The organism is Sphingobium cupriresistens, from assembly GCF_004152865.1.
In the GTDB taxonomy this organism is placed as follows: domain Bacteria; phylum Pseudomonadota; class Alphaproteobacteria; order Sphingomonadales; family Sphingomonadaceae; genus Sphingobium; species Sphingobium cupriresistens.
The window spans coordinates 1-113229 of record NZ_SEOO01000001.1; the positions used below are offsets into that span (position 1 = coordinate 1).

Sequence of the window (113229 nt, forward strand, 5' to 3'; positions counted from 1 at the left end):
AGGGCCATTCTGTCATCGGTCATCGTCTTCTTCTCCAGGTTCGAGTTCGCATCCGAACCCTACCAGAAGATCGACGGTGGCCACCCTCTCAGGGAAACCTTCCTACACCACCCCGTGGGACACGACCCATATCCGCAAGTGATATTGATAATGCTGCTGCGACGATCGGCGCAGCCATCAAGCAAAGCGTCGTCACTTCAGATAAGGATATTGGCTGCCAATATGGACCAGAGAGACGCGATAGCGATCTTTGCGCACAGTGGAAGGCGGCGGACGCGGCTCATGATGCGGCTCAATATGCCCTGTGGGGCATCGGCATCGGCATAGTCGGCACTGGATTTTTGTATGTAACTTTCAGAGAAACCAGGCGGGTAAGTCGCGCGCAACTCCGCGCCTATGTATCTATAAAACCCCTGGGGCTGAGGATAAAAGAAAACGGAATAGGAAAACAAATTACGGCGGGACTTAAGGTTCGAAATGGAGGGCAGACTCCAGCTTACAATGTTGTATGGCATGGCAATATCGTCGCTCTCACCAGTGAAATTGCCATCGGTTTTTTTGATGACAGCAATAACGAGCCTCTGCCTATGAGAAATCCGCGTCCAACTTTGATTAACAGCAACGATGAGATCGATGGCGATCTGGAGTCGGTCGATGACCTGTCGCCTATTGACTGGTCAATGGTCCAGACTGGTGCCAAGCACCTTTATCTTTATGGGACCGGCGAATACCGCGACGTTTTCAATCGGCCGCACGAAAACCGATTCTGCTATATTGCGGAACATCAGCCCAAGCTGGCCGGCATCGTTGATACTAAAAAACTCCCGCTTGTCTGGCAGCAGGCTCCGTTCTTCAACAGTTCCACCTAACGCCAACAGCGCCGCGAAAAAATAGGCACGCTTTGACCCCTTATACGGCGGCATATGCATCGAAAACGATGACAGGCGTAACTATCGGGGTGCGTTTGCTATTCAATGCCGAACCCGTTGCACCTGGATTGTCGCGGTTCTTTGCTGGTTGTCAGTCATCCTGTTCCTCGGCGGGGCCATGGGGACGGGCTACGCCATGCTGCATCAGCCTCCAGCCATTGTTGAACAGCCGGCGATACAACTTGGCCAAAAAATTTCGCCTTTTCGGGTGATTTTCGACGCGCAGCGGTTTTGAGACCTTGAAATGCGGACTTCTCGCGTGCGTGCCTGTTCCAAGTTAGCTGTGCAGTAGCCTGATGACCTTTGGTGAAACCTGAGCGAAAAGGGCGCAGGACAACTACCCCTGACGGATCAGAGGCAGTCCGGCCCCGTTCAGCGCGTCATGACCTTCGGAGCCAACCGTCGCTTTAGGGCGTGTCTGGGCGAGGGATCGCCAGTCACTTGGCAGTTGCTTCCGAGGCTGTTCCCTGCCCCGCCAACCCCGCTCTGCCTTTCGGACTCGGGTGCGCTTTGCTGGACCCCTTCTGGTAGCGCCTCTGCCTGTTCCGCCAGAGTTTCGAGCCAACCCGGAGCAGCGCCCGCGCGGTGGCGGGTTCTCATTATGTATTCCAATTGTTCACGGCATACAAGTGGAGCCGAAAAGTAGAACGCTCCTTTCATCTTCGATTGAAAAGTGGTATTTAGATACCCGCAACTTGGAGGCTGTTATGCGCGAGAATGTTCACGACACTGCGGTTCGGTTCCGGGCCAACAACTCCCTGATCGCCGCCGCTTCCCTCAAGGCCCAGCGGGAGGGCATGAGCCTGTCCGAACTGATGCGCCATGCCCTGCGCAAAGAAGTGCGGGGTGTCGCATGATGGCCGCCGATGACGCGAACGGCGCTCTTGGCGACCTGGCTTTCATCATTAGGGACGCAGCCGGTGGTGATCTCGAAGCTCAGCGGGCGGGCCGCGCCATGGCTTTGCAGGACATGAGCACGGCGGCGGCGCGTGGCGACTATGCCATGGGGCAGGGGCACGCGATGGAAGCCATGTTCTGGGCGCGCTTCGCCGCAAGCCAAGGCCATGACGATGATGCCGTGATGCTCGCCGCCGTCCTTGTCTCGCTGGCAGAATATTGGGGCTATGACCGCCGCAGCGCGGATGCGGCCTGGGGCAACGATCTTCTCGCGGAAGCCGTGGCTATCCTCGATCGCCTCGCATCGCGGGGGAATGAAGCCGCCGCCACCGCCATCAACGAAATGGCGGACAGGTTCGCCCCTCACATTTTCCAGCAAGCTAAGGAGATCGCATAATGGCGATGGGTTTCCAAAACGGTAGTCGCCTGCGGCAGCTATTTGAGCTTCCGCCGCCTTACACCACACCCGGCATTGGTGACGGCCTGCCCGGCGCAATGCAGCCCAATGGCCTGCCGATCGCTCCCCCTATGGAGGTAGCAAACCGCTCGCCTGCTCGGATGGCCTTCCGCGGCGTGGGTGCAGGCAGCACCGGAGCGCAGCCGCAAGGCGCGCCTATTTCGACAATGCCGCTCGATACGCCAATGGCGCCGACTGGATTGCAGGCGCAGCCGGTGTCGCCAATGGACAGCCTCCAGCCAAAGAAAGCGGGCTTCTTCGATAAAGACGGCGCATGGCGTGACGTGCTGGGCGCTCTGGCTGATGGCATGGCTGGGGCGGCAGGCGGTCAGCCGATGTACGGCCCGATGAAGATGCGCCAACGCCAACAGCAGGCGGAGTGGGGGCGGCAAGACGCGCTGCGCCGCGAAGATCGCTCCTGGGCTGAGCAGGACCGCGACGCGAAACTGGCGCAGCCTCAATATTTCATGTCCGGCCGCGATCGGGTGATGTTCGATCCGATCACTGGGCAGGCGCAGACGATCTACGATGGTCCGACCGACTTCGAAGAATATGCGGGCCTTATGGGGCTGGAGCCGGGCAGCGACGATTACAACGAGGCGATGCAGGACTTCGTGCTTCGATCCAATGGCCCCACCGCGCAACAAGGGCGCCAGGAACTGGAAGATGTCCGCCAAGGTCACCGGGTCTCGCTTGAAGGGGTCAGGCAGGGGAACCGCGCCTCCCTGCGCCAGATGCCGACCTATGCGAACCTCCATCCCCGACCTTCGGCGGCTGGTGGCGCGGGCGGCGGCAACGGGGGCAATCGTCCGCCGCGCACGACCGGCAATGTCTATGCGCCGATCCTCTCCAAGGTGGCATCGGGCAAGCCGCTGACAGCCGGCGAACAGCAGGTGCTTTCGCTTTATGGTCGCGGAGGTCGCCCCGGTGGCACGGGCGGTGCCGGCAACATCCCGACCGTGAAGACGCCTGCCGATGCGGCGCGGCTGACAAAGGGGACGCGATACCGCACCCCGGATGGAAGGGTGATGGTGCGCTGATATGGAAGGAGAGCAATGGCCCGGCACGCCCGTCAACGACGCCCCGTCCGATCAATGGCCTGGCACCGCCGCGCCGTCCGCGCCTCGTCCTGGCATGGCGTTCCGGGGTAGCGGCACGGCGTCGTCTGCCTCCCCGCTGTCGGTCACAGGTGAGGCGCATGACGGCGATACCTTCCGCCTGAACAACGGGCAGAATGGGCGGCTTTATGGTGCCGATGCTTTCGAGCTTGATCAGCATGGGATGCAGGGTGGTCAGATGGTTCCGCTGGGGCAGCAGGCGCGGGGCGCAATCCTCCCTTACCTCCGCCCTGACACAACGGTCACGCCGACAGGATCGCAGACCTACGGGCGGCCAGTGGTGTCGCTGGAGCAGGGCGGGCGTGATGCTGGGCTGGGGTTGATTGATCAGGGCATGGGCTTGGCCGCGCCCAAATATCTGCAAGGCGATCCACGCTTGCAACCCTATATGGAGGCTGAGCGACTTGCCCGCCTCAACCGGCGCGGCGCACATGCCGGACAGTTCCAAGACCCGGCAGATTTCCGAAAGGGTACGCCTGATCCTTGGGCAAAACCGGAATGGCTGGACGCGCCCCAGAAGGGCAGCATTGCCGTCTTCAATGACGAGGCCACGCCCTTTCAAGGTCTGCGACCTGAGATCGCCGCGGGTTATCAAAAGATATGGATGGACCCTGCTTCGACGGCAGACGACCTGTTGGGATATGCAAAGACGAACGGCTTCATCATCGACCCCGACGCGACGCGCAAATCCTATGGGGAGCGCGCCAAGCGCGGCGCTGATCCGACTTTGCGATATACCGACCTGCCGAAGCTACTGACCGATACGGAGGGCGGCGCGATCGGCTCCGCTGTGCGCGGCCTTGCCGACCCCTTCAACATGCTGGACGAAATGGGTGGGGTAGTGGATTCGCTCGGCGGCACGCCCGGCCGTGAAAACGTGTGGGGCAGCGATCGGCGCTTTGCCGACATCCTCTACAACAACATCGACCAGAACCGGAGCATCCTCGGCTATGACGACGCAGAACATCCCTATGCGCGCTTCGGCGGGCAGCTCGCGAGTGGCATCGCGCTTCCTGGCGCATCCGTGGAGGGTGTCGGACTGGCTGCTGCTCGGCAGGCCATGCGCGCCGGTGGATCACGGCTTGCTGCTAAGCAGGCGGCGCAAGCGTCTGTCCGTCGCCGCCTCGCTGCTATCGGGTCGCTAGAGGGCGGGCTTGCCGGCTTTGGTGCTGGTGAGGGTGGCGTGACCGATCGCTTGCCTGGCGCGGGCCTTGGTGCGGTCACGGGCGCAGCGCTGGGTTACGGCACCGGCGCACTTGCCCAAACGGTAGGCCCGATTAGCGCCAGCACGCTCGCCCGGCTTCGGAATCGCCGCCCCTCTGTTCTGGGTGACGAAGGGGCGTCGCCCGCCGCGCCGCACGGCGATGTTGCCAGTCATCCATTCACCACTTCTATGGCGAACGAAGACGCAAACCCGCTGCCCTCGATCACGTCGCCCCGGATGGTGGATCGCATCGACGTGACGGCCGGGCCTCGTCCTCTGACGGACCCAGCTACCGAGATGCAGCGCCGGGCCATGGCGGAGCGTGTTAACCCGTCCGACATCCTGCCGCTACCGTCCAACGTGGTTGCCAGCCAGGACGAGGCCGCCCGCATTGGGGCTGGGCTTTATCCGACCGTAAAGGCACCCAATGAGGCAGGTATGCTGGAAAGCCGCGTCCTGCCGCGTGGTGACGATCCCTCGCGTGAGGTCGCAAAGCGTGGGCCTGCCGATCTAGTCACCTACCTGCGCAGTCGTGGCGGCGTGGTCGACCAAGGCGGCGAACTACGCGCCATGGGGATCACGGCCAATGCTGGGCGCGATCTGGACTTCGCGCGGGGCGAGCAGCGCTTTGGCAAGTTGGTCGACAATGATAACGGGATGCGCCTCGATGAAGCCGCTGACGCGGCTTGGCGCGCGGGATATTTCCCGGATCATGCAGAACGTCCGACCATCGCGGAATTTCTCGACGCCATGGACAACACCAACCGCGGCATCAACCGCTCGTTTCGTACCGACGATCTGACGGAGGTCGATGGGTTCAACGCTGCTCGCGAGCAGCGCCTTGCCGTCGAGCGAGCGCGGGAACAAGGCGCGCCATTGGCAGAGGATCACGGCCAGCCTGCTACCTTGGACGATCTGGACGCGAACCAGCCGCCAGTGTCCGCTTATGAGGAATGGGGCGAACAGGCGCCCGACTTCGCCGGAAACATCCGCTTGTCGAAGCTGGACAGCCCACAGGCAATTCAGCGGGCGTTGACGCAGGCGGAGCGCATGACGGGCGGCTTCGATGCTGCCCGCCGCGGTCGCATCAGCCAGGCGGAGACGCAGAGCCTTGCAGACGAATTGGGCATGACGCCTGAAAAGCTGCTGTCGCGCCGGAAGGGGCAGGCGTTCAACGCAGAGGAAGCCTTGGCGTCCCGGCAGATACTCGCCAAGTCGGGGAACGAGCTGGTCAACATGGCCCGCCGCATCCAGCGCATGGACGATCCCGGCGAAGAGGCGCTATCCGCGTTCCGGCAGGCGCTTGTCCGTCACGTCGCCATTCAGGAGCAGATATCCGGTGCGACGGCGGAGGCGGGTCGCACGCTGGCGCAGTTCCGCATGACGGCGGATAGCCGCAATGTCCGCGGCAACGTCCTCAACGGCCTGTCGGAGGGCGGCGGCGGCAAGGATCGGTTGAAGGAGGCGGCTGACCTCATACTGGAAGGTGAAACTGTCGATCCGGGTTCGCTCAATCGGGCGGCGCGCGACGCGCTAAAGCCGGGCTGGGGCGACAAGTTTAAGGAATTGTGGATCAACTCGCTCTTGTCGGGGCCGCAAACGCACGTAGTCAACACGGTGTCGAACACCATGACGGCGCTGGCGCAGATCCCGGAACATGGGATTGCCGCAGCGATGGGCGGCGTTCGTAATATGGCGGCGCGCGGCAAGGTGGCGGATCGGGTGCTGTTCACCGAATTAGGCGCGCGATCGGTGGGACTGTTGCAGGGCGTGAAGGACGGCCTTCGCCAAGCAGCGCGCACCCTGCGGACGGGTGAGGCCTCGGACTTCGCGAACAAGATCGACACGGTGCATCAGGACGCCATCAGTGGCTTGAAGGGCAAGATCATCCGTACACCCACGCGCCTGCTGTCGTCGGCGGACGAACTATTCAAGGGAATGGCGCGGCGCATGGAGTTGAACGGCCTGGCGGTGCGCAAGGCTGCTGCGGAAGGTCTGCGTGGAGAAGAGGGCAAGCGCCGTGTCGCTGATCTGGTTGCCAATCCGACCGACGAAATGCTGGATCAGGCCTTTGACTATGGGCGTTATCTCACGTTTCAGCGGCCGTTGGGCAAGGTCGGCACAGCAGCGACAATGCTGAGCAATTCGACCCCTGCAATGAAACTGGTGCTGCCGTTCGTCCGCACGCCGACCAACCTCCTGAAATTCTCTCTGGAAAGATCGCCTGCCGCGCCACTTTTGAAGGAATGGCGGAAGGATTTTCGTGCGGGCGGCGCCAAGCGTGATCTCGCATTGTCGCGCGCTCTTGTGGGTAGCGGCGTCGGTGCACTGGTGGCGGAATTGGCCTCCCAAGGCCTCGTCACAGGCAACGGGCCTGCCGATGAGAAGGCGCGCGCATTGCTCCGGGCGGATGGCTGGCAACCCTATTCGATCAAGGTTGGCGATCGCTACGTCAGCTATCAGCGGCTCGACCCCTTCGCCTCCACGCTGGGCGTCGCGGCCGGGATGGTCGAGTTGCAGGACCATATGACGGACAAGCAAAAGGATGATGTGGCACTGCTGGTCACGGCGTCCGTCATGCAGAGCCTTTCGTCCAAAACCTGGCTGTCCGGGCTCGGCGATCTGGTGGACGCGGTGAATGATCCGGGCCGCTATGCAAATGGGTGGCTCAAGCGCACTGCCGGTTCGCTTGCTGTTCCCGCAAGCGTGGCCCAGGTGGCGCGCACGATGGACCCGACCCTGCGAGAGGCAGATACCATCATGGATGCGGTGCGCCGCCGTGTGCCGGGCCTGTCGAAGTCGTTGCCCGAACAGCGGGACGTGTGGGGCCAGCCCATCACCAGCGAGGGCGGTATCGGGCCGGACATCGTGTCGCCTGTCTGGACATCGACCCGGCGCAATGATCCGGTGAACAATGGCCTGCTCGATCAAGGTTTGACGGTCCCTGAGTTTCAGCGCCGCGATATGTCGCCCGCTGACTATGGGCGGTTTCGGGAAGAGGCCGGGGCGATGTCGTACAATGGCGTAGCCAGTCTGCTTGCCCGCCCTGACTGGCCCGCACTCGATCGAGAGGACCGGCAAGCGGAAATCAGCCGATTGGTGACCAAGGCGCGGAGGGAGGCCAAGATCGGTATGTTCGGGAAGTTGAAGCCCAGCAGCGGCGCTGATGCGTGGCCGGGGACGCCGGTGCGGTAGAGCGCGCTTATAAAGCCGCCTCGCCTCAAAATCGACGCACGGGCAGGCAGGTGCCGCCATCCCACAGGCTCATCGGCTAGAGGTGGGCGAAGCTCCGCAGGATGCAGTCCTTCGTGACGAAACTCCGCCCGCGACCGAAATAGCGGCCAGCCGGATGATTGCGAGCCCGATTCGGTCAAGCGCCATTACGACCAGCCAGACGGCGGCCTATGCCTGTCATGTTCTCAGCCTCTACCCTACTCGCCATCGAGGGCGTCTCTATAATTGGTAATCAGCTCCATTTCGGGAGCATGGTCCCAATGTGGTTGGGAAAGTTTGCTTTTTTGAAAGGCTGAAGGTGATCCCGGCTCCCGAATGGCTTTGGGAACACAGCGGATAAGCCGGGATCCACTACAGATCATCAGGCCTGCATGATTCGGTCAAGGGGCATGGTGCTGGCGACATTCCTTTGCAAGGCGGCGCCCGGTATCCCAGCGCTCAATATAAACTGCCAACTCGACCCGAAGTTGCTCGCACGCGACATTGCGCCCACCAGCATAGACCTGCGCCACTGTCCGCCCATAGCGGTCCCGCGTAACCGGAGCGATCGTTACCCCGGCGCGGATTAGCCTGGCGAGACTGGCCTTGCTGCTATGCGGATCGCCAGGAGCGCAGTCGCGGCCCTTGCGGCAGTGGCCTGGCATTTCCGGGGCGTCGATGCCTAGCAGGCGAACGCGGCCTATCTCTGGGCAGCGCAGGGTATCGCCGTCGATCGCCACGCACTGAATGGCCGGCGTCCAGATGGAGAGCAGAAGGATGGAGAGGATCATAGCGTCTTGGCAGCAGGTTGTGGGACCGGTCTAAGGGCCTCACGGTACCCCTCATCTGCGCCGCAGCGCAGGCAGGCTTCGCCCGGCCCCACAATGTTCAGATAGCTGGTAACGGTTAAGTGATCGTTGCGCATGGCTTGCATTTATCCGCTTCCGGCGCCCTCTCGCTCGATTGATGCTGACGATCGCCCATGCTCGGCCGCTGTTCCTGGCTGAGCGAATCGACTGACATGCCAGTGGAGGGCAGTGGGAGGGCGTGGCGCTCCGGCAGGCGGTTGCCCGGAGGCTGGATCAACTGATGGCACCGACTAACCGCTACCAACAAAATTCCGTCATCGTCCACGGTGAGCCACCCCTGTCTGGCGGGCGATGTGGTTTCAAATGTGGGAACGCCCCAGCGATTTGACGGAAATTGCGCCGTTTTTCAACCAATTAGCTGAAAAATTTGGAGGCCCGAGCCGGAATCGAACCGGCGTGCAAGGATTTGCAGTCCTCTGCGTAACCACTCCGCCATCGGGCCTCGACAAGTGGGTGGCCGCAAATGTGCGGCTTTGGATGCAAAGTCAAGCGGGGGATGGGGCGGGCGCCGCAAGATTCTTATCCACCGTCGCGCAAAGCCGCTTGGCGCGGGCCGCGCGCTGATTTAGAGGTCCGATGATCCCCTTAGTGTATTGCATTGCCAATACAGTTGTGCCAAGCCCACCGGACAAGCGAGGAACTATCGTGACCGAGCAGAACTATTCTTCGATGCGGGCCGCCATGGTCGAAAGCCAGTTGCGCACCAGCGACGTGGGCGACCAGCGTGTCATCGCCGCGATGGCGAAGGTGCCGCGCGAGGATTTCGTGCCTGCGCAGCGCCGCGCCATGACCTATATCGACCGTCCCATTCCGCTGGCGGGGGGGCGTTCGCTCAATCCGCCGCTGGTGACGGGGCGGCTGCTCGATGAAGCGCATGTGGTTCCAGGCGACAAGGTGCTGCTGATTGGCGCAGCGACCGGCTATGCCGCCGCGCTGTTGTCCGAACTGGGCGCGCAGGTGACGGCTGTCGAGGAAGAGGGCGGTGCGGAGATCGCGCTGTCCGGCGTGACGGTCGTTCGCGGCCCGCTTAACGCCGGCGCCGCTGATGGCGCGCCCTATGACCTGCTGTTCATCGACGGCGCGGTGGAGGAAGTGCCCGCGACGCTCGTTCAGCAGCTTGCCGAGGACGCCCGCGTGGTGACGGGGGTCGTCGATCGCGGCGTTACGCGCCTGTGCGGCGGCCGGGTGGTTGCGGGAGTGCTGGGCCTGAGCAGCCTTGCCGATATCGAAATGGTGGCGTTGCCCGGTTTCGGCGCGCCCAAGGGATTTGTGTTCTGAAAATGATGGGCGGGGACAGATGACGGCGAAGCGCACCTCTTATCGGCATCATGCCGCAGCCGCTTTGCTGTTGCTGTCCTCCGCCCTGACCAGCGGCGCGCAGGCCGAGACGTTGCAGAGTGCGCTGGCCAAGGCCTATGCATCTAACCCGACGCTGACAGGCGCGCGCGCGGGGCAGCGCGCGACCGACGAAAATGTGTCCATTCAGAAGGCTGCGGGCCGGCCCGGCGTGGACGTGACGGGCAGTTTTTCCGAAAGCATCCTCAAGCCCACCATCAGCTTCACGTCGCCGCAAAGGACGGTGAATGCGCAGGCGCAGCTGAACGTGCCCATCTATTCGGGCGGCGCGGTGCGCAACGGGGTGAAGGCGGCCAGGACGCGCGTGGAGGCCGGCCAGGCCAATCTGCGCGGCACCGAAGCCAGCATCTTTTCGCAGACCGTGGGCGCATATATGGATGTGATCCGCGACAGCGCGATCGTGTCGCTGAACCAGTCCAACGTGCGCGCGCTGGAGGTTAATCTCCAGGCGACCAACGACCGGTTCGAAGTCGGCGACCTGACCCGGACCGACGTAGCCCAGTCGCAGTCGCGCCTGGCGCTGGCGCGGTCGGACCTGCAGATAGCGCAAGCCAATCTGATCGCCAGCCGTGAAAATTATATCGCGCTGGTGGGTGACGCACCCGACGCGCTGGAGCCGCCGCCCGCGCTGCCGGGGCTTCCCGCCACACCGACCATCGCGGTGCAGGTCGCTCTGAACGACAATCCAGACATAGTGGCGGCCAAGAAGGATCGGATCGCCGCGGGCTATGATGTGAAGGCGGCGCGCGCCGCGCGTTTGCCGACGCTGTCGGGCTTCACGACGGCAGGCTATACCAATTATCTGCATACGCTGGGCGGTAGCGCGCAGGATGTCGATGGCAATTCGGTGGAGGGGCCGCAGATCAACAAGCAGGCCACCGCCGGCGTCCAGCTGACCATCCCGCTCTATCAGGGTGGTCGCCCCGCCGCGCAGGTCCGCCAGAATCAGGCGCGCGAATCGCAGGCGATCGAGCGCGAGATCGAGGTGGAGCGCAGCGTTATCTCCCAGACGCGCGCCGCCTATGCCAGCTGGAAGGCATCGCTGGAGAGCATCGAATCGAACCAGAAGGCGGTCGAGGCCGCCAATCTGTCGCTGGAAGGCGTGCAGGCGGAAAATTCGGTCGGCAGCCGGACCATTCTGGACATCCTCAACGCCGAACAGGAAGCGTTGAACGCCAAGGTCCAGTTGGTGACGGCGCAGCGCAACGCCTATGTCGCCGGTTTCAGCGTCATCGCCGCCATGGGCCATGCCGAAGCCGACGATCTGGGCCTGGAAAGCGGCACGCTGTACGACCCGATGGTCAATTATGAACGGGTGAAGGGCAAGTGGCTCGACTGGAGCTTCGATTCCAAGCCAACCCCCGTCGCTACGCGGACCGTTGACACGCCCGCGCAAAACGCCAATGTCGGACCCGCTGCGCAGCAGCCTTAACCGCTTGTTAACCCGGCCGGGTAATCTTGGCGTTTAAGGATGCGCAATGGATTTTGGACGGGGACTATCCATGGGTGACATGACCAAGGAACCCTCGATGGAAGAGATACTCTCGTCCATCAAGCGGATCATCGCCGAAGAAGGCGAGGAAGCGGTGCAGGCCGCCCCGCGCCGCACGCGCGCCGAGGCCAAGGCGGTCGCCGCGCCAGCGCCCGTCGCGGTAGAAGAAATATTGGAACTGACCGACGAGGTCGCGGAGGAGATTGCCATGCCTGCTCCCAAAGCCGCCGCCGCAAACGCACCCGCCGACGACTCGATTCTATCGGTCGAGAGTGAAGTCGCCGCGCGTCATTCGCTGTCCGCTTTGTCCTCCATGCTGGTCGCGCCCAAGGATGGGCAGGACAATACGCTCGACGGGTTGGTCCGTGCGATGCTCAAGCCGATGCTGAAGGACTGGCTGGACCAGCGCCTGCCGGCTTTGGTCGAAGAGATGGTCGCCAAGGAAATCGCGCGCATCACTGGCCGCTAATCCAGGTCCGCTCCCTTTTTTGCGTCAGCCCGTCCGATATTCCATGATGGACAGGCGCACCCCTATGCCCGGATAGAATGCCGGGTTTCAAAGGGGTGATGATCGATGTTCAGCAGGCGCGCGGTAATCCATGGCCTGTTGGGCGCCCCTTTGGCCGCCTGGATCAACGCCGCTCCGGCATGGGCAGCGTCTGACGACGTCGCTGGGGCCGACATGGCCCGCTTCATCGCGGCGATGCCCAAGGCGGAATATCATGTCCATCTGGAAGGCACGCTGGAAGCGGAGATGAAGTTCGCGCTCGCGCAGCGCAACGGGCTGGACCTGCCCTTCGCCGATGTCGCCGCGATGAAGGCCAGCTATCGCTATCATGACCTGCCCAGCTTCCTGGCCATCTATTATGACGGCATGAAGGTGTTGCGGACGCAGCAGGATTTCTACGACCTGGCCTATGCCTACCTGGCCAAGGCGGCTTCGCAGAACATTCTCTACGCCGAAATTTTCTTCGACCCGCAGGAACATCTGAAGCGCGGCGTGCCGATGGCCGCGGTGATCGGCGGCATCACCCGCGCGCGCGCGGCGGCCGCGGCGCAATTGGGGATAGTGTCGCAACTCATCCTCTGCTTCGTGCGCGACCTGTCGGCGGAGTCGGCGATGGCGGCTTTGGACGCGGCATTGCCGTTCCGCGATCAACTGGTCGCCGTCGGGCTGGATTCGGATGAGAAGGATCATCCGCCGGTCAAGTTCGCCGCCCATTTCGCCAAGGCGCGCGCCGCGGGGCTGAAGGTCACGGCGCACTGCGACCTTAATCAGAAGGATATTGTCGAGCATCTGCGCCAGGCGATTATCGACGTGCGCGTCGACCGGATCGACCATGGCGGCAATATATTGGAATCGCCCGAACTGATCGCGGCGGCCAAGGCGCGGAACCTGTATTTCACCGTCTGTCCGACCTTTTCCGGCACCGTGCGGGGCGATACGCCGCCGGTCGATGTGGTGCGCGGCATGATCGACGCGGGCCTCAACCTCACCATCAATTCCGACGATCCGGCCTATATGGGCAGCGAATATCTCAATGAAGTGCTGGTCAAGGCGCAGGCGCATAGTGCGCTGACCAAGGCGGAACTGGTGCGGTTGCAGCGCAACGCCTTCAATGCGGGCTGGATGGACGAGGGGCTGCGCGCCGCCTGCCATGCCAAGCTGGACGCCTTTGCCAGGGCGGAGGGTGTCGCCGCTTGACCCTATCACCGCACGCACCATTTGGTCGGGATTGTCGTTGAAAGTGATGGATAGCCCGGTCTGAAAGCCTCGCCTCTCTTGCGTGTCGTGCGGCAGGCGTTAAAGCGCGATCATGACCGAATTGCCGAAAATCTTCGACCCCGCCGAGATCGAATCCCGCTGGTATGCGCATTGGGAGAGCAACGGCCTGTTCCGGCCGGAGCGGCCGGATGCGACGCCCTTCACCATCGTGAACCCGCCGCCGAACGTCACAGGCAGCCTGCATATCGGCCATGCGCTCGACAATACGTTGCAGGACATCGTGATCCGATACGAGCGGCTGCGCGGCAAGGACGCCTTGTGGGTGGTCGGCACCGACCATGCGGGCATCGCGACGCAGATGGTGGTCGAGCGCCAGCTCAACGCCAAGCAGCAGAAGCGCACTGATTTCACCCGCGACGAATTCGTTGCCAAGGTGTGGGAATGGAAGGCCGAGAGCGGCGGGACCATCACCAGCCAGTTGCGGCGTCTGGGCTGTTCGATGGACTGGGCGAACGAGCGCTTCACCATGGACGAGGGCTTTTCGAAGGCGGTCGTCAAGACCTTCGTGGAGTTGCACAAGCGCGGCCTGCTCTATCGCGACAAGCGGCTGGTGAATTGGGATCCGCATTTCCGTTCCGCCATTTCGGACCTTGAGGTCGAGACGGTCGAGACGAAGGGTGGTTTCTGGCGCTTCCGCTATCCGCTGGCCGATGGCGTCACTCTGGCGGACGGCAGCGACCATATCGTCGTGGCGACGACGCGGCCGGAGACGATGCTGGCCGACATGGCGATCGCCGTGCATCCCGATGACGAGCGCTACAAGAATGTCATCGGCAAGGAGATTCTCCAGCCGATCACCGGTCGCCGTTTCAAGATCGTGGCCGACGAACATGCCGACCCGGCGCTGGGCACTGGCGCGGTCAAGATCACGCCGGGCCATGATTTCAACGACTTCGACGTGGGCAAGCGCGCGGGCTTGAAGGCCGGTGAGATGCTCAACATGTTCGACGCCGACGCCAATGTCGTCCAGACCGCCGACGGCCTGATCCCCGATCGCTTTCTGGGGCTGCATCGCTTCAAGAAGGATGGCGTGGACGGCGCGCGCGAAGCCGTGGTCGCGGAGATGAAGGCGCTCGGCTTCCTGGTGCCCCATGTCACCAAGGACAAGGAAGGCGAGGAGGTTTCGACCGATTTCGAGCCGCGCACCATCCAGACGCCGTTCGGCGACCGCTCCAACGTGGTCATCGAGCCCTGGCTGACCGACCAATGGTATGTCGACGCTGAAAAGCTGGCGGTCGCCCCTATGCAGGCCGTGCGCGACGGCGCGATCGAGATTGTGCCCAAGACATGGGAAAAGACCTTCTTCAACTGGATGGAGAATATCCAGCCCTGGTGCGTGTCGCGCCAGCTCTGGTGGGGGCATCAAATCCCGGCATGGTTTGATGAGGATGGCAACAGCTATGTCGCTGAGAGCGAAGCCGAAGCGCAGGCGCTGGCGGGCAACAAGGTGCTGACCCGCGACCCCGACGTTCTCGACACATGGTTCTCGTCCGCCCTCTGGCCCTTTGGCACGCTGGGCTGGCCGGAGCAGAGCGACAAGCTGTCGCGCCATTATCCCAACGACCTGCTGATTTCCGGCTTCGACATCCTGTTCTTCTGGGATGCGCGCATGGCGATGCAGGGGATGGAGTTCATGGGCGAGGCCCCATGGAAGAAACTCTATCTCCACGGGCTGGTCCGCGCGGCCGATGGGCAGAAAATGTCGAAGTCCAAGGGCAATGTGGTCGATCCGCTGGGCCTGATCGACAAGTTCGGCGCGGACGCGCTGCGCTTCTTCATGGCGGCGATGGAAAGCCAGGGCCGCGACGTGAAGATGGATGAAAAGCGGGTCGAGGGCTATCGCAACTTCGCGACCAAGCTGTGGAATGCGGCGCGCTTCCTCCAGTCGAACGGCGTCACAGCCTCGACCAGTCATGAGGCGCCCGCCGCCGCGCTCCCGGTCAACCGCTGGATCATCGCAGAAACGGTCGCGACCGTGCAGGCGATCGACACGGCGATGACCGAACTGCGGTTCGATGCGGCGGCCAACGCCATCTATCATTTCGTCTGGGACCAGTTTTGCGACTGGTATATCGAACTCACCAAGGGCGCGATGGACGACGAGACGCGCGCCGTCGCGGGCTGGGCGTTCGACCAGATATTGGTGATGCTGCATCCCTTCATGCCGTTCATCACCGAAGAATTGTGGCATCTGACCGGTGCGCGTTCCAATGAACTGATCGTCGCGCAATGGCCGCAGGCGTTGGCCGCGGTCGATAGCGAGGCGCAGGCGGAAATCGACTGGCTGATCCGGCTGGTGAGCGCGATGCGGACGGCACGGACCGAACTCAACGTGCCGCCGGGCGCTAAACTTCCGGTGATCGTGCGCGATGCATCCGAAGAAACGCATCGTCGTCTCGATCGTCAGGGCGTGGCGCTGGCGCGGCTTGGCCGGGTCGAAAGCCTGACCTTCGGCGAACCGCCGGCTGGCGGCGCGGCGCAAATCGTGGTGGACGAAGCGACCTTCATCCTGCCGTTAGTAGGCGTGATCGACATCGGGGCGGAAAAGACCCGCCTGGCCAAGGCGCTGGCCGCGGCGGAGAAGGAGCGGGATAGCCTGGGGGGTCGCCTGTCCAACCCCAGCTTCGTCGAGAAGGCCAAGCCCGAAGCGGTCGCCAAGGCGCGTGAGGATCATGCCGAAAAGGCCGCCGAGGCGGAAAGGTTGAAGGCGGCGCTGGAACGATTGGGATAAGTCGATAGATGTGTTCCCGCCTTCGCGGAAACACGGATATATAGGGAGAGGCAGGCGCGTGGCAGCAAGCAGATCGGGCGCAAAAGACCTGACGCAGGGGCCGATCGCCGGCGTGCTGCTGATGTTCGCCATTCCGACGCTGGCGTCCAACATCCTCCAGTCGCTCAACGGGTCGATCAACGCGATCTGGGTCGGCCGCTTTCTGGGCGCGCAGGCGCTGGCGGCAACCGCCAACGCCAACATCATCATGTTCCTGATGTTTTCGGTCGTGTTCGGTTTTGGCATGGCGTCCACCGTGATGATCGCGCAGGCGACGGGCGCGCGCGACCTGGATGCGGCGCGGCGCGCCTTTGGATCGGCGGTCGGCTTTTGTTCGATATTGGGTCTGGCCGTCGCGCTGGCGGGCTGGATCGGCGCACCGGCGCTGCTGCGGTTGCTGGCGACGCCGGCGGAAGCGTTCGACATGGCGCTGATTTACCTGCGGGTCATTTTCTTCGCGATGCCCGCGACCTTGCTGGTCGTCATGATCATGATGGGGCTGCGCGGCGCCGGGGACGCGCGCACCCCGCTGATCTTCATGATCGTCAGTGTGGCCGTGGACCTGATCCTCAATCCGGTGCTGATCCTGGGGCTGGGGCCGATCCCGGCTTATGGCATCGCCGGATCGGCGGCGGCGACCGCGGCGGCGGGCTTTGTCAGCCTGATCGGCGTCGTCGCCTTCATCTATGCCAGGGATTTGCCGCTGCGGCTGCGGGGGCGCGAATTGCGCTATCTGTGGCCCGCCGCCGACCAGATGCGCGTGCTGCTGGCCAAGGGCTTTCCCATGGGTTTGCAGATGATCGTCATGTCCGCTTCCGGGCTGGTGATGATCGGGCTGGTCAATCGCGAAGGCTTGCTGGTGACGGCCGCCTATGGCGCGGCGCAGCAGATATGGACCTATCTCCAGATGCCGGCGATGGCGATGGGCGCGGCGGTCAGCGCCATGGCGGCGCAGAATATGGGCGCGGGCCGATGGGACCGAATTAGCCGCATCACCGGCTATGGCATAGGCTATCTGCTGGCGATCACAGGGGCGATGATCGTCGTCATCCTGTTGTTCCACGGATCGCTGCTGTCGCTGTTTCTGGGTGACAATGCGGTCGCGATCGCGGCGGCGTGGAATATGCAGTTGCTGGCGAGCTGGAGCTTCCTGCTGTTCGGCTGCACCATGATCCTGTTCGGCGTGATGCGCGCCAATGGCGTCGTGGTCGCGCCGTTGCTGATCCTGATTTTTACGCTGTTCGGCGTCCGGCTGGGCTTTTACCACATGGGCTACCCGCTGTGGGGCGCTGACGCGCTCTGGCTCAGCTTCCCGGCGGGGTCGTTCATGTCGCTGCTGCTGGCGTGGATCATCTATGCGCGCGGCGGCTGGCGCAACGCGCGATTGCTGGTCCCGGTGCATGAAGAACAATGCCGCGAAACGGCCAATAGCGACGCTGAACCGGCCGGCCGGATCGCGCCGGCGGGCTGAAGCCGTTTACCGCCCCTGGTTGCGCCAGCGGGTGATGGTGCGTTCCAATATATCGGCTTCGCTGCCGGACTGGCGCCAGAGTTCGGTGAAGCTGGGATCGCCCGATGCGGGGCGGCGATGCTCCTCCAGATTGTCGAGCGCGACGCGGATCGGCACGGCAACGCCTTCGCCGCAGATGATCGCCTCCCGATTGCGTAGGGCGGGGATCGAATCGAGGAAGCCGCGGGCGCCTTCGGGCATGGCGGCCTTCACGAACGCCTGATCGCGGTCGTTGTTGAGGCGCATCGAGATGATCGTGCCGCATTGCGACAGGACGCCTTCGGCAAGGTCAGACGGGCGCTGGGTAATGAGGCCCAGCGAAACGCCGTATTTACGGCCTTCCTTGGCGATCCGCTCCAATATCTTGCGCACGGCCTGACCGTTGCCGGTGGTCGTGTTGGGGATGTAGCGATGCGCCTCTTCGCAGACCAGCAGGATCGGCCGCTGCGGCTCGTCGCGCGCCCAGATGGCATAGTCGAACACCAAACGAGACAGCACCGACACCACGGTCGAGGTTATGTCGGAAGGCATGGCGGACACGTCGATGATAGAGATCGGCTTGCCGTCGGAGGGCAGGCGGAAAATCTTGGCCAAAAACGCCTGCATCGTATCGGCGACCAACATGCCGGAGAACATGAAGCTGTAGCGCGGATCGGCCTTGATCTCGTCGATCTTGGTCTTCAGGCGCATATAGGGCAGCGAATTGGTGCCCTTGTCGAGCTTGCCCATCTCATTTTGCAGGATCGTGGTGAGGTCGGACAAGAGATAGGGGATCGGCGAATCGACGGTCAGCCGCCCGATGCTTTCGGCCAGCCGGTTCTTCGTCCGCGCGGCGAGCAGGCATTTGGCGAGAATATCGCAATCGACCGTGCGTTCGGAACCGGAGGAGGTCACGAACACCTCGCAATGCTCCTCGAAATTCATCAGCCAATAGGGCAGGGCCAAGTTGTTGACGTCGAACACCGCGCCGTTGGTGGCGAAGGCTGCGCCATATTCGCCATGGGGATCGATCATGACGATATGGCCCTGCGGCGAAAGGTCGCAGATGCGGTGCAGGATCAGCGCGGCGCTGGTCGATTTGCCGGTGCCGGTGGAGCCGAGCAGCGCGAAATGCTTGCCCAGCATTGAATCGACATAGAGCGCCGCGCGCGTGTCCGTGGTGGGATAGACGGTGCCGATCTCCACATTCGCGCGGTCGTCCGCGGCGTAGATCTGGCCCATGTCATGCCCGGACACCGGGAAGATGTCGGTGCCTGGCGTGGGATAGCGGGTTACGCCGCGGCGGAAGCGATAGATCCGCCCGGTCAACTTCTCCTCATCGCCTTCGCCCAGGAAATCGATGTCGGCGACGATGCCCTTACTCGCCTGATCCAATGTCATCGCGCGGACGCTGGCGACCAGCCAACTATTGCCGACGCGCATCTTCACTTGGCTGCCGACCTGGCCGGCCATGGCGGTGCAGGGGTCTTCATCCTGCTCCAGCAGCGCCAGACGCTGGGCATCGATCAGCACTTTGGAACTGGACCCGGCGATCTGGAACACCATGCCCATCGACTGGACTGACGTCAGGTGCACAGGCGCTGATGCAGACGAAAAATGTTGTGCGCCCGGCATATGGGTCATGAGCCTTTTGTCGTCCCTTGGACCGGAACGGCTTCCGGTTAACAGGATGCTTCTAGGCAAAAGAGGTAAAGATTGGCTTAGCTTGCGCCGCCGCATCGCCCGCAAAGGCCCGCGTCAGGGTGGAGGGTGAAGGTTAAGAGACGTTGAGCCGGGGTCCGATCTGGACCAGTCGTTTGGCGGACAGGAACATGGATCAAGTTCGGGCATTGGGATTAGGCAACAAACAGGATGGCCGCGTGTCCGATATCTCGAAGATTCATGGCCATACAGATGGCGGGCGTCGGTCCGCCGCGATCGCCATCGCGCGCGTGATCTGCATATTGGGCGTCGTCTATGTTCACGCCTGGACCGGCTTGAATGGCGAAGCGCTCAAGGCGCTGCGCGGCAGCGGGCAGGATAATCTGCGCTGGCTGCTGATGGAATTGTTCGGCCGCAGCGCGGTGCCATTGCTGGGCCTCATATCCGGCTGGCTAGTGGCGCAGTCGCAGGCGAGCCGCGACTGGGGCCGCCATGTGCGGCGCAAGGCGCGGACCATTCTTCTGCCCATGCTGTTGTGGAACATCATCGCGATCATCCTGGTGTCGGGCGCCGCCTGGCGGCTGGGCCTGTCCGCGCCGATGCCGCAATCGGGATGGTGGGTGGTCGACGAGATACTGATCCTGACGCGCAACCCCGACATCAATGTGCAGATGCCGTTTCTGCGCGACCTGTTCCTGTGCATGGTCGCCGCGCCCTTGCTGGTGCGGATGCCGGGATGGTTGCTGGCGCTGATCGCGGCCGCGGCGGCGGGATGTCATATCGCCGGTTTCGGGCCTCCCGTGCTGATGCGGGCGTCGATCCTGGTCTTCTTCACGCTGGGGATATTGGCGCAGCGCGGCGGTTGGGCCGAGCGGGTGGCGGGCAAGCCGATGCTTCTGATGGCGATACCCTTCGCCTTGCTGATGGGGGTGCAACTCTATCATGCCGTCACGGTCGGCGACGACGCCTGGCCGGTGGCGCAGCGGGCCCTTGACCTGACGCTGCGGATCGCGGCGGCGGTTGCTTTCTGGCGGCTGGCCTGGGCGCTGGCGGACAGCCCGGCGCGGCCGATGCTGCTGCGGATAGAGTCTTATATGTTCTTCCTGTTCAGCGCTCACCTGATCCTGATCTGGCTGCTGGGGCCAGTGCTGGGCGGACTGTTCGGGAAAATGGGCACGCCCTTCTATCCCTTCTACCTGATCGCGCAGCCACTGATGGTGCTTGGCGCGGTGGCCGCGATCGGCGCGGCATTGCGCCGCGTCGCGCCAGGCGCGGCGGCGCTGCTCAGCGGCGGGCGGTTGAAGCGGCCGGAGCCTCAGGCGGCCTCGCAGGTCGTGACCGTCTGAGCCGCCGCCATGGCGATGGCGAAACTATGCTTGCGCGCGGCGGGATCAAAAATCTGGCCGGTCAGGATCAGTTCGTCGGCCTGGGTGCGGCGCAGGAACGCCGCAATGTCGCTCTCCACATCCGCCTGCGTGCCGATGCTGGAGACGCTCAGCACATCGGACAGCATCGCCTGCGCTTGCGCGGGCAGGGCGTCATAATAGCCCGGCACCGGCGGTTGCAGCTTACCCGGCTGGCCGGTGCGCAGCCGCACGAAGGACTGCTGCATCGAACTGGCGAGCAGATGGGCCTCCTCCGCCGTGTCGGCGGCGAAGACGTTGTAGCCGGCCATCACATAGGGATATTGCAGCTGGGCCGAGGGGCGAAATTCGCGGCGATAGATGGCGATCGCCTCATCCAGCGCGGCGGGCGCGAAGTGCGAGGCAAAGGCGTAAGGCAGGCCGAGCATGGCGGCGAGTTGCGCGCCATAGAGGCTGGAGCCGAGTATCCAGAGCGGCACATCCGCCCCCGCGCCCGGCGTCGCCTGGATGCTCAGCCGTTCGTCCTTGCTGAAATAGGCCTGCAACTCCATCACGTCGCGGGGGAACTGGTCCGCACCGCCGGACAGGGTGCGGCGGATCGCCTGCGCCACCCGCTGATCAGAACCGGGCGCGCGGCCCAGGCCCAGGTCGACGCGACCGGGGAAAAGGGCGTCGAGTGTGCCGAACTGCTCGGCTATCACCAAGGGGGCATGATTGGGCAGCATGATGCCGCCTGCGCCGATGCGGATGGTCGATGTCGCATGACCGATATGCGCCAGCACGACCGCCGTCGCGGCCGACGCGATGCCCGCCATGCCATGATGTTCGGCGACCCAGAAGCGGTGATAGCCCTGCGCTTCGGCATGGGCGGCAAGATCAGCCGCGTGGGCGAGCGCCGTGGCGACAGTGTCGCCTTCACGGACGGGGACGAGGTCGAGCAGGGAGAAACGGGTCATGCCTGCCATATGGGGGCATGGTCGGTTTTACTTCAAGACCTATTAGATGGTCGCGCAGCAGTTTGCGATCGACGACTGCAGATCAGACCGCCCGGCCAAATCCCTGTGCGGGGGCTTCGACGCGGCGGCCGAAGGTGGTGGGCCGGCGGGCGACCAGCGGGTTGGCGTCGCGATCGAGCAGCGCCATCGTCTCGGTGAAACAAGGGCGCAGCGCGACGACCACCTCGATCAATTCGTCGGGCCCTTCATGCGTTTCCACGCAACGGCGGGCGACCATCTCAATTTCTTCGGCCATGGCGCTCAGGCGATAGGCGCCGAACTGCGCCGATTCGCCCTTGAGCGTATGGGCGGGCGTGACCAGCGCGGCGGCGTTGCGCGCGCGAAACGCTTCTTCGACAGCGCCGATGGATTTGGCGCCATCTTCCCGGAAATAGCCCAGGATACGAAGAAAGGCGGTCCCCAGCTCGCTGCGGGTCCGCGTAAATTCGCTCCAACTGACCAGTTCGGTATCGTGATAGGACACCCACGCCGCTCCTTCATTCTAACGAAGCCAAAATAGACGCGGCGCGTAAACAGCAGGTTAAAGCGTGGCGGAAAGCCACCCATTGTGGAGGATAATCACTCGGTCCGGGATAGGCCGAAATGGCGATCGCCCAGCGCCGCGAAGGTCCAGCCCTGCGTCTGGGCGAGCGCCTCCAGCTCGGTGGCGGCGATCGGGTCGTCCGCTTCGATGACGATGGCGCCGGCGTCGCGCATCGCCCGCGCCGCACGCAACGCGGGCCAGGGGCATCTCATGCCTCTGGCGTTCACGAAAACGGGATCGGCCGCCATTGCTCTATTTGGTCGCGTAGGGGTTCTTCTGGCTGCGCAGCGTCAGGCGCACCGGCACCGCGCCGAACCCCAATTCGCGGCGGATGCCGTTCACCAGATAGCGGCGATAGCTTTCGGGCAAATCGTCCAGCCGCGTGCCGAACAGAACGAAGGTCGGCGGACGGGTCTTGTTCTGGGTGATGTAGCGCAGCTTGATCCGCTTGCCGCCGGGCGCCGGCGGCGGATTGGCCTCCAGCGCGGTTTCGAACCAGCGGTTGAGCACGCCGGTGGAGACGCGCTGCGACCAGGCGGTGCGGGTTTCGAAGGCGACATGGATCAGGTCGTCCAGACCCTTTCCGGTGGCCCCGGAAATGGTCATGATCGGCACGCCGCGCACCTGCGCCAGGCCCTCGTCCAGCGCCTTCTTTATGCCCTGGTAGAGCGCTGAACCATGTTCGACCGTATCCCATTTGTTGAGTGCGACGACGAGGGCGCGGCCCTCCTCCAGCACCCGGTCGGCGATGCGCAGATCCTGCGCCTCCAGCCCGCGGGTGGAATCGATCATCAGGACGACGACTTCGGCGAAGTTGACCGCGTTGATGCCGTCCGACACGGCCAGCTTTTCCAGCTTTTCCTGCACCTTGGCGCGCTTGCGCATCCCCGCCGTGTCGATCAGGCGGACGGGGCGTTCCAGCCCGTCGCGGCTGGTCCACATCCAGTCGACGGCGATGCTGTCGCGGGTGATGCCCGCTTCCGGCCCGGTCAGCAGGCGGTTTTCGCCCAGCAGCCGGTTGATGAGCGTGGACTTGCCCGCATTGGGACGGCCGACGATGGCGAGCTTGAGCGGGGCGCTCTCGTCATCCTCGTAAAATTCCTTTTCATGCGGCTCGTCGCCCTCGCGCTCCAGATGCGGGAGCAGCGCCTGGAACAGGTCGGCCATGCCCTGGCCATGTTCGGCGGAAAAAGGGACAGGTTCGCCAAGGCCCAGCGAAAAAGATTCCATGACGCCATCGTCGGCCGCTTTGCCCTCCGCCTTGTTGGCGACCAGTATCACCGGCGCGTCGTTGGCGCGCAGCCAGCGGGCGATTTCCTCGTCCAGCGGGGTGATGCCCGCACGCGCGTCGATCATGAACAGGGCGACGTCGCAATTTTCCACCGCCGCCTCGGTCTGCATCCGCATCCGGCCGGGTAGGCTATTGGCGTCCTCATCCTCATAACCGGCGGTGTCGACGATCGTGAAGTCGAGGCCCAGCAGATGCGCCTCGCCCTCGCGCCGGTCGCGCGTCACGCCGGGCTGGTCGTCGACCAGCGCCAGCTTCTTGCCGACCAGACGGTTGAAGAGGGTGGACTTGCCCACATTGGGACGCCCGACAATGGCTACGGTGGGCAGCATGGTGGCCCGTTTCCTTCTTAAGATTCAAAATCGATAAACGCCGTGCTCCCGCTCAGGCGGGGGCCAGTCCAGACGAAGGAACTGGACCCCCGCTTGAGCGGGAGCACACTTAGCATATTCGCGTCGCTTAACGGAACGCCGTCAACTTCCCGTCGTCGGCCAGGACGTAGAGCATGTTGTTGGCGACGATCGGCGAAAGCGACATGGACCGATCCATGTCCACCGTCGATTGGACCGATCCGGTGGCGGGATCGACATAGACCATCTCGCCGCGGGTCGATACGACGATCAGCCGGCCGCCAGCCAACACCGGGCCGGTCCAACGGATCGCCTTGTCCTTCTTCTTTTCCTTCTGCCAGCGGCGCAGCTGGCTGACCCAGCGAATCTTGCCGGTGGCGCGCGCGACGCAGAGCAGTCGGGCGTCGCTGGTCACCGCGAACACCCATTCGCCCACCACCCAGGGGGTCGAAATGCCCGCAATGTTGATTTCCCACAGGCGCTGGCCGCTGGTCAGTTCATAGGACGCCATGCGGCCGCCCTGGCCGATCGCAAAGACGCGGCCGCGATCGATCACCGGATCGGCGTCGATATCGGTCAGCGATGCGACGGCGGTCGAAATGCTGGTGCGCGACAGGGCGTCGCCCCACAAGGTACGGCCATTTTCATAGCGATAGGCGTTGATTTCGCCCGAACTATAGCCCGCGATCACGGTGCCCTGCGCGGCGGCCGGCGCGGCGACGCCGAAAATGCCGGTGACCTGCAAGGTGCCGCTGTCGGTCCACTGGGTTTCGCCGTCGGACTGGTTGAGCGCGAACACCTGATTATCCTGGCCCATCACATAGACATGGCCGTTTTCCAGCGTCGGTGCGCCGCGCAGCGGGCCGGACAGATGCTTTTTCCAGAGGATCGCGCCGTCGACGCCATTCAGCGCGAAGACGTCGCCAAAGCCGGTGCTGGCGAACACCCGGTCGCCCAGGACGCTGACGCCGCCGCCAAACAGCACGCGGCCATTGCCCTTGCCTTCGGACGGCAGGTTGGTCTGCCACAATTTTCCGCCGCTGGCGGCGTCGAAGGCGATGACATGCGCGCCCGCGTCGGTCACGAACAGCTTGCCGCCCGCGACGACCGGCGATGCGGCCAGCCGCGCCTGGGGCGAGCTGCCCTCGATCGAAGCGGTCCACACCTGCGAGGGCGATCCGCCCAGCGAGACATGGCCCATCGCCTTGGATGGGTCCCCGCCCGGCTGCGACCAACTGTCGTTGACATAGGGGGCGGGCAGCGTGACCGGCACATCGGCCAGGCTGGGTTCGACCTCGACACCCTGTTCGTTGTTCAGGATCGATGTGCGGTTGCCGACGACCGGCGTCTTGGGGCCACCCTTCTTGCCGCCGATCACGCCGCAGCCAGCGAGTAGGGCGACCATCGCGGCCATCGTTACGACACGGCCTATCGGCGCGAATTTCATGCTGGTCATTCCCATCCGCTCGGTCATCCTTCGCTCGGCTCGGCCGGAATCTCGACCGCGTCGATCCCCATTAATCCTGCCATCTGTCGCGCGCGTGAACGGATCGACTGCGGCACGTTGGCGTCCTTCGCGATTCCGGCGAACATAGGCCCGGCCAGGTCGGTCTTGCCCATCTTCATATAGGCGATCGCCACCAGTTCGCCGGCGCTGCCGAACCAGGGCGCGCCCTCGATCGCCAGCGGCTTGAGCCGATCGACCACCTGCTGGGGCTTGAGCGCCTCAAACTCCAGCGCGGTCTGGCGGATCAGCGCCAGGTCGCGATAGGGCTGGTCCAGCTTGGCGTCGGCGACCATGGCGGCATAGAGGGCGATCGCGCCCTTGGCGTCGCCCTTGCGCGACGCCGCGCCGGCCTGAGTCAGCAGGGCGGATGCGCGATAGCCCGGCTGGTCGGCCTTGGTCAGCGCGTCGAGCTGCTTGGCGTCGGGCGTGCCGCCACCAGCCGCCGTCGTCAGCACCGCGTCCATCTGCTCGGACACGATTTCCGACTGGGTCTTGCTGTAATGCTGCCAATAAAGCCAGCCGCCAAAAGCGACCAGGCCCAATACGACGGCGACCAGAATCCAGCGGCCATAACGCTGCCAGAAGCCCAGAAGCTGGTCCTGGCGGACGGCGTCGTCCACCTCGCGCATGAAGGCTTGGCTATTTTGCGGCGTCAGGGCCACGATATTCTCCGAGAAATGGATCAGAAACTAAGCGCAGAAGGCGCGATCAATAGCGGCGCTTATGCCACAGGCAAATCAAATTTTGGCCAATTAGATTTTAGGCCGATACACCTGATCGTCGGTGGGAAAGCTGCGGGCCCGCACTTCCGCGGCGTAGCGGGCGGCCGCGCCGTCGATGGTCTGGGCGATATTCTCATAGCGTTTGACGAAGCGCGGCACCCGATCGAACATGCCCAACATATCTTCGGTCACCAGCACCTGCCCGTCGCAATGGGCCGATGCGCCGATGCCGATCACCGGCACGTCGACGCTGTCGGTGATGGCGACCGCCAGTTCCTCCATCACCCCTTCCAGCACCATGGCGAAGGCGCCGGCCTGCGCCACGGCGCGCGCGTCGGCCATGATCTTGGCATGTTCCTGCTGGCTCTTGCCGCGCGCGCCATAGCCGCCCAGCGCGTTCACCGCCTGCGGCGTCAGGCCGATATGCGCCATCACCGGGATGCCGCGCTGGCTGAGGAAGGAAATCGTGTCCGCCATCGCCTCGCCACCCTCCAGCTTGACGGCGGCGCAGCCGGTTTCCGCCATTATCCGGCTGGCGCTGGCGAAGGCCTGTTGGGGCGAGGATTCATAGCTGCCGAACGGCATGTCGACCAGCACGACGCTGTGATAGCTGCCGCGCACCACCGCCGCGCCATGGGCGATCATCATGTCGAGCGTGACGGCGAGGGTGGAAGGCAGGCCGTAAATCACCTGACCCAGCGAATCACCGACCAGCAGCATGTCGCAATGCGGGTCGAGCAACTGCGCCTGGCGCGCGGTATAGGCGGTCAGCATGACCAGCGGTTCCTGCGTCTTCCCCTCGAACTTGCGCCGCTGGATGGCGGGCACGGTCAGGCGCTTCATCGGCGCGGGCGTGGGGTTGGCGCGGCTGGTCGCGGTGTCGATCGTGAAGGTCGTGGACATGGACGCGCTCTACCGCAGCGTGGCGCGGGGCGCAAATGCCAGACGGGCCGGAGCGGTATGACGCGCCGACCCGGCTCGCGCCGTCATGGTCAGAACGAAACTTTGATCGTGCCGCCCCAGGTCTGCGGATCGCCGACCTGGCCGGCGATCAGGCCGGTGTTGCCCGGCGCGACCTGCAGATTTTCGATATAGTCGACGTCGAAGGCGTTGCGGACCCAGCCGAAGATGTCGAACCCTTCGCCGCGGAACCCGGCGCGGAAGTTGGTGAGGGCATAGCCCTTCACGTCGGTATAGATGGACGGCGAGGCGTTGCTGTTCCAATGGGAACGGTAATTGCCGTCCACGCCCAGATAGGCCTGGCCTTCCTTCGCCAGCAGCGTGACCGGAATGTTATATTCTGCGCCGTAGGAGAAGGCCCATTTCGACACGCCGGGCAGGGTCTGGCCGGAAATGTCGCACTGGCGCGGGCTGAGCGCGCCGGGGACGCCCGGCTGCGAATAATCCGCCGGCTGTCCCGAAGGCTGCAACGTGCCGCCCGACAATTCGGGCGGGCAGGGGGCGTTGGTGAACTTCTTATATTGGGCGTCGGTATAGGCGGCATTGGCATAGGCGGTGAAACGGTTGCTGGCGACGATCTTGAAGTCCGCCTCGATCCCCTGCGAGCGCACCCTTTCCGCATTGGCGAGATAGCCGCGCACCGTCCCGAACTGACCGCCATTCACCGTCGCCTGGAAATTCTTGATGTCGGTGCGGAAGGCGGAGAGGTTGAAGGTCGCCCGGCGATCCCAGAACTGCGTCTTCAGGCCAATTTCATAATGGTTGACCGATTCCGGCTTCACTGTGCCGGCGTCGTAATTGACTGTATTGTCGGCGTTGAGCGGCAGGCCGTTCTGGTTGATGCCCAGCGTCTTGAAGCTCTTGGCGTAGGTCGCATAGGCGAGGACGTCGCGGGCGACCTTGTAATTGACGTTGAGATCATAGGTGAAGTTCCACGCGCTGTCTGACGGCGCGCTGACCTGCGGCTGATAGACGCCGCACTGGGCGGCCAGCACCGATCCGGCGGCAGGCGTGGGGGTGCAACTGATGATTGCACCGGCGCCATTGGTGACGATGCGTTCGTAGAAGCCCGACTTCTTGTCATAGTTGAGGCGCGCGCCCGGCTGGATCGTCAGCGCGTCGGTCGCCTTCCAGCTGACCTGCCCGAACAGCGCGACGCTGGTGCTTTTGAGCCATTGGGTGTTGCTGGCGGTCAGCCCTTCCAGGACGCTGGGATCGTTCGCCAGCGCGCCGGTCAGGCTCCATTGGCTGGCGGCGCTGCCCTGCTGTTCGGTGCCCTGGGTGTCGATCCGCTGCTTGAAGCCGAACAGGCCGACGACGAAATCGACCTTCTCGCTTTCGTAATTGTAGCGAAATTCCTGGCTATACTGGTCCTGCTGCGACGGGTTTTGCGATTTGGCGACGATCGACAGGCCGGTGAAGTCGCGGTCATTTTCCGGCTTCCAATCCCAGAAGCGCCAGGCGGTGACGGACGTCAACGTGCCGGGGCCGACATTCCAGACCGCCTTGGCCGACACGCCGCCGATCTTGTTGCCCGCATTCAGGTTGGAATCGAGGTCGCTCAGGCGATCATAGGGGTTGCGGCTGGGCACGACATAATTTTGCGCGACGGCCAGCGCATCATATTGGCGGGCGAGCGCGCGCTGGGTCTTGCCGACGCGCACGAAGGTCGTGCCGCAACATTCCGGGTCCTGCTTGCTATAGTCGCCCGACAGGGTGATGCTGAAATCGTCATTGGGCTTGAACAGCAATTGGCCGCGAATGCCCAAATTATCCTGTTCGTTGATCCAGCGCTGGCTGGTGACATTGTAGAGCGTGCCGCGGCGGGTGGTCGCGGCGATCGCGATGCGGGCGGCGATCGTGTCGGTCAGCGGACCGGACACGGCGGCCTTGGCCTGCTTGTAATTGAGGTTGCCCACGGTCAGTTCGGCGCGCCCTTCGAAATCGAAGGTCGGCTGGTTGGTCGTGATGTTGATCGCGCCGGCCGTCGTGTTCTTGCCATAGAGCGTGCCCTGCGGCCCGCGCAGCACTTCGACCTGGGCTACATCCAGAAAGTCGAAGGTCGCGGCGGCGACGCGGCTGTTATAGACATCGTCGACATAGATGCCGACGCCCTGTTCGAAGCCGTCGCTGGTCAGGCCGAACGGCACGCCCAGGCCGCGGATGTTGACCGACGTGTTGCGCGGGTTGGTGGTGTAGACCTGCAAGGTGGGGGCGAGCTGTTGCAGCTTCACGATGTTGAAATTGCCCGTCGCTTCGATGCTGTCGCCCTTCACGACGGAAATGGCAAGCGGCACTTCCTGCGCGGTTTCCTGTCGGCGACGGGCGGTGACGACGATCACTTCGCCGCGCACATTGGGTTGCTGGACGTCACCGGCGGCCGGCTGAACCGCATCCTGCGCGAAGGCGCCGGGCGTGATGATGGAAACGCCCGCGACGCTCGCGAGCAACAGAAAACGCGCAATCATGATATTCCCCTTTATCCGGCTGTCCGGTGGTTTCTGATCGCGGCGTTTCCGGTCGTCCGGTCAAAGCCGATAATAAGGGATGATATGGCAATGCGGCTCACCCCCTGCCGCCTGGACCGCTTGTCGCAGCCCGAAATTCCGTTTCGCCCCCGCCTGATCGCTCAGTTGGTCAGGCGGGTCTTTTCCGTCACGTCGATCTGGACCACCCGCGCGTCATGCACGGTCAGCGTGATCGATCCAAAACGCAGCGCCTCCAGCACGCTGCGCACCTTGTCGACGCTGGCGACGACGTCGGGACGCAGCTCCGGGCGAGCGCCGTCGATGCGGGCGTGGCGGAGTTCGATGGGTTTATGTTCGCTCATGGGCACCTCTGGTTCCGTCTAATATCTCAACTGTAAAGATAGACAAAAAAGCAAATATTAGGGGCGCGCAAGTTTGCCTTGTCGCGCCCCTGTGGGGTGAGCTTTAGGGATGCAGCGTCGGGCGCACAGCCTGCGCCATGGGCAGCGCCGGGCGCATCTGGCGCATGGCCGACGCCTGTTCCTGCGCATTGTCGATCAGCCGTTCGAGCAAGCATTGCCCGAACTGCCAGTCGCCCAAACCCGACTGGGCGTTGATGTGGCCGGCATGACCGGCATCGACAAATTGACTGCCCCAATATTTGCCAATGCTATGGGCGCGTTCGAAGAAGATATAGGGATCGTCGCGACTGCCCACCAGGATAGAGGGGAAGGGCAGTTGCGCGCGGGGTGTTGGGCCGAATCCGCCGATCGTCTCTGGCGTTTCCATCCGGTCGCAATCGGGCGGCGCGACCAGCAGCGCGCCGGTCACCGGCCAGCCATAGGCCTGGCTTTGTAAGGCGCCCCACCAGGCGACGGCCAGGCAGCCCAGGCTGTGCGCCGCCAATATGACCGGTCCGTTCGCTTCGCGGATGGCGGCGTCGAGCCGCGTCACCCAGGCATTGCGGTTGGGGCTGGCCCAGCTGCCCAGGTCCACCCGCTCGCAATCGCCGCGCGTGTCTTCCCAGATTGTCTGCCAGTGGCCCTTCCCGCTATTGTTGAGGCCGGGGATGGTCAGCACGACCGGTTGGCGCGTGTCACCCGAAAAACCGAATCGCTCCATGGTCTGATCCTCATCCTTGCTATCGAGGCTCCGACAATAATTCTATTCATCTGGTAGACAATGGGCAAGCGGCGAAATGTGGTGAAATCTAGGCAGCCGGAAAGACGCCATCACAGCGGGATCGTCAACAGCAATGCGGCCGGGCCGGCATGATGCCGGCCCGGCCGATCGGTCACGCCTCCGGACGCCTTACCAGGGGTAGATCAGGCCATAATATTGGTAGACGTTGCGACCATAGCCGTCGTCATAATCGGGACGCTGGTCCGCACCATAACGTGGGGCATTTTCGAGCAGTTGCTTGTCGAGATCGACGACATAGCCATGCTGGCCGGTGTCATAGGCCAGCATCGACCAGGGCAGGGGATAATGGTCGTGCCCCATGCCCAGAAAGCCGCCGAAGGACAGCACAGCGTAACGCACCTGGCCGCTGCGCTTGTCCACCATGAAGTTGGAGATCTTGCCCAGGCGTTCGCCCTGGCGGTTATAGACGGCGGTGCCTTCGACCCGGTCGGAGGCGATAAGGTCGCCATGATTTTCCATAGTCAGGTCAGTCATTGTCATGCTCCTGTGAGAAATGACGCTATGATGATGCAACCATGGGGGACCGCTGGGGTTCCTTTGGCTCATCACAAGGAGCATCGCCCATGAAAATCAATCGCAGCGGTTCGGCAGTCTGGACGGGCGGCCTGAAGGACGGGAAGGGCGCCATCTCTACCCAGAGCGGCGCGCTGGACGCCTATCCCTATGGTTTTGCGACGCGCTTCGAAGGACAGCCGGGCAGCAACCCGGAGGAATTGATCGCCGCCGCCCACGCCTCCTGCTTTACCATGGCGCTGTCGCTGATCCTGGGCGAAGCCGGTTTGACGGCCGAGAAGATGGAGACGACAGCGGTCGTGACGCTGGAGAAGCTGGACGACGGTTTCGCCGTGACCGCGAGCAAGCTGACGCTCAAGGCGACCATCCCCGGCACGGACGATGCGACCTTTCAGGAACTGGCGGGCAAGGCCAAGGCGAATTGCCCGATCTCCAAGTTGCTGAAGGCCGATATCAGCCTTGAGGCGGAACTGCTGAACTGACGACCGGACGCCTGGCGCGGATATGTTCGCGCCAGGCGATATAGAGGCCGCTGACCACGATCAGCGCCGCGCCGGCCCAAGTGGTCGCCATTGGCCAATTCTCGCCGATCGCCACGCCCAGCAGGCTGGTCCAGATGATCGTCGTATAATCCATCGGCAGCACCACCGACACCGGCGCCCAGCGCAGGGCGGCGGTCAGGCACAGTTGCGCGATGCCGCCGAACAGGCCGATCAACATCAGCAATCCCCATGTCAGCGCATCATGCGCCTGCGCGACGAAGGGCATGGCGATGCCCAGCGGGATCATGGACAGGATGGTGAACCAGAACACGACGACGCCCGCCGCTTCGGTCCGGCCCAATTCACGCAGCACCAGGCTGACGCTGGCGGTCACCAGCGCGGCGGCGATGGCGACCGCGACGCCCTGGATCGGGAAATGGCCTGCGTCGGGTCGAACGATCACCAGCACGCCGAGGAAGCCGACCAGCACCGCGGCCCAGCGATGGATGCCGGTCGCTTCCCGCAAGATCAGCGCCGACAATATCGTGCCGAAGATCGGCATGGTGAAGCCGATCGTTGCGGCTTCGGCGGGTGGCAGCAGGATGTAGGACAGGAAATTGAGCAGCATCCCCGTCAGGCCCAGCATCATGCGGCTGGCATGGACGCCGATCCGCCGGGTGCGCACGGTGCGCAGGCCGCCCGCCAGCGCGACCCACAGGAGGATCATAGGCAGCGCCAGCGCCTGCCGGTAAAAGAGCGATTCGACGACATGGACGCCATGTTCGCTCGCCACCCGCACGGTCACGAACATCACCGACAGGCACAGCACGGCGATCAGGCGCAGCCCGATGGCGAAAAGCGGGCGATGGGGACGGGCAGATGCGGTCACGCCGCCGCCTTAGCCCGGTTGCGCCGTGACGCAACCGGGCCTTTGCTTATTTAACCGGCTTGCGGAATTTCAGCGTCATCCGGTCGCTTTCGCCGATGGCCAGATATTTGTCCTTGTCGACATCCTTCTGGCTGAGCACCGGCGGCAAGGTCCATACGCCCTTGGGCCAGTCGGCCGTATCCTTGGGATTGGCGTTCACTTCGGACGCGCCGACATAGTCGAAGCCGGCGGCCTGCGCGATGCGGCGGATGGTGGAGACTTTCAGATAGCCGCTGCTCTTTTCCAGCGCGCTGTCGCGATCTTCGGGCAGGCGATGATCGACCACGCCCAGCGTACCGCCGGGCTTGAGCATGTCGAAAAACGCCTTGAAGGTCGCGGCCTCGCTCCCGGCCATGACCATGTTATGGACGTTGCGGAAGGTCAGCACGGTGTCGACGCTGCCGGCCGGAATGCTGGCGGCCTCTTCGGGATGGACGACCAGCTTCACCTTGTCATAGGCGACCGGATTGGCGGCGAGGAAGCTCTTGTAGCCGTCCAGATAGCGGCCGGTGGGCTGGAGCGCATAGAAAGTGCCATGGTCGCGCAGCAGCGGCGCCAGGACTTCGCTGTACCAGCCGCCGCTTGGGCTATATTCCACAACTGTCTGACTCGGTGTCACACCGAAGAAGGCGAGCGTTTCGGCCGGGTGGCGATATGGGTCGCGGGCGACATTTTTGGGCGTGCGGCTGGGCGCAGCGACGGCGGCGGCGATCGGATCCGCCTGGTGGGCGGCGTGATCGGCATGTTGCGCGGCGAGCGGCAGCAGCGGCATGGCAAGGCCGGTCAGCAACAGGGCAACGCGGGCGAGACGATTCATCGGGGGCATCCTCTCTTTTCAGGGAGAGGGTGATGTGCCGGTCCCTTGCGCCGGGCGCAAGAGGGCGGCGGGGACAAATCCCCGCCAGCCACATAATCTTACAGCCAGCCTGTCAGAGACAGGCTTCCAGGAACGGCTGGTCGAAGCCGAACATGCGCGCCTTGTCGAGCGTATAGGGACGCAGGCCCATCGAACGATATTCGCCGATGATCTTCCCGCTGTCGTCTTCATCATGATATTCGAATTTGAACAGTTCCTGGGTGACGATGACGTCGCCTTCCATGCCGATCACTTCGGTGACGTTGGTGATGCGGCGCGACCCGTCACGCAGGCGCTTCACCTGGATGATGAGGTCGACCGAATCGGCGATCTGTTTGGAAATGGCTTCCTTGGGGATCTTGATGTCGCCCATCAGGATCATGTTTTCCATACGGCCCAGACATTCGCGTGGGCTATTGGCGTGGAGCGTACACATGGACCCGTCATGGCCGGTGTTCATCGCGGCGAGCAGATCGAAACATTCCGCGCCACGAATTTCGCCCAGGATGATGCGGTCGGGCCGCATACGCAGGGCGTTCTTGACCAGATCGCCGATGGTGATCGCGCCATGGCCTTCCAGGTTGGGCGGGCGCGTTTCCAGCGGCAGCCAGTGCGGTTGTTGCAGACGCAGCTCCGCCGCGTCCTCGATCGTCAGCACGCGCTCGCCCGGATCGATCATCTTCGACAGGGCATTGAGCATCGTCGTCTTGCCAGACCCCGTACCGCCCGAAATGACCACGTTGAAGCGGCACGCGCCAGCGATCTTCAGCGCCGTCGCCATCTTCGGGCTCATCGCGCCCCATTGGGCGAGCATGTCGATGGTGATCGGCTTGGCGGAGAATTTACGAATCGATATCGCCGTGCCTTTCAGACTGAGCGGCGGCACGATGACGTTGACGCGCGAACCGTCGGGCAGGCGGGCGTCGGCCAGTGGCGTGGTCTGGTCGACGCGGCGGCCGACCTTGTTCACGATCCGCTGCGCGATCTGGAACAGATGCTCCTCGTCGCGGAACTTGATCGGGGCGATGACCAGCTTGCCCTTCTTTTCGATATAGGTCTGTTCCGGCCCGTTCACCATGATGTCGGTGATGTCCGGGTCGTTCAGCAATTCTTCGAGCGGGCCAAGGCCCAGCAATTCGTCGACCAGCACCTTTTCCAGCGCGAACTGTTCGCGGCGGTTGAGCGTCAGCTTAAGTTCCGCCAGCACTTCCATGATGATCGGGCGGAATTCCTCCGCCAGTTCATCCTTGGTCAGTGTCGCCGCAGCTTCCGGGTCGACGCGCTCCAGCAGGCGGGGCAGCACCTGCTCCTTGATCTTGTGGACGCTCGCTTCAAATCCCTGCGGCCCGGCGTCGGGCACATGTTCGGCATTGGCGCGGTCCGACAGGCGGGCCATCGCGTCGGAATTGCGCTGCATCTGGCTGGTTGGGGCCGCCAACGGGTCGAAGGGGACTTCGCCCGGCAGCGACGCGATGTCCAGGGGCGGGAACTGGTCGCCGCCGCGCGGGGCTTCATCTTTCGGGCTGCCGCCCTGCATCGGGCGGGCAACGCCAAAGCCGGGCTTGATGCCGGCGGGTCCATTTTTCCGTCCAAAGGCGCTCATATTTCTCCGCCACTATGTTCGCGACAGGCCCGGTCGAAAGGATGGGGACCGGTCCTTGGGATGATGAAGGTGAATAAGCTGGAAACTTTGATAAATGCCTAATGGCGCGGCGGAGCAGGCTGCGGCGCTGTCACGAAGCGCGGATCGGCCGCAAACCAACTGCCGATCCGCCGTGCGCTCGACAGCAGTCGGCGGCCCTGCGGCGTCAAGGCGATGCGGCCATCGTCATGCTGGACGATATTCCCCGACAGCGTCTGTTCGCTCATCCGCCGATCGATCTGATGCAGATCGCCCAGATATTCGCGCACGAACAGTTTCTCCAGCATGGGCGGCGTCAATTGGCCGTCCTGCCGCTCGATTCGGGCCAGCAGAAACATGGTGATCGATCGGTCGAATGTGACCGGGAAGACGATCAGGAAACTGATGTTAAACGCCAGCGAGAGCGCGACAGCGCCGACCCCGGTGGACAGGTCGAGCGCGGTTATGCGCCGCGCCGCGATCGCCAGCAACAGGCCCAGCAGCAACGCGCCGATGAAGGCGATCAGCACGCCGCGGTAGAAGAGCAGCGGGATCGCGCCTAGCAGCGGCGACGCGATCAGCGCCAGATAGAGGAGGAAACCGCCGATCAGCACCAGCAGATAGATGAGGGCCAAGCCGCCCAGACGACGCAGAGTTTCCGTCATGATCCGATATCCTTGACCGATACGAGACACGCGAGCGGCTCCCTGATCCGGCAGCGCAGGCCAACCGGCGGGCCGCCGTCCGCGCGCCAGATCGGATCGACCGACGCGAAGAGCAGATGGTCGATTCCCTCGGCCTGCGCCCGGCGCCGCATGTCTTGGGGACTGAGCGCCGTTTCGAAAATCGGCCGCAGCCGGGCGATGCGCCGCTGGACGGCATCCTGGGATGCGCCGAACAGATTGGCTTCCCGATCCGCGACGCCGGTGCGCTGCACGCCATAGAGGCCGAAATTAAAGATGCGCCGATGGAGCGCGGGATTATGCTGGATCACGGCGTTGGCTGGGAGCAGGCGGGCGGCCCGTTCATAGACCCGCCGCTGGTCGTCGTCATCGGCGCGCGGGCTGATCAACTCGCTGAACGAGGTACGGAACCAGGGCGGCCGGATCAGACGCAGGCCGACCACGTCCCAGACGACGGCTGCGATCCCTAGCGCCAGCAGCAGGCGGAAGGTCAACGGCTGGCCGCGCAATGTCGGGATCGGCCCCTGCAGCCAGGCGGCAGTCCACAGCATCGCGGCGCACTGGGCGAACCAGATCGAGCGCCAGGCCAGATCGTTGTTGATGATCGTGGATTTGAGGAAGCTGGCGATGAGCAGCGAGCAGGCTGCGCTCGCCAGCAGCAGCATCTGCACCGGCTCGCGCCGGTCGAAGCGGCGCGACCGCAACCAGCCGATCGTGCCCCAAATGAAGATGCCAAACTCCATTGCATAGTTGAGCGGCAACAGCGCGAGGTGAAGCCAGATCCAGCCGCCGCCTTCGGGCAGCAGCACGGTGAAGGGGCGGACGGCAAACGCGATCGGCAATCCGCTGTCGTGGCGATAGCTGAGGAGGTCGGACAATTGCACCGACGCGGCGACCAGTGCGACCAGCCCGGCCACCGGGAGCAGCGGTTCGCGGCGCCGCAGGGCAAGGACGCCCCAGCCGACGAGGATGGGTGCGGCGGTGATCATGATCCAGACCGAGGAGCCGAAGCAGGTGGCGATGCCCAGCCCCGCAGCGCCGGCCAGCACCCAGCGCGCTGACGTCGCGCAATGCTGCGCGCGGGCGAGAAGCAGAAAGGCGCCCCATGCCGCGATCATCGCAGTCATGTGATGGGGCACCCACAGGGTCGATCGCAGCGCGAAGACGATCTCCGTATTCCACCAGTCTGACTGCGCCTCTATCTTGCCGCTGGCTATCAGCCGCACGATCATCATCAGCAGGTCCGCGCCGGAGGTGACGCAGAAGAGCAGGAGGAGGTTGAGAAAGGCGCGTTCTCGTCCGATACGGATCAGCCGGGCATCGACCGCAATCCGCCACAGCAGCGCGACCAGGGCAAGGCCCGCCCAGAAATCCGCCGCAGCGAAGGCCATGCGCGCGTCAATGACGCCGCCGCCGGACCAGAGGAGCGCGGCCGGCCAGAGGTAGAAATAATAATAATAGCCGACAAAGCCGGGGCGGGCGAAGAAGGGATCGGCGAAAGGCAGCCCCTCCCGCGCGATCGCGCCAGTGACGGCGGCATGTTTCACCAGGTCGAGATCAAGCAGCGACTGGTTGAGTGTGCCGCCGACGCTGAAATCGACAAAGACGAAGGCGACGACGATCGCCCAGAGCATGATGAACGGCGCTGCGAGCATCCAACCGGATCGTCCGGCAGGCATGAACTGGCGCGGCTGCATCAGGGCGATGAGGGCGAGCGCGCCATGCAGGCACGCCATCAGCGCCATGCCGCCGACCCGGACCAGCAGAGCATCGATCGCAGGAAGCAGAGTCACCGCCAGCAGCAGCGCCCAACTCAGCCTGTCCCAACCCCGGCCGCAATCCACCCCGAAGCGATCGAACAGGCTGGCGATGCCGACGCCAGGCAGCAATAGCCAGCCGATGCCGAGCAGAAGGCCAAGGGCCAGCCCGATGATGTCCGCCGCGAACAGGCTATCCATGGCGGACGCCATGGTGGCGGGCCGGGCCGAATCGGATCGGGTAAGGGGCTATTATCAAAAGTCGCATCGACCCAATGCCTAGGCGATCGGGGTAAATGGCTGTTTAACCGTTGCGATCGGCGGAAACGAAAAAGGCGGCCCGTATAGACGGGCCGCCCTTTTTGCACATGCGTGGCCAGTTGGCCTGTCAGCCGGCCTTTTCTGCCAGGACCGTCAGGCCCTTTTCATTCACTTCGGCAAAGCCGCCTTCGACCGGGATGATTTCCGGCGCGGCGCCGGCCGACGCAAATATCTGGATGCTGCCGTCGCGGACCGTTGACATGAAGGGCGCATGACCCTCCAGCACGCCGAAGTCGCCATCGGTGCCGGGCACCACGACCTGCCAGACTTCCGCCGAGCGGACGAGCTTTTCCGGGGTTACGAGTTCGAAATGCAGTGCCATTGTCTAGTCCTCAGAACCCCTCTCCCAACGGGAGAGGGAGGGGCCCGCCGCAAAGCGGTGGGAGGGTGAGAGCTATCGCAATGCCTTGCGCGCCCTCATCCAACTTCGACTAGCCGGCAAGCCGGCAAGTCTGCTTGTCCTTCTCCCACAGGGAGAGGATGGTTTTACGCGGCTTCCGCAGCCAGCTTCTTGGCCTTTTCGACCGCTTCGTCGATGCCGCCGACCATATAGAAGGCGTTTTCCGGCAGATGGTCATATTCGCCATCGACCACGGCCTTGAACGACTTCACCGTGTCTTCGATCTGGACGAACTTGCCGCTGATGCCGGTGAAGACTTCGGCGACGTGGAAGGGTTGCGACAGGAACTTCTGGATCTTGCGCGCGCGGGCGACGGTCAGCTTGTCCTCTTCGGACAGCTCGTCCATGCCCAGAATGGCGATGATGTCCTGCAACGACTTGTACTTCTGCAGGATCGACTGGACGGCGCGGGCGGTGTCATAATGTTCCTGGCCCACGGTGCGCGGCTCCAGCACGCGGCTGGTGGAGTCGAGCGGATCGACCGCAGGATAGATGCCCAGCTCCGAAATGGCGCGGTTGAGAACGGTCGTCGCGTCCAAGTGCGCGAAGCTGGTCGCCGGCGCCGGATCGGTCAAATCGTCTGCGGGAACGTAAACGGCCTGCACCGAGGTGATCGACCCCTTGTTGGTGGAGGTGATGCGCTCCTGCAACTGGCCCATGTCGGTCGACAGGGTCGGCTGATAGCCCACGGCCGAAGGAATACGGCCAAGCAGAGCGGACACCTCTGCGCCTGCTTGGGTGAAGCGGAAAATATTGTCGACGAAGAACAGCACGTCCTGATTTTCGACGTCGCGGAAATATTCCGCGATCGTCAGGCCCGACAGGGCGACGCGCGCACGGGCACCCGGCGGCTCGTTCATCTGACCATAGACGAGAGCAACCTTGGAGCCTTCGGTGATGGCATTGCCATCGGCATCCTTGGCGATGACGCCCGCGTCGAGAAATTCATGGTAGAGATCGTTGCCCTCACGGGTCCGTTCACCCACGCCCGCGAACACCGACGTGCCGCCATGGCCCTTGGCGATGTTGTTGATCAGTTCCTGAATAAGAACCGTCTTGCCCACGCCCGCGCCGCCGAACAGGCCGATCTTGCCGCCCTTGGCGTAAGGGGCGAGCAGGTCGATGACCTTGATGCCGGTGACGAGGATCGCGCTTTCGGTCGACTGGTCGACAAATTCCGGCGCCTTGGCATGGATTGGCGAGCGCAGTTCGGTCTGCACCGGGCCACGTTCGTCAATGGGTTCGCCAACGACGTTGAGGATGCGGCCAAGCGTGGCCGGACCGACGGGCACGCTGATCTGCGCGCCGGTGTCGGTCACTTCCTGCCCGCGGGTCAGGCCTTCGGTCGAATCCATCGCGATGGTGCGAACGGTGTTTTCACCCAGATGCTGAGCGACTTCCAGCACCAGGCGCTGGCCGTTGTTGCTGGTTTCCAGAGCCGAGAGGATCGACGGGAGCGCATCGGGGAAGGTCACGTCGACGACGGCGCCGATGACCTGCGAAATGCGGCCTACATTGTTGGTGGTTGCCATGACTGCTTCCTTGCGTGCGTGTGCTTAGAGGGCTTCCGCGCCCGAAATGATTTCGACGAGTTCGGTGGTGATCGCGGCCTGGCGGCTGCGGTTATACTGGATCGTCAGCTTGCTGATCAGGTCGCCGGCGTTGCGCGTTGCGTTGTCCATCGCGGTCATCGACGCGCCCTGTTCTGATGCGTTATTTTCCAGCAGCGCCTTGAACAGCTGGATCGCGACGTTGCGCGGCAACAGGTCGTCCAGGATCGCTTCCTCGCTTGGCTCATATTCCACCGTGGCGGGAATGGCGTTGCGGTCGGCGTCGGCCGGGATCTTGACCGGGATGATCTGCTGCTCGGTCGGGATCTGCGCCAGCGCGGACTTGAAGCGCGAGTAGAAGAGATGCGCGACGTCGAACTTGCCGTCGAGGAACATCTTGCTGAGTTCCTGTCCGATCGCCTGCGCCTGATCATAGCCGGGCTGCTTGGCGCCGGTGGTGTCATATTGCGCGACGATCTTGCCCGGATAGGCGCGGTTGATGACCGGGCGCCCCTTGCGGCCGATCAGGTAGAATTGCACCTTCTTGCCGTCCAGCTCCAGCGCGCGTGCCTTGGCGAGCGCCGCCTTGACGATATTGGCGTTGAACGCGCCGGCCAGGCCCCGGTCGGAGTTGGCGACGACCAGCAGATGGACTTCGTCCTTGCCAGTGCCGGCGAGCAGCGGGGACGCGCCTTCGCCGGCGCCGCCCGCGATCTTCGACGCCAGGCTGGCGACGACCGCTTCCAGACGGCTGGAATAGGGGCGGGCGGCCTCGGCCGCGGCCTGCGCCTTGCGCAGTTTCGCGGCGGCGACCATCTGCTTCGCCTTGGTGATCTTCTGGGTCGATTTTACCGACCCAATGCGGATCTTCAATTCTTTGAGGCTAGCCATGACGAACCCTTCAGTTCGTCATCCCAGCCTGCGCCGGGATGACGAAAAATATCTTATGCAAACGTCTTGCCGAAGCTGTCGAGCGCGGCCTTGAGCTTGGCCTTGGCGTCGTCGCCCAGATCCTTGCTGTCGCGGATCGTGGTCAGCACGTCGGCATGGTCGTGGCGCAGATAGGCCAGCATCAGCTCTTCATAGCGCGTAACGTCTTTGACCGGGACGCTGTCCAGATAGCCGTTGGTGCCCGCGAAGATCGACGCGGTCTGCTCTTCGAACGGCAGCGGCGAGAACTGGCCCTGCTTGAGCAGCTCGGTCAAGCGCGCGCCGCGGTTCAGCAGCTTCTGGGTCGAGGCGTCGAGGTCCGAACCGAACTGGGCGAAGGCGGCCATTTCGCGATACTGGGCCAGTTCCAGCTTGATCGAGCCGGATACCTTCTTCATCGCCTTGGTCTGCGCGGCGGAACCGACGCGCGACACCGACAGGCCCACGTTGATGGCCGGACGGATGCCCTGGTAGAAGAGGTTGGTTTCCAGGAAGATCTGGCCGTCGGTGATCGAAATCACGTTGGTCGGGATATAGGCCGACACGTCGCCCGCCTGGGTCTCGATGATCGGCAGCGCGGTCAGCGAACCGGAGCCGTTTTCCTTGTTCATCTTGGCCGCGCGCTCCAGCAGGCGGCTGTGCAGATAGAAGACGTCGCCCGGATAGGCTTCGCGGCCCGGAGGACGACGCAGCAGCAGCGACATCTGGCGATAGGCCACGGCCTGCTTCGACAGATCGTCATAGACGATGACCGCGTGCATCCCGTTGTCGCGGAAATATTCGCCCATGGTCACGCCGGTATAGGGCGCGAGATACTGGAGGGGTGCGGGTTCCGAAGCGGTCGCGGCGACGACGATCGAATATTCCATCGCGCCATTTTCTTCGAGCTGCTTGACGATCTGTGCGACGGTCGAACGCTTCTGGCCGATCGCGACATAGATGCAGTAGAGCTTCTTGCTCTCGTCATCGCCCGCGTTGGCGGCCTTCTGGTTGATGAAGGTGTCGATGGCGACGGCGGTCTTGCCGGTCTGGCGATCGCCGATGATGAGTTCGCGCTGGCCGCGGCCGACGGGGACGAGCGTGTCGATCGCCTTGAGGCCGGTCTGCACCGGTTCATGGACCGAGGTGCGCGGGATGATGCCGGGCGCCTTGCGCTCGACGCGCATACGCTGGTCGGACACGATCGGGCCCTTGCCGTCGATCGGATTGCCCAGGCCGTCCACGACACGACCCAGCAGACCCTTGCCGACGGGCACGTCGACGATGGTGCCGGTGCGCTTGACGGTGTCGCCTTCCTTGATCTCGGCGTCGGAGCCGAAGATCACGACGCCGACATTGTCGGCTTCCAGGTTGAGCGCCATGCCCTGCACGCCGTTGGCGAACTCGACCATTTCGCCCGCCTGGACGTTGTCGAGGCCATGGACGCGGGCGATGCCGTCACCCACGGTCAGCACGGAACCGACTTCGCTGACCTGCGCTTCGGTGCCGAAATTGGCGATCTGGTCCTTGATGACCTTCGAAATTTCTGCGGCGTTGATATCCATGACTTAGCCTTTCATCGCCTGGGCGAGCGTATTCAAACGTGTGCGGATGGAGCTGTCGATCATCTGGCTGCCGATCTTGACGACCAGCCCGCCCAGGATCGCGGGGTCGACCTTCGCGTCGAGCATGACGTCGCGGCCGACGCGCGCCTTCAGGCTCTTGGTCAGAGCGCCCATCTGGGTCTTGGTCAGGGGGTGGGCGCTCGTTACTTCGGCGCGGACCTCGCCCTTGTGATTCGACAGCAGCGTTTCATAGGCGCGGATGACCGCGGGCAGTTGGCCCAACCGACGATTCTCAGCAAGGACGCCCAGAAATTTCGTCGTCAGCGGGTCGGTGCCCATGGAGGATGCGACGGCGGCGATCGTTTGGCCACTTACATCCCGGCTGAGTACGGGGCTGTTGATCAGGCCCTTGAAATCGGGGGATTGGGCGACGGCCGCCTTCAACCCGGCCAGGCTGCCTGCCACCGTGTCGAGTGCGTTCGCGTCGCGGGCCAGATCGAACAGCGCCACCGCGTAGCGGCCGCTGAGGCTAGCCTGAATGCCGCTGTTAATCTCCACGCGCTTGCCGTCCTCCGTAATTGCGGGTCATGCAAAAAGAGGGCGCGGTCTGATCCCGTCCCGTGCCCCTGTTGCCCGGCCGGTTAGCAGCGGGATTATGACTATGCAAGTCATGTGACGCGATTCCATCGATAGTGCGAAATCACGTCTATTTGACTGAGTATTTCAGCCGCGACGAATCGGTTATTCGGCAGGATCGGCCGGGGCAAGCCGTCCCTTTTGGCAATGATAGACAATCCGCTCGTTGGGCTGGGCGGACAACAACGCGCCAAGGTCGGTCTGGAGCGTGGCGATCCGGGCGAGCAGGGCGGAGTCGGCGCCGCAGCCCTTGATCGTCCCCTTACCCGTCTCGTCCTTCAAAAGCGCGCGCGCCTTGTCCATCGTATCCAGATCAGGCAGCCAGCGTTGCACCCGCAGCGTGCCGGTCGCCGGGTCGAACTGGCTGGTGGACACATAATTGGCCTCGTCGGGCACGCTGGCGCGCTGCCACAGGGTGCCGGACGCGACATATTGGGTGTCGCCGTTGACGCAGCCGCCTTCCGCCCAATTGAGGCCGATATCGTTGGGCTGTGATATCGTCAGCCTGCTGCGCGCCAGGTCGATCTTGCAGACATTCTCGCCGCTCCAGGCGAAGGCGCTGTTGCCCACGATAGACTTGTCCGCAGGCAGCTTCACTCGCTCGTCGATGCTGGCAAAGCTGGGCTTGAGGAAGAAGAGGCCCAGCGCCGCGAACAGCAGCACGCCGCCGCCCGCCAGGAACCAGGTCGACTGTTTTTCCTTGCCCTGTGTGTAGAACAGCCCGCCCGCGCCCAAGCCCAGAACCGCGAGCGCCAGCAGGACGGCGGCGCCCGCCATCGCATTTTCGCGCGCGGTGATGACGTCGCGTTCCGCGGCGTCGCGGGCGCGGGTTATCGCCTGTTCGCGCGCGTCGGCGCTGGCCCGGCTCTTCTGCTCGGTCGCCTGCGATTCGCGCTGGGTGATGCTGGCCTCCGCCGCGTCGGCCTCCGCCATGGAGCGGCAGGGCACGACGGTATGGAGCGAGGAAACGCCGGCCTGGCGCAGGAAGGAGGCGACCTCGCGCCAAGACACGGCGAATCCGAATTCCGCATCATTGCCGTCCGACACCGACCCGAAGCTGTTGACGCCCAGCACCCGGCCGCAATCGTCGGTCAGCGGCCCGCCGCTGTTGCCGGCCGCGAGCGGGGCGGTGTGCAGCAGCGTGTCGAAACTCTGGCTGGCGCGGCCGGACGAGATATTACCACTGGTCTTCACCGTCGCGAGCGGCTCGACCATCTGCTTGAGGCCGAGCCCCTGCGCCCGATCGACCGTGCCGGGATAGCCGATCGCGGTCACATGCTGCCCGTCGGTCACGGCCCCGGCGTAGAAGGTCGACACCGGCAGGCGGCCTTCCTCCAGCTTGATCAGGGCCAGGTCGTTGCCCGGCGAATAGGCGATGATTCGCCCGCCATAGGTCTTGCGCCCTTCCGACGGTATGACGCCGATGACGAGATTTTTCTCCTCGCGCGCCAGTTCGACGACATGGGCGTTGGTCAGCACCTTGTCCGGTGCGACGGCAAAGCCGCTGCCATGGCCGACGAAATAGGCGTCTGATCCATCTGTCGCGACCAGCGCGACGCGCACGACCCCGCGTGCGGCGGCGGCGATGTCCTGCTGTTCGGCATGGAGCGACGCAGGCGCAAGCAAGGCGATCAGGCAGCCTAGGGCAGGGGCGAAGCGGCGGAATAGGGCGATCATCGTGGCGCATTCATATGCGATGCCGGGCGCGGCGCAATCGGGAAATGCCGCGGCGCCTTTGACAGCAAGGCGCGGGAAGCATGGTCAAGCGCGCCGGGCTATCCCATATGCATGAACCAGATGACTCGCTTTAAACCCGCCCCAAACCGCGTTGACGCCGCGATGCCGGACGATAACGCCTGCTGGGACGCCTTCGTGGCGCGCGACCGGGCGATGGACGGTCGCTTCGTCGGCTGCGTCGCGACGACCGGCATCTATTGCAAGCCCAGTTGCGCCGCGCGGCACCCCAAGCGGGAGAATATGGCCTTCCTGCCCGATCCGGCGGCGGCGCGAGCGGCGGGCTATCGCGCCTGCCTGCGCTGCCGTCCCGATGCGGTCGGGCGCGACCGGCTGGCGGTGGCGGCGGCGATCGCCTTTATCGAGGCGGCGGAGGAAACGCCCCGGCTGGAGGCAATCGCCGTCCATGCCGGCTATGCGCCGCATCATTTCCACCGCCTGTTCAAGCGCGAAACGGGGCTGACCCCCGCCGCCTATGCCCGCGGCGTGCGGGCTGGGCGGCTCAAGGCGGCGCTGGCGCAGCCGGGCAGCGTGACCGCGGCCATCTATGACGCGGGCTATAGCGCGCCGAGCCGGGCCTATGCTGATGCGCGGCAGCATCTGGGCATGACGCCGAGCGCCTGGAAGGATGGCGGGCGTGGCGCGGCGATTCGTTGGCGCGTGGTGGACACTAGTCTGGGGGCGATGCTGGTGGCGGCGACGGACAAAGGGTTGTGCCGGATCAGCTTTGATGAAGGAGAGGCGGACTTGCGCGCGCGCTTCCCCCACGCCACGCTGCTGCCTGCGGACGAGGCGCTCGACGCGATGGCGCAGCGGGTGGCGGCGCTGGTCGATGATCCCGCGTCTGGCGCCGACCTGCCGATCGATGTGCGCGGCACGGCGTTTCAGCAGGCGGTCTGGGCGGCGCTGCGCGCGATCCCGGCTGGCGAGACGCGCAGCTATGGCGCAATCGCCACGGCGATCGGACGCCCCGGCGCGGTCCGGGCGGCGGGGAAGGCGTGCGGCGGTAATAATCTGGCCGTGCTCGTCCCTTGCCACCGCGTTGTGCGCGGGGACGGCAGTATCGGCGGCTATGCCTGGGGCATTGAAAGGAAGCAGGCGCTGCTGGCGCATGAAAGGCGCAAGTGATGGATTAAATTCATCTTTTCATTTCCGTCGCGCTCCGCCACCTTGGACCGGGACTTTGGGGGAACATGGGCGAATGATGCGAATCTGCGTGAAGGCGCTGGCTGGGTTGGCGCTGGCGCTGTGCGGGATGGGAACGGCGCAGGCGGCGTGGTGGCAGGCGCAGGGCCGGCATTTCACGGTCTATAGCGAAGGCAATGACGAGAAATTGCGCGACTTTGCCGAACGACTGGAGAAGTTCGACTTCCTCCTGCGGCGATTGACCGGCGTGGCCAGTCCGGAAGCGGGCAGCCCGGTGAAGGTCTATATGCTGTCCAGCGAGGCCAAGGTGAAGGCGCTGGCGCGCAACCCCAATGTCGCGGGTCATTATACGACCTCGCAACGGACGGCCTATGCGTTTCTGTCGCGCGGCGGCAAGGACAGCAAATTCGACGTGGGCGCGGAAGAAGTCCTCTTTCACGAATATACCCATCATTTCATGCTGCACCATTTTCCCGCCGCTTATCCGACATGGTATGTCGAGGGGTTCGCGGAATTTTTCTCGGTCGTTAAGTTTCCGAAAGATGGCTCGATCCAGTTCGCCCATGTCCCCATGGCGCGGGTGCCGGGGCTGGTGCTGGGCCAGCCCTATCCGCTCAAGCAGCTTTTCGCCCGCGATACCGAGGGGCTGAACCTGCGCGATGGCGATCGCTATTATGGCACGGCATGGCTGCTGACCCATTATTATTTTCAGCAGAAGAATGCGCGCACAGCAGAAATTACCCAGTATCTGCGCGATCTGGCCAGCGGCGCGGGTGACGTTCAGCCGGACCGCTATTTCAATGGTGGACTGGATGCGCTCGAAAAGGATCTTAAGGCCTATATGCGCCATCGGCTGAATATTTCGGTGCTGACCCCCAAGGAGATGGTGATTGGGACGATCGCCGTCAGCCCAATCGATCAGGCCCAAGGCGCTCTGATGGAAGATGAGCTATGGCTCATCCACCGTCCGCCTGAAGATGAACTTCCGGGCATTGCAGCGACGATCCGCACCAAGGCGGCGCAATATCCCGACAGCGCTTATGTGCAGGCGCTGCTCGCCGAAGCGGAATGGGCGGTCGAACAAAAGGACGCTGCGCTGGCCGCTGCCGACCGGGCCATCGCGCTCGACCCTAAATCGGCGCGCGCCTATGCGGTGCGGGCGAATGTGCTGCTGGAGCGAGCGCAGGACAGTGACGAGGAAGGCGACTGGAAGGCCGCGCTCACATCCATCGTGCGCGCTAATCGGGCCGATACCGAAGATCCGGTGCCGTTGGCGCTTTTCTATCGCTATCACGCCATGCGCGGGGGCAAGATGCCGGATTTGGGCTATGACGGCCTCTACAAGGCGTTCACCCTGTTGCCGCAAAATCCCAATTATCGCTTCAACATGGCGCAGGCGATGGCGTTTCGCGGCGAATATAAGGCCGCATCGATCCTGCTCGATCCGATCGCCTTCTCACCTCATGGGTCGGGGATGCGCGACGCGGCGTTGAAGATGAAGGCGCAATATGAGGTGCGAGGTGAGAAAAAGGCCGCTGCTAAGCCCGCTGTTCAACCGGCTGGAAATCCCGCACCCGCTTCATGACGGCGGCGCGCGCCGCACCGCTCATGCTACGCCAATGGACGATCTCCTCTATCGTCCGGCCGCATCCGGTGCAGCTTTTCCGCTCCCGGTCCAGCGCACAGAGGTTTCGGCACGGCGTTTCCATCACATGAAGCTGTAGGGATCGACGTCCACCGCGACGCGCGTCCCCGATTTCCACGCCAGATTGCCCAGCCATTCGCGGATCGCCGTCTGGACATCCACCGATCTCGTCGCATGGATCAGCAGCCGATGGCGATGGCGCCCGCGCAGGACGGACAGCGGCGCAGGCGCAGGGCCATAGACGCGCATCCCCTCGATCACCGGGGCCGACTTGCCGATCAGCCGCGCGGTCTGCGCGGCGTCGTCCGCATTTTCGCTGGAAATGATGATCGCGGCGAAGCGGCCGAACGGGGGCGCGTTGGCGCGCCGCCTGTTCTCCGTCTCGACCGCGTAGAAGCGTTCGGTATCGCCCTCGATCAGCGATTCGATCACCTCGCTGGTAGGCATCCGGGTCTGAATGAAGACCTTGCCCGGCTTCTCGCCGCGCCCGGCGCGCCCCGCGACCTGCACGATCTGCTGGAAGGTCCGCTCCGCCGCGCGTAGGTCGCCGCCCTCCAGCCCCAGGTCCGCGTCGATCACGCCGACCAGCGTCAGATTGGGGAAATGATAGCCTTTGGTGACGAGTTGCGTGCCGACGATGATGTCGATGTCGCCGGCCTCCACCGACTTGACGAAATCGGCGACGCGGGCTGGGGAGGATAGCGTATCGGACGTGGCGATGGCGGTGCGCGCCTGCGGCCACAGCGCCTTCACCTCGTCGGCGATCCGCTCGACGCCGGGGCCGCAGGCGACCAGGCTATCCTCCTCCTTGCAATCGGGGCAGCGGCGCGGGGCGGGGATCACATGGCCGCAATGATGACAGGCGAGGCGGTGGGTCAGCCGATGTTCGACCATCCAGGCGGTGCAATTGGGGCATTGGAAGCGATAGCCGCAATGACGGCAGAGCGTCAGCGGCGCATAGCCGCGCCGGTTCAGGAAGAGCAGGCTCTGCTCGCCCTTGGCCATCACCTCGTCGATCGCCTTGACCAGAGGCGGGGCGATCCAGCGGCCGCGTTCGGGCGGGTCGGTCAGCAGGTTGATGCCCTCGATCGCGGGCATCACCGCCCCGCCATAGCGCGCAGGCAGCTTGATCTCCGCATAGCGGCCCAGTTCAACCTGGTGGCGCGTCTCGATCGCGGGAGTGGCGGACGCAAGGATGACCGGGAATTTCTCGATCAACCCGCGCATCACCGCCACGTCGCGGGCATGATAATGAACGCCGTCCTCCTGCTTGAAGCTGGCCTCGTGCGCCTCGTCCACGACGATGAGGCCGAGATTGGGATAGGGCAGGAACAGCGCCGATCGCGCGCCCACCACCACCTGCGCCTGTCCGCTGGCGATGGCGCGCCACGCCCGCCGCCGCTCGCTTTGGTGCAGGCCGCTATGCCAGTTGACCGGTATGGTGCCGAACCGCTTCTCGAACCGCTCCAGAAAGGGTTCGGTCAGAGCGATTTCGGGCAGCAGCACCAGCACCTGTCGATTCGCCCTGATGGCCGCCGCGATCGCCTCGAAATAGACCTCGGTCTTGCCGGACCCGGTGACGCCGTCCAGCAGGAAAGGCGCGAAATCTTGGCGCAGCACCGCGTCCGCCATGGTCGTCGCGGCACTGGTCTGCGCTTCCGACAGCACGGGCTGCGCATGGCCGGGATCGGGCATGGGGAAGGGGGTGTCGATGCTCACCTCCACCGGCTCGAAAATATCCTGCTTGATGAGGCCGCGGATAACCGCGTCGCTCACCCCGCCGATCATCGCCAGTTCGCGGATCAGCCCCTGCCGTTCGCCGATCCGCTCCAGCGCCTGCGCGCGCTGCTCGGTCATCCGTTCGGGCACGGCCCCAGTGGCGCGATATTCGATCACCGTCCGCGTGCCCTCCAGCGCCGCCATGGACGACAGCGCCATGCGCAGCACGGCGGCGGGGGGGCTGAGATAATAGTCCGCGGTCCATTCGATCAGCCGGCGCAGCGTTTCGGGCAGCGGCGGGGCGTCCACCACCTCCAGCAGATTGCGCAGCCGATTGTCGCCGACCGTCTCGATGTCCGGGAAGCTGTCCTCCTCCCACACCACGCCGATCAACTGGCGCGGCCCCAGCGGCGCGATGACGATGCTGCCGGGCGTGACGGTCATGCCATGGGGCACGCGATAGTCGAGCGGCCCCAGGGCGGCGTTGAGAATGAGGACACGGGCGCGCGAAGACATGGGCCATCCTTAGCGCGCCGGGCGCGGCTGGCAAATCGTCACAGCCGCCAACTGAGTGTCAGCCAAGGAATATGGGCGACCGTATCGGGCCGTCCGTCGCGAAAATTCTGCTGGCGCATATAGAGCAGTTGCGCGTCCACCATGCCAGTGATCGGATGGCGCAGGCCGATCTGATTACGCATCGTCGCCAGCCCGGTCTGGTCGCTCGGCCGCGCGCGGTTGAGGTGGAAGAAGATTTCGGTCGCCGCGATCACGGTCCATCGCTTCGCTCGGTCGATCGGCGCCGCCGCCTGCACCCGCTGGCGCAACCGCCAACTGGCTTCATCCGCCGTGCTGAAGAAACGCTGCTCGATCCGGGTGCGGCTTATCCAGATGCCGCTGGTCCACGTCGCCTGTTGGAACAGGCGCATTTCCTGATCCACCTCGCTGCGCAGATAGGCGATGCCGCCGCCCAGTTGCAGCGCGGGGGTAATCCTGTGGTCGATCGCGACGCGGGCGAGAAACTGTTCGCCGCCGCTCTGGCCGTCGGATCGGATACGCTGGCTTGAATCGATGGTGACGATATTTGTGTCGCCGGCGTGCAGGATCGCCTGCTCGGTAATCCATGCCTGTGTTTCTTCGGTCGCGGCCCCCGCCGGCGATGCGCCCCATAGAGCCATCGGAATCGTCAGCAGACGGGCGTCGCGCTTCATATTGGGTCCTTTGAAAAGATGCGTCGGCCTTAGTCGCGCGGGGCAGGGGATGCAATTCATGCCGTCACCATGGCGAATCCGACCGCCAGCGGTTAAAGGAGCGCGATTCGCCCTATCCCGGAGTGCCCCATGAAATTCTTCGTCGACACCGCCGACACCGCCGAAATCCGCGAACTGGCCGCCACCGGCTTGCTCGACGGCGTCACCACCAACCCCTCGCTGATCCACAAGTCGGGCCGCAAGTTCCTGGAAGTGGTCGAGGAAATCTGCGGCATCGTGGATGGCCCGGTGTCCGCCGAAGTCGTCGCGCTCGACCATGAGACGATGATGAAGGAAGCCACCGTGCTGCGGAAGATCGCCGACAATGTGTGCATCAAGGTGCCGCTGACGATCGACGGCCTCAAAACCTGCAAGGCGCTGACCGACGACGGCGCGCTGGTCAATGTCACGCTCTGCTTCTCGGCCAATCAGGCGCTGCTGGCGGCGAAGGCCGGCGCCAGCTTCATATCGCCCTTCGTCGGCCGTCATGACGATAACGGCTTCGACGGCATGGCGTTGATCCAGGATATCCGCCTGATCTACGACAATTACGGCTTCGACACCGAAATCCTGGTCGCCAGCGTCCGCCACCCGATCCATGTGCTGGAAAGCGCCCGTATCGGCGCCGACGTGATGACCGCGCCGCCCGCCGTCATCAAGCTGCTGTCCAAGCATGTGCTGACCGACAAGGGCCTCGAAGGCTTCGCCGCCGACTGGGCCAAGACCGGCCAGACGATCCTGTGACTTTTCCGGGCCGGGCGCAGGAACCTGCGCTCGACCCGTTTATTCTCCTTGAATAAAAGGAGAAAAGCGATGTTCGTCGCGGTCTATTGGTGGCGGGTCCATCCCGGCAAGGAGGATCAGTTTCGCGCCGCCTGGAGGCGCGGGACCGACCTGATCCGGGAAAAATATGGCAGCTATGGCTCGCGTCTGCATCGGGACGCCGATGGTCGGTTCGTTGGCTATGCCGAATGGCCCGACGAGGCGACGTGGCGGGAGGCGTTCGAACAGAAAATGGTTTATGATGATGCCGCGACGCGCGCTGCCTTCGTCGATGCGATTGCGCAGGTGCCTCCCGATGCCGATCCCATCTTCACCATGACGGTGCTCGATGACCTGCTGGAGCGTTCGCAATGAGGATGGGCGCTATGAAGACGGGCGCAAGCAAGAAGGAGAGGCGCGATGAGAGACCCTGACAAGCCGGATTTCGGATTTCTCGGCTTCGCTTTCATTCTGACGCTGTTGGGTCTGGCGATGCTGATCTTGAACTTCTAACAGCGCTCGTCGTTGGTGACCCCGGCTGGATTCGAACCAGCGACCATTCGCTTAGAAGGCGAATGCTCTATCCAACTGAGCTACGGGGCCGCGCGCGTGTCGCGATAGCGGGCGTTGCGCCAGCTTGCAATCACCTGACCACGCGATATGCAGGTGCGCATGAGCGACGGGGCGGTTCACAAGGTCGATGCAGGGGCGCTAGGTGCGCGGCCGCTGCGCTATTACGACTTCTTCATGGCGGCCTTCGTCGCGATCCTGCTCCTCTCAAACCTGATCGGCGCGGCCAAGCTGTCGACGCTGGGCGGCTTCACCTTTGGCGCCGGCATCCTATTCTTCCCCCTGGGCTATGTCATCGGCGATGTCCTGACGGAAGTCTATGGCTATGCTCGTGCCCGCCGCTGCGTGTGGGCGGGGTTCGGCGCGATGCTGTTCATGGCGCTGATGAGCTGGGTGGTGGTCGCGCTGCCGCCTGCGGACGGCTGGCCCGACCAGAAAGCTTATGAGGCGGTGTTCGGTAGCACTTGGCGCATCGTCTTCGCCTCGCTCATCGCCTTCTGGGCGGGCGAACTGGCCAACAGCTTCGTCCTCGCCCGCATGAAAATACTGACGCAGGGGCGGCATTTGTGGATGCGCACGATCGGCTCCACCGTCATCGGCCAAGGCGCGGACAGCCTGCTCTTCTACCCGCTCGCCTTCTGGGGCGACTGGAGCAATGCCCAGGTGCTGACGGTGATGGTCACCAACTGGGCGATGAAGGTCGGCTGGGAAGCGTTGCTGACGCCGGTCACCTATCTGGCGGTCAACGGCCTCAAGCGCCGCGAAGGGCTGGACGTCTATGACAGCGGCACCGACTTCACGCCGTTCCGCACCCGTCTCTGACAATTTTATGACCGCGCGGTGGCGTAACCACCTGTTTACCATTTTCCGTGCAAGAGCGGACGATGAGCAGGCAGTCGCACCGGCAGTTCACCGGACCATTTTCAGCCAAATCTTCCCCCGCACCGGCTCAGCGCATCGCGCGGGACGGAGCGATCGCCGCAGCCCTCGCGCTGGCGCAGCGTCGTTTCGAGGCGACCTTCCTCCATGCGCCGGTCGGCATCGCCCATGTCGGGCTGGACGGTCGCTTCCTGCTGGTCAATCCGCGCTTTTGCGAGATCAGCGGCCATGACGCGGAAACGCTCATTCGCACCGGATTCCAGCAGATCACCCATCCAGACGATCTGAACGCCGACGAAGCGCTGCTGGCGCGGCTCAATGCGGGCGAATTGCCGCGTTACGCGATGGAAAAACGCTATATCCGCGCCGACGGAACGATCATCTGGATCAACCTGACCGTCGCGATGGTGCGTGACGATGCCGACCAGCCCGAACTTTACGTGGCGGTGATCGAGGATATGTCGGACCTGCGCCAGGCCAGTTTCGAAGCGGTGCATGATCCGCTGACCGGCCTGCTCAACCGCCGCGGCTTCGCCTGTCGGGCCAAGGATGTGCTGGCCCATGCGGCCCATGCACGGCTTGGCGCCAGCCTGCTGTTCCTTGATCTCGATGGCTTCAAGCAGTTGAATGACGGGCAGGGCCATGCCGCGGGCGATGCCTGCCTGGTCGATATCGCCCAATTGCTCAAGGCGCAGGCCGATGCGGGCGATGTCGTCGCGCGCATCGGCGGCGACGAATTTCTGGTCCTTTTGGCCGACCGGGATGCACAGGCGGTCCGGGCTTTTGGCGAAGATGCGCGCCTGGCGCTCGCCGCCTATGGCATGGGCATCAGCGGCAGCTTCGGCCTGGTCACTGCCGACACGCCCGATCCGGCCGATCTCGACCGGCTGATCGCCTGCGCCGACGATGCGATGCGCGCCGCCAAGCGCGCCGGCAAGAATCAGGTTTGCGCCGCCGCCTTCATCTGACGGCGGCGCCGGGGTAGACCGCCTGCACGAAATACAGCCCGTCCGGCGGCGCGTTGAGGCCGAGCGCCGCGCGATCCCTGGCCTCCAGCGCGGCGCGTAGATCGTCCGCACGCCATCGACCCATGCCGACCATCGCCAGACACCCCACCATCGATCGAACCTGATGATGCAGGAAGGAGCGCGCCGCCGCGTGGATCGCGATGCGGTCGCCGTCACGCTCGACATCCAGCCGGTCGAGCGACTTGACCGGGCTTTGCGCCTGGCAATGGGCCGACCGGAAGGTGGTGAAGTCGTGCCGCCCGACCAGCAGCTGCGCCGCATCCTGCATCGCTGGGACATCAAGCGGCTGGATCACCCGCCACGCCAGCCCCCGCTCGAAGGTCAGCGGTGCGCGGCGATTGGCGATGCGATAGATATAGGATCGCCCGATACAGGAAAAACGGGCATGCCAGTCGTCCGCGACCGGCTCACACGCCAGGATGGAGACGGGGGCGGGTCGCATCCGGGCGTTGATCGCTTCCATCAGGCGGAAGGGCGCGATGGCCTTGTCGATCTCCGCATGGGCGCGCATGGCCAGGCCGTGGACGCCAGCATCGGTGCGCCCGGCGGCATGGACCACGGCGCGCTCGCGGGTCACGGCGAAGATCGCATCCTCGATCGTCTGCTGCACGCTGGGGCCATGGGCCTGACGCTGCCAGCCCATGAAGGGGCGGCCGTCAAATTCGACGGTGAAGGCGAAACGGGTCATATCCGGGCTGCGTCCCGCCTATCCATCCACCCGGCTCCCGGCCGGCATCTCATAACCGCGCAGCAATTCGCCAGGCGACATCGCCGCCTTGCCAGCGCGCTGGATCAGCGTCGGGCGGATCGCGTCATGGCCGCAACCGATCAGCAGGCTATCGTCCAGCAGTTCGCCTGCCGGTCCGCCATGATGTTCGACATGGGCGGCCAGGATGCGAAAGCGTTCGCCGCGATATTCGAAGAAGGCGCCGGGGAAGGGATTGAAGGCGCGCACCTGCCGTTCGACCTGATGCGCCGAATGGCCGAAATCGATCCGCGCCTCCGCCTTGTCGATCTTCGACGCATAGATGACCCCGTCTTCCGGTTGAGCGAGGGGGGGGTGCTGCGCGATATCGTCCAGCACCTCGACCATCAGCGCCGCACCTGCCTGCGCTAGTTCGGTGGTCAGTTGGCCTGCGGTCTTGTCCTCGATCGGCGTGACATGCTTGGCGCGCATCGGCCCGGTGTCCAGGCCCGCCTTCATGTCCATGATCGTGACGCCGGTGACATTGTCGCCCGACAGGATCGCCCGCTGGATCGGCGCCGCGCCGCGCCAGCGCGGCAGCAGTGAGGCGTGGATGTTCATGCAGCCATGGCGCGGCGCATCCAGCACGGCGCGCGGCAGGATCAGGCCATAGGCCGCGACCACCGCTACATCGGCGTCTAGCGCAGCGAAGGCGGCCTGCACGTCGCCGTCCTTCAGCGAAACCGGCGTGCGCACCTCTATCCCCATGTCCCCGGCGCGGGCGTGGACGGGTGAGGGGCGCAGCGCCTTGCCACGGCCGGCGGGGCGGGGCGGCTGGCTATAGACCGCGACGATGTCATGACCCGCTTTCGCCAGCGCGTCGAGCGCCGGAACGGCGAAATCGGGGGTGCCCATATAGATGATACGCATAGTCTGTGTCCAGTTTCCGCATGGATAGGGCCGGCGCCGCATCCGAAATGCGCGTTAAGGCGCATTTCCAAAGAAGCTGCTCAAACCCCTTGTCTCTCCCGGTTGCAACCCTTTATCTCACGATATGGCTTCACCTGAAATCGAGACGCTGACCCAGGCGCTGTCCCGCCTGCCCGGCCTTGGCCCCCGTTCGGCCCGGCGCGCGGTGCTGCACCTGCTGAAAAAGCGCGAGGGCGCGATGGAGCCGCTGCTGCGCGCGCTGGAGGCGGTGAACGACCGGCTCGTCACCTGCCATGTCTGCGGCAATGTCGATACGATCGATCCCTGCGGCATCTGCGCCGATCCGCGCCGCGACGCCCGCGCCCTGTGCGTGGTGGAGGATGTCTCGGATTTGTGGGCGCTCGACAAATCGCGCCTCTTCCCCGGCCGTTTCCATGTGCTGGGCGGGCGGTTGTCAGCACTGGAAGGGATAAGGCCCGAAGACCTGACTATCGACGCGCTGGTCGCGCGGCTGGAGCCGGGCGGCGTGGACGAAGTCGTGCTGGCGATGAACGCCACGCTGGAGGGGCAGACGACCGCTCATTATCTGGCCGAACGGCTGGAGCGGTTTCCTATCCGCCTGACCCAACTCGCCCATGGCGTGCCGGTCGGCGGCGAACTGGATTATCTGGACGAAGGCACGCTGGCGCAGGCGCTGCGCGCGCGCAGGCCGGTGGGTTAGCGGCTCTGAGTGCGGTGCGATGGCTTGAAATATCGGGCCGTTCCGTCTATGTTCGACACATGGCAATCCTACCGATCCTTGAAGCGCCCGATCCGCGCCTGCGCACCATCTCTACCCCTGTCGATACCATTGACGACGACCTGCAAAGGTTGATCGATGACATGTTCGAGACGATGTATGACGCGCCGGGCATCGGTCTGGCCGCGATTCAGGTCGGCGTGCCCAAGCGGGTGCTGGTGATCGACCTGCAGGAACCAGAATCGGACGCAGAAGACGCCAAGCCGGTCAGGAAGCCGATGGTCTTCATCAATCCGCAGATTCTCAAGGGTTCGGAAGAACTGTCGATTTATCAGGAAGGCTGCCTGTCGGTTCCCGACCAATATGCCGAGGTGGAACGGCCCGCCGTCGTCCGCACCAGTTGGATGGACCGCGACGGCCGTATCCATGAGGAACAGCTTGAAGGCCTGCTCGCCACATGCCTCCAGCACGAGATGGATCATCTGGAAGGCGTGCTGTTCATCGACCATCTGTCACGCCTGAAACGCGACATGCTGCTCAAGAAACTGAACAAGGCGCGCCGCGCGGCGTAAATCTTTTGACATCGCGATATCGAACCGAATGTCGCTGCGCATATTATTGCTGTATCCAAGGACGTTCTGACTTGGTCAGGGCCGGAGAAAACTATGCGTGCTTGGTTCGAACGCCGCTATCTCGATGTGCTGGGCAGCATCTATATCTACAATGAGCATCGCGGATATACGGCCATCGACCGGGTGATCGAATCGGTCGTGAAGCGCTCGCCTGACGATGTGGTCCTCATCGCGCGGCTCCAGGCGCATCGGGCGGACGAGCGCAAACATTATCTCATGTTCCGCCGCTGGTTCGAACGGCGGGGCATCATGCCCTTCGCTGTGGGGCGGACCTTCGGCCATATCGACCGTTTCGTCGAAATCATGTTCGGCACGCCGATAGCCCGGCTCAAGACGCAGGACGTCGTCGAAAGCGACAGGCTGTTCGCGCGCCTGTGCCGGGTCATCGCGCTGACCGAAAGGCGGGGATATGTGCAGGTGGAAACCCTGCTCACCAACCGGATCATCCTGTCGGACCCGATTCTGACGCGCATCTTCAGCATCATTCGCAAGGACGAACCCAGCCATTGGGCGCCCTATGAAGATTGGCTCGATGCCTACGCGCAACGCGGGCCAATATGGTGGGAGCGTATCGTCGACCATGTCGTGCATGCCGAACTTCTATTCTTGAAGCTGCCCTTTTTGTTTCTCAATCCATGGGCCAGACCCCGTGGCCGCTGGCCAGACGAGGCAGACCGGAACGCCATGTCGGGCGATGGCTTGCACAATGCGCCAGTCCCAGGCGGTCCTGCATAAACGTCCGTGCCGGATGACGATCGCAACTGACAAAAACCGCTCCAAATATCGTTGGAGAGGTTTTCGTTTGAACCACGACAGGTGCGTTGCGGGGCCTATCCGATCCCGTCGGTATCCAGCGCATAGCCCGCCGACCGCACCGTGCGGATGATGTCCTGATATTGGCCATCGCCATTGATCGCCTTGCGCAGGCGGCGGATATGGACATCGACCGTGCGTAGCTCGATATCGCTGTCCTGGCCCCACACGCTGTCGAGCAGTCGCTCGCGGGAGAAGACCCAGCCGGGATGCTCCAGGAAATGCTTGAGCAGGCGGAACTCGGTGGGGCCGAGCGGGATCACCTGGCCGCTGCGGCGGACCTTGTGGCCGACCGTGTCCATCTCCACGTCGGAGAAGGTAAGCGTCTCGCCCGCCAGGGCCGGGCGCACGCGGCGCAGCACCGCGCCGACGCGCGCCACCAGTTCGCGGGGGCTGAACGGCTTGGTCACATAATCGTCCGCGCCGGTTTCCAGACCCCGGACCCGATCCTCTTCCTCGCCGCGCGCGGTCAGCATGATGATCGGAATGTTCGCGGTGCCGTTCATGCGGCGCAGGCGGCGGCAGACCTCGATCCCCGACAGGCTTTCGACCATCCAGTCGAGCAGCACGATGTCCGGCACATTTTCCTGCGCCATCAGCAACGCCTCTTCGCCGTCGACCGTATGGGCGACTTCGAAATCCTCACGCTTGAAATGCCATATCAGCAGTTCGGCCAGCGCCGCGTCATCCTCGACCAGCAGCATTTTCGCTCGTGCCATGGTCTAGTCCTCCGGCTGCATGTCGGCGCCGCGCTCGCGCTCTGGCAAGGTCTGGCCGGTGGCAGCATAATAGACCATTTCCGCGACGTTGGTCGCATGGTCGCCGATCCGCTCGATATTCTTGGCGATGAACAGCAGGTGCGCGCACTCGCTGATCGTCTTGGGATTCTCGACCATGAAGGTGACGAGCGTGCGGAACACGCTGTTGTAGAAATCGTCCACCACCGTGTCGCGTTCGACCACCGCCAGCGCCAGGTCGGCGTCGCGCGCGGCGAAGGCGTTCAGCGCATCATGCACCATCTCGCCCGCGACCTGCCCCATGGAGGGCAGCAGGGAAATGGGTTCGAGGATGCGGGTGTTGGTCGCGATCAGCGGCACGCGCTTGGCGATATTCTTGGCATAATCGCCGATGCGCTCCACCACGCTGACGATCTTCAATGCCGCGATCACGTCGCGCAGATCATTGGCCATCGGCGCGCGGAGCGCAATCACCTGGATCACCAGCTTTTCGACCTCCGCTTCGATCGCGTCGATGCGCTTGTCGCCTTCGACGACATCGGCGGCCAACACTTTGTCCTGCCGTTGCAGCGCCAGCATCGCATTTTCGATCGCCGCTTCCGCGCGCCCGCCCATTTCGGCGATCAGTCCGCGCAGCCGGTCGATTTCCTCGTCAAATGCCTTGATCGTATGTTCAGCCATGATGTCTCTCCCCCGGCTCAGCCGTAGCGGCCGGTGATATAATCCTTGGTCCGCTCCTGGCGCGGATTGGTGAAGATGTCGCTCGTCACGCCATATTCGACCAGGTCGCCCAGATGGAAGAAGGCGGTGCGCTGCGACACGCGCGCGGCCTGCTGCATGTTGTGCGTGACGATGACGATCGCGTAGCGGCCGCGCAGTTCGTGGATCAGTTCCTCGATCTTGGCGGTCGCGATGGGATCGAGCGCGGAACAAGGCTCGTCCATCAGGATCACTTCGGGTTCGACCGCAATGGCGCGGCCGATGCACAGCCGCTGTTGCTGCCCCCCCGACAAAGCGGTGCCGCTGTCGTGCAACCGATCCTTCACTTCCTCCCACAGGCCCGCGCGGCGCAGCGACTTCTCGACGATAACGTCCATGTCCGCCTTGCCCGCGGCCAGGCCGTGGATGCGCGGCCCGTAGGCGATATTCTCGTAGATCGACTTGGGGAAGGGATTGGGCTTCTGGAACACCATGCCCACCCGCGCGCGCAGCTGCACCACGTCCATCGACGGGGCGTAGATATTCTCTCCGTCCAGCGTGATCTCACCTTCCACCCGTGCCGAGGCGACCGTGTCGTTCATGCGATTGAGCGTCCGCAGGAAGGTCGACTTGCCGCATCCCGACGGGCCGATGAAGGCGGTGACATGGTCCATGCCGACGTCGATCGACACGCCCTTGATGGCCTGCTTTTCGCCATAGAAAACCTTGACGTCGCGAGCTGACATCTTGGGGTTGTCGATGGTCAGGTTGATTTGCTCTTCTGTCATGGGTGTCATTACCACCGTGTTTCAAACTTGTTGCGCAGATAGATGGCGAGGCCGTTCATCGCGAGCAGGAAAGCCAGCAGAACGATGATCGCGGCGGAGGTCTTTTCGACAAAGCCCTTGGAAACTTCGTCGGACCAGAGAAATATCTGCACCGGCAGCACGGTCGCAGGATCAGTGATGCCGCCCGGCGGGGTCGCGATGAAGGCGCGCATACCGATCATCAGCAGCGGCGCGGTTTCGCCCAGCGCGCGGGCCATGCCGATGATCGTGCCGGTCAGGATGCCGGGCAGGGCGAGCGGCAGCACATGCTGGAACACGACCTGCACCGGGCTGGCCCCGATGCCGAGCGCCGCGTCGCGGATGCTGGGCGGCACCGACTTGATGGCATTGCGGCCGGCGATGACAATGACCGGCATCGTCATCAGCGCCAGCGTCATGCCGCCGACCAATGCGGCGGATCGCGGGAGATGCGCCAGGTTCAGGAAGATCGACAGGCCAAGCAGCCCGAAGATGATCGAAGGCACCGCCGCCAGATTGTTGATCGACACTTCGATGATGTCGGTCCACCAGCTTTTGCGGGCATATTCCTCCAGGTAGAGCGCCGTGGCGACGCCGATCGGGAAGCTGAGCACCAGCGTCACGATCATCGTCAGCAGCGATCCCTTGAACGCGCCCCAGATACCGACCTGGGTCGGATCGGTGCCGTCGCTGGCGGTCAGGAAGCTGGTGTTGAAGCCGGTCGACAACACGTCCTGCTGCTTCAGCCGCGCGACCGCGGCCTCCATTTCAGGCGAACCCTGGCCCTTGGCGGCCAGGTCCAGCCCGGTCGAGGCCGGCACGCTAATCGTTTCGGTCCGGCTCAATATCTTGGGATCGGCCTTGATGGCATCGCGGATGCTGACCCAGGCGGTGGGCGACAGCAGCGTGTCGGCGTCCGCGCCCAGCAGCTTTTTGGCGACCGTGTCGGTCACCATCGGCAGATTGGCCTGGTTCAGCGATTCATCGGTGATCGCGGCGGGATCGAGCAACAGCGGCGAGGCCGGGAAGTCGATTTTGAGCGCGATTTCGGTCCGGGTGAAGCCGCGCAGGCCATTGCCCATCATGGTGACGAGCAGGAAGGCCAGGAAGGAGGCGGACAGCAGCACGGCGAACAGGCCGGCATATTTGAAGCGGCGCTCGGCGGCATAGCGCCCTGCGATCCGCTTGCGCATGGCGTCCGACTTCCAGTCGGTCGGGAGCCTTTGCGGGGGCGTGGGGGTGACGCTCATTCGTAAGCCTCGCGATATTTCTTCACGACCCGCAGGGCCACGATGTTGAGCAGCAGGGTGACGATGAACAGCACCAGGCCCAGCGCGAAGGCGGCGAGCGTCTTGGCGCTGTCGAATTCCTGGTCGCCGGTCAGCAACTGGACGATCTGGGTCGTCACCGTGGTCACGCTGGCGAAGGGATTGACGGTCAGGTTCGCGGCGAGGCCCGCGGCCATGACCACGATCATCGTTTCGCCGATCGCGCGGCTGACGGCCAACAGCACGCCGCCGACGACGCCCGGCAGCGCGGCGGGGATCAGCACCTTGCGAATCGTCTCGCTGGTGGTCGCGCCCATCGCCAGGCTGCCGTCGCGCATCGATTGGGGCACGGCGGCGATGCTGTCGTCGGCCATGGACGAGACGAAGGGAATGATCATCACGCCCATGACGAGGCCGGCGGCCAGCGCGCTTTCGGACGAGGCGCCATGTATGCCGATCGCGACGGCGAAGTCACGAAGAGCCGGAGCGATGGTGAGCGCGGCGAAATAGCCATAGACTACCGTCGGCACGCCCGCGAGCATCTCCAGCGTCGGTTTCATCCACTTGCGGACCGTCGGGCTAGCATATTGGGTCAGGTAGATGGCGCTCATCAGGCCCAACGGAATTGCCACGATCATGGCGATGATCGCGCCGATGAAGATGGTGCCCCAGAAGAGCGGCACCGCGCCGAAGGCGTCGTCATTGCCATAACCCATGGCGGCCGATTGCGGCGACCATTTGGTGCCGAACAGGAAGTCGATGGGATTGACCATCGAGAAGAAGCGGAAACTTTCCCACAGCAGGGAGGCGACGATGCCGACCGTCGTGACGATCGCGATCAGCGACGCGATCAGCAGCGACGCCATCACCAGCCGCTCGACGCGCGTGCGCGCCCGGAAATCGGGGCGAATGCGGGTGAAGGCGTAGGCGCCGCCGGCAAAAGCGAGCACCAGCGCCAGCACACCGCCGGCCACGCCATATTTGTTGAGCGCTTGCGCGTACGGCTCGACCAGACCCTGCGACAGGGGGTTGAATGCGCCTGCCTGATCCCCGCTGGCGATCGCCCGCGCCTCGCCAAGGATGGCGGAGCGGGAGAAGCCGTCGAGGGGCAGGCTTTGGGCCGCCGGATCGGCAAGCACGCTTTGCGTGACGAGGCCCGGCACGACATTGGCCCAGACCGCCAGGAAGATGGCGGCCGGGATCAGAGTCCATAGCGCGACATACCAGCCATGATAGCCGGGTAGCGAGTGGACGGCGTCGCGCCGCCCCGTCGCCCGCGCTACGGTCTGGAGCCGCAGGGCGCGGGCGCGAGCACTAACCCAGGCGATCGCGCCCAGGCCCGCCAGCAGCAGGAGGATGGCTGGTCCGGTCATGTCGCCCTTACTTCAGTTGCGAACCGTCAAGGACGGTCAGCGTCTTGACCGTTTCGGCGTTCGCCTTTCGCACGTCTTCGGGCGCTGCGACCATGCCGCGCTTGGTCAGTGGGCCGTCGGGGCTCCAGTTGGCCGCGAAGGCGTTCAGGAAGCCCTGGAGGCCGGGGATGGCCGTCATGTGCGCCTTCTTCACATAGATGTAGAGGGGGCGGGCGCCCGGATATTGGCCGGTGGACACGGTCTCATAGGTCGCCTCGACACCGTTGATCGGCACGTCCTTCAGGCTGTCCTTATTTTCCTCCAGGAAGCTGAAGCCGAATACGCCGACCGCATTGGGATTGGCGCCCAGCTTCTGCACGATCAGATTGTCGTTCTCGCCCGAATCGACATATTTGCCATCTTCGCGAACGCGGGTGCAGGTCGCCTTATATTCGTCCTCATTCTTTTCCTTCAGCGCCTTCATCGCCTCGTCCGACTGGCAGCCCTTTTCCAGGATCAGTTCAGCGAGCGAATCGCGCGTGCCACTGGTGGACGGCGGACCGAACACGGAGATGGCGATCGCGGGCAGGCTGGGGTCCACATCCTTCCAGGTCTGGGCCTTGTTCGGCCCCTTGCCATAAGGATTGGCGGCCAGCGCCTCATAGACGATCTTGGGGGTCAGCTTCAGGCCCGGACCCTGCTTCGATTCGGCAAAGGCCAGGCCGTCGACGCCGATCTGCACTTCGATGATGTCCTTCACGCCATTGGCGGCGCACATGTCGAATTCGGCCTTCTTCATACGGCGCGATGCATCGGCGATGTCGGGATGCTGCGCGCCAACGCCAGCGCAGAACAGCTTCATGCCGCCGCCGGTGCCGGTTGATTCGATGATCGGCGACTTCATGCCGGCATTGCTCTGCACGAACAGTTCGGCGACCGCGGTGGCGAAGGGATAGACCGTGGAGGAGCCGACCGCGCGGATCTGGTCGCGCGTCTGGCCTGCGCCGCCGCCGGACTGGTCGCCGCAAGCGGCAAGGCTGAGAACGCTCACGGTCGTCGCGGCGAGCAAGGCGAATGTCTTCACGGGAACCTCCAAACAACAGAGCCGCGATTCGCTTGTCGCCGCCCCCCTGGGAAGCGCCCTAGTCGCGGACCATCGCGCCTTTGTGACAGTCAGGTTTCATTTTCATGACATAGCACCCGAAAGCGCCGAAGGGCGCCTTTTCTCGTCGCTTTTATTTGGCGCATCTTCCATCGGCGGGGGCAACAGGACGGTGATGGTGGTGCCCTTGCCCAATGTGCTGGCGATGTCGAAGCGGCCGCGATGCCGCTCGACAATATGTTTGACGATGGCGAGGCCCAGGCCCGTGCCGCCCATCGCCCGGCTGCGCCCCGAATCGACCCGATAGAAACGCTCGGTCAGGCGGGGCAGGTGGTCCGGGCCGATCCCTTCGCCTTCATCGGCGACCGTCAGGCGCGTCATGCTGCTCGGCCCTTCGTTCAGCGTGACGCGAATCGGCGTGCCGGGCCGGCCATATTTGATCGAATTGCCGATCAGATTGTGCAGCAACTGCGAGAGCTGCGCCCGGTCGCCCTGCACGCTGGGCAATTGCGGCGCGATCTCCATCTCTACCTCGCGGCCGCGCTCGCCATGGCTGGAGCGGAAGACGCCGACCACTTCGGCCGCCAGTTCGGACAGGTCGACCAGCGTGTCGGGCGCGCGATATTTCTCCGCCTCGATCCGGCTCAAGGAGATGAGATCGTCGATCAGCCGCTGCATCCGCCGCGCCTCGCCATCCATGATCTTCAGGAAGCGCTGGCGGGTTTCATCATCCTTGCCCAGTTCGGGATCGGCCAGCGTTTCGATGAAGCCCAATATCCCGGCCAGCGGCGTGCGCAGCTCATGGCTGGCATTGGCGACGAAATCGACGCGCATCCGCTCCGCCGCATGAGTGCCACTATGGTCGACCAAGTGAACCAGACGGCGCATGTCGGCGACCTGACCGACCGGCGCGATCCGCATCTGCCAGCGCTGGTCGCGGCTGCCCAGGCCGACCAGTTCGACCATCACCGGCTCGGCCAGCGGGGCGGTGCTGGCCAGCCGTTCTGCGGCGGCGGGGTGGCGGATCGCGATGCGCGCATCCTCGCCCTCGATATGCGTGCCCAGCAGGCGTTGCGCGGCGCGATTGGCGCGGGCGATGCGGCTGCGCTCGACCAGCATCAGCGGGTCGGAAATGCCTTCCAGCAGGCTGGCGAAATCGGGATGCCCGATCAGGTCGGGCGCTTCCTGCGGGACGGGGGCGGACTGCCGCGTCGCCACGCCCTGCGCGCAGATGAGCAGGACGAGCAGGCCGCCCAATATCGGCAGGGCGATGGTGATGGGCGACGCGCCCAGCAATAATGCGCCTCCGGCGCCAAGCAACAGCATGGCGAGGGAGGCGGTGATTTGCGAAGTTGTCAGTCGATTCATGGTTACCGCGCTGGATTTGTCGCGCAATTGCTGCGATGGCTTATCCCAATAGCGTGCAATCTTTACGCTTTGGCAAGCGTGACGAGCGGATCATGACGATATGAGCGACCCTAGGCCCGAACAGGATAGCCCCGAAGCCCGCGATGACGCGCCATCGCTGGCCGTCCCGTCGCGTCGCCAGTTGCTGATGGGCGGCGCTGCCGCGGCGTCGGCGATCGTGTCGATCCGTCCTGCGCTGGCCAACACCGCTGCGTCGGTGCTCAACTGCACCATCCCGGTGCCCGACCAGAGCCGGGCGGGCAATTTCGTTGCGCCCAACGGCCAATTGGTCCCGGCCGGCACGCCCGGCGCCTATCCGGGGACCGGCCGCAGCTTCACCGGCGAACAGGTCAAGCAGGCGCTGCGCGGCCGTCCGCTGCCCGGCACCGGCTATGAACAGAACCAGGCCTATCTCAACTATATCCGCCGGCTACAGCGCGGAACGAGCGGCTTTACCTGCTACGCTTCGCTGCAAATGCCGCGCTGAACCGATCGTCGCACCCGTAACGGTTTGAACGGATACGGATCGTCCGCGTTGACGACGTCGAACCTGAAATGGTTCGATGTTTGGCGAGGCACAGTCCATGTTTCAGTTCGGCCGCCCTGCGGAGCGTGCTTTTTCGGTGGCGGTCTATCTGTACCAGCCGGGCGATGGCGGTCTGGATCGCGTCGCCATATTACTCGCCAATCATCTGCTTCAGCGCGGCGTGCCGGTCGAATTGTGGATGGCGCGTACCGATGGTCCTGCCGCGCACCTGATTGATCCCGCATTGACCGTGCGGCGCGTGCCCGCGCCCGGCGGCGTCCGTCGTCTTTCCATGATCGCGCAATTTCCCGCGCTCGCCGCGATGGTCCGGCGGCATCGGCCGGATATCCTCTATTCGGCCGGCAACCAGAGCAACATGCTGGTCGCGCTCGCCGCGCTGGGCACCGATACAAGGGCGGTCGGCCGCATTTCCAACCCCATCGTGCGACCCGGCCAGCGTGGTCCCGGCGCCTGGGCCCGGCTGATGCGTTTCCGCAGTATCGCGCGCCTGAGCGACCTCACCATCGTCATGGGCGAGCATGACCGCACCCTGCTGGCGCAAAGCGGCGACGTTCGCCTGCTGCCCCGCCCGACAGTGACGCCCGCGATGGAGTTGGCCCGCGCTTCCCGGACGCCGCGCGGGTCCGGCGATCCCTGGCGGTTGCTGATGGTCGGGCGACTGACCCGGCAGAAGGATCAGGCGACCGCGCTCGCCGCGCTGGCGCGCCTGCGCCATATCGACTGGCGATTGACCATCGCCGGACAGGGGCCGCTTCGTGCGAATCTGGAGCAGCAATGCGCGGCGCTGGGCATTGCCGATCGCGTGGATTTCGCCGGCTATGTCGGCGATCCCGACGCCCTTGCGGCGTTGATGGCCCGCACCGACCTGCTGCTCCAGCCGTCGCGCTGGGAGGGGTTGTGCGCCACGCTGATCGAGGCGCTGGCCTGCGGCGCGGGCGTGGTGGCGACCGACAGCACGCCCAATATTCGCTCGCTTCTGCTGGAGGCCGGCCAGCATCCGGCGGTGCGCGTAGGCGATGCGGCCGCTTTTGCACGGGCCATCGAACGCGCTTTGGCGCATTCGGCGTCGCCTGCGCTGCTGGCTGCGGCGACGCGCGACCATGGCGTCCAGCGCGCGCTCGATCGCTATCTGCGCACGTTCGAGGGTCTGGTCGGCGCCCCTGCGCCGCAATCCGTCCGGTCGCCAGCGATGTCCTGATGCGTTAGGCACTTGGCTACGTCTTTCGCGCTACAGCGACATGGACAGTAGTTTGGGATGCCGGATTTGGACGGAGCGACAGCCTATCGCCGGGACGAGACGGACGCGGTGGCGACCTGCGTCCTCGACGATCTCGTCCTGCTCTACCATCATCGATCGGGCCAGACGCATATGGTCATCAGCCCCGTGCCGGAGATATTGGCGCGCATGGCCGACGGCGCGCCGGTGAGCGCGCAGGCGATGCACGACCGACTGGCGCGCGACTATAATCTGGGGCCGGTGGACGACGCCGTGGCGGAGATCGGCGCGCATCTCGACGCGCTCGTCGCGCTGGGACTGGTGCGCCCGGCATGAGACACGCCATTACCTTGCGCATCGGTCCGGCGACCTTCCGCATCGGGTCCGCCTGGCGACAGCCGATCGCGGAACTGGGCCGGCTCTATGCCACCTATCCCGATATGGACGGGGCGATCGCCGACTTCACCGTTCGGCTCCAGCCCACCAGTCTGGCGCGGCGCTGGGTGCGGCCATCCATCTTCATCACCGGCGACCATGGCCTGGCGGACGCCGCGCCGATGAGTCTGGCCCACGGCCTGCTGGCGGCCGAAATGGGCATGAACCTGCAAATGGCGCTGGGCTGGCGCCGTCACCTGCTGCTCCATGCGTCGAGCGTGGAGAAGGACGGGCGCGTGCTGGTGATGACCGGAGAATCGGGGTCGGGCAAATCGACGCTGGCGGCTTTGCTGGGGGAGCGCGGCTGGCGCTTCATGGGCGACGAGTTCGCGCTGCTCGACATGGACAGCGGCGCGATCCTGCCTTTTCCGCGACTCGTCAGCCTCAAGAACCGGGCGATAGACGTGGTGACGCAGGCGGTCGGCGTAGCGCGCATGGGACCGCTGCTGGCCGCAACGGCGAAGGGCGACATCCGTCATATGGTGCCGCGCGGGGACGCGGTGGCGCGCATGGGCGAGGGGGGAATGCCCGCTTTGCTGCTGTTCCCCCGTTTCGGCCATGACGCGGCGGTGCGGCCGGTGGGGCAGGGCGAAATCTTCATGCGACTGACCCAGGCATCCACCAATTATGTCGCGCTGGGCGAGCCGGCCTTCACCGCGCTCACCCGCTTCGTCGCCAATGTCCCGGCGCGGGCGATCGATTTCCCCTCCGGCGACGATGCCATCGCCATGGTCGATCGGCTGTGGGAGCAACTGGCATGAGCGCGGCGCTGCTGGTGCGCACGCTGCGCGATCCGGCGTCGGCCGGGACGCTCGACGCGGACGGCTGGAACCGCCTGCTCGCCGCGGCGCGGGCGGAACGGCTGATCGGGACGCTCGCCTATCGGCTGGAGGGTGTCGCCCTGCCGGACGCGGTGCGGCCGATCCTGGACGACGCCCGGCGCGACAGCGGGCGGGAGGCGCAGCAGGCGCTGTGGGAGGCGGATCGGGCGGGGCAGGCGCTGCGTGGCCTCGACGTCAAACTGGTGCTGCTCAAGGGTGCGGCCTATGTGGCGGCGGACCTTCGCGCCGGGCAGGGGCGGTTCATCGGCGATCTCGACATTCTCGTGCCGCGCGACGCCATGCCTGCGGTCGAGCGCGCGCTGATCGCGGCGGGATGGGAATGGGTCAAGGAAGACCCCTATGACGACGCCTATTATCGCCGGTGGATGCATGAACTGCCGCCGATGATTCATGTCGAGCGCGACCGGATGATCGACGTCCATCATACCATATTGCCGCTGACTGCGCGCCAGACCCCGGATGCGGCGGCGATGATTGCCGATGCGGTTCATATAACCGATGGACTATATATCCTTTCCGTGGAGGACCGGATCGTCCATTCGGTCGCGCATATGTTCGCGGACGGCGACATGCAGGGCGGGCTGCGCAACTTGTGGGACATATATTGCCTGCTGCCCGATGCCGATCCTATGGCGCTTGCCGCGCGCGCGACGCGCCACGGTCTTGTCCCCCATGTGCGGCAGGCGCAACGACTGGCGGGCGCGATCTATGGTTCGGGCGCGGGCCTGACCCTGTGGGACAAACTGGTGCGCGCGCGATTGCTGGCGCGCGACGGATGGGGCCGGGAAAGCCGCAAACTGCTGGTCTTCGCCTTCTTCGTGCGGTCGCACTGGCTGCGGATGCCGCCGCTGATGCTGGCGCGGCACCTGCTTATCAAATGGCGCAAGGGGCATCGTCCGCAATAAGAGAATGAGTCAGACGCGCGATCAGCCATCGTCCAACATGGCCGCGATCGCCAGCCCCGCCATGTCCGCGACAGCCACCAGTCGATCCGTGGGCGTCCCCGCGCGCGCGTCCGCCGACAGGCCCGACATCACCGTCACCATATAGTCGGCCACGACCGCCGCCTTGTCTGCATGGGTCGGGATCAGGAAGTCGCGCACCCGCTGCGCGCTTGCGGCCTTCCAGTTGCGGGCGCAGCAGGCCGCTTCGGCATCCGCGCCGCGCGCGCCCTCCAGCACCATGCAGCCGGCCGTCTGCGGATCAGCGGCGTAGATATGCGCGGCTTTGCGCAGCAGCGTGCCCAGCGAGGCGGCGGGCGGCGCGCCGGGCGCCAGCAATGCGTCGATCGGCAGGCCGTTACGCGCATAACGGCCCAGCACCTCATCGAACAAGGCGGCCTTGCTGCCGAAGGCGGCATAGAGGCTGGGCGGATTGACGCCCATCGCCTGCGCCAGCGCGGCCACGCCGACCCCGTCATAGCCCTGCGCATGGAACAGCGCCTGTGCCTGATCCAGCGCGGCTTCCCGGTCAAAGGCGCGGGGGCGGCCGCGGCTTTTCGATTTTTCTTTAACGGTCACTACAAAATTCCTTGACCCAATCGATCAGCAATTTATATAGCGATCATTACAAAAATACAAGGAAGACCGACATGACTGATTTCACCTCGAAGAAGGCCCTCGTTCTCGGCGGCAGCCGTGGCATCGGCGCCGCCATCGTACGGCGTTTCGCGGCCGACGGTGCGCAGGTGGCCTTCACCTATGCCGGGTCGCATGACGCCGCGCAGGCGCTGGCTGCAGACTCCGGGGCCAGCGCGATCCGCTCCGACGCGGCCGATCGCCAGGCGGTGATCGATGTCGTCGCAGCGCAGGGACCGCTCGACATATTGGTGGTCAATGCCGGCGCCGCCATTCTGGGCGACCCGCTGGAACAGGATGCCGACGCGATCGACCGGATGATCGACATCAATGTCCGTGCGCCCTATCATGCCGCGGTCGAGGCGGCGCGGCACATGCCCGACGGCGGCCGCATCATCGTCATCGGATCGGTCAATGGCGACCGGATGCCGTTCGAGGGCGGGGCGGCCTATGCGCTGACCAAGTCTGCGTTGCAGGGCATGGCTCGTGGCCTGGCCCGCGATTTCGGCGCGCGCGGCATTACCGTCAACATCATACAGCCCGGCCCGACCGATACCGACATGAACCCGGCGGATGGCCCGATGAGCGGCCTGATGCACGGCTTCATGGCGATCAAGCGCCATGCGACGGGGGAAGAGATTGCCGGCCTGGCCGCTTATCTGGCGGGACCGGAAGCCGGCATCATCACCGGCGCGATGCACACGATCGACGGCGGTTTCGGCGCCTGAGATTCCGCGATCAGGCGGCGACGATGCCCGGCGGCCGCAGGTCGTCGGACATCAGCCGCATTTCCGTGGGCGGTTGCGAGGAGAGGGCCGCGACGATCGCCTGGCCCAGGCGGGCGCGGACATAGAGTTTGTCCGCGACATTGGCGACCAGGATAGCGGCCCGGTCGGTGGGCAGGTCAGTGCGATCCATATGCCACAGGATAGGCGCCTCGATATCGGGCGCCTGCCGCTCCGCTTCGGTGACGTCGGACAATATGCGGATCGGCCACCCGTTACGACGCCGATCATCCGATGTGAGGGTGAGATGGCTATAATGACGATAGATGTCGGCGATCATCCATACGCCGGTGGCGTGCACGAAGATGATTCCGTCCGGATCGTCCAATTCACATGCGATCAAGGCCTTGACATAGGGTGCTTTCACTTTGACTGGCAAATGACTTTCGAGAAAGGATCGCGGAAAAATCTGTTCCGCCATCCTTTCTCTTTGATTTACGGCTTCTTCAATATGTCGAGCGCCAAAACCGTCATCGCCTCGCTCGCGGTGGCGATCACCTTGTCGGCTTCCGGCGCCCAGAAAGGACTGTGCAGCGATGGCAGGCTGGCCTGGCCCGTCTGCGCCGCCGCCATCTTTTCGGCCGGCACGCCGCCGACCCAGAAGATGAAGCTGTTGATGCTCTTGTCGGCGCGATAGAAACGGCTGAAATCCTCGCCGCCCATAACCGCGCTCGTCTTGATCACGCGGCCGTCGGGGAAATGGTTTTTGAGCAAACCCGCCATCTGTTCGGCGAATTCGGGCGGGTTGAAGGTGGAGGGGGTGAATTCGTCCTTCACGCTCACCACCGGCATCTTGTCCTCCGACACGCCAGCCGCGATCGCCTCGCCGCGGCTGATCCGCCGTATGCCCTCGATCAGCTTTTCGCGCGTCTCGTCCGAATAGCTGCGGACGGTCAGCAGCAACTTCGCCTCGTCGGGGATGATGTTGTGCTTGGCTCCGGCCTGGAAGCTGCCGACCGTGACGACGGCGGGGTCTTGCGGGTCTTGCTCGCGGCTGACCAGCGTCTGGAGCGAGGTGACGATCCGCGACGCCAGCACGATCGGGTCGCGGGTCGTCTGCGGATAGGCGCCATGACCGCCCAGGCCTTTCACCAAAATATCGACGCTGTCGACATTGGCCAGCGCATAGCCGGGCGTATAGCCGATCTGTCCCGCCGCCATATTGGCCGCGTCGTGGAAGGCGATGGCGTGGGTGGGCTTGGGGAAACGGGTGTAAAGCCCATCCTCCAGCATCATCCGCGCGCCCTTGCCCACTTCCTCGGCGGGTTGCAGGATCATGACCAGCGTGCCCTTCCACACGTCCTTGCGGGCGGCGAGCAACTTGGCGGTCTCGATAAAGGCGGTCATGTGCGTGTCATGGCCGCAGGCGTGCATGACGCCGGTCTCGACCCCTTCGGGTGTCTTGGTGCGGACTTTGGACGCGAAGGCGAGGCCCGTCTGTTCGACCACCGGCAGTCCGTCCATGTCGGCGCGGATCAGCAGCGTCGGGCCGGACCCGTTCTTCATCACTGCGACGACGCCGGTGCCGCCGACCTTCTCGGTCACGTCGAACTTGAGCGCCTTCAGGCGCTTGGCGAGTTTGGTCGCGGTGTTGACTTCCTGCAACGACAGTTCGGGATTGGCGTGCAGATCGCGATAAAGCGTCATCAGACCATCCATGTCCTTTGCGACCGCAGCGCCGATGACGCTCTGCGCGGGCGAGGGGGGCGGCGCGGCCGGTGTTGTCTGGGCGGCGGCGATGGACGAAAGGCTGGCGGCGGCCAGAACGGCCGTGAGCGCGTGGCGCATAGTGATAATCTCCCTTGCTGGGCGGAAGCATAAGGGGATTTTACGACTGTTAAAGGGGGAGTTTCGCCCGCCGCGGGCGCTGCTGGCAGGGCGCTTTCTTGAAATCGCCATGCCGAAGCACCATTTCACAAGCGAAAGGAACGATCCGGCGCGTCATGCGTCTCTATGATGGTTCAACCTGTTGCGGCGCGACCGCGTCTGCGCTGATCTTCACGCACCCCCTGCCGCCGCTTTATTTCAGCCCCATCGCTCGAAAAATAAGGAGCCTGTCCCATGGCCCAGACATCCGCATTCTGCCTTGCGCAGCAATCGTTGCATCAGGCGCGCGCATCGTCCGAAACCCTGCCCAATGCCCGCCAGATCGCGCAACGAGCGGCCAATGCCTGGGGACGGGAAGCGGAACTGGCCGCCGGCGCCGAACGCCGCCGCGCCACCCGCGCAGTCCTGTCGGAGGATGAGGCGATCGTCGCCGAATTCCGCGCCGAAGACGACGCTGCGCGCGCTGTGCTTTGAACGACTGATTTTCAGGAAGGACCGACCATGGCCAAGGGCCAGAAGAAAACGAACCGCGAAGTGCGCAAGCCCAAGGCGGAAAAACCACCCAAGGGCAATGCGTCCAACCCCTCGACCAAACCGGGCGTGGTCGGCATCGTGACGTTGAAGAGTTGAGCATGGCGGACGATATACCTGCCGATCCGACCCAAACTCCCTCCACCGGAGGGCGCAGCATGTCCGGACGGCGCTTCATCCCGCGCAACGCCGTGCGTCTGGCCCCCGATGCCGCCGAACGGCAGGGGCGCATCACTCGCATGGCGATAGAGACGCTGGGCGCCTCGGACGCCATCCTGTTCCTCAACAGCCAGCATGAAGGGCTGGCCGATCGCCCGCTGGCGCTGGCGACGACCAGCGAAGACGGGTTGCAGTCGGTTCTGCGCCTGCTGACGCCGGCGGCGACCTGATAGCCATGACGCCCATCGGCCGGTCAACGGCCGATGGGCATTTTTCTCCTACTGCGCGGTCCAGCCGCCATCGATGCTCAGATTCGCGCCGGTGATGTTGGCCGCGGCATCGCTGCACAGGAACAAGGCGGTGGCCGCGACCTGCTCGGCCGTCACGAACGTCTTGGTCGGCTGGCCGGCCAGCAGCACGTCGTTCATCACCTGCTCGCGCGTCATGTTCCGCGCCTTCATCGTGTCGGGAATCTGGTTTTCGACCAGCGGCGTCCAGACATAGCCGGGCGATATGCAGTTGGCGGTGATGCCATCGGTCGCCACTTCCAGCGCCACCGTCTTGGTGAAGCCCGCCAGTCCGTGCTTGGCGGTCACATAGGCGCTTTTGAAGGGCGACGCGACCAGAGAATGGGCCGACGCGGTCTGGATGATGCGCCCCCATTTCTTCGATTTCATATAGGGGATAGCCAGCCGACTGGTGTGGAAGGCCGCGTTCAGATTGAGCGCGATGATAAGATCCCATTTGTCGATCGGAAACTCTTCCACCGGCGCGACATGCTGCATCCCGGCATTGTTGATCAGGATATCCACGCCGCCGAATGTGTCGGCGGCTTGGCTCATCATCGCCTCGATCTGATCGACCCTGGTCAGGTCATGGCCGCAATAAAGCGCCTTGGCGCCGCTCAGCGCCTCCAGCCCGACGCGCTCCTTTTCGATCGCATCGGACTCGCCGAAACCGTTGATGACGATATTGGCGCCTTCGCCGGCCAGAACCTTGGCATAGGCGAGGCCGATGCCGGATGTGGACCCGGTGATAAGGGCCGTCTTGCCCGCCAAGCTCTTGCTCATGCCTTCTTCTCCTTCAGGTGATCCGGTGCGTCGAGGTCGAAGGTCGCGCTCTTGCCGTCGAGGATGTTGCGCGCGATCAGATCGCCCTTGTGCATCACTTCCTCCACCGCATCGCGGCCCTGGCTCCAATGATCCAGCATGGTCGAGCGGGAAAATTCGAAATCCTTCGCTCCGCTTTCCCAGGCGCGCGACCGATAGATCAGGTGGACGATGTTGACTGAACCCTGATCCAGGCACTGGCGCAGCGCCTGCGCCTCGTTTTCGTCCTGCAATTCGGGCGGCAGCTTGTCGAGCAGCGCCTTGATCGCGCCATGCTCGCGGCGCAGACGCAGATATTGGTCCGTCACCTGCCGGGTGCGGCTGCTATACTGGATGTCCTTCATGCGCGAATAGACGTCGGTCATCTGCCGCGGCATTGGCCCTTCGGCGGGGAAGAGGTCGACCTGGAACACCAGCATATCCTCGGTCTGGTGATTGAGGACATGGGCCAGCGGCGTATTGGACACAATGCCGCCGTCCCAATACCAGCGCCCGTCAATCTCGATCGGGGGCAGGCCAGGGGGCAGGGCGCCCGACGCCATGATGTGGCGCGCGTCGATCCGGGTATTGCCGCCGGGACCGCGCGTGTCCCAATAGGCGAAATTGCCCGTTTCCACATCGACCGCGCCCACCGACAGGCGGACGGGGCCGTCGTTCAGCAAATCCCAGTCGACGCAGGCGTCCAGCGTGTCCTTCAATGGCGCGCTGTCGTAGAAACTGATCGCACCCGGCGTGCCTTCCGGCATCAACGGCGCGGGCCACAGGCGCGGACGGAACATGCCCGGCACGCCGAAGGTGGCGACAGCGCTCGCCGCCCCAAGATGCATCGCTTCGCGGATATGGTCGATTTCCGGCAGGATCATGTTGGGCATCCCGCCCGATACGGTATACCAGAATTTCTTCAGCCGGCTGAGTCGCCGATGCGGCAGGTTACCCGCGATGATCGCCGCGTTGATCGCGCCGATCGATATGCCCGCGACCCAGCTGACATCGACGCCCAGTTCGTCCAGTCGTTCATAGGCGCCGGACTGGAAAGATCCCAGCGCCCCGCCGCCCTGCAACAGCAACGCGACCTCGCGGGGGAGGGGAAGGGGTGTGCGCGCGCGGCGAAGCGGTTTCGCTTCCGACGCCTTGGGTTCCATATCAGCCATGTCGCAGTGCAATATAGTCTTTGGCGTCATGATTCCAACTTAATGTCTCGTAACAAATCACTTGTCGCCGCAACCTTCATGTCGGCGGACTGTTCCCCGAAGACATTGAATCGCGTAGGCAACGATCAAGAGAAAAGGAGGGCGCCATGCGGCTCGACGACGAACAGGAAAGCAGCCATTACGAGGTGCAGGACGGCCGTGGCGGCGGCGGTTTGGGCGGAGGCCTGGGCGGCGGGCTTGGCATGTTGCTGCCGTTGGTCGGCAGCCGTTTCGGATGCGGCGGGATCGTCGTGGTCCTGATCATCATGGTCGTCATGGGCATGAACCCATTGAGCCTGATCGGCGGCGGCGGTGGACAGCAGGTGCAAACCGAACGACCCGCGACCGGCGCGCTGAGCGACATACAGCGCACTTCGCTCAAGGTGCTGGGATCGACCGAACTCCGCTGGACCGACATCTTCAAGGCGGAGGGGCAACAATATCCCCCGCCCACCCTGGTCTTCTATAGCCAGAACGGCCAGTCGGGCTGCGGCGCGGCGCAATCGGCGATGGGGCCATTTTACTGCCCGGCCGACCAGCGCATCTATATCGACACCGATTTCTTCAACGAGATGGAAAGCCGCTTCAACGCGCCGGGCGATTTCCCGATCGGCTACATCATCGCGCATGAGGTCGGGCATCATATCCAGACCATCACCGGCGAGTCGGACAAGATTCGCAGGGCTCAGCAGCGCGCCAGCGAGGCGGAAGGCAATGCGCTGCAGGTGAAGATGGAGTTGCAGGCGGACTGCTATGCCGGCGTATGGGCCGCGCGCGACACGAATTTGATGGAGGCGGGCGACCTGGAGGAAGGGATGCGCGCGGCGCAGGCGATCGGCGACGACACGCTCCAGAAATCGGCCGGGCGACGGCCTGTGCCCGAAAGCTTCACCCACGGCACCGGCGCGCAGCGGACGGAATGGCTGCGCAAGGGGCTGTCGACCGGCGATCCTGCCCAGTGCGATACGTTCCAGGGCGCGATCTGACCCTTATTCCGAATTGGGCGATCCGGCGGGGGCGTCCTGCGGCGAAAAGCCGGGTGCCATGCCGCCGGTCATCGGCGGGGCCGATGTGTCGGGCAGGCCGGCGCCGGGCGCCAGCGCGGGCTGATCCGCACCGGCCATGGGCTGGCCGAAGGATGTTGCAGCCTCTACCGAAGGCGCGCCCGGCGTCGCGACCGGCGCAGCCGGCACGGGGGGAGGCGGCGGCGGCACGTCGGGCTTGATAGCGGATTGGTCCTGCTGCGGGGCGTTGGGCTGGGGCAGGAAAGCCTGGGTCGCCATGACGATCAGCGGCGCGGCCAGCAGCGTGGCGATGGCGAAATTGCGATAGAGCATGAGCGTGCGACTTTTCTGGAAAGATAAGCGCCGACTTCTATCCGCTATGGGTAAATAAAACCCTGCCATGCCTTCGGCCTGATCGAACAGGCCGACCTGAGCAGGATCAGTGCCGGTCCAGCTTCGTCAGCAACGCCAACATATCATCTGGCACCGCGTCTCTGCCGGGCGCAAAGGTCGCACGCAATGCGTTGCCGACACCTTCATAAGGCTCCGGCAAGGCGACGGTCACGATGTGACCGGCGCCGCTTTTGCGGTCCGGTGCCGATCGGCCGACAACTTTGTGCTGGATGTCCATGAAGGACTGAACGGCTTTGTAGGCCAAAAGTTTCTGGCATTCGTCGCAAGCCCAAGCGATAGCGCCCGAAGATAAGGGAGAGCAGACGTGACCGACTGGCTGGAAACGCAAGCCCGGATCAGGGGCCATTCGCCTTTTCTGGCGCGCGCGCTGGACCGTTTTCCTAAGGTGACCGAACGGCTGGCGGCGGGCGACCATGACGGCGCGCTGGGCGCGGCGCTGGCGGCGGGCAGCCCGGAGGACGGCGTCGCCCGGTCGCTGCGCCGCCGTCGCGGGGCGATCGCGCTGGCGGTGGCCGCCGCCGATCTGGCGGGCGTCTGGGACATGGATCGCGTCACCCGCACCCTCTCCGACTTTGCCGACCAGGCGCTGGAGGAGGCGCTCGCCGCCGTGATGCAGGAACGCTATCCCGATGCCGAGCATCGCGGTTTCGTCGTCCTTGCGCTGGGCAAGCATGGTAGCCGCGAGCTGAACTACTCGTCGGATATCGACCCGATCCTGCTCTACGACCCCGCCACCCTGCCGCATCGCGAGCGCGAGGATGTGGCCGATGCCGCCGTGCGCATCGGCCGTCGGATGAGCGAATTGCTCACCGCCCGCGATGGCGACGGCTATGTCTTTCGCATCGACCTGCGCCTGCGGCCCTCGCCAGAGGCGACGCCGATCGCCTTGCCGGTGGAGGCGGCGATCGGCTATTATGAATCGACCGCGATGGGATGGGAACAGGCCGCCTTCATCCGCGCGCGCCCGGCGGCCGGCGATATTGCGCTGGGCGACTATTTCATGCGCCAGATCCGTCCCTTCGTCTGGCGGCGCAGCCTGGATTTCGGCGCGATCGACGCGATTGTCGATATCAGCCGCCGCATCCGCGACCATTATGCGCAGGGGCAGGCGTTCGGGCCAGGCTATGACCTGAAACGCGGCCGCGGCGGCATTCGCGAGGTCGAATTTTTCGCGCAGGTGCATCAACTCATCCATGGCGGCCGCGACCCGTCGCTGCGATCGGGCAACACACGCGAGGCGCTGGCTGCGCTCGCGGCGGCGAACGTGATCGACCGCGACGTCGCCGCGCGGCTGGACGCGGCCTATATCCTGTTCCGCACCATCGAACATCGGCTCCAGATGGTGGAGGACCACCAGACCCATGAACTGCCAAAATCCGCCGCCAACCTCGACAATGTCGCGCAACTGCACGGCCTGCCAGACGCGGCGGCGCTGCTCGACCTGCTGCGCCCGCATGTGGAATGGGTCGGCCGCAACTATGATCGCCTGAGCCCGCAAAAGGACGATGCCGGGCTCTCCCAGGACGAGGAGCGGCTGAAGGCGCAACTGATCGAGATCGGTTTTGCCGACCCCGAAACCCCGCTCGCCCGCATCGCCCACTGGCGCGGCGGCACGGTCCGGGCGCTGCGCAGCGCGCCGTCGCGCGAGGCGCTGGAGGCGCTGATGCCCGGCCTGATGCGCGCTCTGGCCAAGGCGCCCGACCCCAGCCGCGCGCTCAACCGGCTGGACGACATGATCGGTCGACTGCCCAGCGCGATCAACTTCTTCAAACTGCTCGCCGCGCGCCCCGCCTTGGTCGAATTGCTGGCCGAGATATTGAGCCACGCCCCGACTTTGGCCGATGCGCTGGGGCGCCGCGCGGAACTGATCGACGGCCTGATCGACGCCACCGCTTTCGACCCGCCGCCGCCGGTGCCGCAACTGGCGCAGCAACTGGGCGCATTGGAGCCGGGCGAGGATTATCAGGCGCTGCTCGACCGGGTGCGCCAGCGGGTGGGCGACCGCCGCTTCGCGCTGGGCGCGCAGATCATCCGAGGCGGCGATCCGCTGGAGGCGGGCAGGGGGTATGGCCGCGTCGCCGAAGCCGCGATCGAGGCGCTGGCCGCCGCCACCGTGGCCGAATTTGAAATCGTCCATGGCAAGGTGCCGGGCGGCGAAATGGTGATCCTGGCGCTGGGCCGCATGGGCGGCGGGGTGCTGACCCACGCCTCCGACCTCGACCTTGTCTGTCTCTTCACCGGCGATTTCTCGACCGAATCGGATGGGCGCAAGCCGCTGGGCGCAACCCAATATTTCAACCGCCTTGCCCAGCGCATCACCAACGCTCTGTCAGTCGCCACCGCATTCGGCCCGCTCTATGAGGTCGATACGCGATTGCGTCCATCGGGTGCCCAGGGGCTATTGGCGGTCAGCCTCGACAGTTTCGCAAAATATCAGCGGGAGGACGCCTGGACGTGGGAGCATCTGGCGCTCACCCGCGCCCGGCCTGTCTTCGGTTCGCCCGCCGCGCGCGCGGCGACCGACGCTGTCCTGATCGAAACGCTCCGACGTCCGCGCGATTTCGACGAGCTGGCGCGCCAGGCAGTGAAGATGCGCGGCGACATCGCCAAGCATAAGCCGCCGGCCAGCGACCTCGACGTCAAACTCGTGCCGGGCGGCCTCGTCGATCTGGAATTTCTAATCCATGTGAACCAGTTCCGCCACGGCATGGCATTTGACCCGGATTTGGGCCAGGCGCTGGCCGAATTGGTCTCGTCCGGCCATCTGCCTGCCGACTTGATCGCCGCGCATGACCTCATCACCCGCTATCTGGTGGTGTCGCGTTTGGTGTCGCCCAAATCGACCGAGCCGGCGGAGGCGACGCGGCCGCTGGTCGCCCGCGCCTGCGGCGTGGCCGATTGGGGCGGGCTGCTTGCAAGCTATGCCAAGGCGCGGCAATGCGTGGGCGAGGCCTGGGCCGCGCTCGCCGCGCCCTATCAGGAGGAACTATGATGCTGGAACAGGGTATGTCGGTCCCCGCCGTGACGCTGACCGACGCCGACGGCGTGGATTTCACGCTGGACGCTTATCAGGGCAAGCCGCTGGTCGTCTATTTCTATCCCAAGGCGGACACGCCCGGCTGCACCAACGAGGCGAAAGATTTCACCGCGCTGGCCGATGATTTCGCCGCTGCTGGCGTGCCGATCGTGGGTATTTCCAAGGACAAGCCGGGCAAGCTCAAGAAATTCGCCGACAAATATGGCCTGCGCGTCATCCTCGCCTCCGACGAATCAGGCGCCGCTTGCGAGGCGTTCGGTACCTGGGTCGAAAAGTCGCTCTATGGCCGCAAATATATGGGGATAGAGCGCGCGACCTTCCTGGTCGGCGCGGACGGCGCGATCCTGCGGATCTGGCCCAAGGTGAAGGTCAAGGGCCACGCCGCAGAGGTGCTGGAGGCGGTGCAGGCGCTTTGACCCTGCCCATTGTCGTGACGAGCGTGGGCGCGGGGTGCGCCCATGTCCTGCTGACGCCCGATCCGCGCGCCAAGCTGATGGCTGCGCGCGCGGTGGCGCGGGCGTGGCGGCAGGGACGGTTGGCGCATCGGTTCGACGTCGTTTTGCCGGATCGGCCCGCGCGGCCCGCCACGCCGATCCTGTTGCCGCCCGGCCAGATGCCCCGGCGCGGCAAGATCGGTTCGGATCGGGCGCGGATCGCCATGCTCCATGCGATCGCCCATATCGAATGCGTCGCAATCGATCTCGCCTTCGACCTGATCGGCCGTTTCGGCGGGCAGTTTCCTGCCGCTTTCACCGACGAATGGATGCAGGTCGGGGCGGAGGAGGCGATGCATTTCGCGCTGCTGGACCGCCGCCTGCGCCAGATGGGCAGCCATTATGGTGCGCTGCCCGCCCATGATGGCCTGTGGCAGGCGGCGGAGGAAACGGCGGGCGATGCGCTCGCCCGGCTCGCCATCGTGCCGATGGTGCTGGAAGCGCGGGCGCTCGACATCACGCCCGCCACGATCGAACGGTTCGAAGCGGTGGGAGACATGGCGTCCGGCCGCATGTTGCGACGCATTATGATGGACGAGATTCGTCACGTCGCGGCCGGGACGGAATGGTTCATCGCGGCGACGAACAGATTGGGCGTAGAGGCGGCCAATCATTACCAAATGCTTGTGAAACGCCATTTTCGCGGCAGCGTTAAGCCGCCGTTCAACGACTCGGCGCGTCGACAGGCCGGTCTGACGGAAGAATTCTACGTCGCGCTTGCAACATGACCGGCGATTTGCAGTCTGCATCCGGCGGGGGCGATCCAGGTCGCCAATAAATTAAACACGGGAAGCGCCGAGGGGCATAAGCCTCCGGTGACATAGTCGGGGTCTGCATGTCGGTTCTTCACAATGTAAATGCTCGCGGTTCGCGTTGGTTCCAAACGAGCAAGGTTAAGACAATTTTTGCCAATATCGGGGCCAGCATCGGGATCGTCGGCGCGCTCTGCGCGACCGCCCCGGTCCAAGCTACCGAAAGCGACGACCCCTATGGCGACGCTTCGGAAATCAACACCAGCGCGCTCGGCCCGTCCGACGTCGGCTTCTCCAACCTCTTCTCCAGCCTGCAGCGCCTTGATGGCAATGCCAAGACCGCGGCCTATATCCCGTCGGGTCGCCCCGTCGAAAAGCTGATCCTGACCTCAAATTTCGGCGTGCGGTCCGACCCGTTCAACCGCGCCGCCCGGATGCACAAGGGCATCGATATTCCCGGCCCGATCGGCACGCCGATCCACGCGACGGCCGACGGCATCATCAGCCGCGCCGGCTGGGCCAGCGGCTACGGCAACCTGGTCCAGATTTCGCACGGCAGCGGCATGGAAACGCGCTACGGCCATATGTCGAAGCTGCTGGTCGCCGAAAATAGCTATGTGAAACGCGGCCAGATCATCGGCCTGATGGGTTCGACCGGCCGCTCGACCGGCAGCCACCTCCATTATGAAGTCCGCGTCGATGGTGCCGCGATCAACCCGCTGCCCTTCGTCGCCGGCCCCGACTATCTGGTCGCGATGAACACCAAGCCGCCGCTCGCGATGGGCGGCCCGACCAAGGCGCAGGAACAGGCCGCAGACTAAGATCCGTTTTGCCGACATTCGTACAAGGCCCGGCGCCCTATGGGTTGCCGGGCCTTTTGCTTGACCCTATCTAGGCAGCATGGCCGACATTGATCTTACCCCTTCCGCTGCCGCGCGTGTCGCTGCGATCGCCGCAAAGCAGGGCAAGCCCGCGATTTTGCGGCTGGCCGTGGAGGGCGGGGGATGTTCCGGCTTCCAATATCGCTTTGGCTTGGCCGAAGGCGTCGAGGTGGACGACCTGTCGGTCGAGCGCGACGGCGTGACGCTGGTGGTCGATGATGTCAGCCTGGACCTGGTTCGCGGCTCGGCCGTCGATTTCGTGTCCGACCTGGGTGGCGCAGCCTTCAAAGTGACCAATCCCAACGCGACCGCCGGCTGCGGTTGCGGGACCAGCTTCTCGGTCTGATTTTCTCATTGACGGGTTCTCGCGAAGGCGGGAGCCCGGTTCGGCGGTTGGGACTGGGCTCCCACCTTCGCGAGCGCCTGTTTCATGCTATGGGCGGGTCAGTGAGATAAGATTCGAAACGGATTGCCAGCCATGCGCATCGCCACCTTCAACATCAACGGCATCAAGGCGCGCCTGCCCCGCCTGCTGGAATGGCTGGACGAAACGCAGCCCGACATCGCATGTCTTCAGGAAATCAAGACCAGCGACGAAACCTTCCCGGTCAAGGATATCGAGGCGGCCGGCTATGGCGTGATCTGGCACGGGCAGAAGGGCTTCAACGGCGTCGCCATCCTGGCGCGCGGCGAAACCCCGATCGAGGTGCGCCGCGGGCTGGAGGGGGAGCCGGAGGACGAGCATAGCCGCTATCTGGAAGCCGATGTGAAAGGCGTGCGCGTCGCGTCCATCTACCTGCCCAACGGCAATCCGCAGCCCGGTCCCAAATTCGATTACAAGCTGCGCTGGATGAAGCGCCTGCGCGACCGTGCGACCGAAATCTGGGCGGAGGAAATCCCCGCCATCCTGGCTGGCGACTATAATGTCATCCCGCGCAATGTGGATACGTTCTCGGTCAAGGCGATGCAGGACGATGCGCTGATGCAGCCCGAAAGCCGCGAGGCCTATCGCCGTCTGCTCGGCGACGGCTGGACCGACGCGCTTCTCACCCGCCATCCCGCCGGCGGCGTGTGGACCTTCTGGGACTATCAGGCGAACAGCTGGCCGCGCGACGCGGGCTTCCGCATCGATCATCTGCTGCTCAGCCCCACCGCCGCCGACCGCCTGGTCGATGCGCAGGTCGACAAGGAATTTCGCGGCCGGGAAAAGGCCAGCGACCATGCCCCGACCTGGGTGGAACTGCTTCCGGCATAATTATACCCGGATTATATTGACGCAATTAATGCCGGGTAATAATGATCATGTCGAAGGGGATTCGGCATGGAACGGACATTGACGGCTTTTGCAGGCGATCTGTGGATCGCGACCGGCGACGACGGCGAAGTGCGCGAGGCGCTGCGCGCCATGGGCGACGACCACCAGTCCGTCCTGCTGTTCGACGACGCCACTGGCCGACAGGTCGATATCGACCTGCGTGCTGGACCAACGGTCGCGCCGCGGGGCAGGGGGCGCCCGAAACTGGGGGTGCAACCGCGTGAGATCACATTATTACCGCGCCATTGGGACTGGCTCGCCACCCAGTCAGGCGGCGCATCCGCCACGGTCCGGCGACTGGTGGAAGCGGCGCGCAAGGCCGATGCGGACAAGCCCGGCCCGCGTGCGGCCATGGATGCGGCCTATCATTTCATGACGGCGATGGCGGGCGACCGGCCCGGCTATGAAGCGGCGATCCGGGCGCTCTATGCAAAGGACGAACACCTGTTCAACTCGCTGTCTCAGGACTGGCCATCGGGCATCCGCGACCACGCCCGCGCGCTGGCGGCGCCGGCGTTCCTGTAGGCCTGTCGAACCGTTCGGGCACGGTTGGGCGAACGGATGTGGACTTTATAGAATCTACGCCGCCAGCCGCAAAAACGGCACGGGCTGGGTCGACCGCAGCACGATCGGCTTGCCTTCCGACGCCTCGAACAACTCGCCGTCCAGGATCACGCTGCTGCGATCGCCTTCGATACGGATCGTGTCGCCCTGTTCCAGATGGATGCCCTGCATCTTGTGCTTGCCCACCCGTTTGAACAGGCTGCCCCAGACCAGGCGCAGCAGAGCGGGGAGATTCTGGTCCACCGCCATCAGCTTCATATTGCCGCTTCGGCTGTCGCCGGGGTCCACGCCCAGCAAAAGCCGTTCCAACGTGGTCACGATCAGCACCGCAAAACGGCCGACCAACTGGCCGTCGCGAATCAGCGATATCCGCACCGGATTGCCCGAAGGCGGCAGGAATTTGGCGCGGATGCCGAAAAGCAGCGAAAACACCACCGCAAGGGCGGTGATGACATGGCTTAACCCGTTGGATAGGCCCAGCGGATAGATTTGGTTGCGGCAATAGAGCATGTAATCGGCCAGTCCCGCGCCGCCCAGGAACATGCCCAGCACCGGGCGGCTGCCGACCGCGCCATCGGACAGGGCGATCAGTTCGCGCGCGACGACATGATCGTCCACGCCCGCCTTGGCGATCGCCACGATCCGCTCCAGCGCTTTGATCGGGTCGCCATGGATGCCCAGGTCCAGCGCGATCAGGTTGGTCTTGCCATTGGGCAGCACCGCGATCGGCGGCACCCGGCCCTTGAAATGTTCGCCCTGATAGAGTTCGGTCAGCGAGGCCTGCACCGTGCCGTCGCCGCCATTGATGACGATGACGACCGGATCGACGCGGGCGATCGTCTGAAACGCCCGGCCGATCTGATCGACCTGCTCCACCTCATAATGGAAGATATCGGGGTTGCTGGCGCAATAGCTGCGCACCAGCGGAAGGGTCTGCCGGTTGCCCGTGGACTTGGGATTGGACAGGAGCGCGACGCAGACCATGGCTTTGGATCACATATATTTGAGGTTGATCGTGATTTTCGTCACGCCCGGTCCAACATGGAAGGCCGCCTTCTCCACGCCCGGTTTCCCCAGGTTGAAGATGCTGATCGATGGATTGTTGGAAAATCCACCGCCATCGCGCGAAATGTCCGTCTTGCCATTGCCGTCGCGGTCATGCCGCACGGCGATGCCATATTCGCCCGTCTTGGGCACCGGCACGCAAAAGCGCATCGCGCCATTGGCCGGCCGCACCGCCGTATCGATACGGTTCAGCCACTCGCCCTTCGTCAGCCAAGCGGCTTTGGTGGCGGGATAGGACTGGACGCGCACCTTGCCGGTGGGGGCGGCGAAACCGCGCACATCGACCAGCACGGCCGGCCCCTTGGCGCTGCTTTCGCACCGCCCCAGATCGTTAGCGATTTCCTCGCCATGGGCCATGGCCGGTATCGCCGCGACCAGCGCTGCGACCGACATCAGACCCATTGCAACTTTTACCATGACCATCAGACTCCTGGAAGCTATAGCCGCCGATATCGACCGGCGGACAAACCCCTGTTCGCCCCGCTTTTCTACCTGACTCGCATATGAGATGGGTTTGCGGCCAAAACATGGTGATGGGACGACGACTTAGAGAATGCTGACCGCCACCGACCGTTATCTCGCCCGCCTGATCGCGGTGCCCATGCTGGGCACGCTGGTGATCGCCGCGATGCTGCTGGTGCTCGACAAGATGCTCAGCCTGTTCGATTTCGTCGCGGCGGAAGGGGGCCCGGTCAGCGTCGTGTGGCGGATGCTCGCCAATATGCTGCCCGAATATCTCTCGCTCGGCATCCCGATCGGCCTGATGCTCGGCATCCTGCTCGCCTTCCGCAAGCTCGCTTTGTCATCGGAACTGGACGTGATGCGCGCGGTCGGCCTTTCCTACGGCCGGCTGCTCCGCGTCCCTTATATGTATGCCATTGCGCTGGCCCTGCTTAATTTCGGCATCGTCGGTTTCGTCCAGCCTTTGTCGCGCCACGCCTATGAAGCGCTGCGATTCGAGTTGCGCTCCGGTGCGCTGGGCGCCTCGATCAAAGTCGGCGAATTCACCAATCTGGGCAAGCGCATGACCCTGCGGATCGAGCGCAGCCTGGACGAAGGCCGCAATCTCCAGGGCATCTTCGTCCGCGCAGTCAGTCGCGATGGCCAATCGGTCGCGGTCACGGCGGCGCAGGGCACCTTCCTCGCCACTGACGATCCTGATGTCATCATCTTCCGCCTGCGCAACGGCGTGTTGGTGAACGACGCGCCCAAATATAAGACGCCGCGCATCCTCTCCTTCTCCAGCCATGACCTGCCGATCGACCTGCCGCAGATCGAGAATTTCCGCGGCCGCGATGTCGATCGGGAAAAGACGATTCCAGAACTGATGGTGATCGGAAAAAATCCCGCGACGCCGGAAAAATTAAAGGATGAAGTGCGCGCCAATTTTCATTTCCGCATGGTGGAGGTGGTGTTCATGTTCCTGCTGCCGCTCGCGGCGCTGGCCTTCGCCATCCCGCCCAAGCGATCGACCTCGGCGCTGGGCGTATTCCTCTCGATCGTGTTCATCGTGACCTATCACAAGGTGAACCAATATGGCGAAGGCATCGGCGCGCTGGGGAAGGTCGATCCTATCATCGCGCTATGGGGGCCGTTCCTGCTCGCCTCCGGCCTGGTGTTGTGGATGTATCATGTGATCGCCAATCGACCCGGCGGCCAGCCGATCGGCGCACTCGAAGTCGCCTTCTCCAAGCTTGGCAAGCACATCGTGCGACTGCTGCGCTTCGGGCGGCGACGTCCTGCTGCGCAAGGAGCGGCCTGACCCATGCAGCTAAACTTCTTCCCGTCGCGCCAGATCAGTTGGTATATGGCGCGCCTGTTCCTGACCCGCACCTTCGCCGTGCTGATGTTGCTGGTGGTCGTCCTCCAGACGCTCGACCTGCTCGGCAATTCGGGCGACATATTGTCCTATCCCGGCAATGGCGACCCCGAATTGTGGCATTATGTCGGTCTGCGCGCGCCGCAGATCGTTGCACGCTTCCTGCCGTTTTCGGTTCTGCTCGGCACGCTGGTGATGCTGGCGACGCTCAACCAGAATAGCGAAATCATCTCGATGAAGGCGGCGGGCCTGTCCGCGCATCAGATATTGGCGCCGCTGATCGCGACGGCGCTGGGCGTATCGGTCATCAGCTTCGCCTTCAACGAACGGATCGTCGCCCGCTCGACCGCGGCGCTCAGCGCCTGGCAGGCGGTCGACTATGGCCCGATTCCGCCCGACAGCGGCGTAAAGAGCAATCCCTGGGTGCGCGACGGCAACAACCTGGTCAACGCGGCGATCGTGGCGGGGCGCGGCACCGAAGTCCAGTTGCGCAAGGTCCAGATCTACAATCGCATCAATAATAGTCTGACGACCATCGTCCAGGCGCCCAAAGGCCATTATGACGCCGCCAGCAAGAGCTGGCTGCTGGAAGATGCGCGCCAGTTCGACGTGGCGCGTGGCACGGTCCGCAATGTCGGCACCGTCCGTTTCGGCCGCGACATCCGCCCGGACCAGTTCACCCTGGCGAAGGTCGATCCCGACGCGCTGACCTTCCGCGGACTGGAAGCGGCGATATCGGACTTGCATGACGCCGGCCGGCCGACCGCGGAGCTGGAGGGCAGCCTGTGGCACAAGCTGTCGGGGCCGCTGTCTGCGCTGCTGATGCCGATTCTGGGCTCGGTTGCCGCTTTCGGCCTCGCCCGGTCTGGCCAACTATTCATGCGCGCGGTGCTGGGGATGGCGCTGGGCTTCGCCTATTTCGTCGCCGACAATTTCTCGCTCGCGATGGGGAGCCTGGGCGCCTATCCGCCGGTGCTGGCCGCCTGGGCGCCCTTCTTCCTGTTCCTGCTGGTCGGCGAAACCGTGTTGTTCAGGACTGAAGAGTGATGGCCGCGAGGCGGGAACCGGCGGCCAGATAAAAAGGCCCCGGCGACCAAGGGACGTCGCGCGGGGCCTCCAGAGGGGGCGTTCCGATCCTCATAGGGGGAGGGGAAAGAGACCGGAACGACCCCGATATAGGCCGCGCCAAATCAGGTTTCAACAGGCAACGGAAATTAATCGATCCGCCTCAGCGCGCCGCCATCGTGCTGCGCGCGATCTTGCCGACCAGCGGCAGCATCCCCGGATAATTGCCGCGATGATAGGGCGATTCCCCGTCCAGCGTGGCGATCAGCCGGGCATGCGCCTTGCCCAGCGCATGATAGGGGACGCTGGGCAACAGATGGTGCAGCGCATGATAGCGCAGGCCCACCGGTGCCCAGAGCGCGGGCAGCGTGCCGGGCGGGGGCACGTTGACCGAATCGAGATATTGCGCCGTCACCGTCATCGGCTCGCCCTCATTCTCCCACAGATGCGCGACCAGCGTGCGCAACTGGTTGATGACGGTCATCGCCGAATGGATCGCCATATAGACGAGCAGCGGCTTCCAGCCGAAGGCGAAGACGCTGCCGACCAGCGCCAGCGCGAACAGGGAAGCGCCCGCTTCCTGCCACATCCACATGCGGGCGAAATCGCCTTCGGGCGCGCGGCGGCGATAGGCGGGATTGATCGACAGGGCTGACAATTCCGCCACCACCTTGGCGCGCAGCGGCGGGATCAGCAGCGAGAGCGGCGTGATCAGGCCGAAGCGCAGGATCAGGCCGACCGGCGCCAGCGAGGCGACGAGGATGAACAGTGGCAGCGACCAGGGTTTCATCAGCGCCAGCGGCAGATATTCGGGGTCTTCCGTAGTGCCATAACGGGTACGGGCATGATGCTGGGTATGGACGCCCTCATACATAAAGGACGGGATCATCAGCGGGATGCCGACGATCAGGTTCCAGACGAAGCGGAAGCCGGGGAGCGCGCCCTTGCGGATATGAGTCAGTTCATGGATGAAACTGGCCGCGCGATACAGCGCCAGCATGGCAAAGAACGCGCAGCCGATCGCCACGGCCACATTCTCCGCCAGAATCGCGCCGGCCATCGCGCCCCAGCCCAGCAGCGCGGACGCCAGCAGGTCGGGCCAGTAGATGCGCGGATTGGCGACCGCATAGTCGCGCGTCAATTCGGCCGCGGCGCGGAGCATCGCCGTGTCGTCGGGGATGGCGGCGCGCGCGCGCTGGGCGGCGGCCAATATGGGATCATGCACAGTCATGCGGGCGGTCCTAGCCTCCAAATGCGCTGAGATCATGGCAGCACCATGACATATTCGCTTGCGGTACGCGCCCGTTTCCCCCGCATGATTGACATTGCGCAAACAAGGGGCGAACTGCACCGCACTTCTTTTTTGTTCAAGGCGGCACCCGTGGCGCACACTGATCTGGTTATTACTCCCGTTTCCGGCAAGGCCGACTTTAAGGCCTTTATCGACCTGCCCTGGCGGCTCTATGCCAATGATCCCAACTGGGTGCCGCCATTGAAGGCGGAGGTGAAGGAATTGCTGACGCCGGGGAAGAATCCCTTTTTCGGCCATGCCGAGGCGCAATATTTTCTCGCCCGCCGCGGCGGGACGGTGGTCGGCCGCATTTCCGCCCATATCGATCATCTCGCGCTGGAACAGCCGGTCGCACAGGGGATGGGACCGGGCACCGGCAATTTCGGCCTGTTCGAAGCGGAGGACGCGGGGACCGGCAAGGCATTGATCGCCACGGCGGAGGATTGGCTGCGCGCAAAGGGCATGACCCGCGTATTGGGGCCGATTTCGCTGTCGATCTGGGAAGAGCCGGGCCTGTTGATCGCGGGGCATGACCATCCCCCCACGGTGATGATGGGCCATAACAGCCCGGCCTATCAGGCGATGATCGAGGGGGCGGGCTACGTCCCGGTCAAGCAGCTCAAAACCTATGAACTGGACATCACGCGCGATTTTCCGCCGCTGATCCAGCGTATCATCAAATCGGGCGAAAATAACGACCGCATCCGCATCCGCCGGGTCGACAAGTCGAAATTCGACGCCGAAGCCGCGATCATCCTGGCGATCCTGAACGACGCCTGGGGCAACAACTGGGGCTTCGTGCCGATCACGGACGCGGAAATCGCGCATACCGGCAAGAAATTGAAGCCGATCGTGTTCGAAGACCTGATCATGGTCGCCGAACTGGACGGCGAGCCGGTCGCGTTCATGATGACGCTGCCGGACCTCAACGAAGCGACCAAGTCGCTCAATGGCGCGCTTTTCCCCTTCGGCTGGATCAAGCTGCTGCGCTGGCTGCGCAAGCCTCAGGCGCGCACCATGCGGGTGCCGCTGATGGGCGTGGTGCAGCGGCTGCAAAGCTCGCGCATGGCGGGCCAGCTCGCCTTCATGATGATCGAAACCATCCGTCGTCAGGCGATTGCCGATTATGGATCGACGCGGGGCGAGATCGGCTGGGTGCTGGACGACAATCAGGGCATGAACGGCATCGCCGAGGCGATCAACAGCACCGTCAACAAAATCTATCAGATTTACGAAAAGCCTTTGTAAAAGCTTCGTTTCGCCTGCGTATCGTCGGCAACCCTTTGTGCGGTGCATCGTTGAAACTTGCAACCACCCTGAAGGAGTAACGACATGGGCGAAGCAACCGACAAGCTGAAGGCCGCTGGCAACAAGGCGGCTGGCGCCGTCAAGGAAAGCGTGGGCAAGGCGACGGACAATGAGCGTCTGGAAGCCGAAGGCAAGGCGCAGAAGGCCAAGGGCACGGCGCAGGATGTGGCCGGTTCGGTCAAGGGCGCGCTTGGCGACAAGATCTGATCGCCGGCCGTTGAAAAAAGGCCCCGCTCCGAAAGGCGCGGGGCCTTTTCGTAGATGGGGTCATGTTAGCTATCCGCGTCCCTCGACAGATAGGCTTTCACATCCCGGCGCAATTCCCCGGCGCATAGATAGAGCGCGATGACGTTGGGGATGGCCATCAGGAAAAAGCTGCTGTCGACGATGCCGACCACGCGGCCCAAGTCGATCGCGGCGGCGGGGGGCAGGGCGACGACATAGAGGATCTTGTAGGTCCATTGCGCCCGCGGCCCGTTGCCGAACAGATAGCCCCAGGCCTGCAAACCATAAAAGCCCCAGGCGACCAGTGTCGAATAGGCGAACAGGAACACGACGACCGCCAGCAGCCAGGGGAACCAGGGCGACACCTGGGCGAAGGCGGCCGATGTGATCGCGATCCCTTCCAGCCCCGTATTCCACGTTCCCGCGACCACCAGCGCCAGGCCGCCCAGCGCGCACACGATCATCGTGCCGAGCAGCGGCTCCAGCAGCGCGACCAGCCCTTCCGATACCGGATGCTGGGTCCGCGCCAGGCTGTGCGCCATGACGGCGGACCCCACGCCCGCCTCGCTGGCGAAGACAGCGCGCCGCATCCCGGCGACGAAAGCGCCGACCGCGCCGCCGGTCGCGGCCTGTCCGCTCCATGCGCCTTTCCAGATCAGCGCCAGCGCGCCGGGTATCTCGCCAAGATGCAGGATCAGGATCGCCACGACGCCCAGCAGATAGACGCTGACCTTGAGCGGGGTCAGTCGCTTCGCCACCTCGCCCAGCCAGGCCGCGCCGCCCAGCGTCACCAGCGCCACCGCGCCGGCCAGGAACACGCCATAGGCCCAGCCGTTGGTCAGGCCGGTGACGACCTTCACCTGCGCGAAGCTCTGGTTGACCTGCACCATCGGGATCGCTCCGAACAGCGCGAAAAAGGCGTAGGCGCCGCCCAGCGCCAGCCCGACCTTGGGCCAGCCGCGCGCCGCGCCCACGGCTTTGAGCACATACATCGGCCCGCCATGGACATGGCCCTGCGCGTCGAACACGCGATATTTGAGGCCCAGCGTGACCTCCGCCATTTTCACCGTCATCGCGAACCAGCCGATGATGAACATCCACAAGATCGCGCCCGGCCCGCCCATGGTCAGCGCCACTGCGACGCCGGCGATATTGCCGAGGCCGATCGTACCCGACAGCGCGGTGGAGAGCGCTGCCCACTGGCTGACATCGCCCTTCGCCTCGCCTTCCTGCGGCTGCGTGCGCAGGATATGGATCGCGCGCCCGACCTGCCGGATGTTGGGAAAGCCCAGCCAGAGCGTGAAGAACAGCATCGGCAGCGCCAGATAGAGCACGATCAGTTCGATCTGCGCGCCAAATAGCGGCACCTTGAAAAAGACGGCGGCGGAGAGGCCGTCGATGAAGGCGTTGAAATTTTCCATCGCCCCCGGATGCCGCCGGATCGCGGGAAAGTCGATTAAAGATTGCTCATGCGATCGCGGCGGGTTGATCGGGCGGCCCCGATGGGTGCAAGGAAGGGGCATGAGCAGGCAATATTTCGGCACCGACGGCATCCGCGGCCGCACCAACCAATGGCCGATGACGGCGGAACTGGCGATGAAGGTCGGCATGGCCGCCGGCACCCATTTCCTGCGCGGCAGCCATCGCCATCGCGTAGTGATCGGCAAGGATACCCGCCTGTCGGGTTATATGGTGGAAAATGCGCTGGTCGCGGGCTTTACCGCCGTGGGCATGGACGTGGTCCAGTTCGGGCCGATCCCGACGCCTGCGGTCGCGCTGCTCGCCCATTCGATGCGCGCGGACCTGGGCGTCATGATCTCGGCCAGCCACAATCCCTATTTCGACAATGGGATCAAATTGTTTGGGCCGGACGGCTATAAGTTGTCGGACGAGGATGAGCTGAAGATCGAGGCGCTGATCGGGCAGGACATCCCGCTCGCCGCATCCAAGGATATCGGCCGCGCCCGCCGGGTCGAGGATGCGCGCGGCCGCTACATCCATGCGGTCAAGTCCAGCTTTCCCGCCGACCTGCGCCTCGACGGGCTCAAGATCGTGGTCGATTGCGCCAATGGCGCCGCCTATCAGGTCGCGCCGTCGGCGCTGTGGGAACTGGGCGCGACGGTCGTGGCGATCGGGGTGACGCCCAACGGCACCAACATCAACGACGGCTGCGGATCGACCGCGCCTTTGCTGTTGCAGGAAACCGTGGTGTCGTCCGGTGCCGACGTCGGTATCGCGCTGGACGGCGACGCCGATCGGCTGATCGTCGTGGACGAACAGGGCCAGATCGTCGATGGCGACCAGATCATGGCGCTGATCGCCGCCAATTTCATGGCCGAAGGCACGCTGCGCGGCGGCGGGCTGGTCGCGACCGTCATGTCCAATCTTGGCCTCGAACGCTTCCTGGCGGCCAGGGGTATCGCGCTGGAGCGTACCAAGGTCGGCGACCGCTATGTGCTGGAACGGATGCGCGAGGGCGGCTTCAATCTGGGCGGCGAACAGTCCGGTCACATGATCCTGTCCGATTACGCCACCACCGGCGACGGCACGGTCGCGGCGTTGCAGGTGCTGGCGGCCTTGGTGCGTTCGGGCAAGCCCGCCAGCGAGACGCTGCACCAGTTCGATCCCGTCCCGCAACTGCTCAAGAATGTCCGCTTCTCCGGCGGCAAGCCGCTGGAGCATGACGAGGTCAAGCGCGTGATCGCGCAGGCGGAAGCGGAACTGAACGGCACCGGCCGCCTCGTCATCCGCCCGTCCGGCACCGAGCCGGTGATCCGCGTGATGGCCGAAGGCGACAAGGCGGATCAGGTCAAGGATGTGGTGGAGCGCATCTGCGCGGCGGTCGAGAAGGCGGCGGCGTGATGCTTGCGATGCGCCCAGATTGCGAACGCTGCGGCACGGACCTGCCGGCCGACGAACCTGGCGCGTTCATCTGTTCGTTCGAATGTAGCTTTTGCGCGCCCTGTGCCGAGGCGCTGGACGATCGCTGCCCCAATTGCGGCGGCGAACTGATGGACCGGCCCAGCCGCGTGGGCAAGGCGCTGGCGAACAATCCCGCCTCGACGGAGCGGCACTTCAAGGGATGAAGCCTGCGCGCATCCTCATCATCGCCGGTTCCGACAGCGGGGGCGGCGCGGGTATCCAGGCGGATATCAAGACCGTGACGATGCTGGGCGGCCACGCCATGACCGCCATCACCGCCATCACCGCGCAGAACACGCTGGGCGTGCAAGGCGTCCATCCAGTGCCGACCGCCATGGTGCTGGCGCAGATCGAAAGCTGTATCAGCGACATCGGCGTGGATGCGGTGAAAATCGGCATGATCGGATCGGCGCAGACGGCCGCAGCGGTCGCGGATCGCCTGGCGCAATTGCAGGATGTCCCTATCGTTTTCGATCCGGTCATGGTCGCGACCAGCGGGTCGCTGCTGGCGGATGCAGCAACCATCGCCGCCTTCGAGAGGCTGATGGCCGTGGCGAGTGTCATCACCCCCAATGTGCCGGAGTTGGAAGCGCTGACCGGCAGGACGATCGGCGATGTCGAGGCGCTGGAGGCGGCCGGACAGGCGCTGCGCGATCGCACCGGCGCGGTCATCTTCGCCAAGGGCGGGCATCTGCCGCAGCAGGCCGACGACGATCGCCCGTTGATCCACGATCTGCTGATCGATGAGGATATGGTCGCGGACTATGCGGTCGCGCGGATCGAAACCCGCAACAGCCATGGCACCGGCTGCACTTTGGCCAGCGCCATCGCGACCGGCTTGGGCGGCGGCCTGTCGCTGGCCGACGCGGCCGACCGGGCGGAAGCCTTCGTCGCGGCGGTTCTGGCCGCGGCGCCGGGGCTGGGGCAGGGCCATGGTCCGATGGGCCATGCGCTGGGTCTGACGCCCTTCTACCATCTGTTGGCGGCGGTCGACCCGACCGGCTGGGACGCAGCGGCCTTGGCCGCGCGCTATTCCGACCATGCCTGATTTTTGCCACGAGATGCGCCATCATCCAGGCCTGGTCGCCGGCGTGGACGAAGCGGGGCGTGGTCCGCTGGCGGGACCGGTGGTCGCCGCCGCCGTCATCCTGCGCGCGGAGGATTGCCCCGACGGCCTCAACGATAGCAAGCAATTGACGGCCAAACGCCGGGCAGCGCTGGAGGTGGAGATCAAGGCGCGCGCACTCTGCTGGGGCGTCGGTGTCGCCAGCGTGGAAGAGATCGACCAGATCAACATTCTCTGGGCGACGATGCTGGCCATGACCCGCGCGGTGGAAGCGCTGGGGCACGATTGTGCGCATGTGCTGGTGGACGGCAATCGCTGCCCGACATGGCGCTGGGCCTCGACAGCGATCGTGGAGGGCGACGCCAAATGCCTGTCGATCGCGGCCGCCTCGATCATCGCCAAGGAAAGCCGCGACCGGATGATGGTGGAGGCCGCTGCGCAGCATCCCCATTATGGATGGGACACGAACAAGGGCTATGGCAGCGCCCGCCATCTGGCCGCGTTGCGCGAACATGGCCCGACCCCACTGCACCGCCGCAGCTTCGCGCCGGTCGCGCAATTGATATTGCTTTAAGCCGGCTGCACCGTCGGCGCGCCCATCAGCAGTCGCTGCGCCATCACCATCCCGCCGCCCAGCGCCAGCCAGCCGAGCATCAGCCAGATTTCGACCGGCATCCCGTCGCTGACGCCGAACGGCGTGGCGATGGCGGCGCTCGCCACCACGGCGGCGCCGATGCTGATCGCGACCAGCAGCGGACTGCCCCCTGCCAGCACGAAAGCGGGCGGAGTCGCGCCCTTGTCGCGGCTGCGCAGCCGCATCAGCGCGAGCATCGCGACCGCGGCGATGGCGGTGGTGCACATCGTCCCCATGGAGATGATCGGGCCGATCGCGCCGCGCCCTGCCAGCACGCCAAGGCAGGTCCACAGCCCCACCAGCAGCGCGGCGCGCCGCGGCGCGCCGGTGCGCGCGTCGATATGGGCGAGGCTGGCGGGCAGGAACCCCGCCCGCGCCTGCGCCAGGATGACGCGCGTCGCGGACAGGTGCATCGCGTTCCACGTCTTGAGCAGGGACGCCATGGCGACCAGGATGATCCCCTTGGTGGCCAGCCCTCCCGCCAGCGCATGGTCGAAGGCGGCAGCGACCGGCAGCGCGCCGGACGTCAGGTCGCGCCATGGCGCCAGCGACGCCGACGCCAGGATGATGAGGCTGTAGAACAAAGCCGCGACCGCCACCGCCGCCATCATGGCGCGGGCGACGGTGTGGAAACTGGTGCCGGGCGCGCGTTCCTCCACCGCCGACGCGGCGGTCTGGAACCCCGACAGCCACATGCCCGCAACGCCCAGCATCACGAACATGCCGCCGGCGAAGCTGCGATCCTGCGCCGATTCGAACAGCGGGTGCCAGTTCCCCGTATCGCCCTGCGCGAAGCCCAGCAGCACCAGCACGGCCGACGCGGTGAGGAAGGCGAAGGTCACGATCTTCTGGAAGCCCACCGCGATCGTCGCGCCCGATGCGTTGAGGATGGTCATCACCACCGCGCCCGCCAGTCCGACGATCAGGTCCATCGCCGTGATCGGCCGGCCGAGCAGCGTATAGAGCGGGGCCTGCCCGCTGAGCGACGGCGCGAGATTTTCCAGGAACCAGGACAGGGCCAGCCCCTCGAACGCAGCGATACCGACGAAATAGAGCGTCAGATACCATCCGGTGACGAAGCCGGGCCATGGTCCGAACGCCTTTTCGACGAACACGAACTCCGCCCCTGCGCGCGGCACGCGGGCGACCAGTTCGGCATAGGCGGCCGCGACCGGCACCATCAGCAGGGTCATGCCCAGAAAGGCCAGCACCGCGCCGCCCGGTCCCGCGGGCGCGACCCATTCGCCCATCAGCACCATCCAGGCGGACCCGACGATCGTGCCGAAGGCGAGCGCGAAATAGCCCGGTCCGGTGACGCCGCGCTTCAGCGCTGGCTCCGCCGCAACATTCATCGGCGCAACTGCACCAGGCAGAGCAACTGGAACAGCATCTGGGCAGCGGCCTGCGCCGTCACCGTGGTCGGATCATATTCGGGCGCGACCTCCACGACGTCGCCCCCGATGATGTCGATCCCCGCCAGCCCGCGCAGCAGGTGCAGCGCCTCGCGCGTCGACAACCCGCCGATTTCCGGCGTGCCGGTGCCCGGCGCATAGACCGGGTCCAGCCCGTCGACGTCGAACGTCACATAGGTCGGCCCGTCGCCGACGACCTCCAGCGCTTTCGCGACGACGGCGTCCATGCCCATGGCTGCGCAGTCTTCGGCATGGATGACCGTCATGCCGCTGGCGTAGGAAAACTCCCACAGATATTCCGCGCCGCCCCGGATGCCGATCTGGATCGATCGCTTCGGGTCCAGCACCCCGGCAAGCACGGCCTCGCGGAAGGGTGCGCCATGGTGGAATTTGGAGCCTTCATAAATACCGCCGGTGTCGCAATGGGCATCGAAATGGACCATGCCCATAGGGCCTTTGGCAGCGGCCAGTCCCTTCATGATCGATCCGGTGATGCTATGGTCGCCACCGACCGACAGCGGGATCGCGCGGGTGGCGCCGATCATCGCGTAACATTCTTCGATGTCCGCATGGCAGAGCGCCAGGTCGTAGCGGCTCTGCATCGCGACATCGCCCACGTCCGCGACCTTGAGCGCGTTCATCGGCGCGACGCGCAGTTTATGTTCATAGGGGCCGATGCGGTCGATCGCCCGCACCGCGCGCGGGCCATAGCGTGCGCCCGGCCGGTTGGTGACGCCTAGGTCCATCGGCACGCCGACCAGCGCGACGTCCAGCCGGTCGAGCGTCTCCGGCGCCAGCCCGCCGGCGATATAGGGCGCGTCCAGCAGCGTGGACGGCTGGGCGAAGGGCCAGCGGCGCTTGTCGCCGCTCTTGAATTGCAGTCCCGCCACCTCGCGGAAATGGGGGTCGTGAATGTCTGCCCCGCCACCCCCGGCATAGAGGCGGCGGAGTGCATCAAGGTCGATCGGATCATGGGCCATGGGCGTCAGTCTGGACGGCGGCCAAGGGGCGGCAATGGGGCGAAGGACGTATGGCCTGTCGCGCGCAGGCCGTTGCGCCGCAGGGCAAAGCGGGGGAGGGTGGTGACCATGACCCATATGGATTTCGACGCGCTGGTGGCGCTGCTGACCCGCATCTTCATCGCCAACGGCGCGTCGCCCGGCGTGGCGGATATACTCGCCCGCAACTGCGCCGGGGCGGAGCGGGACGGGGCGATGAGCCATGGGCTATTCCGGATGCCGGGTTATGTTGCGACGCTGCGCAGCGGCTGGGTCGATGGGCGGGCCGAGCCGGTGGTGGAGGATGGCGGCGCATCCTTTCTGCGGGTCGATGCCGCCAATGGCTTTGCCCAGCCTGCGCTGGCCGTTGCCGCGCCCTTGGCGATGGACAGGGCATGCGCGACTGGCGCCTGCGTCGTCGCGATCCGGCGATCGCATCATTTCGCCGCACTATGGCCCGATGTCGAACCCTTTGCGGAGGCGGGGCTGGTTGCGATCGCGATGGTGGACAGCATGGCCGTCGTGGTCCCGCCCGGCGCGGGAAAGCCCGTTTATGGCACCAATCCGCTGGCCTTCGCCGCGCCGCGTGGCGGGGGCAAGATCATCGTGTTCGACCAGGCGGTGAGCGTGCTGGCCCATGGCGATGTGCAGATCGCCGCGCGCGAGGGGCATGACCTGCCGGAAGGGGCGGGCGTCGATGCGGCGGGGCGGCCGACCCGCGATCCGCGCGCGGTGCTGGATGGCGGCGCGCTGCTGCCCTTTGGCGGGCATAAGGGCGCGGCGATCGCGATGATGATCGAGATCATGGCCGCCGCTTTGACTGGCGGGCTCTATTCGCACGAGGTCGATTGGTCGGGGCATCCCGGCGCGCAGACGCCCTGTACTGGCGAGTGTGTGATATTGATCGACCCGGCGCGCGGCGGATCGGCGGCGGGGTTTGCGGCGCGGGTCGAGCAGTTGGTCGAGGCATTGCGTGCGGCCGGGCAGGAGCGGATGCCGGGCGACCGGCGCTTCGCCGCGCGGGATAGAGCGCTGCGGGAGGGGGTGGCGGTGAGTGGTGAGATGCGGGCGCGGTTGGAGGGCTTGTTGTGAATGGGACGGCGCATTCCCCCTCTTCCAACTTCGCCTAACGCGCTGCGCGCGTAAGGCTGCGTATCCTTCTCCCCCAAGGGGAGAAGGTAAGCGATTGCTCCCCTCAGTGCGCGATCACCCGGACGGCGAAGGCGGCGGCGGCGGCGCGCGTTTCTACGCCCAATTTCTCGAAAATCTGCTCCAGATGCTTGTTCACCGTGCGCGGGCTGATGACCAATATCTCGCTGATGACGCGGTTGGGCTTGCCGTAGCTGATCCACAGCAGCACTTCGGCCTCGCGCTGGGTCAGGCTGAAATGGCTTTGCAGCCGGCCGATATCGGCCTGCGGGTCGATATGGTTGAGGCGGATCAATATCTCGTCGCGGCGCGGTCGCCCGACGATGATGAGTTCGACCGTATCGCCCTGGCCGCTGTCCGCCTTCGCCGTCGCGCCGGGGGCGAGATCGTCGGCCAGCAGCCGTCCGACGGCGTTGCGCAGCAGCGCAGGCGGCGCGGCGTCGCCGCGCGACCAGCCCGGCGCCAGCGCCTCCATCAATTTCTCCGCACCCGGCGTGCTCCAGCTCAGCCGCCCGTCGGTTGCGACCGCGATCAGGTTCCGCCCCGTGGCGTCGAGCGCGAACTGGCCGCCCTGGGTCTGGCGCGCATTGGCCATATGGACGCGCACGCGGGCGAGCAACTCCTCGACCACGATCGGCTTGCGCACATAATCGACGCCGCCCGCCTCCAGCGCATGGACGACATGCTCGCTTTCGGTGAGGCCGGTCATGAAGATGATCGGAATCGGCGCGCCCGCGGGCATCTGCTTGATCGCGCGCGTCGTCTCGAACCCGTCCAGCCCCGGCATCACCGCGTCCATCAGGATAAGGTCGGGGGCGACATGGTCCAGCAGTTCGATCGCCGCGTCGCCGCTGGTGGCGATCAGCACGGAGATGTTGGCCGCTTCCAGCGTGTCGGTCAAAAAGCGCAGCGATTCGGGCGTGTCGTCCACGACGAGGACGGTATCGGTGTGGGAAGGCGTGGTCATCGGGCGGCCCTTATGGTTCTGATCAGCCCCTTGAGGTCGAAACGGTCGAGATGGGCGAGGAGGCGTCGGGTAAGCGGGGCGGCGTCGGGCACGGTTTCCTCCAGCGCGCGGATGCTGGATTCGATGCCGCGGACATGGCCGATGATCGCCTTCTGCTCGATATCGGCCAGGATCGACGCGGCTTCTTCCGGCAGGGGCGGCATCGCTTCGTCTTCGATGGCGGGAGCAGGCGTCGGCAGCAGGTCGCCGGTCCAGCGGATGCGTAGCTGATCGGCGATTGCATCGAGCAGCGCGTCGAGATCGACCGGCTTCATCAGGAACATGTCATGCGCCGCGCGGCCATCGCCACCGCGATGGAACTCATGCGCATTGGCCGACACCATGACGATGCGGACCGCGCCGCCCAGCGTTTCGCGCAGCGCCCGGCATATGTCCCAGCCCGATTCGCCGGGCATGGAGATGTCGAGCAGGACGATGTCGGGCTGTTCGCGTGCGGCGATCTCCATGCCGGTGCGTCCGTTCAGCGCCTCGAACACGATGAAGTCGAGCGGCTCCAGCAGCCCGCGCAGCACCGCCACCTGGACGGCGTCATCGTCAATCAGCAATATCTTGCGCCGGTCGCCTTCATAGCCCTTGATCGTTTCGACCGGCTGGCTGTCGGCCACGCCCGCGACATGGCCCAGCATCAGCCGCACGGTGAATTGCGTGCCTTTCTCCGCCGTGCTGACCACGGACAGGTCGCCGCCCAAAATCTGCACCAGCGCCTGGGTGATGGCGAGGCCGAGGCCGATCCCCTTCTGCTTTTGCGCATCGGGATTGGAGCCGCGTTCGAACGGATCGAAAATGCGTTTTAGATCATCGGGCGCGATGCCGATGCCGGTGTCGATGATGTCAAACGTGGCCATCTGGCTGCGATACTGGACGCGGAAGGTGACCGATCCGCTGCGCGTGAACTTGATCGCGTTGGACAGGAGATTGATCAGGATCTGGCGCAGTCGCTTTTGATCCGTGCGGACGAAATCGGGCAGTTTTTCGGGCCGTTCGTAGAGGAAGTCGATTCCCTTGGACTGCGCCTGCGGGCGGAACATATTGGCGATCTGATCGACGAAGGGAGACAGGCGCACCGTCTCGCTGCTGATGCGCAGCACGCCGCTTTCGACCTGGCTGATATCCATCAGCCCTTCGACCAGATTGGTCAGATGTTCGGCGCTGCGACGGATGACCTTGGCCGCCTCGATCGGGGCGATCTCGTGACCGCGCTCCATCAACTGGGCATAGCCGTAGATGCTGTTGAGCGGGGATCGGATCTCATGGCTGACGCTGACGAGATAGCGGCTCTTGGCGGCGTTCGCGGCCTCGGCGGCTTCCTTGGCGCGTTGCAATTCCGCGCCGGTGACGTCATGCGCGATCACCTCTTCCATCAGCTTTTGCACATGATGCTCGCTTTCCTGCATCGCGCTGCGGCGGCTCTGGTGGGCGAGGACGATCATCCAGGCGATCACCCCGCCCAGCAGCGAGAAGAGCAGGAACAGGCCCAGCATCAGGCTGGACGTCTGCGCGGCGAAGGACGGCGCGCGCCGCGCCACCTGCCAGCCGATGCCGCCCATCAGGGCGCCGTTCGCCAGGGTGATGATGCTCATGACGGCGATGAAATGCCCGACCGGGGTATGGACATAATCGGCGATCGCGCGGGGGAGGAGGCGCTCCAGCCAGCGAGCGGCCTGTTGCGTCGCGCGACTGTCGGTCTTGCACCGGTCGTGGCAGCGCGCCTCCAGCGTGCAGCAGAGCGAGCAGATCGGCGCGGCGTACATCGGGCAATGCGCCATGTCGGCGTGCTGGAAGGCGTTCTCGCAGATGATGCAGGTTTTTATATCGCTGCCTTCGGGCCAGTGCGACCGGCGCGCGATATAATAGCGGCCATGGGTGATAAGCGCGATGATCGGGGCGCTGGTGAAAGCGACCGCCATGCCGATCACCGGGGCGAAGGCGCGGGCGATGTCGCCCATCAGGCCGAAATGGGCGATGGCGGACACCGAAATGGACAGCAGCATCGCGCCGATGCCGACCGGGTTGATGTCGAACAGATGGGCGCGTTTGAACTCGATCCCGGCAGGCGACAGGCGCAGCGGCTTGGAGATCATCAGGTCCGCGGCCAGCGCCCCGATCCAGCCTGCCGCGACTGTGGCGTAGAGGATCAATATCGCCTCGATCGCGTCGAAAATGCCGACTTCCATCAACAGCAAAGCGAGCAGCACGTTGAAGATCAGCCAGACGACGCGGCCGGGATGGCTGTGCGTCAGCCGGGCGAAGAAATTCGACCAGGCGATCGATCCGGCATAGGCGTTGGTGACGTTGATCTTCAACTGGCAGATGATGACGAACAGGCCGGTCAAGATCAGCGACAGGCCGGCATGGCCCGACATGGCGGTATAGATGCCCTGGAACATCGCGGTGGGGCTGGACGCCTCGCTCTGCAACGCCGCGCTTTTGACCAGGAAATGCGCCAGCCAGGAACCGAGCAGCAGTTTCATGCCGCCGATCAAGGTCCAGCCAGGCCCGCCCGCCAGCATCGCCGCCCACCATTTGCCTTTGCCGATCGTCCTCGCGCTGGGCAGGAAGCGCAGATAATCGGCCTGCTCCCCGATTTGCGGCAGAAGGGAGAGGAGGGTGGACAGGGCGAAGCCGAAATAGAGCAGGCTGACGCTGCCGTCCTTCGCGCCCAACTGGCCGGTGAAGCGGCTCCATTCGGCCAAGGCCACCGGCCCGGACCAGAGGATATAGGCGACCGGCGCGACCTGTAGCATGACCCAGACCCATTGGGTCGCGTTCTGGAAGCGGGTGATGGCGCTCATGCCGTAGAGCGCGATGGGGATGACCACCAGCGCGCTCGCCAGATAGGCGAGGCTCATCGGCATCCCGGTCATGGCTTTCAAGGCGACCGCCATGATCGTCGCTTCGACCGAAAAGAGCAGGAAGGTGAAGCTGGCGTAGATGAGCGAGGTGAGGGTGGAGCCGAGATAGCCAAAGCCCGCGCCGCGCGTCAGCAGGTCGATGTCCAGACCATGCTTGGCGGCGTGATAGGCGATCGGCAGGCCGATAACGAACATCAAAGCGACCGCGGCGGCGATGGCGGCTACGCTGTTGGCGAAGCCATAGGTGAGCGTGATCGACGCGCCGATCGCTTCGCAGGCGAGGAAGGCGGTCGCGCCGATCGCGGTGCCCGCCACCTGGCCCGCCGACCAGCGCCGTGCGCTGTCGGCGGTGTAGCGCAGGGCATAATCCTCCAATGTCTGGCTGGCGACCCATTTATTGTAGAGCCGCTTTTCGCGCAGGACATAGGCGGCGCGGTCCATCAGATCGCGGCGGTATCGGCGGGCCAGGGGCGCAGGCCGCCGGTCGCGACGATGAAGGCGATGACGGCGGGCAGGCCGATATTGTCCTTGAGGTTGGTGAAGAGGAAGGGGCGCTGCCCGCGCATCTTCCTGGCGTCCCTGTCCATGACGCCCAGGTCCGCGCCCACCAGCGGGGCGAGGTCGATCTTGTTGATGAGCAGCAGGTCGGACCTCGTGATGCCCGGCCCGCCCTTGCGCGGGATCTTGTCGCCGGCCGACACATCGATGACGTAGATGGTGATGTCGGCCAGTTCGGGGCTGAAGGTGGCGGCCAGATTGTCGCCGCCACTTTCGATGAAGATGACCTCCAGGCCGGGGAATTTGCGGCTCATCGTATCGACCGCAGCCAGGTTGATGCTGGCGTCCTCGCGGATCGCGGTATGGGGACAGCCGCCCGTCTCCACGCCCATGATGCGTTCGGGCGCCAGCGCGCCGGAGCGGGTGAGAAATTCCGCATCCTCGCGGGTGTAGATGTCGTTGGTGATGGCGGCGATGTTGTAATGGTCGCGCATCGCCTTGCACAGGCGGTCGGTCAGCGCGGTCTTGCCGGAGCCGACCGGGCCGCCGATGCCGACGCGAAGGGGACCGTTGGTGCCAGAAAGAACCGGATTCATGATCGGAACAACCTTGTATAAAGTGTTTCGTGGGATAGGCTGGCAAGTTCGAGTTCCGGGGCGGCGGTGCCGAGGTCGTCGAGCGGGGTGGCGAGGGCTTTTGCGGCAATGGCGGGAATGGCGTGGGATAGCGCGGCCAGCGCCAGTTGGCCATCGGTCTGGCCCAGCGGCACGAGCCGGACGCCCGCCGAGACGAGATTGGCGGCGGTGGCGTGGAGCCAGCCGTGCAGCGCCGGTTCGAGCGGAATTTGGTGGACGGCGCAGGCGAGCGCCATGACCGTTGCGTGGGCGATCGGGTGATCGCCATTGCGCGCGGCGAAGGCGTCGAGCGCGGGGTGGGGCCATGCCTTGCGCGTGACCGAGAGGAAGGAGCCGCCCTGCTGGCGGCTTTCGAGCGCGGTCTCGCTGCTGCCGCGAAAGGCGGTGGCGAGTTCGGAGAGGGCGTCGAAGGCGGCATCGTCCTGCGCGGCGCGGTGGGCGTGGACGAACAGCACCGCGTCGATCCAGCCGCCGCCGCGCGCCAGCACCGCTTCGACATAGGCGGCGACATGAGCGGCCGTCGTGATGCGGCCATCCTCCACCGCTGTTTCAAGACCGTGGCTGTAGGTGAAGCTGCCCACCGGATAGGAAGGCGACGTCCAGGCGAGCAGGCGGTGGAGCGCGGCGTCAGCCAGCATGGTCGTGATGGTGGTGATCGCGGTTGTGGTCGTGGCCGTGATGATGATGATGGCCATGACCGTGGCCGTCGCCGGAATAGGCGCCGCCTTCGGGGGTGAAGGGGGCGTGGATTTTGGTGACGGTCGCGCCCAGCCCCTCCAGCATCGCGTTGATGACATGATCGTCGCGCAGGCGGATCGCGTGGGGGTGCAGTTCGGCGGGCAGATGCCGGTTGCCGATATGCCAGGCGAGGCGGATCATCGCGGACGGATCGGAGGCGGTGACTTCGACCAGCGCTTCGGGCGCGGCGAGGATTTCAATGAGCCGACCGTCGGAAAGCTGCACCGCGTCGCCATGGTTGAGGACGGTTGCGCGGGCGAGGTCGAGCAGGAACAGCGTGCCATGATCGGCGGTATAGACCCAGCGGCGGCGGTGGCGCGCGTCATGATCCAGCATGATATGGTCCGCGGCGGGGCCGGACCAGTGGCCGTGGGGGAGGACGGTGTGGGCGGTCAGCATGGTGATGCTCCGAAATTGACTATAATGTGCTCCCGCCTGCGCGGGAGCACATTGCTGTATCGGGTTGGCGCGGCACCCATCAGAACAGGAAATATCTTTGCGCGAACGGCAGGACGCTGGCCGGTTCGCAGGTGAGGAGTTCGCCGTCGGCGCGGACTTCATAGGTTTCGGGGTCGACCTGAATATCGGGCATCGCGTCGTTCAGGATCATCGACGCCTTGCCGATGCCGCTGCGGGTGTTGCGCACGGCTTCCAGCGGGCGGGCGAGGTGGAGCCGTTCGCCAATCCCATCGGCGATTCCCGCCGCCGATACGAAATGCAGCGACGACAGGGCACCAGCCCGGCCCATGGCGCCGAACATCGGGCGGTAATGGACCGGCTGAGGCGTGGGGATGCTGGCGTTCGGGTCGCCCATCGGCGCGGTCGCGATGCTGCCGCCTTTGATGACCATGTCAGGCTTCACCGCGAAGAAGGCGGGGGACCACAGCACGAGATCGGCGAGCTTCCCAACAGCGATTGATCCCACGATATGGCTGATGCCATGGGCGATCGCCGGGTTGATCGTATATTTGGCGATGTAGCGTTTGACGCGGAAATTGTCGCTGTCGGCATCGTCCGATCCCAGCGACCCGCGCTGCTGCTTCATCTTGTCCGCACTCTGCCAGCAGCGGATGATCGTCTCGCCCACGCGCCCCATCGCCTGGCTGTCCGACGACATCATCGAAAAGGCGCCCAGATCGTGGAGAATATCCTCCGCCGCGATCGTCTCCTTGCGGATGCGGCTGTCGGCGAAGGCGACATCCTCGGCGATGCGCGGGTCGAGATGGTGGCAGACCATCAGCATGTCGAGATGTTCCTCGATCGTGTTGACGGTATAGGGCCGGGTCGGGTTGGTGGAGGAAGGCAGGACGTTGGGCAGGCCCGCGACCTTGATGATGTCGGGCGCATGGCCGCCGCCTGCACCCTCGGTATGGAAGGCGTGGATGGTGCGCCCCTTGAACGCGCCGACCGTGCTTTCGACGAAGCCCGCTTCGTTGAGCGTGTCGGTATGGATCGCGACCTGGATGTCATAGTCGTCGGCGACCGACAGGCAGCAATCGATCGCGGCCGGGGTCGTGCCCCAATCCTCGTGCAGCTTGAGGCCGCAGACGCCCGCGCGGATCATCTCCTCCAGCGCTTGGGGCTGGCTGGCATTGCCCTTGCCGAACAGGCCGAAATTCATCGGCATGGTTTCCAATGCCTGCAACATCCGTCCGATATGCCAGCCGCCGGGCGTACAGGTGGTCGCCAGCGTGCCGTGCGCCGGGCCGGTGCCGCCGCCCAGCATGGTGGTGATGCCCGCATTCAGCGCCTCGTCCACCTGCTGGGGGCAGATGAAATGGATATGGGCGTCGATCCCGCCCGCGGTCAGGATGCGGCCTTCGCCCGCGATGATCTCCGTACCCGGCCCGATGGGAATGGTGACGCCGGGCTGGACGTCCGGGTTGCCCGCCTTGCCGATCGCAGCGATCAGGCCGTCGCGGATCGCCACGTCGCCCTTCACGATACCCCAATGATCCAGGATCAGCGCATTGGTGATGACGGTGTCGGGCGCGCCGTCCGCCCGGCTCATCTGGCTTTGCCCCATGCCGTCGCGGATCACCTTGCCGCCGCCGAACTTCACTTCCTCGCCATAGATGGTCCGGTCTTCCTCGACCCGGATGATGAGGGAGGAATCGCCCAAGCGCACGCGGTCGCCGGTCGTGGGGCCGAACATGCCGGCATAGGCGCGGCGGGTCATGGTTACGGGCATGTCAGAGCTTCCCCATCATATCGCCGCGGAAGCCGATGACGATCCGGTCGCCGGCATAGGGAATGAGCTGCACGTCGCGCGTCTGGCCAGGCTCGAAGCGGACGGCAGTGCCCGACGGTATGTCGAGCCGATAGCCGCGCGCCGCTGCCCGATCGAAGACCAGCGCCGGGTTGGTTTCGGCGAAATGATAATGGCTGCCGACCTGGATCGGCCGGTCGCCGCTATTGGCGATAGTGAGGGTGACGGGGACACGCCCCTCGTTGAGCAATATGTCGCCGCTGGCGGGGATGATCTCGCCGGGGATCACCGGATCGGCCTGTGCACGGTGACCAGCTTCGTGCCGTCGGGGAAGGTCGCCTCGACCTGTATGTCGTGGATCATCTCGGCTATGCCCTCCATCACCTGATCGCGGGTCAGCACATGGCCGCCGCTCGCCATCAATGCGGCGACCGACTGGCCGTCGCGTGCGCCCTCCACCACATGGTCGGTGATGAGCGCGATCGCTTCGGGATGGTTCAGCTTCACCCCGCGCGCCAGCCGGCCGCGCGCGACCATCGCGGCCATCGCGACCAGCAGCTTGTCCTTTTCCCGCCCCGTGAGATTCATGGCCCTAGCAGTAACAGATGGTTGGCATGGTTGGCGACAATCCGAAAATGGCGGCGCGCAATATGCCCGCCGCGCGCATCACATCCTTGCGCAGCGCCTGCGGATCGGCGGCGGTCAGACGCAGGATCAACAGGCCGTCGAAGCTGGTCGCGCCGTTGCCCGGTCCTTCGAACAGGCTGCGCGCCAGGTCGAGATAGTCGCCTGCGTCCGGGCCGGCATAGACAAGCGTGGCGATCGCGGTGGCGTCGCCGAAGCCGAAGGGCGCGCGGCCCTGGCTTGCGAAATCGCCTTCGACATGGAGCGTGTCGGCCCAGACCAGCCGCCCGTCGCACCGGATGCGCCAGGCGTCGTGGATCAGGCCGCTGGCATAGATTTCCCCCATCGCGCCGCGCCCCAGCACCAGCATCTCCATCGCCAGCATCCGCGCGTCGGGCGCAAGGTCCGCTTCGAGCGTGCGCCGCATCCGGCTGCGGTCGAACAATATCGCCTCCTGCGCCAGCCATTCGCAGGTCGCGCCCGCGCCGATGCTGATGCGGGTGTCGATGCGGGTCGGTTCGTCCTCGTCCAGCGCGCGGTACAGCTTTTCGGCTGCCTGCGGCACGATCGTCGCCGCCGCGCCGGGATCGACGATGATGTCGAGCGCCAGCCGATCGCCGCCGGTCAGGCCGCCGCAGGTGGTGACGGTGACGGCCAGGGGAAAATCACCCTCGCGCCCATCGGGGAACAGCAGCCGCGCCGGCGCCACCTGCATCATGTCGCGGACGCCGCGCGGGGAAAAGGCGACCATGGCGCGCCCGTCCACCCGCTGGTGCCGGGACTTGGGCGGCACGGTGATGGCGCGTTGCACGGTCATGTAAGACATGTGGTTAGCGCAGGCAGGTCGCGACATGGGGCATATGACGTATGTAACGAAAAGGGTGGCCCGCGTCCGCCAGCTACCCCTCCGCATTCATTCGCAATAACCCGATCAGGTCGTCGGCCGACGACCGCCCCGCGCGAAACCGGGATCGACCTTCTCCGCCTTGCCGTCCTTGGCCGCCTTGTCGCCATAAAAGGGTTGGCCATGCTCGGTCGTCAGGTCGGACAGATAGCCCGCCTGCCTGATCCCCTTCTTGCGCATCGCCACCCCGGTCAGGCAGGCGTGCATGATGAAATTGGCGTTCAAGGCGCTGCGATAGGTCGGGTCCAGCACGGGGGCGAGTTCGACGATCTCGAAACCCACTAGGTCATTTTCCGCGCACAAACGGCGCACGATCGGGATCGCCTCCCGCATCGTCAGCCCGCCGGGGACCGGGGTGCCGGTGCCGGGGATGAAGGCGGGATCGAGCACGTCCACGTCGAAGGAGACGTAGAGCTTCTTGCCACTCTCCCGCGCTTCCTTGAGCGCGCGTTCCATCGTCGCGGCCCATCCATTCTTCTCGACCTCCGGCATCGCATGGTAGCGCACGCCATTGTCGCGCATCCATTCGAAGCCTTCCTTCTCCGGCCATGGTCCGCGCAGGCCCACCTGGATATAATTCTTGCCCAGCACATGGCCTTCCTTGACCGCGCGATAGACAGGGGCGCCATGGGTGATGAAATGGACGCCGCCCTTGCCCGCATCATAGTGGGAATCGAAATGGACGACGCCGAAACTGCCCTTGCCATGGACGTCGGCTATCCCTGCGACATCGCTATATTCCAGGCTATGGTCGCCGCCGACGATGAAGGGGATCGCGCCTGTGCGGGCGATTTCGGCGACCCGTTCTCGGACATGGGCGACGGTGCGCTCGGTCGACATATTGTCGACGGCGATGTCGCCATAATCGACGATCTTCAATTCCTTGGACGGATCGACCATCGTGTACATGTCGATGCCGCCCGCGCCATATTGGGTGCGCATCGCGGACGGCCCGCCCTTGGCCCCGCGATAGCCGGATCCCATGTCCAGCGGGGCGCCGACGATCGCGACATCGACCTTGCCCGCGACCAGATCTTCCGGGAAGATCGCGACCGGCGCGCCGGCGAAGGTCGCGATGCCGCCGCCATAAACGCCGCCGCCGCGACCATGGGCGTAATAGCTGAGTTCAAACGGCCCCGGTTCGCGCTTGGGGTCAAGTCCAGCGGGACGACGCAGCTTCCAGCCGTTGAAATTTTCATTGTCAGTATCGAGCGGGATCGCCGCCATGTCGGTCTTGGCGTTGAACTTTGATGCTGCCACCGCGTCCATCATCGCCTCGATATAGGCGCTGATTTCTTCCGGTGTCTTGGTCGCCAGCCGCTCGAACAATTTGTCGTAGGAGCCGGCGAACATCTCGGCCGGGTCGGAAGTCAGGAAATCGCGCTTGTCCTTGGACAGTGTCTTGATCTTGGCTTCCAGCGCGGCGGGCACGGTGGGCTTGTCATTCTGGGCGACGACCGCCGCCGACGAAATCACCGTGGCGGCGAGCAACGCGCCCAGCAGCGCATGTTTCAGCCTCATCGCATTACCCCCTTTTAACACCCCTGACCTTTGTCACGGAAGCTAGGGGCGGGCGGCGGAGCGGCAATGGGGTGAACGACGTAGCATTGCGCGCTTACCCCGATATGACGGCCCGGACCCGCAAGGAGTCCGGGCCGGAGCAAGCCGCTATGGGAGAGGCTTTTTGCGTGCTTGCTGCGAGGCGGCCTGCGCCGCCCAAAGGGTTCCTGCGAACGACCCTGCGTCCGGCATAGCGGGATGCCCGGCCGAGGCCCTACGTCAAACGCCCTATCGAGCGGCGCGGATCGCCGGGTTAGCGCCATGCTCCAATGTCTGTGAGCATGACCGCCTGGTGCTGATCGCGTCTCTCTTCCTCCTCTGGATCATCGTCATCCTGCTGGTGGTGGCGGTGGTCGCGCTGGCGCGCCAGGTGCGGCTGTTGCAGGATCGCGCCACGCCGATGGCGCAACGTACGGGCCTGCCCGGTCCCGGCGGCGCGGCCCCGGTGGTCAGCGCGCCGACCCTGGCCGGGGACATGCTGACGATCGGCGGGCCGAGCGCGGACGGGCGCGCGCTGCTGCTGCTGTTCATCCGTCCCGATTGCCCGGCCAGCCGCGCCGCGATCCGTGATGCGCTGGCGCTGACCGATCGCAAGCGGCTGCGGCTGCTGTTCCTGGGGGAAGGACGGGCGGAAGACTATGGCGACATGCTGCGCCAGCATCATATCCGCGACACCGACGTCATCATGAGCGCCGAGGTGATGCGCGATTTCCGGTCCGGCGACCGACCGTCCGCCGCGCTGATCGACGCGCGCGGGCGGCTGCTGGCGCGCGGCGTGGTGGAGGCGCGCGACCAGCTCGACGCGTTGCTGGTCCATGTCCAGCCGCGCCCGGTCGCGCGCGACAGCGGGGATGTCGTATCGCTGCTGTCATGACGACTGGACAGACGCGTGCGGATGCGCCTCTAATGGCGGTAAAAGAGACGGGGTAGAGACATGGCGATCAGCTTCACGGTCAATGGTCAGAAACGGCAGGTCGATGGCGACAGCGCCAAACCGCTGCTGTGGGTGCTGCGCGAGGATCTCGACATGGTCGGCACCAAGTTCGGCTGCGGCGCGGGGCTGTGCGGGGCCTGCACCGTGCATGTCGGCGGGGAGGCGGTGCGATCCTGCCAGACGCCGCTTGGCGATGTCGCCGGCAAGGCGATCACCACGATCGAGGGGGTGCAGACGGGCGATCCCGGCACGCGCATCGCCGCCGCCTGGGTGAAGCATGACGTGCCGCAATGCGGCTATTGCCAGGCCGGGCAGATCATGAGCGCCACCGCCTTGCTCGCGACGACGCCAAAACCCAGCGATGAAGAGATCGATGCGGCGATGATGGGCAATCTCTGCCGCTGCTCCACCTATGTGCGCATCCGCGCCGCGATCAAGGACGCCGCCGGCATTCAGGACGTGCAGGCATGAGCGCCGCTGCTCTTTCGCGCCGGGGCTTCATCTCCGCTTCGCTGCTGGCGGGCGGCGGGTTGTTGTTCGACCTCAACGTGCCGCTGGCGCGGGCGGCCGACGGGACACCGGTGATCCTGACCGCCTTCATCCGCATCCTGCCCGACAACCGCGTCGTCATCGGCGCGAAAAATGCGGAGATCGGGCAGGGCGCCAAGACCATGCTGCCGATGATGATCGCCGAGGAACTGGGCGTCGACTGGAGCCAGGTGACGATCGAGCAGACCCATGCCGACGCCAAGGTCTTCGGCGGCCAGAGCGCGGGTGGGAGCCGCACGACGCCGCGCGAATGGCTGCCTACGCGACAGGCGGGCGCAGCGGCGCGTGCGATGCTGGTCGCGGCGGCGGCGCAGGGCTGGGGTGTCGCGCCTGAAACGCTGAAGACGGCGGGCGGCACAGTCAGTGATCCAAAATCAGGCAAGTCGGCGACTTATGTTTCGCTCGCCACGGCGGCGGCGAAACTGCCCGCGCCTGATCCGGCGACGCTCAAGCTGACGGACCCCGCCGATTTCCGCATCATCGGCCAGTCGGTCGTGGGCGTCGACACCCCCGCCATCGTCGCGGGCAAGCCGCTGTTCGGCATCGATTTCAAGCTGCCGAACATGCTCTACGCCGTTCTGGAAACCTGCCCGGCGTTCGGCGGCACGATCAAGTCCGTCAATCTGGACGAAGTGAAAGCGTTGCCCGGCGTGGCCCATGTGCTGTCGATCAAGGGCGACGGCACGCCGGAATCCGGCTTTGATGGCGTCGCCATCCTCTCGAAAAGCTGGTGGAGCGCCAACCAGGCGCGCGACGCGCTCAAGATCGACTGGGATGTCAGCGCGGTCAGCGGCTTTTCGACCGAAAGCTATGCGAGCCAGGCGGCGGCCAAGCGCAAGGGCAAGGCGGATGCCGACATCGTCCGCACCGGCGACGTCGATGCCGCTTTCGCCAGCGCGGCCAAGACGGTCACGGCCGACTATGACTATCCCTTCCTCGCGCATGGCACGATGGAGCCGCAAAATTGCACCGCTTTGTTCAAGGACGGCGCGGTTGAAATCTGGGCGCCGACGCAAAATCCCGAAAGCGGGCGCGGGCTGGTGGCCAAGGCGCTGAACCTGCCGCCCGAAAAGATTCGCATCAACTTCACCCGCATCGGCGGCGGCTTCGGTCGGCGGCTGATGAACGACTATATGGTGCAGGCGGCGTCGATCGCCGCGCAGGTGCCGGGCGTGCCGGTCAAGCTGCTGTGGAACAGGCAGCAGGATATCCAGCGCGATTTTTATCGCCCCGCCGGCTGGCACGGTTTCCGCGCCGCGCTCGACAAGGGCGGCAAGCTGACCGCCTTCCACGATCATTTCGTCACCTTCGGCAAGGATGGCAAGCCGGTGCGATCCGCGGAAATGCCCGCCAGCGAACTGCCCGCCGGTTTGATCGACAATGTCCTGCTGGAACAGAGTTTCCTTTCCACCAACATGCCGACCGGCTGGCTGCGCGCGCCCGGCTCCAACGCGCTGGCCTTCGTCACCCAGGCCTTTCTCGACGAGGTCGCGCAGGCGGCGGGCAAGGATCTGCCGACCCTCATGCTGGAGCTGCTACGCGATCCAAAGGAACTGCCGCGCGGCCCCAACCAGCCGCCCTTCGTTACCGCCCGCGCGCAAGGCGTGATCGAAAAGGCGCTCGCCATGGGTGGCTGGGCGACGCGCAAGGCGCTGCCCAGGGGCACGGGCAAGGGCTTCGCCTTCTATTACAGCCATATGGGCTATTTCGCCGAAGTGCTGGAAGTGGCGATCGTCGATGGGATGCCCAAGGTGAAGACCGTCTGGGTCGCGGGCGATGTCGGCAGCCAGATCATCAACCCGATCAACGCGCTGCATCAGGCGCAAGGGTCTGTGATCGAGGGGCTGGGTCAGGCGCTGGCCGGTCAGCAGATCACCCAGGTCGCCGGCGCGGTGGAGCAGGCCAATTACGATACCCACCCCTATCTGCGCATCGCCGATGCGCCGCGGATCGTGGTGGAGTTCGTGAAGACCGATTATCCGCCCACCGGCCTGGGCGAACCCGCCCTGCCGCCGGTCATCCCCGCCCTGGTCAACGCCATCCACGCCGCGACCGGCAAGCGCATCCGCACCCTGCCGGTTACGGCGGAGATGCTGGTTTAATAGGCCTCGTTGCTATCGCCGGGGGCTGCACCCATGCGTCATTTGACGTAGGTGGACGAGTCCGCAGGATCGTCATAACCTTTGCGAAGAACGCCCGCTCCATCGGGCGGGTGTGAAAGGATGCACGCGCTGATGCGCCGTTTGACTGCCCCGCTGCGCGCTTTGGCGGCGCGCGATCCGTTCCTCGTCTTTGTGGTCGT

The 113229-nt window shown here is 64.7% G+C and carries 111 protein-coding genes and 2 tRNA genes (1 of these 113 only partly in view); 52 read left to right on the top strand and 61 right to left on the bottom strand.

What is annotated here, in order from left to right; all coding sequences use genetic code 11:
• The 5 genes from EWH12_RS22110 to EWH12_RS00015 all read left to right on the top strand — a co-directional run.
• On the top strand, positions 1-869 hold an 869-nt coding region (locus EWH12_RS22110), incomplete at its 5' end, for a hypothetical protein (protein ID WP_165363549.1).
• A 767-nt stretch (positions 870-1636) separates the two neighbouring features.
• On the top strand, positions 1637-1786 hold the full coding sequence (locus EWH12_RS22115; protein WP_165363550.1) for a hypothetical protein: 150 nt from the start codon (positions 1637-1639) through the stop codon (positions 1784-1786).
• Positions 1783-2223, top strand: a complete 441-nt coding sequence (locus tag EWH12_RS00005; protein ID WP_129925303.1) for a hypothetical protein — start codon at positions 1783-1785, stop codon at positions 2221-2223. Before EWH12_RS22115 ends, EWH12_RS00005 begins: the two co-directional genes overlap by 4 nt.
• Positions 2223-3323, top strand: a complete 1101-nt coding sequence (locus EWH12_RS00010) for a hypothetical protein (RefSeq protein WP_129925304.1) — start codon at positions 2223-2225, stop codon at positions 3321-3323. The genes EWH12_RS00005 and EWH12_RS00010 overlap by 1 nt, the downstream gene beginning before the upstream one ends.
• A 1-nt stretch (position 3324) precedes the next feature.
• Positions 3325-7800 (top strand): thermonuclease family protein, encoded by a 4476-nt coding sequence (locus tag EWH12_RS00015; protein ID WP_129925305.1) that lies wholly within the window; start codon positions 3325-3327, stop codon positions 7798-7800.
• 419 nt (positions 7801-8219) lie between these two features.
• Here the strand turns inward: EWH12_RS00015 and EWH12_RS00020 are convergent, their stop codons facing one another.
• A complete protein-coding gene (locus tag EWH12_RS00020) occupies positions 8220-8609 on the bottom strand; it encodes a thermonuclease family protein (RefSeq protein WP_129925306.1) in 390 nt (129 codons plus the stop codon).
• Between the two features lie 446 nt (positions 8610-9055).
• Positions 9056-9129: transfer RNA gene (locus tag EWH12_RS00025), tRNA-Cys, on the bottom strand.
• Positions 9130-9332: 203 nt separating this feature from the next.
• Here EWH12_RS00025 and EWH12_RS00030 point away from each other — a divergent pair.
• From EWH12_RS00030 to EWH12_RS00055, 6 genes are all read left to right on the top strand, one after another.
• On the top strand, positions 9333-9965 hold the full coding sequence (locus EWH12_RS00030; protein WP_129925307.1) for a protein-L-isoaspartate O-methyltransferase family protein: 633 nt from the start codon (positions 9333-9335) through the stop codon (positions 9963-9965).
• Between the two features lie 19 nt (positions 9966-9984).
• The gene (locus EWH12_RS00035; protein ID WP_129925308.1) at positions 9985-11475 is read left to right on the top strand and encodes a TolC family outer membrane protein; all 1491 of its coding nucleotides are present in this window, start codon (positions 9985-9987) and stop codon (positions 11473-11475) included.
• Between the two features lie 70 nt (positions 11476-11545).
• Positions 11546-12004, top strand: a complete 459-nt coding sequence (locus tag EWH12_RS00040) for a DUF2497 domain-containing protein (protein ID WP_066600664.1) — start codon at positions 11546-11548, stop codon at positions 12002-12004.
• 105 nt (positions 12005-12109) lie between these two features.
• Positions 12110-13240, top strand: coding sequence for an adenosine deaminase (add, locus tag EWH12_RS00045; RefSeq protein ID WP_242495904.1), 1131 nt, complete (start codon positions 12110-12112; stop codon positions 13238-13240).
• Positions 13241-13352: 112 nt separating this feature from the next.
• Complete coding sequence (locus EWH12_RS00050) at positions 13353-16052, top strand: valine--tRNA ligase (protein ID WP_129925309.1); 2700 nt, start codon at positions 13353-13355, stop codon at positions 16050-16052.
• 58 nt (positions 16053-16110) lie between these two features.
• Entirely contained in the window at positions 16111-17562 is a 1452-nt protein-coding gene (locus EWH12_RS00055) for an MATE family efflux transporter (protein WP_242495905.1), read from the top strand.
• Between the two features lie 6 nt (positions 17563-17568).
• On the opposite strand, the gene EWH12_RS00060 is transcribed toward EWH12_RS00055, so the two are convergent.
• Positions 17569-19224 carry an ATP-binding protein gene (locus tag EWH12_RS00060; RefSeq protein WP_066600670.1) on the bottom strand — a complete coding sequence of 552 codons (1656 nt, stop codon included), beginning with the start codon at positions 19222-19224 and terminating at the stop codon, positions 17569-17571.
• A gap of 236 nt (positions 19225-19460) precedes the next feature.
• On the opposite strand from EWH12_RS00060, the gene EWH12_RS00065 reads away from it, so the two are divergent.
• The gene (locus EWH12_RS00065) at positions 19461-20588 is read left to right on the top strand and encodes an acyltransferase family protein (RefSeq protein ID WP_242495906.1); all 1128 of its coding nucleotides are present in this window, start codon (positions 19461-19463) and stop codon (positions 20586-20588) included.
• On the opposite strand, the gene EWH12_RS00070 is transcribed toward EWH12_RS00065, so the two are convergent.
• The 11 genes from EWH12_RS00070 to EWH12_RS00120 all read right to left on the bottom strand — a co-directional run bounded on the left by EWH12_RS00070 (position 20558) and on the right by EWH12_RS00120 (position 31117).
• Positions 20558-21562 carry an LLM class flavin-dependent oxidoreductase gene (locus EWH12_RS00070; protein WP_129925311.1) on the bottom strand — a complete coding sequence of 335 codons (1005 nt, stop codon included), beginning with the start codon at positions 21560-21562 and terminating at the stop codon, positions 20558-20560. The genes EWH12_RS00065 and EWH12_RS00070 overlap by 31 nt on opposite strands.
• Before the next feature lie 82 nt (positions 21563-21644).
• A complete protein-coding gene (locus tag EWH12_RS00075; protein ID WP_129925312.1) occupies positions 21645-22085 on the bottom strand; it encodes an Hpt domain-containing protein in 441 nt (146 codons plus the stop codon).
• 95 nt (positions 22086-22180) lie between these two features.
• Positions 22181-22393 (bottom strand): sulfurtransferase TusA family protein, encoded by a 213-nt coding sequence (locus EWH12_RS00080; protein WP_066600674.1) that lies wholly within the window; start codon positions 22391-22393, stop codon positions 22181-22183.
• A 4-nt stretch (positions 22394-22397) separates the two neighbouring features.
• Entirely contained in the window at positions 22398-23765 is a 1368-nt protein-coding gene (der, locus tag EWH12_RS00085; RefSeq protein WP_066600677.1) for a ribosome biogenesis GTPase Der, read from the bottom strand.
• A gap of 127 nt (positions 23766-23892) precedes the next feature.
• Positions 23893-25239, bottom strand: coding sequence for an outer membrane protein assembly factor BamB family protein (locus EWH12_RS00090; protein WP_422917706.1), 1347 nt, complete (start codon positions 25237-25239; stop codon positions 23893-23895).
• Positions 25240-25253: 14 nt separating this feature from the next.
• Complete coding sequence (locus EWH12_RS00095) at positions 25254-25952, bottom strand: tetratricopeptide repeat protein (RefSeq protein ID WP_129925314.1); 699 nt, start codon at positions 25950-25952, stop codon at positions 25254-25256.
• Positions 25953-26042: 90 nt separating this feature from the next.
• Complete coding sequence (gene panB, locus EWH12_RS00100) at positions 26043-26915, bottom strand: 3-methyl-2-oxobutanoate hydroxymethyltransferase (RefSeq protein ID WP_129925315.1); 873 nt, start codon at positions 26913-26915, stop codon at positions 26043-26045.
• An 89-nt stretch (positions 26916-27004) separates the two neighbouring features.
• Entirely contained in the window at positions 27005-29440 is a 2436-nt protein-coding gene (locus tag EWH12_RS00105) for a TonB-dependent receptor (RefSeq protein WP_129925316.1), read from the bottom strand.
• A 161-nt stretch (positions 29441-29601) separates the two neighbouring features.
• Positions 29602-29802 carry a YezD family protein gene (locus EWH12_RS00110; protein ID WP_066600693.1) on the bottom strand — a complete coding sequence of 67 codons (201 nt, stop codon included), beginning with the start codon at positions 29800-29802 and terminating at the stop codon, positions 29602-29604.
• Between the two features lie 103 nt (positions 29803-29905).
• Entirely contained in the window at positions 29906-30562 is a 657-nt protein-coding gene (locus EWH12_RS00115; protein WP_129925317.1) for an RBBP9/YdeN family alpha/beta hydrolase, read from the bottom strand.
• Between the two features lie 189 nt (positions 30563-30751).
• Complete coding sequence (locus tag EWH12_RS00120; protein ID WP_129925318.1) at positions 30752-31117, bottom strand: PRC-barrel domain-containing protein; 366 nt, start codon at positions 31115-31117, stop codon at positions 30752-30754.
• Between the two features lie 89 nt (positions 31118-31206).
• Between EWH12_RS00120 and EWH12_RS00125 the strand changes: the two genes are divergently transcribed.
• The gene (locus EWH12_RS00125; RefSeq protein WP_066600706.1) at positions 31207-31638 is read left to right on the top strand and encodes an OsmC family protein; all 432 of its coding nucleotides are present in this window, start codon (positions 31207-31209) and stop codon (positions 31636-31638) included.
• On the opposite strand, the gene EWH12_RS00130 is transcribed toward EWH12_RS00125, so the two are convergent.
• The 11 genes from EWH12_RS00130 to EWH12_RS00180 form a co-directional block, all read right to left on the bottom strand.
• Positions 31610-32488 (bottom strand): DMT family transporter, encoded by an 879-nt coding sequence (locus EWH12_RS00130; RefSeq protein WP_269076441.1) that lies wholly within the window; start codon positions 32486-32488, stop codon positions 31610-31612. The two genes, EWH12_RS00125 and EWH12_RS00130, sit on opposite strands and share 29 nt — an antisense overlap.
• Before the next feature lie 85 nt (positions 32489-32573).
• A complete protein-coding gene (locus EWH12_RS00135; RefSeq protein WP_129925320.1) occupies positions 32574-33383 on the bottom strand; it encodes a class I SAM-dependent methyltransferase in 810 nt (269 codons plus the stop codon).
• A gap of 112 nt (positions 33384-33495) precedes the next feature.
• Entirely contained in the window at positions 33496-35025 is a 1530-nt protein-coding gene (locus EWH12_RS00140) for a TadA family conjugal transfer-associated ATPase (protein WP_066600713.1), read from the bottom strand.
• Positions 35026-35123: 98 nt separating this feature from the next.
• Positions 35124-35708, bottom strand: coding sequence for a hypothetical protein (locus EWH12_RS00145; RefSeq protein WP_066600715.1), 585 nt, complete (start codon positions 35706-35708; stop codon positions 35124-35126).
• Positions 35705-37684: a hypothetical protein gene (locus EWH12_RS00150; RefSeq protein ID WP_242495907.1), complete on the bottom strand. Its 1980-nt coding sequence runs from the start codon at positions 37682-37684 to the stop codon at positions 35705-35707. The genes EWH12_RS00145 and EWH12_RS00150 overlap by 4 nt, the downstream gene beginning before the upstream one ends.
• A gap of 187 nt (positions 37685-37871) precedes the next feature.
• Complete coding sequence (locus EWH12_RS00155) at positions 37872-38126, bottom strand: ATP synthase F1 subunit epsilon (protein ID WP_066600717.1); 255 nt, start codon at positions 38124-38126, stop codon at positions 37872-37874.
• A gap of 164 nt (positions 38127-38290) precedes the next feature.
• Complete coding sequence (atpD, locus tag EWH12_RS00160; RefSeq protein ID WP_066600722.1) at positions 38291-39736, bottom strand: F0F1 ATP synthase subunit beta; 1446 nt, start codon at positions 39734-39736, stop codon at positions 38291-38293.
• 24 nt (positions 39737-39760) lie between these two features.
• On the bottom strand, positions 39761-40645 hold the full coding sequence (locus tag EWH12_RS00165; RefSeq protein WP_129925321.1) for a F0F1 ATP synthase subunit gamma: 885 nt from the start codon (positions 40643-40645) through the stop codon (positions 39761-39763).
• Between the two features lie 53 nt (positions 40646-40698).
• Complete coding sequence (atpA, locus tag EWH12_RS00170; protein WP_066600725.1) at positions 40699-42228, bottom strand: F0F1 ATP synthase subunit alpha; 1530 nt, start codon at positions 42226-42228, stop codon at positions 40699-40701.
• A gap of 3 nt (positions 42229-42231) precedes the next feature.
• Positions 42232-42786 carry a F0F1 ATP synthase subunit delta gene (locus EWH12_RS00175; protein ID WP_066600728.1) on the bottom strand — a complete coding sequence of 185 codons (555 nt, stop codon included), beginning with the start codon at positions 42784-42786 and terminating at the stop codon, positions 42232-42234.
• A gap of 183 nt (positions 42787-42969) precedes the next feature.
• Positions 42970-44541 (bottom strand): S1C family serine protease, encoded by a 1572-nt coding sequence (locus EWH12_RS00180; RefSeq protein ID WP_129925322.1) that lies wholly within the window; start codon positions 44539-44541, stop codon positions 42970-42972.
• Positions 44542-44652: 111 nt separating this feature from the next.
• On the opposite strand from EWH12_RS00180, the gene ada reads away from it, so the two are divergent.
• Positions 44653-45726, top strand: a complete 1074-nt coding sequence (ada, locus tag EWH12_RS00185) for a bifunctional DNA-binding transcriptional regulator/O6-methylguanine-DNA methyltransferase Ada (protein ID WP_129925323.1) — start codon at positions 44653-44655, stop codon at positions 45724-45726.
• Between the two features lie 73 nt (positions 45727-45799).
• On the top strand, positions 45800-47329 hold the full coding sequence (locus EWH12_RS00190) for a hypothetical protein (protein ID WP_129925324.1): 1530 nt from the start codon (positions 45800-45802) through the stop codon (positions 47327-47329).
• Here EWH12_RS00190 and EWH12_RS00195 read toward each other — a convergent pair.
• Genes EWH12_RS00195 through EWH12_RS00205 form a run of 3 tightly spaced genes read right to left on the bottom strand, consistent with a single transcriptional unit; the run spans position 47283 to position 50316 of the window.
• Complete coding sequence (locus EWH12_RS00195) at positions 47283-47525, bottom strand: DUF1289 domain-containing protein (protein WP_340640828.1); 243 nt, start codon at positions 47523-47525, stop codon at positions 47283-47285. The two genes, EWH12_RS00190 and EWH12_RS00195, sit on opposite strands and share 47 nt — an antisense overlap.
• On the bottom strand, positions 47453-49624 hold the full coding sequence (locus EWH12_RS00200) for a primosomal protein N' (RefSeq protein WP_129925325.1): 2172 nt from the start codon (positions 49622-49624) through the stop codon (positions 47453-47455). The genes EWH12_RS00195 and EWH12_RS00200 overlap by 73 nt, the downstream gene beginning before the upstream one ends.
• Before the next feature lie 38 nt (positions 49625-49662).
• Positions 49663-50316: a DUF2490 domain-containing protein gene (locus tag EWH12_RS00205; RefSeq protein ID WP_066600740.1), complete on the bottom strand. Its 654-nt coding sequence runs from the start codon at positions 50314-50316 to the stop codon at positions 49663-49665.
• A 129-nt stretch (positions 50317-50445) separates the two neighbouring features.
• Between EWH12_RS00205 and fsa the strand changes: the two genes are divergently transcribed.
• Positions 50446-51099 (top strand): fructose-6-phosphate aldolase, encoded by a 654-nt coding sequence (gene fsa / locus EWH12_RS00210; RefSeq protein ID WP_066600742.1) that lies wholly within the window; start codon positions 50446-50448, stop codon positions 51097-51099.
• Between the two features lie 69 nt (positions 51100-51168).
• Positions 51169-51492: an antibiotic biosynthesis monooxygenase family protein gene (locus EWH12_RS00215; RefSeq protein ID WP_066600746.1), complete on the top strand. Its 324-nt coding sequence runs from the start codon at positions 51169-51171 to the stop codon at positions 51490-51492.
• A 151-nt stretch (positions 51493-51643) separates the two neighbouring features.
• On the opposite strand, the gene EWH12_RS00220 is transcribed toward EWH12_RS00215, so the two are convergent.
• A tRNA-Arg gene (locus EWH12_RS00220) sits at positions 51644-51720 on the bottom strand.
• A gap of 69 nt (positions 51721-51789) precedes the next feature.
• On the opposite strand from EWH12_RS00220, the gene EWH12_RS00225 reads away from it, so the two are divergent.
• On the top strand, positions 51790-52509 hold the full coding sequence (locus tag EWH12_RS00225) for a queuosine precursor transporter (RefSeq protein WP_066604973.1): 720 nt from the start codon (positions 51790-51792) through the stop codon (positions 52507-52509).
• Between the two features lie 62 nt (positions 52510-52571).
• The gene (locus EWH12_RS00230; protein ID WP_066600748.1) at positions 52572-53534 is read left to right on the top strand and encodes a GGDEF domain-containing protein; all 963 of its coding nucleotides are present in this window, start codon (positions 52572-52574) and stop codon (positions 53532-53534) included.
• Here EWH12_RS00230 and truA read toward each other — a convergent pair.
• Together truA and fmt are read right to left on the bottom strand one after the other, a co-directional pair.
• A complete protein-coding gene (gene truA, locus EWH12_RS00235; protein ID WP_129925326.1) occupies positions 53527-54282 on the bottom strand; it encodes a tRNA pseudouridine(38-40) synthase TruA in 756 nt (251 codons plus the stop codon). The genes EWH12_RS00230 and truA overlap by 8 nt on opposite strands.
• Positions 54283-54300: 18 nt before the next feature.
• A complete protein-coding gene (fmt, locus tag EWH12_RS00240; RefSeq protein ID WP_129925327.1) occupies positions 54301-55209 on the bottom strand; it encodes a methionyl-tRNA formyltransferase in 909 nt (302 codons plus the stop codon).
• A 124-nt stretch (positions 55210-55333) separates the two neighbouring features.
• Here fmt and recR point away from each other — a divergent pair, with 124 nt between their 5' ends.
• The 3 genes from recR (at position 55334) to EWH12_RS00255 (ending at position 57315) form a co-directional block, all read left to right on the top strand.
• Positions 55334-55930 (top strand): recombination mediator RecR, encoded by a 597-nt coding sequence (recR, locus tag EWH12_RS00245; protein WP_066600756.1) that lies wholly within the window; start codon positions 55334-55336, stop codon positions 55928-55930.
• A 59-nt stretch (positions 55931-55989) separates the two neighbouring features.
• Positions 55990-56520 carry a peptide deformylase gene (gene def / locus EWH12_RS00250; protein WP_129925328.1) on the top strand — a complete coding sequence of 177 codons (531 nt, stop codon included), beginning with the start codon at positions 55990-55992 and terminating at the stop codon, positions 56518-56520.
• A gap of 93 nt (positions 56521-56613) precedes the next feature.
• Complete coding sequence (locus EWH12_RS00255; protein WP_129925329.1) at positions 56614-57315, top strand: ferritin-like domain-containing protein; 702 nt, start codon at positions 56614-56616, stop codon at positions 57313-57315.
• 95 nt (positions 57316-57410) lie between these two features.
• Here the strand turns inward: EWH12_RS00255 and phoB are convergent, their stop codons facing one another.
• The 7 genes from phoB to EWH12_RS00290 all read right to left on the bottom strand — a co-directional run bounded on the left by phoB (position 57411) and on the right by EWH12_RS00290 (position 64725).
• Complete coding sequence (gene phoB / locus EWH12_RS00260) at positions 57411-58112, bottom strand: phosphate regulon transcriptional regulator PhoB (RefSeq protein ID WP_066600767.1); 702 nt, start codon at positions 58110-58112, stop codon at positions 57411-57413.
• A gap of 3 nt (positions 58113-58115) precedes the next feature.
• Positions 58116-58811, bottom strand: a complete 696-nt coding sequence (phoU, locus tag EWH12_RS00265; RefSeq protein WP_066600774.1) for a phosphate signaling complex protein PhoU — start codon at positions 58809-58811, stop codon at positions 58116-58118.
• A gap of 17 nt (positions 58812-58828) precedes the next feature.
• Complete coding sequence (pstB, locus tag EWH12_RS00270) at positions 58829-59617, bottom strand: phosphate ABC transporter ATP-binding protein PstB (protein ID WP_066604976.1); 789 nt, start codon at positions 59615-59617, stop codon at positions 58829-58831.
• 8 nt (positions 59618-59625) lie between these two features.
• Positions 59626-60885: a phosphate ABC transporter permease PstA gene (gene pstA / locus EWH12_RS00275; protein WP_129925330.1), complete on the bottom strand. Its 1260-nt coding sequence runs from the start codon at positions 60883-60885 to the stop codon at positions 59626-59628.
• Complete coding sequence (pstC, locus tag EWH12_RS00280; protein WP_129925331.1) at positions 60882-62276, bottom strand: phosphate ABC transporter permease subunit PstC; 1395 nt, start codon at positions 62274-62276, stop codon at positions 60882-60884. Before pstC ends, pstA begins: the two co-directional genes overlap by 4 nt.
• Before the next feature lie 7 nt (positions 62277-62283).
• Positions 62284-63339, bottom strand: coding sequence for a substrate-binding domain-containing protein (locus EWH12_RS00285; RefSeq protein WP_066600783.1), 1056 nt, complete (start codon positions 63337-63339; stop codon positions 62284-62286).
• A gap of 102 nt (positions 63340-63441) precedes the next feature.
• Positions 63442-64725 (bottom strand): ATP-binding protein, encoded by a 1284-nt coding sequence (locus tag EWH12_RS00290; RefSeq protein ID WP_066600785.1) that lies wholly within the window; start codon positions 64723-64725, stop codon positions 63442-63444.
• A 100-nt stretch (positions 64726-64825) separates the two neighbouring features.
• Here EWH12_RS00290 and EWH12_RS00295 point away from each other — a divergent pair, with 100 nt between their 5' ends.
• The 5 genes from EWH12_RS00295 to EWH12_RS00315 all read left to right on the top strand — a co-directional run bounded on the left by EWH12_RS00295 (position 64826) and on the right by EWH12_RS00315 (position 68709).
• Positions 64826-65251 carry a hypothetical protein gene (locus tag EWH12_RS00295; protein ID WP_066600793.1) on the top strand — a complete coding sequence of 142 codons (426 nt, stop codon included), beginning with the start codon at positions 64826-64828 and terminating at the stop codon, positions 65249-65251.
• Positions 65252-65348: 97 nt separating this feature from the next.
• Positions 65349-66509: a glycosyltransferase gene (locus tag EWH12_RS00300; RefSeq protein ID WP_129925332.1), complete on the top strand. Its 1161-nt coding sequence runs from the start codon at positions 65349-65351 to the stop codon at positions 66507-66509.
• Between the two features lie 66 nt (positions 66510-66575).
• Positions 66576-66863, top strand: coding sequence for an HPr-rel-A system PqqD family peptide chaperone (locus EWH12_RS00305; protein ID WP_242495908.1), 288 nt, complete (start codon positions 66576-66578; stop codon positions 66861-66863).
• Positions 66860-67723 carry an HprK-related kinase A gene (locus tag EWH12_RS00310; protein ID WP_129925334.1) on the top strand — a complete coding sequence of 288 codons (864 nt, stop codon included), beginning with the start codon at positions 66860-66862 and terminating at the stop codon, positions 67721-67723. Before EWH12_RS00305 ends, EWH12_RS00310 begins: the two co-directional genes overlap by 4 nt.
• Positions 67720-68709, top strand: a complete 990-nt coding sequence (locus EWH12_RS00315) for a nucleotidyltransferase domain-containing protein (RefSeq protein WP_129925335.1) — start codon at positions 67720-67722, stop codon at positions 68707-68709. The genes EWH12_RS00310 and EWH12_RS00315 overlap by 4 nt, the downstream gene beginning before the upstream one ends.
• Before the next feature lie 21 nt (positions 68710-68730).
• On the opposite strand, the gene EWH12_RS00320 is transcribed toward EWH12_RS00315, so the two are convergent.
• Positions 68731-69324 carry a TetR/AcrR family transcriptional regulator gene (locus EWH12_RS00320; protein ID WP_129925336.1) on the bottom strand — a complete coding sequence of 198 codons (594 nt, stop codon included), beginning with the start codon at positions 69322-69324 and terminating at the stop codon, positions 68731-68733.
• Positions 69325-69395: 71 nt separating this feature from the next.
• Here EWH12_RS00320 and bdcA point away from each other — a divergent pair, with 71 nt between their 5' ends.
• Positions 69396-70109, top strand: a complete 714-nt coding sequence (gene bdcA, locus EWH12_RS00325; RefSeq protein ID WP_129925337.1) for an SDR family oxidoreductase — start codon at positions 69396-69398, stop codon at positions 70107-70109.
• Between the two features lie 10 nt (positions 70110-70119).
• Here the strand turns inward: bdcA and EWH12_RS00330 are convergent, their stop codons facing one another.
• Both EWH12_RS00330 and EWH12_RS00335 read right to left on the bottom strand, forming a co-directional pair.
• Complete coding sequence (locus tag EWH12_RS00330; protein WP_207212337.1) at positions 70120-70467, bottom strand: hypothetical protein; 348 nt, start codon at positions 70465-70467, stop codon at positions 70120-70122.
• 134 nt (positions 70468-70601) lie between these two features.
• Positions 70602-71954, bottom strand: coding sequence for an amidohydrolase (locus EWH12_RS00335; protein ID WP_129925339.1), 1353 nt, complete (start codon positions 71952-71954; stop codon positions 70602-70604).
• Positions 71955-72227: 273 nt separating this feature from the next.
• On the opposite strand from EWH12_RS00335, the gene EWH12_RS00340 reads away from it, so the two are divergent.
• From EWH12_RS00340 to EWH12_RS00345, 3 genes are read left to right on the top strand one after another with little or no spacing between them, the layout of a single operon-like run.
• Positions 72228-72467 (top strand): hypothetical protein, encoded by a 240-nt coding sequence (locus EWH12_RS00340; protein WP_242495909.1) that lies wholly within the window; start codon positions 72228-72230, stop codon positions 72465-72467.
• A 27-nt stretch (positions 72468-72494) separates the two neighbouring features.
• Entirely contained in the window at positions 72495-72623 is a 129-nt protein-coding gene (locus EWH12_RS22860) for a hypothetical protein (RefSeq protein ID WP_269076424.1), read from the top strand.
• Between the two features lie 2 nt (positions 72624-72625).
• Positions 72626-72913 carry a hypothetical protein gene (locus tag EWH12_RS00345; RefSeq protein ID WP_129925340.1) on the top strand — a complete coding sequence of 96 codons (288 nt, stop codon included), beginning with the start codon at positions 72626-72628 and terminating at the stop codon, positions 72911-72913.
• A gap of 48 nt (positions 72914-72961) precedes the next feature.
• On the opposite strand, the gene EWH12_RS00350 is transcribed toward EWH12_RS00345, so the two are convergent.
• Positions 72962-73753 carry a 3-hydroxybutyrate dehydrogenase gene (locus EWH12_RS00350; RefSeq protein ID WP_066600810.1) on the bottom strand — a complete coding sequence of 264 codons (792 nt, stop codon included), beginning with the start codon at positions 73751-73753 and terminating at the stop codon, positions 72962-72964.
• Positions 73750-74943 (bottom strand): DUF3734 domain-containing protein, encoded by a 1194-nt coding sequence (locus EWH12_RS00355; protein WP_129925341.1) that lies wholly within the window; start codon positions 74941-74943, stop codon positions 73750-73752. Before EWH12_RS00355 ends, EWH12_RS00350 begins: the two co-directional genes overlap by 4 nt.
• A gap of 146 nt (positions 74944-75089) precedes the next feature.
• Here EWH12_RS00355 and ypfJ point away from each other — a divergent pair, with 146 nt between their 5' ends.
• Entirely contained in the window at positions 75090-75968 is an 879-nt protein-coding gene (gene ypfJ, locus EWH12_RS00360) for a KPN_02809 family neutral zinc metallopeptidase (RefSeq protein ID WP_129925342.1), read from the top strand.
• A 3-nt stretch (positions 75969-75971) separates the two neighbouring features.
• Here the strand turns inward: ypfJ and EWH12_RS00365 are convergent, their stop codons facing one another.
• Positions 75972-76319: a hypothetical protein gene (locus EWH12_RS00365; protein WP_129925343.1), complete on the bottom strand. Its 348-nt coding sequence runs from the start codon at positions 76317-76319 to the stop codon at positions 75972-75974.
• Positions 76320-76425: 106 nt separating this feature from the next.
• Positions 76426-76644, bottom strand: coding sequence for a hypothetical protein (locus tag EWH12_RS00370; RefSeq protein WP_330219408.1), 219 nt, complete (start codon positions 76642-76644; stop codon positions 76426-76428).
• A 60-nt stretch (positions 76645-76704) separates the two neighbouring features.
• On the opposite strand from EWH12_RS00370, the gene EWH12_RS00375 reads away from it, so the two are divergent.
• The 7 genes from EWH12_RS00375 to EWH12_RS00405 all read left to right on the top strand — a co-directional run bounded on the left by EWH12_RS00375 (position 76705) and on the right by EWH12_RS00405 (position 83404).
• Positions 76705-79392, top strand: coding sequence for a bifunctional [glutamine synthetase] adenylyltransferase/[glutamine synthetase]-adenylyl-L-tyrosine phosphorylase (locus EWH12_RS00375; protein WP_129925344.1), 2688 nt, complete (start codon positions 76705-76707; stop codon positions 79390-79392).
• The gene (gene bcp / locus EWH12_RS00380; protein ID WP_129925442.1) at positions 79392-79853 is read left to right on the top strand and encodes a thioredoxin-dependent thiol peroxidase; all 462 of its coding nucleotides are present in this window, start codon (positions 79392-79394) and stop codon (positions 79851-79853) included. The genes EWH12_RS00375 and bcp overlap by 1 nt, the downstream gene beginning before the upstream one ends.
• Entirely contained in the window at positions 79850-80659 is an 810-nt protein-coding gene (locus EWH12_RS00385) for a ferritin-like domain-containing protein (protein WP_129925345.1), read from the top strand. Before bcp ends, EWH12_RS00385 begins: the two co-directional genes overlap by 4 nt.
• Positions 80660-80766: 107 nt before the next feature.
• Positions 80767-81504: a M23 family metallopeptidase gene (locus EWH12_RS00390; protein WP_082678969.1), complete on the top strand. Its 738-nt coding sequence runs from the start codon at positions 80767-80769 to the stop codon at positions 81502-81504.
• A gap of 79 nt (positions 81505-81583) precedes the next feature.
• Positions 81584-81910 (top strand): iron-sulfur cluster insertion protein ErpA, encoded by a 327-nt coding sequence (erpA, locus tag EWH12_RS00395; RefSeq protein ID WP_066600826.1) that lies wholly within the window; start codon positions 81584-81586, stop codon positions 81908-81910.
• A gap of 132 nt (positions 81911-82042) precedes the next feature.
• Entirely contained in the window at positions 82043-82819 is a 777-nt protein-coding gene (gene xth / locus EWH12_RS00400; RefSeq protein WP_129925346.1) for an exodeoxyribonuclease III, read from the top strand.
• 66 nt (positions 82820-82885) lie between these two features.
• Complete coding sequence (locus EWH12_RS00405; protein WP_129925347.1) at positions 82886-83404, top strand: DUF2239 family protein; 519 nt, start codon at positions 82886-82888, stop codon at positions 83402-83404.
• Positions 83405-83458: 54 nt separating this feature from the next.
• Here EWH12_RS00405 and EWH12_RS00410 read toward each other — a convergent pair whose 3' ends face one another.
• Together EWH12_RS00410 and EWH12_RS00415 are read right to left on the bottom strand one after the other, a co-directional pair.
• Complete coding sequence (locus EWH12_RS00410; RefSeq protein ID WP_066600832.1) at positions 83459-84427, bottom strand: diacylglycerol/lipid kinase family protein; 969 nt, start codon at positions 84425-84427, stop codon at positions 83459-83461.
• A 9-nt stretch (positions 84428-84436) separates the two neighbouring features.
• The gene (locus EWH12_RS00415) at positions 84437-84931 is read right to left on the bottom strand and encodes a DUF2141 domain-containing protein (RefSeq protein ID WP_066600833.1); all 495 of its coding nucleotides are present in this window, start codon (positions 84929-84931) and stop codon (positions 84437-84439) included.
• Between the two features lie 130 nt (positions 84932-85061).
• Here EWH12_RS00415 and lptF point away from each other — a divergent pair, with 130 nt between their 5' ends.
• Together lptF and lptG are read left to right on the top strand one after the other, a co-directional pair.
• Entirely contained in the window at positions 85062-86270 is a 1209-nt protein-coding gene (lptF, locus tag EWH12_RS00420) for an LPS export ABC transporter permease LptF (RefSeq protein ID WP_066600835.1), read from the top strand.
• Between the two features lie 3 nt (positions 86271-86273).
• Complete coding sequence (lptG, locus tag EWH12_RS00425; RefSeq protein WP_129925348.1) at positions 86274-87374, top strand: LPS export ABC transporter permease LptG; 1101 nt, start codon at positions 86274-86276, stop codon at positions 87372-87374.
• Between the two features lie 181 nt (positions 87375-87555).
• Here lptG and EWH12_RS00430 read toward each other — a convergent pair whose 3' ends face one another.
• Positions 87556-88623, bottom strand: a complete 1068-nt coding sequence (locus EWH12_RS00430; protein ID WP_129925349.1) for a fatty acid desaturase family protein — start codon at positions 88621-88623, stop codon at positions 87556-87558.
• 150 nt (positions 88624-88773) lie between these two features.
• Here EWH12_RS00430 and EWH12_RS00435 point away from each other — a divergent pair, with 150 nt between their 5' ends.
• Together EWH12_RS00435 and EWH12_RS00440 are read left to right on the top strand one after the other, a co-directional pair.
• On the top strand, positions 88774-89931 hold the full coding sequence (locus EWH12_RS00435; protein ID WP_066604985.1) for a hypothetical protein: 1158 nt from the start codon (positions 88774-88776) through the stop codon (positions 89929-89931).
• Positions 89932-90015: 84 nt separating this feature from the next.
• A complete protein-coding gene (locus EWH12_RS00440; protein ID WP_066600840.1) occupies positions 90016-90198 on the top strand; it encodes a CsbD family protein in 183 nt (60 codons plus the stop codon).
• A gap of 65 nt (positions 90199-90263) precedes the next feature.
• Here EWH12_RS00440 and EWH12_RS00445 read toward each other — a convergent pair whose 3' ends face one another.
• Positions 90264-91637, bottom strand: a complete 1374-nt coding sequence (locus EWH12_RS00445) for an alanine/glycine:cation symporter family protein (protein WP_129925350.1) — start codon at positions 91635-91637, stop codon at positions 90264-90266.
• A 100-nt stretch (positions 91638-91737) separates the two neighbouring features.
• Here EWH12_RS00445 and glmM point away from each other — a divergent pair, with 100 nt between their 5' ends.
• Genes glmM through EWH12_RS00465 form a run of 4 tightly spaced genes read left to right on the top strand, consistent with a single transcriptional unit; the run spans position 91738 to position 94778 of the window.
• A complete protein-coding gene (gene glmM / locus EWH12_RS00450) occupies positions 91738-93078 on the top strand; it encodes a phosphoglucosamine mutase (protein WP_129925351.1) in 1341 nt (446 codons plus the stop codon).
• On the top strand, positions 93078-93302 hold the full coding sequence (locus EWH12_RS00455) for a DUF1272 domain-containing protein (protein WP_129925443.1): 225 nt from the start codon (positions 93078-93080) through the stop codon (positions 93300-93302). The genes glmM and EWH12_RS00455 overlap by 1 nt, the downstream gene beginning before the upstream one ends.
• Positions 93299-94186 carry a bifunctional hydroxymethylpyrimidine kinase/phosphomethylpyrimidine kinase gene (gene thiD / locus EWH12_RS00460; RefSeq protein ID WP_066600847.1) on the top strand — a complete coding sequence of 296 codons (888 nt, stop codon included), beginning with the start codon at positions 93299-93301 and terminating at the stop codon, positions 94184-94186. Before EWH12_RS00455 ends, thiD begins: the two co-directional genes overlap by 4 nt.
• Positions 94179-94778: a ribonuclease HII gene (locus EWH12_RS00465; RefSeq protein ID WP_066600849.1), complete on the top strand. Its 600-nt coding sequence runs from the start codon at positions 94179-94181 to the stop codon at positions 94776-94778. Before thiD ends, EWH12_RS00465 begins: the two co-directional genes overlap by 8 nt.
• Here the strand turns inward: EWH12_RS00465 and EWH12_RS00470 are convergent.
• Both EWH12_RS00470 and speB read right to left on the bottom strand, forming a co-directional pair.
• Positions 94775-96190: an APC family permease gene (locus EWH12_RS00470; protein ID WP_129925352.1), complete on the bottom strand. Its 1416-nt coding sequence runs from the start codon at positions 96188-96190 to the stop codon at positions 94775-94777. The two genes, EWH12_RS00465 and EWH12_RS00470, sit on opposite strands and share 4 nt — an antisense overlap.
• Positions 96187-97230: an agmatinase gene (gene speB / locus EWH12_RS00475; RefSeq protein ID WP_129925353.1), complete on the bottom strand. Its 1044-nt coding sequence runs from the start codon at positions 97228-97230 to the stop codon at positions 96187-96189. The genes EWH12_RS00470 and speB overlap by 4 nt, the downstream gene beginning before the upstream one ends.
• 108 nt (positions 97231-97338) lie before the next feature.
• Between speB and EWH12_RS00480 the strand changes: the two genes are divergently transcribed.
• Positions 97339-98340 carry an Ldh family oxidoreductase gene (locus tag EWH12_RS00480; RefSeq protein ID WP_129925354.1) on the top strand — a complete coding sequence of 334 codons (1002 nt, stop codon included), beginning with the start codon at positions 97339-97341 and terminating at the stop codon, positions 98338-98340.
• Positions 98341-98443: 103 nt separating this feature from the next.
• Here the strand turns inward: EWH12_RS00480 and EWH12_RS00485 are convergent, their stop codons facing one another.
• The 10 genes from EWH12_RS00485 to EWH12_RS00530 form a co-directional block, all read right to left on the bottom strand.
• On the bottom strand, positions 98444-99364 hold the full coding sequence (locus tag EWH12_RS00485; RefSeq protein ID WP_129925355.1) for a response regulator transcription factor: 921 nt from the start codon (positions 99362-99364) through the stop codon (positions 98444-98446).
• Entirely contained in the window at positions 99361-102717 is a 3357-nt protein-coding gene (locus tag EWH12_RS00490; protein WP_129925356.1) for a hybrid sensor histidine kinase/response regulator, read from the bottom strand. Before EWH12_RS00490 ends, EWH12_RS00485 begins: the two co-directional genes overlap by 4 nt.
• On the bottom strand, positions 102717-103370 hold the full coding sequence (gene ureG, locus EWH12_RS00495) for an urease accessory protein UreG (RefSeq protein ID WP_129925357.1): 654 nt from the start codon (positions 103368-103370) through the stop codon (positions 102717-102719). The genes EWH12_RS00490 and ureG overlap by 1 nt, the downstream gene beginning before the upstream one ends.
• Positions 103367-104104, bottom strand: a complete 738-nt coding sequence (locus EWH12_RS00500; protein WP_242495910.1) for an urease accessory protein UreF — start codon at positions 104102-104104, stop codon at positions 103367-103369. Before EWH12_RS00500 ends, ureG begins: the two co-directional genes overlap by 4 nt.
• Positions 104037-104546, bottom strand: a complete 510-nt coding sequence (gene ureE, locus EWH12_RS00505; protein ID WP_066600859.1) for an urease accessory protein UreE — start codon at positions 104544-104546, stop codon at positions 104037-104039. Before ureE ends, EWH12_RS00500 begins: the two co-directional genes overlap by 68 nt.
• Positions 104547-104625: 79 nt before the next feature.
• Positions 104626-106338, bottom strand: a complete 1713-nt coding sequence (ureC, locus tag EWH12_RS00510; protein ID WP_129925358.1) for an urease subunit alpha — start codon at positions 106336-106338, stop codon at positions 104626-104628.
• Between the two features lies 1 nt (position 106339).
• Positions 106340-106645: an urease subunit beta gene (locus EWH12_RS00515; protein WP_066600862.1), complete on the bottom strand. Its 306-nt coding sequence runs from the start codon at positions 106643-106645 to the stop codon at positions 106340-106342.
• A complete protein-coding gene (locus EWH12_RS00520; protein WP_066600864.1) occupies positions 106642-106944 on the bottom strand; it encodes an urease subunit gamma in 303 nt (100 codons plus the stop codon). The genes EWH12_RS00515 and EWH12_RS00520 overlap by 4 nt, the downstream gene beginning before the upstream one ends.
• Before the next feature lie 4 nt (positions 106945-106948).
• Positions 106949-107806, bottom strand: a complete 858-nt coding sequence (locus EWH12_RS00525; RefSeq protein ID WP_066600866.1) for an urease accessory protein UreD — start codon at positions 107804-107806, stop codon at positions 106949-106951.
• A 105-nt stretch (positions 107807-107911) separates the two neighbouring features.
• Positions 107912-109405: an agmatinase family protein gene (locus EWH12_RS00530; protein WP_066600868.1), complete on the bottom strand. Its 1494-nt coding sequence runs from the start codon at positions 109403-109405 to the stop codon at positions 107912-107914.
• Positions 109406-109736: 331 nt separating this feature from the next.
• Between EWH12_RS00530 and EWH12_RS00535 the strand changes: the two genes are divergently transcribed.
• The 4 genes from EWH12_RS00535 to EWH12_RS00550 all read left to right on the top strand — a co-directional run.
• On the top strand, positions 109737-110318 hold the full coding sequence (locus EWH12_RS00535) for a thioredoxin domain-containing protein (RefSeq protein WP_129925359.1): 582 nt from the start codon (positions 109737-109739) through the stop codon (positions 110316-110318).
• Positions 110319-110378: 60 nt separating this feature from the next.
• Positions 110379-110849, top strand: coding sequence for a (2Fe-2S)-binding protein (locus EWH12_RS00540; protein ID WP_129925360.1), 471 nt, complete (start codon positions 110379-110381; stop codon positions 110847-110849).
• Positions 110846-113029 (top strand): xanthine dehydrogenase family protein molybdopterin-binding subunit, encoded by a 2184-nt coding sequence (locus EWH12_RS00545; RefSeq protein ID WP_129925361.1) that lies wholly within the window; start codon positions 110846-110848, stop codon positions 113027-113029. The genes EWH12_RS00540 and EWH12_RS00545 overlap by 4 nt, the downstream gene beginning before the upstream one ends.
• Positions 113030-113161: 132 nt before the next feature.
• Positions 113162-113229, top strand: the start of a protein-coding gene (locus tag EWH12_RS00550) for a peptidyl-prolyl cis-trans isomerase (protein WP_165363552.1). Its footprint extends 736 nt past the window's final position; only the first 68 of its 804 coding nucleotides appear in the window; it begins with the start codon at positions 113162-113164; the stop codon falls past the right edge of the window.

Bases quoted from the DNA above. Each gene is read 5' to 3' on its own strand.
- EWH12_RS00545 (WP_129925361.1), top strand. From the start codon at position 110,846: ATGAGCGCCGCTGCTCTTTCGCGCCGGGGCTTCATCTCCGCTTCGCTG.
- EWH12_RS00295 (WP_066600793.1), top strand. From the start codon at position 64,826: ATGAGCGACCCTAGGCCCGAACAGGATAGCCCCGAAGCCCGCGATGAC.
- fsa (WP_066600742.1), top strand. From the start codon at position 50,446: ATGAAATTCTTCGTCGACACCGCCGACACCGCCGAAATCCGCGAACTG.
- panB (WP_129925315.1), bottom strand. From the start codon at position 26,915: ATGTCCACGACCTTCACGATCGACACCGCGACCAGCCGCGCCAACCCC.
- EWH12_RS00440 (WP_066600840.1), top strand. From the start codon at position 90,016: ATGGGCGAAGCAACCGACAAGCTGAAGGCCGCTGGCAACAAGGCGGCT.
- EWH12_RS00190 (WP_129925324.1), top strand. From the start codon at position 45,800: ATGATGCGAATCTGCGTGAAGGCGCTGGCTGGGTTGGCGCTGGCGCTG.
- EWH12_RS00140 (WP_066600713.1), bottom strand. From the start codon at position 35,025: ATGAGCGCCTTTGGACGGAAAAATGGACCCGCCGGCATCAAGCCCGGC.
- EWH12_RS00115 (WP_129925317.1), bottom strand. From the start codon at position 30,562: ATGGAGCGATTCGGTTTTTCGGGTGACACGCGCCAACCGGTCGTGCTG.
- EWH12_RS00445 (WP_129925350.1), bottom strand. From the start codon at position 91,637: ATGGAAAATTTCAACGCCTTCATCGACGGCCTCTCCGCCGCCGTCTTT.
- EWH12_RS00405 (WP_129925347.1), top strand. From the start codon at position 82,886: ATGGAACGGACATTGACGGCTTTTGCAGGCGATCTGTGGATCGCGACC.
- EWH12_RS00215 (WP_066600746.1), top strand. From the start codon at position 51,169: ATGTTCGTCGCGGTCTATTGGTGGCGGGTCCATCCCGGCAAGGAGGAT.
- EWH12_RS00150 (WP_242495907.1), bottom strand. From the start codon at position 37,684: ATGGATAGCCTGTTCGCGGCGGACATCATCGGGCTGGCCCTTGGCCTT.
- EWH12_RS00105 (WP_129925316.1), bottom strand. From the start codon at position 29,440: ATGATTGCGCGTTTTCTGTTGCTCGCGAGCGTCGCGGGCGTTTCCATC.
- EWH12_RS00335 (WP_129925339.1), bottom strand. From the start codon at position 71,954: ATGCGCCACGCGCTCACGGCCGTTCTGGCCGCCGCCAGCCTTTCGTCC.
- EWH12_RS00470 (WP_129925352.1), bottom strand. From the start codon at position 96,190: ATGAATGTTGCGGCGGAGCCAGCGCTGAAGCGCGGCGTCACCGGACCG.
- EWH12_RS00480 (WP_129925354.1), top strand. From the start codon at position 97,339: ATGACCCATATGGATTTCGACGCGCTGGTGGCGCTGCTGACCCGCATC.
- EWH12_RS00050 (WP_129925309.1), top strand. From the start codon at position 13,353: ATGACCGAATTGCCGAAAATCTTCGACCCCGCCGAGATCGAATCCCGC.
- erpA (WP_066600826.1), top strand. From the start codon at position 81,584: ATGGCCGACATTGATCTTACCCCTTCCGCTGCCGCGCGTGTCGCTGCG.
- ada (WP_129925323.1), top strand. From the start codon at position 44,653: ATGAACCAGATGACTCGCTTTAAACCCGCCCCAAACCGCGTTGACGCC.
- EWH12_RS00455 (WP_129925443.1), top strand. From the start codon at position 93,078: ATGCTTGCGATGCGCCCAGATTGCGAACGCTGCGGCACGGACCTGCCG.
- EWH12_RS00110 (WP_066600693.1), bottom strand. From the start codon at position 29,802: ATGAGCGAACATAAACCCATCGAACTCCGCCACGCCCGCATCGACGGC.
- ureG (WP_129925357.1), bottom strand. From the start codon at position 103,370: ATGAATCCGGTTCTTTCTGGCACCAACGGTCCCCTTCGCGTCGGCATC.
- EWH12_RS00485 (WP_129925355.1), bottom strand. From the start codon at position 99,364: ATGACCACGCCTTCCCACACCGATACCGTCCTCGTCGTGGACGACACG.
- atpD (WP_066600722.1), bottom strand. From the start codon at position 39,736: ATGGCAACCACCAACAATGTAGGCCGCATTTCGCAGGTCATCGGCGCC.
- EWH12_RS00125 (WP_066600706.1), top strand. From the start codon at position 31,207: ATGAAAATCAATCGCAGCGGTTCGGCAGTCTGGACGGGCGGCCTGAAG.
- EWH12_RS00490 (WP_129925356.1), bottom strand. From the start codon at position 102,717: ATGGACCGCGCCGCCTATGTCCTGCGCGAAAAGCGGCTCTACAATAAA.
- EWH12_RS00080 (WP_066600674.1), bottom strand. From the start codon at position 22,393: ATGGCGGCCGATCCCGTTTTCGTGAACGCCAGAGGCATGAGATGCCCC.
- EWH12_RS00365 (WP_129925343.1), bottom strand. From the start codon at position 76,319: ATGCTCTATCGCAATTTCGCCATCGCCACGCTGCTGGCCGCGCCGCTG.
- pstB (WP_066604976.1), bottom strand. From the start codon at position 59,617: ATGACAGAAGAGCAAATCAACCTGACCATCGACAACCCCAAGATGTCA.
- bcp (WP_129925442.1), top strand. From the start codon at position 79,392: ATGCTGGAACAGGGTATGTCGGTCCCCGCCGTGACGCTGACCGACGCC.
- EWH12_RS00120 (WP_129925318.1), bottom strand. From the start codon at position 31,117: ATGACTGACCTGACTATGGAAAATCATGGCGACCTTATCGCCTCCGAC.
- glmM (WP_129925351.1), top strand. From the start codon at position 91,738: ATGAGCAGGCAATATTTCGGCACCGACGGCATCCGCGGCCGCACCAAC.
- EWH12_RS00410 (WP_066600832.1), bottom strand. From the start codon at position 84,427: ATGGTCTGCGTCGCGCTCCTGTCCAATCCCAAGTCCACGGGCAACCGG.
- EWH12_RS00300 (WP_129925332.1), top strand. From the start codon at position 65,349: ATGTTTCAGTTCGGCCGCCCTGCGGAGCGTGCTTTTTCGGTGGCGGTC.
- EWH12_RS00135 (WP_129925320.1), bottom strand. From the start codon at position 33,383: ATGAATCGTCTCGCCCGCGTTGCCCTGTTGCTGACCGGCCTTGCCATG.
- ypfJ (WP_129925342.1), top strand. From the start codon at position 75,090: ATGCGGCTCGACGACGAACAGGAAAGCAGCCATTACGAGGTGCAGGAC.
- pstC (WP_129925331.1), bottom strand. From the start codon at position 62,276: ATGACCGGACCAGCCATCCTCCTGCTGCTGGCGGGCCTGGGCGCGATC.
- EWH12_RS00255 (WP_129925329.1), top strand. From the start codon at position 56,614: ATGCGTGCTTGGTTCGAACGCCGCTATCTCGATGTGCTGGGCAGCATC.
- EWH12_RS00155 (WP_066600717.1), bottom strand. From the start codon at position 38,126: ATGGCACTGCATTTCGAACTCGTAACCCCGGAAAAGCTCGTCCGCTCG.
- EWH12_RS00290 (WP_066600785.1), bottom strand. From the start codon at position 64,725: ATGAATCGACTGACAACTTCGCAAATCACCGCCTCCCTCGCCATGCTG.
- EWH12_RS00315 (WP_129925335.1), top strand. From the start codon at position 67,720: ATGAGCGCGGCGCTGCTGGTGCGCACGCTGCGCGATCCGGCGTCGGCC.
- EWH12_RS00090 (WP_422917706.1), bottom strand. From the start codon at position 25,239: ATGACCAGCATGAAATTCGCGCCGATAGGCCGTGTCGTAACGATGGCC.
- EWH12_RS00230 (WP_066600748.1), top strand. From the start codon at position 52,572: ATGAGCAGGCAGTCGCACCGGCAGTTCACCGGACCATTTTCAGCCAAA.
- EWH12_RS00430 (WP_129925349.1), bottom strand. From the start codon at position 88,623: ATGACTGTGCATGATCCCATATTGGCCGCCGCCCAGCGCGCGCGCGCC.
- EWH12_RS00415 (WP_066600833.1), bottom strand. From the start codon at position 84,931: ATGGTCATGGTAAAAGTTGCAATGGGTCTGATGTCGGTCGCAGCGCTG.
- EWH12_RS00355 (WP_129925341.1), bottom strand. From the start codon at position 74,943: ATGGCTGATATGGAACCCAAGGCGTCGGAAGCGAAACCGCTTCGCCGC.
- EWH12_RS00180 (WP_129925322.1), bottom strand. From the start codon at position 44,541: ATGATCGCCCTATTCCGCCGCTTCGCCCCTGCCCTAGGCTGCCTGATC.
- EWH12_RS22115 (WP_165363550.1), top strand. From the start codon at position 1,637: ATGCGCGAGAATGTTCACGACACTGCGGTTCGGTTCCGGGCCAACAAC.
- EWH12_RS00015 (WP_129925305.1), top strand. From the start codon at position 3,325: ATGGAAGGAGAGCAATGGCCCGGCACGCCCGTCAACGACGCCCCGTCC.
- EWH12_RS00005 (WP_129925303.1), top strand. From the start codon at position 1,783: ATGATGGCCGCCGATGACGCGAACGGCGCTCTTGGCGACCTGGCTTTC.
- recR (WP_066600756.1), top strand. From the start codon at position 55,334: ATGGCTTCACCTGAAATCGAGACGCTGACCCAGGCGCTGTCCCGCCTG.
- pstA (WP_129925330.1), bottom strand. From the start codon at position 60,885: ATGAGCGTCACCCCCACGCCCCCGCAAAGGCTCCCGACCGACTGGAAG.
- EWH12_RS00390 (WP_082678969.1), top strand. From the start codon at position 80,767: ATGTCGGTTCTTCACAATGTAAATGCTCGCGGTTCGCGTTGGTTCCAA.
- fmt (WP_129925327.1), bottom strand. From the start codon at position 55,209: ATGCGTATCATCTATATGGGCACCCCCGATTTCGCCGTTCCGGCGCTC.
- truA (WP_129925326.1), bottom strand. From the start codon at position 54,282: ATGACCCGTTTCGCCTTCACCGTCGAATTTGACGGCCGCCCCTTCATG.
- der (WP_066600677.1), bottom strand. From the start codon at position 23,765: ATGCTGCCCACCGTAGCCATTGTCGGGCGTCCCAATGTGGGCAAGTCC.
- ureC (WP_129925358.1), bottom strand. From the start codon at position 106,338: ATGCCCGTAACCATGACCCGCCGCGCCTATGCCGGCATGTTCGGCCCC.
- atpA (WP_066600725.1), bottom strand. From the start codon at position 42,228: ATGGATATCAACGCCGCAGAAATTTCGAAGGTCATCAAGGACCAGATC.
- EWH12_RS00145 (WP_066600715.1), bottom strand. From the start codon at position 35,708: ATGACGGAAACTCTGCGTCGTCTGGGCGGCTTGGCCCTCATCTATCTG.
- bdcA (WP_129925337.1), top strand. From the start codon at position 69,396: ATGACTGATTTCACCTCGAAGAAGGCCCTCGTTCTCGGCGGCAGCCGT.
- EWH12_RS00060 (WP_066600670.1), bottom strand. From the start codon at position 19,224: ATGACCCATATGCCGGGCGCACAACATTTTTCGTCTGCATCAGCGCCT.
- EWH12_RS00310 (WP_129925334.1), top strand. From the start codon at position 66,860: ATGAGACACGCCATTACCTTGCGCATCGGTCCGGCGACCTTCCGCATC.
- EWH12_RS00070 (WP_129925311.1), bottom strand. From the start codon at position 21,562: ATGACCCGTTTCTCCCTGCTCGACCTCGTCCCCGTCCGTGAAGGCGAC.
- EWH12_RS00500 (WP_242495910.1), bottom strand. From the start codon at position 104,104: ATGGCCATCATCATCATCACGGCCACGACCACAACCGCGATCACCACC.
- EWH12_RS00205 (WP_066600740.1), bottom strand. From the start codon at position 50,316: ATGAAGCGCGACGCCCGTCTGCTGACGATTCCGATGGCTCTATGGGGC.
- EWH12_RS00225 (WP_066604973.1), top strand. From the start codon at position 51,790: ATGAGCGACGGGGCGGTTCACAAGGTCGATGCAGGGGCGCTAGGTGCG.
- thiD (WP_066600847.1), top strand. From the start codon at position 93,299: ATGAAGCCTGCGCGCATCCTCATCATCGCCGGTTCCGACAGCGGGGGC.
- speB (WP_129925353.1), bottom strand. From the start codon at position 97,230: ATGGCCCATGATCCGATCGACCTTGATGCACTCCGCCGCCTCTATGCC.
- EWH12_RS00520 (WP_066600864.1), bottom strand. From the start codon at position 106,944: ATGAATCTCACGGGGCGGGAAAAGGACAAGCTGCTGGTCGCGATGGCC.
- xth (WP_129925346.1), top strand. From the start codon at position 82,043: ATGCGCATCGCCACCTTCAACATCAACGGCATCAAGGCGCGCCTGCCC.
- EWH12_RS00345 (WP_129925340.1), top strand. From the start codon at position 72,626: ATGGCGGACGATATACCTGCCGATCCGACCCAAACTCCCTCCACCGGA.
- phoU (WP_066600774.1), bottom strand. From the start codon at position 58,811: ATGGCTGAACATACGATCAAGGCATTTGACGAGGAAATCGACCGGCTG.
- EWH12_RS00195 (WP_340640828.1), bottom strand. From the start codon at position 47,525: ATGGCTGGGCAATCTGGCGTGGAAATCGGGGACGCGCGTCGCGGTGGA.
- EWH12_RS00165 (WP_129925321.1), bottom strand. From the start codon at position 40,645: ATGGCTAGCCTCAAAGAATTGAAGATCCGCATTGGGTCGGTAAAATCG.
- EWH12_RS00010 (WP_129925304.1), top strand. From the start codon at position 2,223: ATGGCGATGGGTTTCCAAAACGGTAGTCGCCTGCGGCAGCTATTTGAG.
- EWH12_RS00040 (WP_066600664.1), top strand. From the start codon at position 11,546: ATGGGTGACATGACCAAGGAACCCTCGATGGAAGAGATACTCTCGTCC.
- def (WP_129925328.1), top strand. From the start codon at position 55,990: ATGGCAATCCTACCGATCCTTGAAGCGCCCGATCCGCGCCTGCGCACC.
- EWH12_RS00540 (WP_129925360.1), top strand. From the start codon at position 110,379: ATGGCGATCAGCTTCACGGTCAATGGTCAGAAACGGCAGGTCGATGGC.
- EWH12_RS00020 (WP_129925306.1), bottom strand. From the start codon at position 8,609: ATGATCCTCTCCATCCTTCTGCTCTCCATCTGGACGCCGGCCATTCAG.
- lptG (WP_129925348.1), top strand. From the start codon at position 86,274: ATGCAGCTAAACTTCTTCCCGTCGCGCCAGATCAGTTGGTATATGGCG.
- EWH12_RS00340 (WP_242495909.1), top strand. From the start codon at position 72,228: ATGGCCCAGACATCCGCATTCTGCCTTGCGCAGCAATCGTTGCATCAG.
- EWH12_RS00035 (WP_129925308.1), top strand. From the start codon at position 9,985: ATGACGGCGAAGCGCACCTCTTATCGGCATCATGCCGCAGCCGCTTTG.
- phoB (WP_066600767.1), bottom strand. From the start codon at position 58,112: ATGGCACGAGCGAAAATGCTGCTGGTCGAGGATGACGCGGCGCTGGCC.
- EWH12_RS00200 (WP_129925325.1), bottom strand. From the start codon at position 49,624: ATGTCTTCGCGCGCCCGTGTCCTCATTCTCAACGCCGCCCTGGGGCCG.
- ureE (WP_066600859.1), bottom strand. From the start codon at position 104,546: ATGCTGACCGCCCACACCGTCCTCCCCCACGGCCACTGGTCCGGCCCC.
- lptF (WP_066600835.1), top strand. From the start codon at position 85,062: ATGCTGACCGCCACCGACCGTTATCTCGCCCGCCTGATCGCGGTGCCC.
- EWH12_RS22860 (WP_269076424.1), top strand. From the start codon at position 72,495: ATGGCCAAGGGCCAGAAGAAAACGAACCGCGAAGTGCGCAAGCCCAAG.
- add (WP_242495904.1), top strand. From the start codon at position 12,110: ATGTTCAGCAGGCGCGCGGTAATCCATGGCCTGTTGGGCGCCCCTTTG.
- EWH12_RS00350 (WP_066600810.1), bottom strand. From the start codon at position 73,753: ATGAGCAAGAGCTTGGCGGGCAAGACGGCCCTTATCACCGGGTCCACA.
- EWH12_RS00465 (WP_066600849.1), top strand. From the start codon at position 94,179: ATGCCTGATTTTTGCCACGAGATGCGCCATCATCCAGGCCTGGTCGCC.
- EWH12_RS00525 (WP_066600866.1), bottom strand. From the start codon at position 107,806: ATGTCTTACATGACCGTGCAACGCGCCATCACCGTGCCGCCCAAGTCC.
- EWH12_RS00530 (WP_066600868.1), bottom strand. From the start codon at position 109,405: ATGAGGCTGAAACATGCGCTGCTGGGCGCGTTGCTCGCCGCCACGGTG.